This window comes from Streptomyces albidoflavus, assembly GCF_000719955.1.
In the GTDB taxonomy this organism is placed as follows: Bacteria; Actinomycetota; Actinomycetes; order Streptomycetales; family Streptomycetaceae; genus Streptomyces; species Streptomyces albidoflavus.
In genome coordinates this window covers 1-84,255 of the sequence record NZ_JOII01000034.1, presented here as the reverse complement: position 1 = coordinate 84,255, position 84,255 = coordinate 1, and the positions used below count along the sequence as shown (strand labels likewise).

The 84,255-nt window shown below is 73.7% G+C and carries 74 protein-coding genes and 1 pseudogene; 23 read left to right on the top strand and 52 right to left on the bottom strand.

Annotated elements, in window-relative coordinates:
- Window positions 1-43: 43 nt before the first annotated feature.
- Both IF45_RS0126285 and IF45_RS0126280 read right to left on the bottom strand, forming a co-directional pair.
- Entirely contained in the window at window positions 44-787 is a 744-nt protein-coding gene (locus IF45_RS0126285) for a Clp protease N-terminal domain-containing protein (protein WP_008414280.1), read from the bottom strand.
- A gap of 50 nt (window positions 788-837) precedes the next feature.
- Entirely contained in the window at window positions 838-1,521 is a 684-nt protein-coding gene (locus IF45_RS0126280) for an HAD family hydrolase (RefSeq protein WP_030309919.1), read from the bottom strand.
- A 161-nt stretch (window positions 1,522-1,682) separates the two neighbouring features.
- Here IF45_RS0126280 and IF45_RS0126275 point away from each other — a divergent pair, with 161 nt between their 5' ends.
- Window positions 1,683-1,871: a CsbD family protein gene (locus IF45_RS0126275; RefSeq protein WP_008414278.1), complete on the top strand. Its 189-nt coding sequence runs from the start codon at window positions 1,683-1,685 to the stop codon at window positions 1,869-1,871.
- Between the two features lie 81 nt (window positions 1,872-1,952).
- On the opposite strand, the gene IF45_RS0126270 is transcribed toward IF45_RS0126275, so the two are convergent.
- Window positions 1,953-2,333, bottom strand: a complete 381-nt coding sequence (locus tag IF45_RS0126270; protein WP_030309917.1) for a chorismate mutase — start codon at window positions 2,331-2,333, stop codon at window positions 1,953-1,955.
- A 130-nt stretch (window positions 2,334-2,463) separates the two neighbouring features.
- Between IF45_RS0126270 and IF45_RS0126265 the strand changes: the two genes are divergently transcribed.
- Window positions 2,464-3,978, top strand: coding sequence for an ankyrin and HEAT repeat domain-containing protein (locus IF45_RS0126265; RefSeq protein WP_030309915.1), 1,515 nt, complete (start codon window positions 2,464-2,466; stop codon window positions 3,976-3,978).
- A 104-nt stretch (window positions 3,979-4,082) separates the two neighbouring features.
- Here IF45_RS0126265 and IF45_RS0126260 read toward each other — a convergent pair whose 3' ends face one another.
- Together IF45_RS0126260 and IF45_RS0126255 are read right to left on the bottom strand one after the other, a co-directional pair.
- Entirely contained in the window at window positions 4,083-5,801 is a 1,719-nt protein-coding gene (locus IF45_RS0126260; protein WP_015508040.1) for a DEAD/DEAH box helicase, read from the bottom strand.
- A 94-nt stretch (window positions 5,802-5,895) separates the two neighbouring features.
- Window positions 5,896-6,099, bottom strand: a complete 204-nt coding sequence (locus tag IF45_RS0126255) for a cold-shock protein (protein WP_003947520.1) — start codon at window positions 6,097-6,099, stop codon at window positions 5,896-5,898.
- A gap of 331 nt (window positions 6,100-6,430) precedes the next feature.
- Between IF45_RS0126255 and IF45_RS0126250 the strand changes: the two genes are divergently transcribed.
- Entirely contained in the window at window positions 6,431-7,351 is a 921-nt protein-coding gene (locus IF45_RS0126250) for a chitosanase (RefSeq protein WP_030309913.1), read from the top strand.
- A gap of 172 nt (window positions 7,352-7,523) precedes the next feature.
- Here IF45_RS0126250 and IF45_RS0126245 read toward each other — a convergent pair whose 3' ends face one another.
- From IF45_RS0126245 to IF45_RS0126235, 3 genes are all read right to left on the bottom strand, one after another.
- Window positions 7,524-8,984, bottom strand: a complete 1,461-nt coding sequence (locus IF45_RS0126245; RefSeq protein ID WP_003947522.1) for a glutamate synthase subunit beta — start codon at window positions 8,982-8,984, stop codon at window positions 7,524-7,526.
- Window positions 8,977-13,587, bottom strand: coding sequence for a glutamate synthase large subunit (gltB, locus tag IF45_RS0126240; RefSeq protein WP_030309911.1), 4,611 nt, complete (start codon window positions 13,585-13,587; stop codon window positions 8,977-8,979). The genes IF45_RS0126245 and gltB overlap by 8 nt, the downstream gene beginning before the upstream one ends.
- 290 nt (window positions 13,588-13,877) lie before the next feature.
- Complete coding sequence (locus tag IF45_RS0126235) at window positions 13,878-14,609, bottom strand: VIT1/CCC1 transporter family protein (protein WP_003947524.1); 732 nt, start codon at window positions 14,607-14,609, stop codon at window positions 13,878-13,880.
- 307 nt (window positions 14,610-14,916) lie between these two features.
- Here IF45_RS0126235 and IF45_RS0126230 point away from each other — a divergent pair, with 307 nt between their 5' ends.
- From IF45_RS0126230 to IF45_RS0126200, 7 genes are read left to right on the top strand one after another with little or no spacing between them, the layout of a single operon-like run.
- Window positions 14,917-16,062, top strand: a complete 1,146-nt coding sequence (locus IF45_RS0126230; RefSeq protein WP_030309907.1) for an ADP-ribosylglycohydrolase family protein — start codon at window positions 14,917-14,919, stop codon at window positions 16,060-16,062.
- Window positions 16,059-17,252 carry an ADP-ribosylglycohydrolase family protein gene (locus tag IF45_RS0126225; RefSeq protein ID WP_030309905.1) on the top strand — a complete coding sequence of 398 codons (1,194 nt, stop codon included), beginning with the start codon at window positions 16,059-16,061 and terminating at the stop codon, window positions 17,250-17,252. Before IF45_RS0126230 ends, IF45_RS0126225 begins: the two co-directional genes overlap by 4 nt.
- Before the next feature lie 7 nt (window positions 17,253-17,259).
- The gene (locus IF45_RS0126220) at window positions 17,260-18,435 is read left to right on the top strand and encodes an ADP-ribosylglycohydrolase family protein (protein ID WP_030309903.1); all 1,176 of its coding nucleotides are present in this window, start codon (window positions 17,260-17,262) and stop codon (window positions 18,433-18,435) included.
- Window positions 18,432-19,808: an ADP-ribosylglycohydrolase family protein gene (locus IF45_RS0126215; protein ID WP_030309901.1), complete on the top strand. Its 1,377-nt coding sequence runs from the start codon at window positions 18,432-18,434 to the stop codon at window positions 19,806-19,808. Before IF45_RS0126220 ends, IF45_RS0126215 begins: the two co-directional genes overlap by 4 nt.
- Window positions 19,805-20,707, top strand: coding sequence for a PfkB family carbohydrate kinase (locus IF45_RS0126210; protein ID WP_030309899.1), 903 nt, complete (start codon window positions 19,805-19,807; stop codon window positions 20,705-20,707). Before IF45_RS0126215 ends, IF45_RS0126210 begins: the two co-directional genes overlap by 4 nt.
- Window positions 20,704-21,933 (top strand): CaiB/BaiF CoA transferase family protein, encoded by a 1,230-nt coding sequence (locus tag IF45_RS0126205; RefSeq protein ID WP_030309897.1) that lies wholly within the window; start codon window positions 20,704-20,706, stop codon window positions 21,931-21,933. Before IF45_RS0126210 ends, IF45_RS0126205 begins: the two co-directional genes overlap by 4 nt.
- Entirely contained in the window at window positions 21,930-22,799 is an 870-nt protein-coding gene (locus IF45_RS0126200) for an HpcH/HpaI aldolase/citrate lyase family protein (RefSeq protein WP_018470573.1), read from the top strand. The genes IF45_RS0126205 and IF45_RS0126200 overlap by 4 nt, the downstream gene beginning before the upstream one ends.
- 76 nt (window positions 22,800-22,875) lie before the next feature.
- Here IF45_RS0126200 and lgt read toward each other — a convergent pair whose 3' ends face one another.
- The 10 genes from lgt to IF45_RS0126155 form a co-directional block, all read right to left on the bottom strand.
- Window positions 22,876-23,829, bottom strand: a complete 954-nt coding sequence (gene lgt / locus IF45_RS0126195) for a prolipoprotein diacylglyceryl transferase (RefSeq protein ID WP_003947533.1) — start codon at window positions 23,827-23,829, stop codon at window positions 22,876-22,878.
- Window positions 23,830-23,949: 120 nt separating this feature from the next.
- Window positions 23,950-24,726 carry a DsbA family protein gene (locus IF45_RS0126190; protein WP_003947534.1) on the bottom strand — a complete coding sequence of 259 codons (777 nt, stop codon included), beginning with the start codon at window positions 24,724-24,726 and terminating at the stop codon, window positions 23,950-23,952.
- Window positions 24,727-24,840: 114 nt separating this feature from the next.
- Window positions 24,841-25,656 (bottom strand): tryptophan synthase subunit alpha, encoded by an 816-nt coding sequence (gene trpA / locus IF45_RS0126185; protein WP_003947535.1) that lies wholly within the window; start codon window positions 25,654-25,656, stop codon window positions 24,841-24,843.
- Window positions 25,653-26,915 (bottom strand): tryptophan synthase subunit beta, encoded by a 1,263-nt coding sequence (gene trpB / locus IF45_RS0126180; RefSeq protein WP_003947536.1) that lies wholly within the window; start codon window positions 26,913-26,915, stop codon window positions 25,653-25,655. The genes trpA and trpB overlap by 4 nt, the downstream gene beginning before the upstream one ends.
- Window positions 26,916-27,048: 133 nt before the next feature.
- Complete coding sequence (trpM, locus tag IF45_RS34470) at window positions 27,049-27,225, bottom strand: tryptophan biosynthesis modulator TrpM (protein ID WP_086014540.1); 177 nt, start codon at window positions 27,223-27,225, stop codon at window positions 27,049-27,051.
- 7 nt (window positions 27,226-27,232) lie between these two features.
- The gene (trpC, locus tag IF45_RS0126175; protein ID WP_008413445.1) at window positions 27,233-28,042 is read right to left on the bottom strand and encodes an indole-3-glycerol phosphate synthase TrpC; all 810 of its coding nucleotides are present in this window, start codon (window positions 28,040-28,042) and stop codon (window positions 27,233-27,235) included.
- A 226-nt stretch (window positions 28,043-28,268) separates the two neighbouring features.
- Complete coding sequence (locus IF45_RS0126170; protein ID WP_030309895.1) at window positions 28,269-28,724, bottom strand: DUF2752 domain-containing protein; 456 nt, start codon at window positions 28,722-28,724, stop codon at window positions 28,269-28,271.
- 130 nt (window positions 28,725-28,854) lie between these two features.
- A complete protein-coding gene (locus tag IF45_RS0126165) occupies window positions 28,855-29,091 on the bottom strand; it encodes an HGxxPAAW family protein (RefSeq protein WP_008408753.1) in 237 nt (78 codons plus the stop codon).
- A gap of 128 nt (window positions 29,092-29,219) precedes the next feature.
- Window positions 29,220-29,873, bottom strand: a complete 654-nt coding sequence (locus tag IF45_RS0126160) for a TIGR02234 family membrane protein (protein ID WP_003947540.1) — start codon at window positions 29,871-29,873, stop codon at window positions 29,220-29,222.
- 69 nt (window positions 29,874-29,942) lie between these two features.
- On the bottom strand, window positions 29,943-31,430 hold the full coding sequence (locus IF45_RS0126155; RefSeq protein ID WP_030309892.1) for an anthranilate synthase component I: 1,488 nt from the start codon (window positions 31,428-31,430) through the stop codon (window positions 29,943-29,945).
- A gap of 90 nt (window positions 31,431-31,520) precedes the next feature.
- Here IF45_RS0126155 and IF45_RS0126150 point away from each other — a divergent pair, with 90 nt between their 5' ends.
- Entirely contained in the window at window positions 31,521-32,078 is a 558-nt protein-coding gene (locus tag IF45_RS0126150) for a hypothetical protein (protein ID WP_030309890.1), read from the top strand.
- On the opposite strand, the gene hisI is transcribed toward IF45_RS0126150, so the two are convergent.
- Window positions 32,075-32,446 carry a phosphoribosyl-AMP cyclohydrolase gene (gene hisI, locus IF45_RS0126145; RefSeq protein ID WP_008408746.1) on the bottom strand — a complete coding sequence of 124 codons (372 nt, stop codon included), beginning with the start codon at window positions 32,444-32,446 and terminating at the stop codon, window positions 32,075-32,077. The two genes, IF45_RS0126150 and hisI, sit on opposite strands and share 4 nt — an antisense overlap.
- An 82-nt stretch (window positions 32,447-32,528) precedes the next feature.
- Here hisI and IF45_RS0126140 point away from each other — a divergent pair, with 82 nt between their 5' ends.
- Window positions 32,529-33,164 (top strand): TIGR03085 family metal-binding protein, encoded by a 636-nt coding sequence (locus IF45_RS0126140; RefSeq protein ID WP_003947543.1) that lies wholly within the window; start codon window positions 32,529-32,531, stop codon window positions 33,162-33,164.
- A gap of 43 nt (window positions 33,165-33,207) precedes the next feature.
- Entirely contained in the window at window positions 33,208-34,140 is a 933-nt protein-coding gene (locus tag IF45_RS0126135; protein ID WP_044474522.1) for a ketopantoate reductase family protein, read from the top strand.
- 141 nt (window positions 34,141-34,281) lie between these two features.
- On the opposite strand, the gene hisF is transcribed toward IF45_RS0126135, so the two are convergent.
- The 8 genes and pseudogenes from hisF to hisD form a co-directional block, all read right to left on the bottom strand.
- Window positions 34,282-35,037, bottom strand: a complete 756-nt coding sequence (gene hisF / locus IF45_RS0126130; protein WP_008414066.1) for an imidazole glycerol phosphate synthase subunit HisF — start codon at window positions 35,035-35,037, stop codon at window positions 34,282-34,284.
- Window positions 35,034-35,207: pseudogene (locus IF45_RS0126125) on the bottom strand (RidA family protein); the annotation flags it as partial. The pseudogene IF45_RS0126125 and the gene hisF, both read right to left, overlap by 4 nt.
- 58 nt (window positions 35,208-35,265) lie before the next feature.
- A complete protein-coding gene (priA, locus tag IF45_RS0126120; protein WP_003947547.1) occupies window positions 35,266-35,991 on the bottom strand; it encodes a bifunctional 1-(5-phosphoribosyl)-5-((5-phosphoribosylamino)methylideneamino)imidazole-4-carboxamide isomerase/phosphoribosylanthranilate isomerase PriA in 726 nt (241 codons plus the stop codon).
- Window positions 35,992-35,993: 2 nt separating this feature from the next.
- A complete protein-coding gene (gene hisH, locus IF45_RS0126115; RefSeq protein ID WP_030309885.1) occupies window positions 35,994-36,632 on the bottom strand; it encodes an imidazole glycerol phosphate synthase subunit HisH in 639 nt (212 codons plus the stop codon).
- A gap of 4 nt (window positions 36,633-36,636) precedes the next feature.
- Complete coding sequence (locus tag IF45_RS33475) at window positions 36,637-36,801, bottom strand: CG2302 family histidine operon protein (protein WP_008414072.1); 165 nt, start codon at window positions 36,799-36,801, stop codon at window positions 36,637-36,639.
- Window positions 36,802-36,803: 2 nt separating this feature from the next.
- Window positions 36,804-37,397 (bottom strand): imidazoleglycerol-phosphate dehydratase HisB, encoded by a 594-nt coding sequence (gene hisB, locus IF45_RS0126105; RefSeq protein ID WP_003947550.1) that lies wholly within the window; start codon window positions 37,395-37,397, stop codon window positions 36,804-36,806.
- Complete coding sequence (locus tag IF45_RS0126100) at window positions 37,394-38,668, bottom strand: histidinol-phosphate transaminase (protein ID WP_030309883.1); 1,275 nt, start codon at window positions 38,666-38,668, stop codon at window positions 37,394-37,396. Before IF45_RS0126100 ends, hisB begins: the two co-directional genes overlap by 4 nt.
- Window positions 38,665-39,987, bottom strand: a complete 1,323-nt coding sequence (gene hisD / locus IF45_RS0126095) for a histidinol dehydrogenase (RefSeq protein ID WP_030309882.1) — start codon at window positions 39,985-39,987, stop codon at window positions 38,665-38,667. Before hisD ends, IF45_RS0126100 begins: the two co-directional genes overlap by 4 nt.
- Before the next feature lie 226 nt (window positions 39,988-40,213).
- Between hisD and IF45_RS0126090 the strand changes: the two genes are divergently transcribed.
- The 4 genes from IF45_RS0126090 (at window position 40,214) to ybaK (ending at window position 44,262) form a co-directional block, all read left to right on the top strand.
- Window positions 40,214-41,785 (top strand): hypothetical protein, encoded by a 1,572-nt coding sequence (locus IF45_RS0126090; RefSeq protein ID WP_030309881.1) that lies wholly within the window; start codon window positions 40,214-40,216, stop codon window positions 41,783-41,785.
- 158 nt (window positions 41,786-41,943) lie between these two features.
- Window positions 41,944-42,981, top strand: a complete 1,038-nt coding sequence (locus IF45_RS0126085; RefSeq protein ID WP_008414079.1) for a hypothetical protein — start codon at window positions 41,944-41,946, stop codon at window positions 42,979-42,981.
- Window positions 42,982-42,992: 11 nt separating this feature from the next.
- Complete coding sequence (locus IF45_RS0126080; protein ID WP_003947554.1) at window positions 42,993-43,748, top strand: LON peptidase substrate-binding domain-containing protein; 756 nt, start codon at window positions 42,993-42,995, stop codon at window positions 43,746-43,748.
- A 19-nt stretch (window positions 43,749-43,767) separates the two neighbouring features.
- Window positions 43,768-44,262 carry a Cys-tRNA(Pro) deacylase gene (gene ybaK, locus IF45_RS0126075; RefSeq protein ID WP_003947555.1) on the top strand — a complete coding sequence of 165 codons (495 nt, stop codon included), beginning with the start codon at window positions 43,768-43,770 and terminating at the stop codon, window positions 44,260-44,262.
- Window positions 44,263-44,298: 36 nt separating this feature from the next.
- Here the strand turns inward: ybaK and IF45_RS0126070 are convergent, their stop codons facing one another.
- The 4 genes from IF45_RS0126070 to IF45_RS0126055 all read right to left on the bottom strand — a co-directional run bounded on the left by IF45_RS0126070 (window position 44,299) and on the right by IF45_RS0126055 (window position 48,204).
- Window positions 44,299-44,934: a hypothetical protein gene (locus IF45_RS0126070; RefSeq protein ID WP_030309880.1), complete on the bottom strand. Its 636-nt coding sequence runs from the start codon at window positions 44,932-44,934 to the stop codon at window positions 44,299-44,301.
- A 68-nt stretch (window positions 44,935-45,002) separates the two neighbouring features.
- A complete protein-coding gene (locus IF45_RS0126065; protein ID WP_018470586.1) occupies window positions 45,003-45,803 on the bottom strand; it encodes an ABC transporter permease in 801 nt (266 codons plus the stop codon).
- 77 nt (window positions 45,804-45,880) lie between these two features.
- The gene (locus IF45_RS0126060; RefSeq protein ID WP_030309879.1) at window positions 45,881-46,894 is read right to left on the bottom strand and encodes an ABC transporter ATP-binding protein; all 1,014 of its coding nucleotides are present in this window, start codon (window positions 46,892-46,894) and stop codon (window positions 45,881-45,883) included.
- Between the two features lie 80 nt (window positions 46,895-46,974).
- A complete protein-coding gene (locus IF45_RS0126055; RefSeq protein WP_030309878.1) occupies window positions 46,975-48,204 on the bottom strand; it encodes an NYN domain-containing protein in 1,230 nt (409 codons plus the stop codon).
- 240 nt (window positions 48,205-48,444) lie between these two features.
- Here IF45_RS0126055 and IF45_RS33470 point away from each other — a divergent pair, with 240 nt between their 5' ends.
- Complete coding sequence (locus tag IF45_RS33470) at window positions 48,445-48,612, top strand: hypothetical protein (RefSeq protein WP_008414088.1); 168 nt, start codon at window positions 48,445-48,447, stop codon at window positions 48,610-48,612.
- Between the two features lie 91 nt (window positions 48,613-48,703).
- Here the strand turns inward: IF45_RS33470 and dnaE are convergent, their stop codons facing one another.
- Entirely contained in the window at window positions 48,704-52,252 is a 3,549-nt protein-coding gene (gene dnaE, locus IF45_RS0126045; protein ID WP_003947561.1) for a DNA polymerase III subunit alpha, read from the bottom strand.
- A gap of 913 nt (window positions 52,253-53,165) precedes the next feature.
- Between dnaE and IF45_RS0126040 the strand changes: the two genes are divergently transcribed.
- From IF45_RS0126040 to IF45_RS0126025, 4 genes are all read left to right on the top strand, one after another.
- Window positions 53,166-53,858, top strand: coding sequence for a hypothetical protein (locus tag IF45_RS0126040; protein ID WP_030309876.1), 693 nt, complete (start codon window positions 53,166-53,168; stop codon window positions 53,856-53,858).
- Window positions 53,859-53,949: 91 nt separating this feature from the next.
- On the top strand, window positions 53,950-54,768 hold the full coding sequence (locus IF45_RS0126035; RefSeq protein WP_003947563.1) for a thioredoxin domain-containing protein: 819 nt from the start codon (window positions 53,950-53,952) through the stop codon (window positions 54,766-54,768).
- 124 nt (window positions 54,769-54,892) lie between these two features.
- Window positions 54,893-56,539, top strand: a complete 1,647-nt coding sequence (locus IF45_RS0126030; protein ID WP_030309874.1) for an alkaline phosphatase D family protein — start codon at window positions 54,893-54,895, stop codon at window positions 56,537-56,539.
- A 123-nt stretch (window positions 56,540-56,662) separates the two neighbouring features.
- On the top strand, window positions 56,663-58,327 hold the full coding sequence (locus IF45_RS0126025) for a serine/threonine-protein kinase (RefSeq protein ID WP_030309873.1): 1,665 nt from the start codon (window positions 56,663-56,665) through the stop codon (window positions 58,325-58,327).
- A 10-nt stretch (window positions 58,328-58,337) separates the two neighbouring features.
- On the opposite strand, the gene IF45_RS0126020 is transcribed toward IF45_RS0126025, so the two are convergent.
- From IF45_RS0126020 to IF45_RS0125995, 6 genes are all read right to left on the bottom strand, one after another.
- Window positions 58,338-58,907 (bottom strand): dienelactone hydrolase family protein, encoded by a 570-nt coding sequence (locus IF45_RS0126020; RefSeq protein WP_003947566.1) that lies wholly within the window; start codon window positions 58,905-58,907, stop codon window positions 58,338-58,340.
- Window positions 58,908-59,222: 315 nt separating this feature from the next.
- Window positions 59,223-60,809: a Na+/H+ antiporter gene (locus IF45_RS0126015; protein WP_003947567.1), complete on the bottom strand. Its 1,587-nt coding sequence runs from the start codon at window positions 60,807-60,809 to the stop codon at window positions 59,223-59,225.
- A 130-nt stretch (window positions 60,810-60,939) separates the two neighbouring features.
- Window positions 60,940-61,425 carry a GNAT family N-acetyltransferase gene (locus IF45_RS0126010; protein ID WP_030309872.1) on the bottom strand — a complete coding sequence of 162 codons (486 nt, stop codon included), beginning with the start codon at window positions 61,423-61,425 and terminating at the stop codon, window positions 60,940-60,942.
- A gap of 34 nt (window positions 61,426-61,459) precedes the next feature.
- Complete coding sequence (locus IF45_RS0126005) at window positions 61,460-62,404, bottom strand: RluA family pseudouridine synthase (protein WP_003947569.1); 945 nt, start codon at window positions 62,402-62,404, stop codon at window positions 61,460-61,462.
- 83 nt (window positions 62,405-62,487) lie between these two features.
- Complete coding sequence (gene lspA / locus IF45_RS0126000) at window positions 62,488-63,072, bottom strand: signal peptidase II (RefSeq protein WP_078842935.1); 585 nt, start codon at window positions 63,070-63,072, stop codon at window positions 62,488-62,490.
- Between the two features lie 171 nt (window positions 63,073-63,243).
- Window positions 63,244-63,705: a TraR/DksA family transcriptional regulator gene (locus tag IF45_RS0125995; protein WP_008408550.1), complete on the bottom strand. Its 462-nt coding sequence runs from the start codon at window positions 63,703-63,705 to the stop codon at window positions 63,244-63,246.
- Window positions 63,706-64,348: 643 nt separating this feature from the next.
- On the opposite strand from IF45_RS0125995, the gene ileS reads away from it, so the two are divergent.
- The gene (gene ileS, locus IF45_RS0125990) at window positions 64,349-67,492 is read left to right on the top strand and encodes an isoleucine--tRNA ligase (RefSeq protein ID WP_037638572.1); all 3,144 of its coding nucleotides are present in this window, start codon (window positions 64,349-64,351) and stop codon (window positions 67,490-67,492) included.
- Between the two features lie 194 nt (window positions 67,493-67,686).
- Here the strand turns inward: ileS and IF45_RS0125985 are convergent, their stop codons facing one another.
- The 14 genes from IF45_RS0125985 to IF45_RS0125920 all read right to left on the bottom strand — a co-directional run bounded on the left by IF45_RS0125985 (window position 67,687) and on the right by IF45_RS0125920 (window position 84,216).
- A complete protein-coding gene (locus tag IF45_RS0125985) occupies window positions 67,687-68,886 on the bottom strand; it encodes a DivIVA domain-containing protein (protein WP_030309870.1) in 1,200 nt (399 codons plus the stop codon).
- 55 nt (window positions 68,887-68,941) lie between these two features.
- Entirely contained in the window at window positions 68,942-69,226 is a 285-nt protein-coding gene (locus tag IF45_RS0125980; protein WP_003947575.1) for a YggT family protein, read from the bottom strand.
- A gap of 52 nt (window positions 69,227-69,278) precedes the next feature.
- On the bottom strand, window positions 69,279-69,890 hold the full coding sequence (locus IF45_RS0125975) for a cell division protein SepF (RefSeq protein ID WP_003947576.1): 612 nt from the start codon (window positions 69,888-69,890) through the stop codon (window positions 69,279-69,281).
- A gap of 124 nt (window positions 69,891-70,014) precedes the next feature.
- Entirely contained in the window at window positions 70,015-70,734 is a 720-nt protein-coding gene (locus IF45_RS0125970) for a YggS family pyridoxal phosphate-dependent enzyme (protein ID WP_003947577.1), read from the bottom strand.
- Window positions 70,735-70,754: 20 nt separating this feature from the next.
- Window positions 70,755-71,498: a peptidoglycan editing factor PgeF gene (gene pgeF, locus IF45_RS0125965; protein WP_030309868.1), complete on the bottom strand. Its 744-nt coding sequence runs from the start codon at window positions 71,496-71,498 to the stop codon at window positions 70,755-70,757.
- A gap of 8 nt (window positions 71,499-71,506) precedes the next feature.
- Complete coding sequence (gene ftsZ, locus IF45_RS0125960; RefSeq protein ID WP_030309867.1) at window positions 71,507-72,739, bottom strand: cell division protein FtsZ; 1,233 nt, start codon at window positions 72,737-72,739, stop codon at window positions 71,507-71,509.
- A 275-nt stretch (window positions 72,740-73,014) separates the two neighbouring features.
- Window positions 73,015-73,806, bottom strand: coding sequence for a cell division protein FtsQ/DivIB (locus tag IF45_RS0125955; RefSeq protein ID WP_030309865.1), 792 nt, complete (start codon window positions 73,804-73,806; stop codon window positions 73,015-73,017).
- Between the two features lie 44 nt (window positions 73,807-73,850).
- A complete protein-coding gene (gene murG, locus IF45_RS0125950) occupies window positions 73,851-74,948 on the bottom strand; it encodes an undecaprenyldiphospho-muramoylpentapeptide beta-N-acetylglucosaminyltransferase (RefSeq protein WP_003947581.1) in 1,098 nt (365 codons plus the stop codon).
- Window positions 74,949-74,954: 6 nt separating this feature from the next.
- Window positions 74,955-76,298 (bottom strand): putative lipid II flippase FtsW, encoded by a 1,344-nt coding sequence (gene ftsW, locus IF45_RS0125945; protein WP_010637280.1) that lies wholly within the window; start codon window positions 76,296-76,298, stop codon window positions 74,955-74,957.
- Window positions 76,299-76,397: 99 nt separating this feature from the next.
- The gene (gene murD, locus IF45_RS0125940; RefSeq protein ID WP_030309864.1) at window positions 76,398-77,843 is read right to left on the bottom strand and encodes a UDP-N-acetylmuramoyl-L-alanine--D-glutamate ligase; all 1,446 of its coding nucleotides are present in this window, start codon (window positions 77,841-77,843) and stop codon (window positions 76,398-76,400) included.
- The gene (gene mraY / locus IF45_RS0125935; protein WP_003947584.1) at window positions 77,825-78,898 is read right to left on the bottom strand and encodes a phospho-N-acetylmuramoyl-pentapeptide-transferase; all 1,074 of its coding nucleotides are present in this window, start codon (window positions 78,896-78,898) and stop codon (window positions 77,825-77,827) included. The genes murD and mraY overlap by 19 nt, the downstream gene beginning before the upstream one ends.
- The gene (locus IF45_RS0125930) at window positions 78,895-80,319 is read right to left on the bottom strand and encodes a UDP-N-acetylmuramoyl-tripeptide--D-alanyl-D-alanine ligase (protein WP_008408584.1); all 1,425 of its coding nucleotides are present in this window, start codon (window positions 80,317-80,319) and stop codon (window positions 78,895-78,897) included. The genes mraY and IF45_RS0125930 overlap by 4 nt, the downstream gene beginning before the upstream one ends.
- 4 nt (window positions 80,320-80,323) lie before the next feature.
- Window positions 80,324-82,150: a UDP-N-acetylmuramoyl-L-alanyl-D-glutamate--2,6-diaminopimelate ligase gene (locus tag IF45_RS0125925; RefSeq protein WP_026047972.1), complete on the bottom strand. Its 1,827-nt coding sequence runs from the start codon at window positions 82,148-82,150 to the stop codon at window positions 80,324-80,326.
- Window positions 82,151-82,161: 11 nt separating this feature from the next.
- Complete coding sequence (locus tag IF45_RS0125920; protein WP_018895603.1) at window positions 82,162-84,216, bottom strand: peptidoglycan D,D-transpeptidase FtsI family protein; 2,055 nt, start codon at window positions 84,214-84,216, stop codon at window positions 82,162-82,164.
- Between the last annotated feature and the right edge of the window lie 39 nt (window positions 84,217-84,255).

The window sequence follows — 84,255 nt, the reverse complement described above, 5'->3', positions numbered from 1 at the left end:
CCTCCGGGGGCGTGGGGTGGTGCGGGGTGGGGGTTCCGGGGTGTCAGCCGGGTTCGTCGGTGGGGTTGTTGAGGAGGGCGCTGATGGTGCGGACGATTTCGGTCTCGGCGGCCTCGGGGTCGGCGCCGAGGGTGGTGAGGGGGCCGCCGCCGCTGAGGTTCTCGTGTTCGAGGAGGGCGAGGAGGAGGTGTTCGGTGCCGATGAAGTTGTGGCCGAGGCGCAGGGCGACGCGGAAGGTGAGTTCGAGGGCCTTGCGGGCGGCGGCGTCGTAGGGGATGAGGTCGGGGAGGGTGTCGGCGGGCGGCTGTTCGCCTTCGGCGACGGCGGTGCGCAGCGCGTCGGCGGTGATGCCCTGGCCGGTCAGGAGGTGGGCGGCGACGGAGTCGGGGTCGGCGAGGAGGCCGAGGGCGAGGTGGCCGGGGGCGATGTGGGGCTGGCCCGCGGTGCGGGCGGCTTCCTGGGCGGCGACGACGGCGTTGCGGGCGCGGGGGGTGAAGCGGCTGAAGCCGTCCTTGGGGTCGAGGTCGCCGCTGCCCTTGGGGACGAACCGCTTCTGGGCGGCCTGCTTGGTGACGCCGAGACCGGTGCCGATCTCGGTCCAGGAGGCGCCGGAGCGGCGGGCCTGGTCGACGAAGTGGCCGATGAGGTGGTCGGCGACGTCACCGAGGTGTTCGGCGACGACGACGGCTCCGGAGAGGCGCTCCAGGGGGTCGGTGTGGCTGCTCTTGATGGCGTCGATGAGGTCGTCGAGGCGTACGGACCGGGAGGGTGCGCTGAATTCCGTCATGCGTCAACCTTAAGTTGACGCTCCTGGAATCGTCAACCCTTGGTTGACGATCAAGCCTCCCCGTCGCCCTTCCCCGTCCCGGCGTTGGCGTTGAGGATCAGCCCGGAGAGCTCCAGCAGCCCGCCGATCCGGAAGCCGGGCAGCGCGCGGGCCTCCTCGGACTCCCAGTCGAGCACCGCCCACGGCCCGCGCCGCACCAGCGCGGTACGCAGCCCCGCCTCGGCGGCCGGCCGCACGTCGTACGCCCACCTGTCACCGACGTGCAGGATCTCCCCCGGCGCGAAGGGCAGCGCCCCGGCCAGCCGCCGGAAGAAGGCCGGGTCGGGCTTGGCCACGCCCCACTCCCCCGAGGCCGCGACCAGCTCCGTCTCCTCGGCGAGCAGCCCGCGCAGCACGTCCGCGCCGCGCGCCGTCAGATTGCCCGCGACCCCCACCACCAGCCCGTCGGCCCGGAGCGCCGCGAGCGCGGGCCGGGCGTCGGGGTACAGGTCGGCCTCGGTGTACGTGTCCTCGGGTACGCCCGCCTCGACGCGGGCCGCCCGCTCCGCCGCCGCGTCGAAGCCGGGCCGGAGCACGGCGCACGCCTCGTCGAAGCCGCCCCCGGCGGCGAGGACGGCGCCGAGGACCGCCGAGAAGGTGTGCGGGGAGACGCCCAGCCAGTCGGCCCACGCCGCGTACCGGCGGGTCTCGTCCACCAGGCACTCACCGACGTCGAGGACCACCGCACGGATCATGGGCCGAGCATAGGGGCCTGCGGGCAGGCGGCCGGGAGCCGCGCCCGCACGGCCCGCACCCCCTGCCCCTGGCACCCGGGCGGCCCGTTCCGCCGTGCGGTGCGGGTCGGGCGACCGCACCCTGGAGGTGGAATGTCCCGCTTGACGAGAGGAAGTCCGCCATGGGCGAGTCCGCGATGGACAAGATGAAGGGCAAGGCCAAGGAGGCCGTCGGCAAGGTCACCGGTGACCGCCGCGCCGAGTCCGAGGGCAAGACGGACCAGGCGAAGGGCGACGCCAAGGACGCCGCGGACCAGCTCCGCGAGCGCGCCAAGGGAGTCGGTGACTCCATGAAGCGCGACGACCGCTGACGCCCCTGGCGCACGGACGAGGTGAGGCCGGTCCCCCGCTCGGGGACCGGCCTCACCGCTGTGCCGGGGGTACGGGCGGGGTCAGCCGGCCGCCTGCGACACCCCGGCGGTGCCGGCGCCCTCACCGGTCACCACCTCGTCCGCGATGCGCTCGTGGTGGCGGATGACCTCGGCCACAATGAAATTGAGCAGCTTCTCGGCGAACGCCGGGTCCAGGTGGGCGCTCTCGGCGAGGGCGCGCAGCCGGGCGATCTGCTGGGCCTCGCGGTCCGGGTCGGCCGGGGGCAGCTGGTGCTCGGCCTTGAGGTGGCCGACCTGCTGGGTGCACTTGAACCGCTCGGCGAGCATGTGCACGACGGCGGCGTCGATGTTGTCGATGCTCTCGCGCAGCCGCTGGAGTTCGGCGAGGACAGCCGTGTCGCCCGCTCCGGAGCGGCCCGTTCCGGTGTTGCTGGGGGTCATGGTGGGTCAGCCTACGCGGCCCGCGCCGCCGCCGGAGGGATGCCCGAGGAGTGGGACGGCACCTCACCCGTACCGACCGTGACCAGCTGTTGGCGTTGCGACACCGGCCCGCTGCGGGGATCGTCGCCTTATGGGCGAGACGCACGCGGAACACGGCACGGACCCGGCGAACGCCGCCGCCGAGGAACTCTTCTCGGCGCTGTACGAGGCCGACGAGGACCTGGTGGCCGCGCTGCTCGGCGCCGGGGTGAGCCCCGAGGCCGACGACGGCGGGGGCGGCACGGCGCTGCACAGCGCGGCGGTCGACGGGCGCGCGGCCGTCGTCCGGCTGCTGCTGGCGGCCGGCGCCGACCCGGACCGGCGTACGGCCGAGGGCGAGCTGCCGCTCTGCGGCGCCGCCTGCTGGGGCCGCACGGCGGTGGTACGGGCGCTGCTCGCGGCGGGCGCCGACCCCGGGGGCGCCGACGAGCCGGGGCCCACCGCGCTGGTGTGGGCGGCCCAGGGCGGGCACGCCGGGGCGACGGCGGCGCTGCTGGAGGCGGGCGCCGAGCCGGTGGCCGGGCGGGGGGACCCGCCGCTGGTACGGGCGGCGCGGCAGGGGTCGCTGGAGACGGTCCGGGTGCTGCTGGAGCACGGGGCGGAAGGCCGGGAGGCGGCGCTGGAGGAGGCGCTGCGGTGGTCGGTGGGGCTGGCGGAGCGGCTGCGCGAGGAGCTGGAGGGCGCAGGCGAGAGCGCACAGGCGGCGGGCGAGGTGGAGGTGGTCGTCCGCGAGGTGCGGCGCGGGTCGACGACGCTGCTGGCGGCGGTGGTCCTGCGCGACGGGGACCCGGGCGAGAGCCAGGAGCGGTTCACCTCGCACGCCGCCGTCGCCACGGTGCTGGAGGAGGAGCTGGGGCGCACCCCCTCGTACGAGGAGCTGAGCGCCCGGGCCCTGCGGCGCGGGGAGCCCTGGCACGACGACTGGCGGGAGCCGGTGCGGGTGCTGGGCGCACGTGGCGACGAGGAGACGTACGCGGCGGCGGCCGCGCGGCTCGGGGAGGCGGCGGACTCCCCGGAGGCGCTCTTCGCGGTGGAGGTGCTGGGGCGGCTCGGCGTGGGGCGGCTGACGCCCCGGGTGGTGCCGCTGCTGCGGGAGTTGGCGCGGGAGGCGGTCGACGCGCAGTTGCTGGCGGCGGTGGTCCGGGGTCTGGGCCATCACGGCGATCCCGGGGCGCTGCCGGAGCTGTACGAGGCGGCCGGCCATTCCTCGGCGGAGGTCCGTGAGGCGGCTGGCCGGGCGCTGTTCGGTCTGGTCCCCGCCGACGACGCGCGGGGCGTCGCGGTCCTGGTGGCGCTGTCGGCGGACGCCTGGCCCCGGGTCCGGGAGTGGGCGGTGACCGCGCTGGCCGCCCTGGCCTCGGACACCGGGGAGGTCCATGAGGCGCTGGCGGCCCGGCTGGCCGACGAGGACCCCGCGACGGCCGCCGAGGCGGCGGCGGGCCTGGTCCGCCGGGGCGCGGGCGCGCGGGCCGAGGAGGCGCTGGGCCTGCTCCTGACGACGGAGCCGGAGGGTTCGCCGGTACGGGAGAAGGCGCTGGAGACGGTGGAGCAGCTCACCGACCCTGCGGTACGGCGGCGGCTGGAGGGGGTCCTGCCGCTGGGGTGACGGACCTGCGGGCACAGTGTCCCGGTTCGGGGGCCGTGGCGCGGAACGCCGACGCCGCCCGGGCCAGGAGCCCGGGCGGCGTCGGCGTCACTCCCCCGCTCACATCAGGCGGCTGCCCCGGAGCCGCGGCCGCCACCCCGGGCGCGGCGCGGGCCGCCGCCGGTGCCCCGGGCGGGGGCGGCGCCACGGCCGGTGCCGCCGCCCGCGCGTCCCGCGCCCCCACGGCCGGTGCCGCCGGTGCGGGCGCCGCCGCCGGTCCGGGCCGTGCCCGCGCCGGCCGCGGTGCGGCCGCCGGTGCCGGGCTGGGTGGCGGTGCGGCCGGTGGCGGTGGCCGAGGGGCGGCCGCCGCCGGAGCGGCCACGGCGGGAACGGCCGCCGGACTTGGCCTTGGGCGGGGTGGGCTGCTGCGGGATCTCCACCGTGACGGGCACGCCGGAGGGCTCGCGGGCGCCGGTGAGGCGGGCGAGTTCCTCGTCGCTCGACTTGACCCGGGCGGTCTGCGGCGTGATGCGGGCCGCCGACATCAGCCGGGTCATCTCCCGCTTCTCCTCGGGGAGGACGAGCGTGACGACGCTGCCGGACTCCCCCGCGCGGGCGGTACGGCCGCCGCGGTGCAGATAGTCCTTGTGGTCGGTGGGCGGGTCGACGTTGACGACCAGGTCGAGGTCGTCGACGTGGATGCCGCGGGCCGCCACGTTGGTCGCGACCAGGGCGGTGACCTGGCCGTTCTTGAACTGCTCCAGGGTGCGGTTGCGCTGCGGCTGGGAGCGGCCGCCGTGCAGCGCCGAGGCGCGGACGCCGTTGGCGAGGAGCCGCTTGGCGAACCGGTCGGCGGAGCGCTTGGTGTCCACGAACATGATCACGCGGCCGTCGCGGGCGGCGATGCGCAGGGCGACCGCCTTCTTGTCGGTGTCGTCGGCGACGTAGAGCACGTGGTGCTCCATGGTCGTGACGGCGCCCGCCGAGGGGTCGACGGAGTGCACCACCGGGTCGGAGAGGTAGCCGCGCACCAGCCGGTCGATGTTGCGGTCCAGGGTGGCGGAGAAGAGCATCCGCTGCCCGTCGGGGGCGGTGCGGTCCAGCAAGGCGGTGACCTGCGGCATGAACCCCATGTCGGTCATCTGGTCGGCCTCGTCCAGGACGCTGACGGCCACCTGGTCGAGGCGGCAGTCGCCCCGGTCCAGGAGGTCCTTGAGCCGCCCCGGCGTGGCGACGACGACTTCGGTGCCCCGGCGCAGGGCGCTCGCCTGCTTGTTCAGCGAGAGGCCGCCGACGACGGTGGCCATGCGCAGCCCGAGGGCCTTGGCGTACGGAGTGAGGGCGTCGGTGACCTGCTGGGCCAGTTCGCGGGTCGGGACGAGGACCAGGGCGAGCGGTGCCCCGGCCTCGGCGCGGCGTCCGGCGGTGCGGGCCAGCAGGGCGAGGCCGAAGGCGAGGGTCTTGCCGGAGCCGGTGCGGCCCCGGCCGAGGATGTCGCGGCCGGCCAGCGAGTTGGGGAGCGTCGCGGCCTGGATGGGGAACGGCTCGGCCATGCCCTCGGCGGCCAGCGCGGTGAGCAGCGGCTCGGGCAGCTCCAGCTCGGCGAAGGCGGCGACGGCCGGCAGGGCCGGGGTGCGCGTCTCGGGGAGGGCGAAGTCGCCGCCCTGCGGGGCTGCGGGGGTGCGGGAGGTGGTGGGGCGCCCGGTCCGTCGGCCCCCTCGGGAGCGTCCGGGGCGGCTGCCGCCGGAGTCCTGGCCGGGGCGGCGGCCGGTGCGGGCCTGGGGGTTCCCCTGGGCCGCGCGGTTCCCCGCTGCCTGGCGGTCGGGGCGTTCGGATCGAGTCATGGGGCGGTCTCTGCCTTCCTGGGGACAGCACAAACCGGGGCCCGCACCGAGCGTGGTGCGGGCCCCGGTCAGGAGGTACGCGTCGGGGCTGGAATCAGCCGGCGACGATGTTCTCCGCCTGCAGGCCCTTCTGGCCCTGCGTGACGTCGAAGGTGACCTTCTGGCCTTCCAGGAGCTCACGGAAGCCCCGGCCGGCGATGTTGGAGTAGTGGGCGAAGACGTCGGGGCCGCCGCCGTCCTGCTCGATGAAGCCGAAGCCCTTTTCGGCGTTGAACCACTTCACGGTTCCGGTGGCCATATGCACTCCCTGGGGTGTTGAGGGGCCGGTATTCCTTCCGCGGGTCCGCGGGAAGAAGTGTCACAAAAGAGCCCCACACCGGAGAGCCGGCAAGGCCGGAGGGCCGGGAAACAATAATGCGCCTGAGCGAGTTCTCGTCAGGCGCACATAAAGATCATGGGTACCACAACTGCAACGTCTCTCAGCCTAACACGGTCACCTCCGCTCGCGGAGGAGCGCCGCGAGCGGGGCGGGAGGCCGTGAGCAGGCCCGGGAGGGGGGCGCGTACCGGATCGGTCAAGATCACCCGGGGCGGCCGGAGGGGCGGGTGAAGGTCCGTACGCTTGGGCGAATGAAGCGTGTTGGTTGTGTGCTGCTGGCCCTCGCCCCGCTGGCGACGGCGGCCGTCTTCCTCCTCGGTCCGGACCCCGAGGCGGACCGGGTACCCGGCGAGTCGGGCCCCTCGTCCTCGGCCGCCGCGGACGGTGCGGCGGAGAGCGGCCGGGACGGCGGCCCGGACGACGCCGACCGGGAGACCGAGGAGCGCATCGCGAAGATGCCCGCCGGTCTCGCCGCGCCCGGGAAGAAGGAGCTGGCGCTCCAGCTGGCGGCGAGCGCCGACAACTCGACGCTGAAGTGGCGCACCCTCTACGGCTACATCGAGGACCTTCAGGACGGGCGCGGCTACACGGCCGGCATCGCCGGTTTCTGCACCGGCACCCACGACCTGCTGGGCCTGGTCGAGCGGTACAGCGAGGCCCACCCGGACAACGGCCTGGCCGCGTACCTGCCGGCGCTGCGCGAGGTGGACGGCTCGGACTCCCTGGAGGGGCTGGAGGGCTTCCCCGAGGCGTGGGAGGCCGAGGCGGAGGTCCCGGCGTTCCGCAAGGCGCAGGAGCGGGAGCGGGACGAGCGGTACTTCGACCCGGCGGTGCGGATGGCGAAGATCGACGGCCTGGGCACGCTCGGCCAGTTCGTCTACTACGACGCGATGCTGCTGCACGGCCCCGGCAAGGGCGCCGACAGCTTCTACGGCATCCGCGCGGCCGCGCTGGAGAAGGCGGAGACGAAGGCGGCGGGCGGCGACGAGCGGGCGTACCTGGAGGCGTTCCTCGACGCGCGGCGGGCGGTGATCCGGGAGGGGAAGCGGTTCCAGCGGGACACCTCGCGCGTCGACTCCGCGCAGCGGGTCTTCCTGCGGAACGGCAACCTCTCCCTGTCGACGCCGCTGACCTGGGAGATCTACGGGGAGCGCTTCCACCTTCCCGGGTGAGACGCGAAAGCGCGGCGCCCGCCAGGTGTCCGGTCGGGGACGGGCGGGCGCCGCGTTCAGATCCGCACGCCTTTGTACGGAACAGGTGGGGGCACCGCGAGGGGTGCCTGGGGGAGGCTATCCGGCCCCCGTCGCCGGGGTGGCGGCGGGGGCCGGTCCGCGCTCGGGCCGGTCAGACGGTCAGCGACCGGTCGGTCGGGCGGATCGGGGCGTGCAGGGAGCTGGCGCCGGTGAGGAAGCGGTCCACGCCGCGGGCGGCGGAGCGGCCCTCGGCGATGGCCCAGACGATCAGCGACTGGCCACGGCCGGCGTCGCCGGCGACGAAAACGCCGGGGACGTTGGTCTCGTAGTGGTCGTCCCGGGCGATGTTGCCGCGGGCGTCCAGCTCCAGGCCGAACTGGGAGACGAGGCCGTTCTCCTGGTCGGTGCCGGTGAAGCCCATGGCGAGGGTGACCAGCTGGGCCGGGATCTTCCGCTCGGTGCCGGGCTTCTGTTCCAGCTTGCCGTCCTTGAACTCGACCTCGGCGAGGTGGAGCCACTGGACGTTGCCCTCCTCGTCGCCCTCGAAGTGGGTGGTGGAGACGGAGTAGACCCGCTCGCCGCCCTCCTCGTGGGCCGAGGTGACCTTGTAGAGCATGGGGAAGGTCGGCCAGGGCTGGCCCGGGTTCCGCTCCTCGCCCGGGCGGGGCATGATCTCCAGCTGGGTGACGGAGGCCGCGCCCTGGCGGTGGGCGGTGCCCACGCAGTCGGCGCCGGTGTCGCCGCCGCCGATGACGACGACGTGCTTGCCCTCGGCGGTGATCGGCGGGGTGACGTAGTCGCCCTCCTGCACCTTGTTGGAGAGCGGCAGGTACTCCATCGCCTGGTGGATGCCGTTCAGCTCGCGGCCGGGGACGGGCAGGTCGCGGGCGGTGGTGGCGCCGGCGGCGACGACCACCGCGTCGTAGCGGCGGCGCAGGGCGTCGGCGGGCAGGTCGCGGCCGATCTCCACGCCGGTGCGGAACTTGGTGCCCTCCGCGCGCATCTGCTCTATGCGGCGGTTGATGTGCCGCTTCTCCATCTTGAACTCGGGGATGCCGTACCGCAGGAGTCCGCCGACCCGGTCGGCGCGCTCGTAGACGGCGACGGTGTGCCCGGCGCGGGTGAGCTGCTGGGCGGCGGCGAGTCCGGCCGGGCCGGAGCCGATCACGGCGACGGTCTTGCCGGAGAGCCGCTCGGGGGCCTGCGGGAGGACGTTGCCGGTCTCCCACGCCTTGTCGATGATCGAGACTTCGACGTTCTTGATGGTGACGGCCGGCTGGTTGATGCCGAGCACGCACGCCGACTCGCAGGGGGCGGGGCAGAGGCGGCCGGTGAACTCCGGGAAGTTGTTGGTCGCGTGCAGCCGCTCGCCGGCGGCCTGCCAGTCCTCGCGGTAGGCGTAGTCGTTCCACTCGGGGATGAGGTTCCCGAGCGGGCAGCCGTTGTGGCAGAACGGGATGCCGCAGTCCATGCACCTGGACGCCTGCTTGGAGATGATCGGCAGCAGGGAGCCGGGGACGTAGACCTCCTTGAAGTCGCGGACCCGCTCCTCGACGGGACGGGACTGCGCGACCTCGCGGCCGGTGGTGAGAAAGCCCTTCGGGTCAGCCATGGGTCGCCGCCTCCATCATCTTCTCGGTGGTCTCGGTCTCGGTCAGACCGGCCAGCTCGGCGGCGTCCTTGGCGGCGAGCACTGCCTTGTACGTGGTCGGGATGATCTTGCTGAAGCGGGTCAGCGCGTTCTCCCAGTCGGCGAGGAGCTTCCCGGCGACGGTGGAGCCGGTCTCCTCCTGGTGGCGGCGCACCACGTCGTGCAGCCACTGGCGGTCGGTGTCGTCCAGCCCCTCGACGGCCGCGGCGTTGCCCGCGTTGACCCGGTCGGGGTCGAGGTCGATGACGTAGGCGATACCGCCGGACATGCCGGCCGCGAAGTTGCGGCCGGTCTCGCCGAGGACCACGGCGTGGCCGCCGGTCATGTACTCGCAGCCGTGGTCGCCGACGCCCTCGGAGACGACGGTGGCGCCGGAGTTGCGGACGCAGAACCGCTCGCCGGTCCGGCCGCGCAGGTAGATCTCGCCGCCGGTGGCGCCGTAGCCGATGGTGTTACCGGCGATGGTCGAGTACTCGGCGAGGTGGTCGGCGGCGCGGTCGGGGCGGACCACGATGCGGCCGCCGGAGAGGCCCTTGCCGACGTAGTCGTTGGCATCGCCCTCCAGGCGCAGGGTGACGCCGCGCGGGACGAAGGCGCCGAAGGACTGGCCGGCGGAGCCGGTGAAGGTGAGGTCGATGGTGTCGTCGGGCAGGCCGGCGCCGCCGAACTTCTTCGTCACCTCGTGGCCGAGCATGGTGCCGACGGTGCGGTTGATGTTGCGGATGGCGACCTGGGCGCGGACCGGCTGGGCGTCCTCGGCGGTGTGCGCGGCGAGGGCGTCGGCGGCGAGCTTGATCAGCTCGTTGTCGAGCGCCTTCTCCAGGCCGTGGTCCTGGGTGGTGATCTGGTGGCGGACGGCGCCTTCGGGCAGGTCGGGGACGTGGAAGAGCGGCTCCAGGTCCAGGCCCTCGGCCTTCCAGTGGGCGACGGCCCGCTCGGTGTCGAGGAGTTCGGCGTGGCCGACGGCCTCCTCGATGGAGCGGAAGCCCAGTTCGGCGAGGAGTTCGCGGACCTCTTCGGCGATGAACTCGAAGAAGTTGACGATGAACTCGGCCTTGCCGGAGAACCGCTCGCGCAGCACCGGGTTCTGGGTGGCGATGCCGACCGGGCAGGTGTCCAGGTGGCAGACGCGCATCATGACGCAGCCGGAGACGACCAGCGGCGCGGTGGCGAAGCCGAACTCCTCGGCGCCCAGCAGGGCGGCGACGACCACGTCGCGGCCGGTCTTGAGCTGGCCGTCGGTCTGCACGACGATGCGGTCGCGCAGGCCGTTGAGGAGCAGCGTCTGCTGGGTCTCGGCCAGGCCCAGCTCCCAGGGACCGCCCGCGTGCTTGAGGGAGGTCAGCGGGGAGGCGCCGGTGCCGCCGTCGTGGCCGGAGACCAGCACGACGTCGGCGTGGGCCTTGGAGACACCGGCGGCGACGGTGCCGACGCCGACCTCGGAGACCAGCTTCACGTGGATGCGGGCCTGCGGGTTGGCGTTCTTCAGGTCGTGGATCAGCTGGGCGAGATCCTCGATGGAGTAGATGTCGTGGTGCGGGGGCGGCGAGATGAGGCCGACGCCGGGCGTGGAGTGCCGGGTCTTGGCGACCCACGGGTAGACCTTGTGGCCGGGGAGCTGGCCGCCCTCGCCGGGCTTGGCGCCCTGGGCCATCTTGATCTGGATGTCGTCGGCGTTGACCAGGTACTCGCTGGTGACGCCGAAGCGGCCGGAGGCGACCTGCTTGATGGCGGAGCGGCGGGCGGGGTCGTAGAGCCGCTCGGCGTCCTCGCCGCCCTCACCGGTGTTGGACTTGCCGCCCAGCTGGTTCATGGCGATGGCGAGGGTCTCGTGCGCCTCCTGGGAGATGGAGCCGTACGACATGGCGCCGGTGGAGAAGCGCTTGACGATCTCGGAGACCGGCTCGACCTCCTCGACGGGGACCGAGGGTCGGTCGCTCGTGATGCCGAAGAGCCCGCGGAGCGTCATGAGCCGCTCGGACTGCTCGTTCACCCGGCCGGTGTACTGCTTGAAGATGTCGTAGCGCCGGTTGCGGGTGGCGTGCTGGAGGCGGAAGACGGTGTCCGGGTCGAAGAGGTGCGGCTCGCCCTCGCGGCGCCACTGGTACTCGCCGCCGATCTCCAGCGCGCGGTGGGCGCGGGCGATGCCGGTGGCCGGGTAGGCCTTGGCGTGGCGGGCGGCGACCTCGCGGGCGACGACGTCGATGCCGACGCCGCCGATCTTGGAGGTGGTGCCGGAGAAGTAGGTGCGGACGAAGTCGTCCTTGAGGCCGACCGCTTCGAAGACCTGGGCGCCGCGGTAGGAGGCGACGGTGGAGATGCCCATCTTCGACATGACCTTCAGCACGCCCTTGCCCAGGGCGTGGATGAGGTTGCGGATGGCGGTCTCGGCCTCGATGCCGGGCAGGAAGGTGCCGGCCCGGACGAGGTCCTCGACGGACTCCATGGCGAGGTAGGGGTTGACCGCGGCGGCGCCGTAGCCGATGAGCAGCGCGACGTGGTGGACCTCGCGGACGTCCCCGGCCTCGACGAGCAGCCCGACCTGGGTGCGCTGCTTGGTGCCGATGAGGTGGTGGTGGACGGCGGCGGTGAGCAGCAGCGAGGGGATCGGCGCGTGCTCGGCGTCGGAGTGCCGGTCGGAGAGGACGATGAGGCGGGCGCCGGCCTCGATGGCGGCGTCGGCCTCGGCGCGGATCTCCTCGATGCGCTCGGCGAGGGCCTCGCCGCCGCCGGAGACGCGGTAGAGCCCGGAGAGGGTGACGGCCTTCATGCCGGGCATGTCGCCGTCGGCGTTGATGTGGACGAGCTTGGCCAGCTCGTCGTTGTCGATGACCGGGAACGGCAGGGTGACGGAGCGACAGGAGGCCGCGGTGGGCTCCAGCAGGTTGCCCTGCGGGCCGAGCGTCGAGTACAGCGAGGTGACCAGCTCTTCGCGGATGGCGTCCAGCGGCGGGTTGGTGACCTGCGCGAACAGCTGGGTGAAGTAGTCGAAGAGCAGCCGGGGGCGCTTGGAGAGCGCGGCGATGGGCGTGTCGGTGCCCATGGAGCCGATCGGCTCGGCGCCGGCCTTGGCCATCGGCGCGAGGATGACGCGCAGCTCCTCCTCGGTGTACCCGAAGGTCTGCTGGCGGCGGGTGACCGAGGCGTGGGTGTGGACGATGTGCTCGCGCTCGGGCAGGTCGTGCAGCTCGATGGTGCCGGTCTCGAGCCACTCCTCGTAGGGCTGCTCGGTGGCGAGCGTGCCCTTGATCTCGTCGTCCTCGATGATGCGGTGCTCGGCGGTGTCGACGAGGAACATGCGGCCGGGCTGGAGGCGGCCCTTGCGGACGACCTTGGCGGGGTCGATGTCGAGGACGCCGACCTCGGAGCCGAGGACGACGAGTCCGTCGTCGGTGACCCAGTAGCGGCCGGGGCGCAGGCCGTTGCGGTCGAGGACCGCGCCGACCTGGGTGCCGTCGGTGAAGGTGACGCAGGCCGGGCCGTCCCAGGGCTCCATCATCGCCGCGTGGTACTGGTAGAACGCCCGCCGGGAGGCGTCCATGGAGGCGTGGTTCTCCCAGGCCTCGGGGATCATCATGAGCACGCTGTGCGGGAGCGAGCGGCCGCCGAGGTGGAGGAGTTCGAGGACCTCGTCGAAGGAGGCGGAGTCGGAGGCGTCCGGGGTGCAGACGGGGAAGACCCGGGAGAGGTCCTTGTCGCCGCCGCCGAAGAGTTCCGAGGCGAGCTGGGACTCGCGGGCGCGCATCCAGTTGCGGTTGCCCTTGACCGTGTTGATCTCGCCGTTGTGGGCGACGAAGCGGTACGGGTGGGCGAGCGGCCAGCTCGGGAAGGTGTTGGTGGAGAACCGCGAGTGGACCAGGGCGATGGCGCTGGCGAAGCGGCGGTCGGAGAGGTCCGGGAAGAACGGCTCCAGCTGGCCGGTGGTCAGCATGCCCTTGTAGACGAGGGTCCGCGAGGAGAGCGAGGGGAAGTAGACGCCGGCCTCGCGCTCGGCGCGCTTGCGCAGCACGAAGGCGAGGCGGTCCAGCGCGATGCCGGTGGCGTTCTCGGCGGCGACGAAGAGCTGCCGGAAGGCGGGCATGGTGGCGCGGGCGGTGGCGCCGAGCAGGGCGGGGGCGACGGGGACCTCGCGCCAGCCGAGGACGGTCAGGCCCTCCTCGGCGGCGAGGGCGTCGATGCGGGCCGCGGCCTCCTCGGTGCCGGCCTCGGGGAGGAAGGCGATGCCGACGGCGTAGGCGCCGGCCTCGGGGAGGTCGAAGCCGGCGGTCTCGCGGAGGAAGGCGTCGGGGACCTGGGTGAGGATGCCCGCGCCGTCGCCGGAGTCGGGCTCGGAGCCGGTGGCGCCGCGGTGTTCCAGGTTCCGCAGAACGGTGAGTGCCTGGTCGACCAGCGTGTGGCTCGGCTCACCGGTGAGCGTGGCCACGAAGCCGACGCCGCAGGCGTCGTGCTCGTTGCGCGGGTCGTAGAGGCCCTGCTGGGCAGGGCGAGCGTCCATGTGGGACCAGGCGGACTCGGTGGTGGCCGAGTTCACGGAAGCCTGGGACGGCTGGCGCGGCGTACGCATCGGCTCTCCCGTCGTCGTCAGTGGCATATGCAAGGTGCCGAGGGACGACGTTGGCCCTCTGCGAAATTTCCAGCAAGTTACATGATGAAGCGCATCTCGGTAAACGGATAACACGTTCCAGCATGCGGGACGCCGGGGGTGGGCGTCCGGGGAGGGACCCGCGCGGCGGTGCGACGCCTCGGTCCGGCTGCGAGGGGCTTCGTTGCCCGCGGCGCGTACGGCTCATGCCCCGTCGTCAAACAATTGAAACCGCCGGGTAACGAAATATTATGCGGTCCCCTGCATAGCCATCATCCTAGGCTCGCGCCGAAAAGGCTGCCAAGGAGGTACGTCACACCGGCGGCGGCACCGCCCAGGGCCAACTGCCGCAACCCGCTGAACCACCAGCTGCGCGCCGTCACCCGCGCCACCAACGCCCCGCAGCCGAACAGCCCGGCCAGCGCGAGGGCCACCGACGGCCACAGCGCGTGCGCGCCCAGCAGGTAGGGCAGGACCGGCAGCAGCGCGCCGACCGCGAACGCCCCGAACGAGGAGACGGCGGCCACCACCGGCGAGGGCAGGTCGCCCGGGTCGACGCCCAGCTCCTCACGGGCGTGTATCTCCAGCGCCTGCTCGGGGTCGGCCGACAGCTGCCGCGCCACCTCGCGGGCGAGCTTCGGCTCGACGCCGCGCGAGACGTACAGCTCGGCCAGTTCCGCCTCCTCGTCGCGGGGGTGCCTGCGCAGCTCACGGCGTTCCACCGCCACCTCCGCCTGGACCAGCTCCCGCTGGGAGGCGACCGAGGTGTACTCCCCCGCGGCCATCGAGAAGGCGCCCGCCGCGAGCCCCGCGAGGCCGGTCAGCACGATCGTCTGCTGCGCCACCGAGCCGCCCGCGACCCCGGTGATCAGCGCGAGGTTGGAGACCAGGCCGTCCATCGCGCCGAACACCGCGGGACGCAGCCAGCCGCCGTTGACGTCGCGGTGGGTGTGGTTGTCCCGGTGCGCCCCGTGGAGCGGTGCCTCGTTGTCGATGAACGCCACTGCCGTGAGCCCCTCTCTCGCCGGCCGGACGCGCTGTTCGCGACCCGGCCCTCACGGGTGCGAAAGTACGCCCCCAAACCGGCCGCTGCCAGCAAGGAAGGCCGTACTTACCTGCGCTTTCGCACGCTCGGCGAGCAGCCGGTGACCGGCCGTACGCACCCCTGGGAGGGTGTCGAAGGAGTGACAAAACGGTCTCCGGCGCGGCAGTCGGACCGCCCGCGTGGCAGACATCGCCCGAAGGCCACGAAGCCCGCGTTCCGCGCGCCCGCTCCCCGAGTCCGCGCGGCCCGTCCGAGAGAGGCCCGCGATGGCACCGACCCGCCCGACCCTCCCGCTCCCCGCCGCCCTGCGCGCACGCGGCCGGGGCGCCCTGCTCGGACTCGCCGTCGGCGACGCGCTGGGCGCCCCCGCCGAGAACCTCAAGCCCTCCGAGATCCGCCGCCGCTGGGGCCGCATCACCGGGTACGTCGCCGAGCACCCGGCCGGGACCGACGACACCGAGTACGCGATCTTCTCCGGGCTGCTGCTGGCCCGGTACGGCTCGGGGCTGACCACCGCCCGGGTGGAGGCGGCCTGGCACCGGTGGATCGCCGACCTGGACGAGGGCCCGTTCCGGGGCGCCGGGTTCAGCGAGCGGGGCACGCTGGAGAACCTGCGGCGCGGCCTGACCGCCCCGATCACCGCCCAGCACCGGCACGCCTGGAGCGACGGGCTGGCGATGCGCGCCGCCCCGTTCGGCGTCTTCGCGGCGGGCCGCCCCGAGGAGGCGGCCCGGCTGGTCGCGGTCGACGGCACCGTCAGCCACGACGGGGAGGGCATCTACGGCGGCCAGGCCGTCGCCGCCGGGGTCGCCGCGGCGATGGGCGGCACGCACACCGACGGCGTGGTCGACGCCGCCCTGTCGGTGATCCCCGCCGACTCCTGGACCGCGCGCTCCCTGAGGCGGGCGGTGGCCGCGGCCGACCGGGGCGAGAAAGCGGTCCGCTCGGCCGTCGTCATCGGCGGCTACCCGTGGACCGACCTCGCCCCCGAGGCGGTCGGCCTCGCCTTCGGGGCGCTGGCCGCCGCCCGCGGGGTCTTCCCGGCCGCCGTGCTGACCGCCGTCAACATGGGCCGCGACGCCGACACCACCGCCGCCGTCGCGGGGGCCCTCGCCGGGGCGCTGGGCGGGGAGGGCGCGGTGCCCGCCGAGTGGGCGGCGCGGATCGGCCCGGTACGCGGCTCCTGCCTGCCGTCCATGGCGGGCCTGCACGTCCTGGACGTCGCCGACCTGCTCACCCCGGACCCGGAGGAACCGGCCCGCCACTCCCCCGCCGGGTACTGCCCCGACCTGCCCGAGGAGGCCCCGGCCGGGCGGGCCGGGGCGGCGCTGCGGCGGCTCGGCGCGAGCGGCCCGCCGGAGTGCGCCGTGGACACCCCCGCCGGCCTCGACGCGGCCGGAGCCCGCCGGTGAGCCCGCTGGAGGGGCCCGTCCCCGTCTCCGGCGAGCCCTCGGCGACCGCCACCGTTCCCTCGGCGACCCTGCTCCCCGCCGCCCCGGAGCTGGCCGCCCGCGCCGAGGCGATGCTGCTGGGGCTGGCGGCCGGGGACGCGGCGGGGTGGCCCGCCGCCCGGCACCGGGCGGCCCGGATGCCGCGCTGGACCCGGCGGCTCACCCGGGAGCTGGACACCTTCGCCGAGGAGAACGCGACCACCACCCTGCCGGTGCCGATCGCCCTCAACCAGCCGCCCGAACCGCTCCGGCTCGGCCCCTCCGACGACGCCGAGTGGGCCGCGTTCACCGCCCTGACCCTGGTGGCCGGGTGGGGGGCGCCCGGCGGGGTGCGGGCCGCCGTCGACGCCGCCTGGCGCCGGCTCGCCGCCGAGGTGGCCGAGGCGTCCGCCGAGGCCCCCGAGGTCGAGTCGGCGGTGCTGCCGCTGCGGGCCCGCATCTCGGTCCGGGCCGGGCTCGGCAACCTCGCGGCGGGGCTCGGGCCGCCCGCCACCGGCCACGACAACCCGCACTACTTCGACGACGCCGCCTGCGTGCGGGCCTGTGTCCTCGCCCTGGCCCATCCGGGTGATCCGGCGGCCGCCGCCGGTCTCGCCGAGTTCGACGCCCGTTACACCCAGGACGGCGACGGCGTGCACGGCGCGCGGGCGATGGCGGCGGCCCTGGCGGGCGCCCTCGCCGGAGCCGGCCCCGAGGAGGCGGCCCGGCTCGCCCTCGCCCAGCTGCCCGCCGCCACCGAGATCGGCCGCAACGCCCGCCAGGCCCTGCACCTCGCCGAGCGGGCCCGGGACGACGGCGGCGCCTTCGGCCTCGTCCCGCTGCTGGAGCACCGGATCGTCGACCACGTCTACAGCTACGGCATCGCCGCCGCCGAGACGGTGCCGGTGGCGCTCGCCCTCGCGGTGGCGGCCGGCGGCTCGCCCGCCGGGGCGGTACCCGCGGCGGCCTGCCTCTCCCGGGTGGCCGACTCGGCGCCCGCCCTGACCGGCGCGCTGACCGGGGCGCTCCGTGGCCCGGCGGCCGTGCCCGAGAGCTGGCGGCAGGCGTGCCGGACGCTGTCGGGGTGCGCGCTGCCGTGGCTGGCCGGCACCGACCTGGTGGAACTCGCCGGGCGGCTCGTGCCGGGGGACGGGGGCACCCCGGGGGGATGATTCGGGCATGACGCTCACATCGACCCTGGACGACCGGATCACGGGCAGCCTCCTCGGCGCGGCCGTCGGCGACGCGCTGGGCGGCCCCGTCGAAGGCTGGACGCCCGAGCAGATCAGCCTGCGCCACGGCGGCCGGGTCCACGGCATCGTCGGCCCCTGGCACGAGGAGTGGCGCACCGCCCGGCCCATCGCGCCGTACCACAAGGGCGACGGGCACGTCACCGACGACACCTTGATGACCCGTCTGCTGATCGAGGTGTACGAGGAGGTCCGCGACCACCTCGACGCCTACGCCGTCGCCGCGCACCTGGTGCCCCGGATGATCGGCGCACCCCGGTGGATCCCGGAGCTGGAGGCGGAGGCGCTGCCGCTCCAGCGGGTCTTCCTCGCCGAGAAGTGGCTGGTGGCCCGGGTGCACTACGGCCACGTCGACCCGCGTGAGGCGGGCGCGGGCAACATCGTCAACTGCGGGGCGGCGATGTACATGGCGCCGGTCGGGCTGGTCAACGCCGCCCGCCCGGAGGCCGCGTACGCCGAGGCGCTGGAGGTGGCGGCACCGCACCAGTCCTCGTACGGGCGGGAGGCGGCCGGGGTCTTCGCGGCGGCGGTGGCGGCGGCCTGCGCGCCCGGCGCGAGCGTCACCTCGGTGGTCGACACCTGCCTGGCGCTGGCCAAGGACGGCACCCGCGCCGCGATCGAGGCGGTCTGCGAAGTGGCCGCCGCGCACCGGGACTTCGAGACCGCGCTCGTGCCGCTGCGACGGGCGGTCGCCCCCTTCGACACGGTCGGCGCCGACTACCGCGCCCCCTCGCTCGGCGCGCGGCGCCCCTCGCGGCTGCACGCCATCGAGGAACTGCCCGTCGCGCTCGGCATGCTGGTGGTGGGTGAGGGCGACTACCGGCGCACCGTGCTGGGCGCCGTCAACTACGGGCGGGACTGCGACTCGATCGCCACCATGGGCGGCGCCGTCGCGGGCGCCCTCGGCGGGGCGGCGGCGGTGCCCGGGGAGTGGGCCAAACAGGTCGCCGAGGCGAGCCGGCTCGACCTGCACGGCCCGGCCGCCCGGCTGGCCGAGGTGGCGCGGGAGATCTTCGTCCGGGACCGGGCCAGGAACCGGGCACAGGCCGAGGCGTTCGCCGCGCTGGCCGGCGAGGGCCTCGCGGACGGCGGGCCCCAGGCGTGAGCGCGCCGCTGCGGGTCACCTGGACGCAGCCGGAGGACCTGATCGGGCACGAGCTGCGCCAGTGCGACGAGGAGGGCCGCGACACCACCGAGGCACGGGCCCGCTGGGTGGCGGCGGGCGGCCCCGAGGTCCCCGAGCGGGGCGGCGCCTCCCCGGTGCCGGCCTCGCCGAGGCTGCGGGCGCTCGCCCTCGAACTCCTGGACCAGCTCGACGCGTTGCCCCGCTCGACCGAGCTGCGCGAGCCGACCGCCTTCCCCGCGATCCGCGCCGCCTGCCCGCTGTGGCCCGGCGCGTGGGGCCCCGAGCGCGTCGCGCCCGGACTCGGCGACCGGCTGCACGCGGCGTGGCTGGGGCGGGCGGCGGGGTGCCTGCTCGGCAAGCCGGTGGAGAAGCTGGAGCTGTCCGCGATCCGGGAACTGGCCCGGGCCACCGGCAACTGGCCGCTCACCGGGTACTTCACCGCCCGCGGGCTGCCGCCCGGACTGGCCCGCGCCCACCCCTGGAACCGGCGCAGCGCCGCCACCTCGCTGGCCGAGAACATCGACGGGATGCCGCCCGACGACGACCTGGACCACGCCCTGCTGGCCCTGATGCTGATCCGGCGCCACGGGCGGGAGTTCACCACCGGGGACCTGGCGCGGCTCTGGCTGGACGAGCTGCCCGCCGGGCGGACCTTCACCGCCGAGCGGGCCGCGTACCGCAATCTGCTGTCGGGGGTGGAGCCGCCGGACACCGCGCGACGGCGCAACCCGTTCCGCGAGTGGATCGGGGCGCAGATCCGGGCCGACGTGCACGGCTGGACCCGGCCGGGCGATCCGGCGGGGGCGGCCGGGCAGGCGCACCGGGACGCGGTCCTCACCCACACCGGCAACGGCGTCTACGGGGCGATGTTCGCGGCGGCGGTGATCGCCGAGGCGGCGGGCGGGCGCAGCGACGTGCACGGCTGCCTCGACGCGGGGCTCGGCGTGGTCCCGCCGGACTCGCGGCTGGCCCGCGCGGTCCGGCGCGGCCGTGAACTGGCCTCGGTGGAGCGCGACTTCGATGCGGTGGTGGACCGGCTGCACGAGGAGTACGGGGCGTACCACTGGGTGCACGTGGTGCCGAACGCGGCGCTGGTCGCGGCGGCGCTGACCCACTCCGGCGGCGCCTTCGCCGGAGCGGTGACCCGGGCGGTCTCCGGCGGCTGGGACACCGACTCCAACGGCGCCACCGCCGGTTCGGTGGCCGGGCTGCTCGCCGGGCACCCGGACGCGCTGGGCGAGCGGTGGACCACGCCCCTGAAGAACCGGCTCAGCACGGCCGTCGCCGGATTCGACGGCGTCGGCTTCGACACCCTCGCGGCACTCACCCTCCAGGAGGCCAGGACCGTATGACCCACATCGTGGTGTTCGGCAGTGTGCAGATGGAACTCGTCACCCACGCGGAGCGGGCGCCCGACCCCGGACAGGCCGTGTCCGGGCGGGAGTTCCACGCGGTGCCCGGCGGCAGCGGCGGGCGCCAGGCGGTGGCGGCGGTCCGCGCGGGAGCGGCGGTCTCGGTGGCGGGGGCGGTGGGCACCGACGCGTACGGCGAGCGGCTGCGGGCCGGGCTGGTGCGGGAGGGCGTCGACGTGGACCTCCTGCGGACGGTGCCGGGGCCCAGCGGCACCGCGCAGGTCACCGTGGACGCCGCGGGGTCCCCCACGGTGGTGGCGGTACCCGGCGCCAACGCGGCGCTGACCGTGGCGACCCCGGGTGACGTGGCGCTGATCGGCACCGGGGACGCGCTGCTCCTGTCGTCCGGGACGCCGTCGTCCGGGGTGACGAGTGCGGCGCTGGCCGCCCGCGAACGCGGGGTGCGAACCGTGCTGGCCCCGTCGCAGGCGGACCCGCTGCCGGACGAACTGCTCGCGGCTACCGGCCTGTTGGTGGTGGACGAGGACGGGGCGGCGGCGCTGACCGGACGGCACGAGCCCTACCGGTCGGTGCGGGCGCTGCTGGAGCTGGTCCCCGAGGCGGTGGTGACGCTGGGGGCAGCGGGGTGTCTGTGGGCGGCGCGCGGCGGGGAGCCGATGGTGGTGCCGGCCCCTGAGGCGGCGGCGGTGGACACGACGGGCGCCGGGGACGCCTTCGCGGGCGCGCTCGCGGTGGCGCTCTGCGAGGGGAGGCCGACGGCGCGGGCGCTGGAGTGGGCGTCGGCGGCGGCCGCGCTCTCGGCGGCCCGGCCGGGTGCGGCCGCCTCGCTGCCGTACCGCTCCGAGATCGACGCGGCCTGCCCGGCGGTGGCCTCGTGACGGCGGCGCCGGGGACCGGGGGGCGGCCGGCGGGTACGGCGCACGGCCCGCTGACCGGGCTGCGGGTGCTGGACCTGGCCACGCTCTTCGCCGGTCCGCTCGCCGCCACCCTGCTCGGGGACTTCGGGGCGGACGTGGTGAAGGTCGAGCACCCGCGCCGCCCCGACCCCTCGCGCGGCCACGGCCCGGCCAAGGACGGCCAGGGCCTGTGGTGGAAGCTGCTCGGCCGCAACAAGCGCACCCTCACACTGGACCTGAGGACGGACGGAGGCCGCGAGGCCCTGCTGCGGCTGGCGGCCGGTGCCGACGTGGTGGTGGAGAACTTCCGGCCCGGCACCCTGGAGCGGTGGGGGCTGGGCTGGGAGGAGCTGAGCGCGGCCAACCCGCGGCTGGTGCTGGCCCGGGTGACGGCCTTCGGCCAGTTCGGGCCGTACGCGCACCGGCCGGGGTTCGGGACGCTCGCGGAGGCGATGAGCGGCTTCGCGGCGATCACCGGGGAGCCGGACGGGCCGCCGACGCTGCCGCCGTTCGGCCTCGCCGACTCGATCGCGGGCATCGCCTGCGCCTACGCGGTGATGGCGGCGCTCGCCGGGCGGGACCGCACCGGCGAGGGCCAGGTGGTGGACCTCGCCCTGATCGAGCCGATCCTCACCGCGCTCGGCCCGCACCCCCTCTGGTACGACCAGCTCGGCCACGTCCAGCCGCGGACCGGCAACCGCTCGGTCAACAACGCGCCCCGCAACACCTACCGCACCGCCGACGGTTCCTGGGTGGCCGTCTCCACCTCGGCCCAGTCGGTGGCCGAGCGGGTGATGGCTCTGGTCGGGCGGCCCGCTCTGGCCAAGGAGCCGTGGTTCGCGGACGGCGCGGGCCGGGCAGCGCACGCCGACGAGCTGGACGAGGCGCTCGGCTCGTGGATCGCCCGGCACACCCGGGACGACGTGCTGGCCGCCTTCGACAAGGCGGAGGCGGCCGTGGCTCCGGTGCAGGACGTGCGGGAGGTGATGACCGACCCGCAGTACGCGGCGCTGGGCACCCTCGCCGAGGTGGACGACCCGGAGCTGGGGCCGCTGCGGATGCAGAACGTGCTGTTCCGGCTGACCGGCACGCCCGGCGCGATCCGCTGGAGCGGCCGGGCGCACGGCGCCGACACCGACACGGTGCTGGCCGAGGCCGGGTACGCCCCGGCCGAGGTGGCGGCGCTGCGGGCGGCGGGGGCGGTATGAGCGCCGGCCCGGCGGAGCCCTGGCTGACCTGGCTCTACGCCCCCGGGGACCGGCCCGACACGGTCGCGAAGGCGCTCCGCTCGGGCGCGGACGTGGTCCTCGTCGACCTGGAGGACGCGGTCGCGCCCGGCCGCAAGGAGTACGCGCGCCGGGCCACGGCCGAACTGCTGTCGGCGCCGCAGCCGGTGCCGGTCCACGTCCGGGTCAACCCGTTGTCCGGCGCCTGGGGCCGGGCGGACGTACGGGCGCTGGCCGGGCTGCCGGGGCTGGGCGGGCTCCGGCTGCCGAAGGTCGCCTCGCCGGGGGACGTGGTGGCGTACGCGGAGCTGGCGGCGCTGCCGAGGGAGGCCGACGGATCGGGCGCCGGGCACCGGGTGCCGCCGCTGTGGGCGCTGCTGGAGTCGGCGCTCGGCGTCGAGCACGCCTACGCCGTGGCCCGGGCCCATCCGGCGGTGCGCGGGCTGGCGCTGGGCGAGGCCGATCTGCGGGCCGACCTCGGGATGCGGGAGGAGGCGGGGCTGGACTGGGCGCGCGGCCGGGTGGTGGTGGCGTGCCGGGCGGCGGGGCTGGACGCGCCGGTGCAGTCGGTCCACCCGGACGTCCGGGACGAGGCGGGGCTCGCGGCCTCCTGCGCGCGGGGGCGGGCGCTGGGGTTCCTGGGGCGGGCGGCGATCCATCCGCGGCAGCTGCCGGTGATCGAGCGGGCGTACCTGCCGCTGCCGGCGGAGGTCGCGGCGGCCGAGGAGATCGTCGCGGCGGCCGCCGCCGAGGCGGGGGCGCAGGCGCTTCCCGACGGCCGGTTCGTGGACGCGGCGGTGGTCGCGGCGGCCCGGCGCACGCTGGCGCTGGGGGCGCGCCGGGGCTGAGCCGGGCGGGCCCGTACGACGGCGGAGGCCGCCGCTTCCCCGGGGGAGGCGGCGGCCTTCGGCAGGTCGGGCCGGGTCAGTCCTTGCCGGTCTTGCCCGGGCTCTTGCGGAGGCCCTTGCCGCTGCCCGCGCCGGCGGCGGCGGTGTCCGTGGACCCGGCGTCGGCGGAGTCGGCGTCGGCGGAGCCGGAGCCGGTGATCCCGTCGTCCTCGGCGGCGGCCGGTTCGACGATCTCCTCGCGGCCGGGGCGCAGCCGGGCGGAGACCACGATGTAGGCGACGGCCAGGACGAAGACGATGATCGCCGTCCAGACGTTGAGCCGCAGGCCGAGGATGTGGTGGGCCTCGTCGACGCGCATGTACTCGATCCAGGCGCGCCCGGCGCAGTAGGCGGCGACGTACAGGGCGAAGGCGCGGCCGTGGCCGAGCTTGAAGCGGCGGTCGGCCCAGATGACCAGGAGGGCGACGCCGACGCACCACAGCGACTCGTAGAGGAAGGTCGGGTGGTAGGTGCCGGGGACCCGGCCGCCGTCGACGCTGGTGATCTTCACCGCCCAGGGCAGGTCGGTGGCGCGGCCGTAGAGCTCCTGGTTGAACCAGTTGCCCCAGCGGCCGATGGCCTGGGCGAGGGCGATGCCGGGGGCGAGGGCGTCGGCGTAGGCCGGGAGCGGGATGCCTCGGCGGCGGCAGCCGATCCAGGCGCCGACGGCGCCGAGCGCGATGGCGCCCCAGATGCCGAGGCCGCCCTCCCAGATCTTGAAGGCGTCCACCCAGTCGCGGCCCTCACCGAAGTACAGCTGGTAGTCGGTGATGACGTGGTAGAGGCGTCCGCCGACGAGGCCGAAGGGCACCGCCCACACGGCGATGTCGGCGACGGTGCCGGAGCGGCCGCCGCGGGCGACCCACCTCCGGTTGCCGTACCAGACGGCCACGAAGACGCCGATGATGATGCAGAACGCGTAGCCGCGCAACGGTACGGGGCCCAGGTAGAGCACACCGTGCGAGGGGCTGGGGATATAGGCAAGGTCCATGGCAAGACCCGACGCTACCGTGCCCGGCGCGGGGACGGGGTCCCCGGCCGGGCAACGGCTCCATAACGGGACCGGCGCGTCCCCCGTGCGGCGCCGGGGAACGCGGGTTCCGGTCCCGGGTCAGGCCCCGGCCTTCTCCTGAACGAGCTGCTTGAGCTTGGCGGGCGTCAGCGGGTCCTTCTGGTCGCCGAAGACGCTCTTGCCGTTGAGCAGCACGGTCGGGGTGCCGGGGAAGTTGCCCTTCTGGAACGCCTTGTGGGACTCGGCGACCCAGGCGTCGTGCGCGCCGTCCCGCACGCAGGAGCGGAACTCCGGGGTGACCAGTCCGTCGACCTTGCCCGCCAGCTCCAGCAGCCGGTCGGTGCTGGCGAAGTCGTCCTCGGTCTCCAGCGGCTGGTTGGCGAAGAGGACGTCGTGGTACTCGGGGAACTTCCCGGAGTCCTGGGCGCAGACGGCGGCGTTGGCGGCGCGGTGCGAGCCCTCGCCGCGCATGTTGCCGTCGATGAGGGTGGCGAGGTGGTACTCGACCTTCAGCAGCCCCTTGTCGGTCAGCTCGTGGATGGTCGAGCGGTAGGCGTTCTCGAAGTTGGCGCAGGCCGGGCAGCGGAAGTCCTCCCAGATGACCAGGGTGGACTTGGCGGAGGCGTCGCCGACGGGGATGGCGAGGCCGTCCTCGCCGGTGGCGCCCTTGGGGGCGACGACCGGGCCGGCCTGCTTCTCGCTCTTGCCCGTGTTGGCCGCGATGACGCCGACGGCGGCGGCCAGGGCGAGCACCCCCACCACGGCACCGCCGACCACCAGGCCCCGGCGGCGCTTGGTCCGCGCCTCTTCCTTGACGCGCTCGGCCTTCAGCCGCTCGCGGGCGGCACGCTTTCCCTCACGGTTCGTCTCACTCACGCCCGGACAAACGACCCAGACCGGCGCGTATGCGCCTGTCCGGGTCGAGGTCCACCCATAAGGGTGAGGGGCGCGCCGGGTGTACGAACACCCCCCGGCGCGCCGGGTGCCGGTTCAGCCGGTGCGGCGGACGCCTTCGGCCAGCTCGGCGGCGAGCGCGCGGACGGCCTCGACACCGGCGGCGGCGTCGGGGGCGTCGAGCATCCGCTTGACGAAGGCGGAGCCGACGATGACGCCGTCGGCGAACTCGGCGACCTCGGCGGCCTGGGCCGCGCTGGAGACACCGATGCCGACGCAGACGGGCAGCTTCCCGGCGGCGCGGGTCCGCTCCACCAGGGCGCGGGCCTGCTCGCCGACGGAGTCGCGGGTGCCGGTGACGCCCATCAGGGAGGCGGCGTAGACGAAGCCGGAGCCGGCCGCGGTGATCTCCGCGAGCCGGGCGTCGCGGCTGCTGGGGGCGACGACGAAGACGGTGGCGAGCCCGTGCTTGGCCGCGTGCTCCCGCCACAGGTCCGCCTCCTGCACCGGCAGGTCGGGCAGGATGCACCCGGCACCGCCGGCCTCCGCCAGCTCTTGGGCGAACCGGTCGACGCCGTAGCGGTCGACCGGGTTCCAGTACGTCATGACGAGGACGGGCTTGCCGGTGGCCTGGTGGGCCTCGCGGACGGTGCGGAGCACGTCGGCGATCTTCAGGCCGCCGCGCAGGGCGATGTCGTCGGCGGTCTGGATGACCGGCCCGTCCAGGACCGGGTCGCTGTGCGGCAGGCCGACCTCGACGACGTCGGCGCCCGCGTCGAGGACGGCCTTGATCGCCTCGATGGAGCCCTCGACGGTGGGGAACCCGGCCGGGAGGTAGGCGATGAGGGCGGCGCGGCCCTCCTCGCGGGTCCGGGCCAGGGTGTCGTCCAGCAGCTGGATGTTCCCGCTCACTTGGTGCCCTCCTCGTCGGCCGCGACCTCGGCGTCCACGTCGTACAGCCCGAAGTACCGGGCGGCGGTGTCCATGTCCTTGTCCCCGCGTCCGGAGAGGTTGACGACGATCACGCCCTCGGGGCCGAGTTCCCGGCCCACGTCCAGGGCGCCGGCGAGGGCGTGGGCGCTCTCGATGGCCGGGATGATGCCCTCGGTGCGCGACAGCAGCCGCAGCGCCTCCATGGCGGCGGCGTCGGTGACGGCCCGGTACTCGCCGCGTCCGGTGTCCTTGAGGTGGGCGTGCTCGGGGCCGATGCCCGGGTAGTCGAGCCCGGCGGAGATCGAGTAGGGCTCGGTGATCTGGCCCTCCTCGTCCTGGAGGACGTAGGAGCGGGAACCGTGCAGGATGCCGGGCTCGCCGGCGGTGAGGGTGGCGGCGTGCTCGCCGGTCTCCACGCCGTGCCCGGCGGGCTCGCAGCCGATGAGGCGGACGCCGGTGTCGGGCAGGAAGGCGTGGAAGAGGCCGATGGCGTTGGAGCCGCCGCCGACGCAGGCCACGGCGGCGTCGGGCAGCCGCCCGGCGCGCTCCAGGACCTGGCGGCGGGCCTCGACGCCGATGACCCGGTGGAAGTCGCGGACCATGGCGGGGAAGGGGTGCGGCCCGGCGACGGTGCCGAAGAGGTAGTGGGTGGAGTCGACGTTGGCGACCCAGTCGCGGAACGCCTCGTTGATGGCGTCCTTGAGGGTGCGGCTGCCGGACTTCACGGCGACCACCTCGGCGCCGAGCATCCGCATCCGGGCGACGTTGAGCGCCTGGCGCTCGGTGTCGATCTCGCCCATGTAGATGGTGCAGTCCAGGCCGAAGAGGGCGCAGGCGGTGGCGGTGGCCACGCCGTGCTGGCCGGCGCCGGTCTCGGCGATGACCCGGGTCTTGCCCATACGGCGGGTCAGCAGCGCCTGGCCCAGCACGTTGTTGATCTTGTGCGAGCCGGTGTGGTTGAGGTCCTCGCGCTTGAGGAAGACCCGGGCTCCCCCGGCGTGCTCGGCGAAGCGCCGCACCTCGGTGAGGGGGCTGGGGCGCCCGGTGTAGTGGACGAGCAGGCCGTCCAGTTCGGCGGCGAAGGCCGGGTCGGACTTGGCCTTGTCGTACTCGACGGCGACCTCGTCCACGGCGGCTACCAGCGCCTCCGGGATGAACTTGCCGCCGAAGGGGCCGAAGTAGCCCCGGGCGTCGGGGCTGAGCCCCTCGGGGTCGGGAAGGAAGTACTCGCTGGGCATGACGGAACTCCTGAGCGAGGCGGACGGATCGGTGGGATGCGTGGGACCGCCTCCGGGCGCGCGAGGGCGCGCGGCGGCCGGGGCGCGCGGATGCGCCGGGGCCGGAAGGAGGGGGCGGTCGCTGAGCTGTCGCTCAGCGGCACCATCGCATGCCGTTGACCTGTCCGGGCTCGTCCCCGATGACGTACCGCACCCGGCGCCCGTGGACCCGGCGGGCGGGCGCGCGGCAGCCTCGCGGACGGCAGCCGCGCATCAGGCGCGGCGGTCCGCAGGCGGCCGGCGTGGCACGCCGGGGTCGGGCCGGGAGCATCGGCGGGTCAGCTCCGTCCGTGCCGCAGTGCCGGGTGGGCGCCGGCGGCGACCAGGTCGGCCACGGCGGTCTTCGGGTCGCGGCCGGTGACCAGCGACTCGCCGACCAGGACGGCGTCGGCGCCGGCGTTGGCGTAGGCGATGAGGTCGTGCGGGCCGCGGACGCCCGACTCGGCGATCCGGACGCGGTCGGCGGGGATCTCGGGGGCGACGCGCTCGAAGGTGTCGCGGTCGACCTTGAGGGTCTTGAGGTTGCGGGCGTTGACGCCGATGACGCGGGCGCCGGCCTCCAGGGCGCGCTCGGCCTCCTCCTCGTCGTGCACCTCGACGAGCGGGGTGAGCCCGATGGACTCGGCGCGCTCGATCAGGGAGACCAGCGCGGGCTGGTCGAGGGCGGCGACGATCAGCAGGGCGAGGTCGGCGCCGTACGCGCGGGCCTCCCACAGCTGGTAGGCGGTGACGATGAAGTCCTTGCGCAGGACGGGGATGTCGACCTTGGCGCGGACCGCCTCCAGGTCGGCGAGCGAGCCGCCGAAGCGGCGCTGCTCGGTGAGGACGGAGATGACGGAGGCACCGCCCGCCTCGTAGTCGGCGGCGAGGCCGGCCGGGTCGGCGATGGCGGCCAGCGCGCCCTTGGAGGGGCTGGACCGCTTGACCTCGCAGATGACGCTGACGCCGTCGCCGCGCAGCGCGGCGTAGCCGTCGCGGGCCTGGGGGGCGGCTGCCGCGCGCTCCTTGAGCTCGTCGAGGCTGACCCGCGCCTGCCGCTCCGCGAGGTCGGCACGGACTCCGTCGATGATCTCGTCGAGCACACTCACGCGAGCGGCCCCCTTTCCCGGACGGTAGTGCTGGTGGTCTCGGTGACCCCCCGCCCCGATCCGGACGCGTCCGGTCATGACGCCGCGGAGGAGGAGGCACCTGCGATGGTAACGGCCGGGGGGCGGTAGAGGCGCATCCGGTTGTCCGCGGTCCCATCCCGTGGACAGGCCACGCGACAGGGCCGCCGGATCGCACCCCAGCTCAGCGGGGGTGTGCCGGGGCGGTTCAGGGGTGCAGCCACGCCCCTTGGGGAAGGTTTCGGGCCACGCCGAAACTCAGCAGGACCACCCCGGCGGCCCAGGCGTGCACCCGCCCGAAGGCGAGCCGGAACGGCCGCCCGCGGGCCGCGCACACCGCCCACACCAGCCAGCCGGCGGCGAGGAGCGCGTACCCGGCGACGGCGAGGGCGTTGGCGGTCAGCGCGGTGGCCAGCTCGCCGTGCCAGACGGCGTGGGCGCTGCGCAGCCCGCCGCAGCCGGGACACCAGATCCCGGCGTACGTCAGCAGCGGGCAGGCCGGGTAGTGGCCGGGCTCGTTGGGGTCGACGGTGCCCACGTAGGCGAAGGCCGCGACGGTGGCGGCCAGCACCCCGGCGGGCACGGCGAGCCTGCGGGCGGGCCCGGGGGCCTTCGGGGCGTCGGCGGTGGGCGGCGGGGCGGCCGGGTCGGCGGGAGCGCTCACGCGGGCATTGTGGCCCGGCGCCGCTCCCGGCGCCCACCGTGCCGCGCCCGGCGCTGGGCCGAACGGGCCGGAACGCGCGGGAGCCCCGCCGGACGTACCGGCGGGGCCCCGCTGCGCGTGCGGCGGCCGCTCAGGCGGCGCCGGCGGTCTTCTGCTCGACGGCGGCGCGGCCCATCCGCTTCTGGCCGAGGCCCATCAGGTGCATGATGCCGCCGACCACGGCGCCGGCCACGGTGATGACCATTCCGGCCCAGAAACCGACGACGTTGGCCATCACCATGAAGACACCGGCCACGCAGAAGCCGATGAAGGAGATGATGACGCCGGTCCATGCGGCCAGAGTGTGGCCGTGGCTGCTGCCCGACATGTCTTGCTCCTCGGTTGCTGTAAAGGGGTACGGGGTGATCCCGGCGCCGCGTCGTGACGGCGGGTCTCGGCGCTCATTGTTCCGTACGGCGGCGGGTGCGGCGCGCTCGGGGTGCGGCGCGGCCCGGGTCAACTCTCGCGGGTCGGGTCCTCGCCGCGGTCCAGGGCCTTCCACAGGTCCTCGGGCCGGTCGGGGTCGACGGGCGGGGCCGCCTTGCGGGCACGCGGGGAGCCGTCCCGCTCGTAGCGGCCGGACATGGCGGGCCAGCGGCGGCCGAACCAGAGGGCCAGCAGTCCGGCGGCGAGCAGCAGGGCGCCGCCGGCGACGGCCGCGTACGGCCATCCGGTGTGGGTGAGGCCGGTGACGGCGGCGGCGGTGTCGCCGCTGGTCTCGGCGGCCTTCTCGTCCAGGGCGGCGGAGTCGCCGACGCCCAGCAGGGCCGCGGCGACGGTGCCGGCGCCGGAGAGGGCGAGGAGGCCGGAGACCAGGTAGCGGCCGGCGCGGCGGACCGCGAAGACGGCGACGAGCGCGGCCAGGCCGACGACGGCCAGGGCGGCGGGGACGCCGGTGACGTCGCTGCCGGTGGCGGTGAGCGGGAAGTCGCCGCCGGCCACCGCGACGCTGCCGCGCGCCCAGGTCTGGCGGGTGGCGAGCAGGGAGACCGCAGCGCCGACGGCGCCGAGCAGCAGCGCCAGGGCGAGGCTGCGCCGGGCACCGCGGCGTCCGGCGGGCTCGCCGGACGGTGCGGCTTCGGTTCGGGGCTGGGGTACGGCTGAAGTCACCCCTCCACTATCCCTCACATACGCCCCCGCCGGACCGGGCGGGGGCGTACGGATGAGGGCGGGGCCCGCTCAGGAGGTACCCAGCCGGTTGGCGGTGTGCACCGCGCGCAGGACGGCGGCGGCCTTGTTGCGGCACTCGGTGTCCTCGGCGGCCGGGTCGGAGTCGGCGACCACCCCGGCCCCGGCCTGGACGTGGGCGGTGCCGTCGCGGAGCAGGGCGGTGCGGATGGCGATGGCGGTGTCGGAGTTCCCGGCGAAGTCGAGGTAGCCGACGCAGCCGCCGTACAGGCCGCGCCGGGTCGGCTCCAGCTCGTCGATGATCTGCAGGGCGCGGGGCTTGGGCGCGCCGGAGAGGGTGCCGGCCGGGAAGCAGGCGGTGAGCACGTCGAAGGCGGTGCGGCCGGGGGCGACCTCGCCGGTGACGGTCGAGACGATGTGCATGACGTGCGAGTACTTCTCGACCGACATGAAGTCGACCACCTCGACGCTGCCGGGCGAGCAGACCCGGCCGAGGTCGTTGCGGCCGAGGTCGACGAGCATCAGGTGCTCGGCACGCTCCTTGGGGTCGGCGAGGAGTTCCTCGGCCAGCGCCTGGTCGGCCTGGGGGGTGGCGCCGCGCGGCCGGGTCCCGGCGATGGGGTGGACCATGGCGCGGCCGTCCTCGACCTTGACCAGCGCCTCCGGGCTGGAGCCGACGATGTCGAAGCCGTCGAGGCGGAAGAGGTACATGTACGGCGAGGGGTTGGTGGCGCGCAGCACCCGGTACACGTCGAGGGCGGAGGCCGTGCAGGGGGTCTCGAACCGCTGGGAGGGGACGACCTGGAACGCCTCCCCGGCCCGGATGCGCTCCTTGATGTCCTCGACGGCGGCCCGGAACGCCTCGCCGCCCCACTCGCCGGTGAAGGCGGGCAGCTCGGACTCGGGCAGGGCCAGCGGCGGCGCCGGGACGGGGCGGGCGAGGTCGGCCTCCATGGCGTCGAGCCGGGCGACGGCGTCCGCGTACGCCTCGTCCACGCCGGTGTCGAGGTCGTTGTGGTTGATGGCGTTGGCGATCAGCAGGACCGAGCCGTCCCAGTGGTCGAGGACGGCGAGGTCGGAGGTGAGGAGCATGGTCAGCTCCGGGACGCGCAGGTCGTCGCGGCCGCCGTCGCCGACCTTCTCCAGGCGGCGGACGATGTCGTAGCCGAGGTAGCCGACCATGCCGCCGGTGAAGGGCGGCAGGCCCTCGGCGAGGTCGCCGGGGGTGTGCAGGATCTCGATGGTGGCGCGGAGCGCGGCCAGCGGGTCGCCGTCGGTGGGGACGCCGACGGGCGGGGTGCCGAGCCAGTGGGCCTCGCCGTCGCGGGCGGTGAGGGTGGCGGCGCTGCGGACCCCGACGAAGGAGTACCGCGACCAGCTCCGGCCGTTCTCGGCGGACTCCAGAAGGAAGGTGCCGGGGCGTTCGGCGGCGAGCTTGCGGTAGAGGCCGACCGGGGTGTCGCCGTCCACCAGGAGCTTGCGGCTCACGGGGATGACCCGGCGGTCCTGGGCGAGCTTGCGGAACGTGTCGAGATCCATGCGCGGAAGGATAGAGGCAACCGCCACGCGCTCACGGCGCGTTCCGTGTCGCGGACCGTGCGCGCGGCCTCGGGCCGCTAGACATGGTCCATGACTGATCAGCACTCCCCCGCCTCCCTCTCCGCTCCCTCCGCCCCCGCCGTCGGCGCCCGCCGCGCGCTGCCGCTGGTGCGCCGTACGCTCTGCGCGGCCTCGCTGGCGCTGCTGCTGGCCGCGGGGCCCGCCGCCGCCGTGGCGGGCGGGGTGGAGTGGCCGGCGGCGAAGAACACGGCGGCCCAGGTGGAGAAGGCCGGCCTGACGATGCTCGACACCGAGCAGCTGGCCATGCACATCCACACCACGCTGGAGGTGTTCGCCGACGGCGAGCAGGTGACGGTCCCCGCCGACATCGGCATCGACCGCTCGGGCCCCGCCCCGCGCTACAGCCCGCTGCACACCCACGACGAGACCGGCACCATCCACGTGGAGTCGGCCGAGTGGCGCGACTTCACCCTCGGCCAGCTCCTCACCGAGTGGGGCACACCCCGCGAGGACACCCGGTTCGGGGCGCCGCTGGCCTGGGTCGACGGGCGGCCGTGGGCGGGCGACGCGGACGGCATCGTCTTCCGCGACGGCGAGACGATCACCCTGCGCTACACCTCCCGTTAGGACGCGGGGAGCAGCACGTCCTCGTCGAAGCAGGTCCGGGCCCCGGTGTGGCAGGCCGCGCCGACCTGGTCGACCTTGACCAGCAGGGTGTCGCCGTCGCAGTCCAGGGCCACGGACCGGACGTGCTGGACGTGGCCCGAGGTGTCGCCCTTGACCCAGTACTCGCCCCGGCTGCGGGACCAGTAGGTGCAGCGGCCGGTGGTGAGGGTGCGGTGCAGGGCCTCGTCGTCCATCCACCCCATCATCAGCACCTCCCCGGTGTCGTACTGCTGGGCGATGGCGGGGACCAGGCCGTCGGCGGTGCGCTTGAGGCGGGCCGCGACGGCCGGGTCGAGTCCGGCCGAGGGGCCGGGCGTGCTGCTGCTCATGGCCTCCATTGTGCCGGGCCCGTGAGGGTGAGCGGGCGCGGCTGCCGTGGCCAGGCGGTGGGGGCCGCCGTAGGCTTGGCCCATGTCGACTCATGCGAAGCGTGAACGCCTGCTCCTGGCCGATCTGTTGGAGTCCGCGGGCCCGGACGCCCCGACGCTCTGCGAAGGGTGGCGGACCAGGGACCTCGCCGCCCACGTGGTGCTCCGCGAGCGCCGCCCCGACGCGGCGGGCGGCATGCTCGTCAAGCCGCTGGCGGGCCGCCTGGAGCGGGTGCAGGCCGAGTTCACCGCCAAGCCGTACGACGAGCTGGTCCAGCTCATCCGTACCGGCCCGCCGCGCTTCTCGCCCTTCGGTCTCAAGCAGATCGACGAGGCGGCCAACACGGTCGAGTTCTACGTGCACGCCGAGGACGTCCGCCGGGCCCAGCCGGAGTGGACCGGCCGCGAGCTGGACCCGGTCTTCTCCGACGTGCTCTGGTCCCGGCTGGAGAAGATGGCCCGGGGGCTGGGCCGCAAGGCGCCGGTGGGGCTGGTGCTGCGCCGCCCCGACGGGCGGACGGCGGTGGCGCACCGGGGGACGCCGGTGGTCACGGTCACCGGGGAGCCGGGCGAGCTGACCCTCTTCGCGATGGGCCGCCAGGCGCACGCCGAGGTGGCGCTGGACGGCGAGGAGGACGCCGTCGCCAAGGCCCGGGCCACCAGGGAGCTCGGCTTCTGAGACGCGCTGGGGGCGCGGGCGGGGCCTCTGGCACCCTGCTCCCATGAACACACGAGCGACGACGGAACAGAACCCCGCACCGTGGACCGTGGCGGTCCTCGGCCCCGGCGGCATCGGCGGCCTGGTGGCCTCGCTGCTGGCCCGCCGGGGACACCGGGTGATCGTGGTGGCGGGCGAGCAGACCGCCCGGACGCTGGACGAGCGGGGGCTGACCCTGCGCAGCGGCCAGTTCGGGGACGGCACCCTGCCCGTCGAGGCGGTCACGGAGCTGACCGAGCCGGTCGACCTGTGCGTGGTCGCCACCAAGGAGACGGGCCTCGCCGAGGCGCTCCAGCGGGTTCCGGCCGCGGCCCTCGGCTCCGGCCTGGTCCTGCCGCTGCTCAACGGCTTCGAGCACGTCGCCCTGTTGCGGGAGACCTACCCGGCCGGGCAGGTCGTCCCCGCCGTGATCTGGGCGGAGTCGACGCGGACCGCGCCCGGCGTCATCGAGCACACCACGCCGTTCTGCCGGATCGAGCTGGCGAGTGCCGCCGCCCCGGCCGCCCGGGTGGCCGCGCTCGGCGCGCTCCTGGAGGACGCCGGCATGGGCGGCCTGGTCCGCGAGGACGAGACGGCCCTGCTCTGGGACAAGCTCACCTTCCTCGCCCCGTTCGCCCTGCTGACCACCCGGCACGCCGCCCCGGTCGGCACCGTACGCAGTGAGCACCGCGAGGAACTCACCTCCGTGCTGGACGAGTTGGAGCTCCTGGCGGCCACCGTCGGCGTACCGGCGCAGGCGTCCGCGCTGCTGGACCGGTTCGACAACGCCCCGGAGGGGATGCGCTCCTCCATGCAGCGGGACGCCGCCGCCGGCCGCCCGGTGGAGATCGAGGCCATCGGCCGCGCCCTGCTCCGCCAGGCCGACCGCTCGGGCACCCCGGTACCGGCGCTGACCGCGCTGGTGACCTCGGTGGCGAAGGCCCACGGCGCCTCCTGAACCGGGCCCCGGCCCGTCCTTCGACGGTGGCGGGCCGGGTCGGTCCGGCCGCGGCCCGAGGTGGGTGGGCGGCCCAAGGTCCGCCCCCGGGATCTCCTGGCCGCACGGGCGGTCGTGGAAGGGACCCGGGGAGGGGCGTGCTCAGCGCACCGGGCGGCCCGCGTCCTTCAGGGCGGTCTTGACGTCGCCGATGCGCAGGTCGCCGAAGTGGAAGACCGAGGCGGCGAGGACCGCGTCGGCGCCGGCCTCGACGGCGGGGGCGAAGTCGGTGACGCGGCCGGCGCCGCCGGAGGCGATGACGGGGACGGAGACGTGGCGGCGGACCTCGGTGATCATCTCCAGGTCGTAGCCGTCCTTGGTGCCGTCGGCGTCCATGGAGTTGAGCAGGATCTCGCCGGCGCCGAGTTCGGCGGCCCGGTGGGCCCACTCGACGGCGTCGATGCCGGTGCCGCGGCGGCCGCCGTGCGTGGTGACCTCGAAGCCGCCGCCCTCGGCCCGGCGGGCGTCGACGGAGAGGACGAGGACCTGGCGGCCGAACCGCTCGGCGATCTCGCGGATCAGCTCGGGACGGGCGATGGCGGCGGTGTTGACGCCCACCTTGTCGGCCCCGGCGCGCAGCAGCTTGTCGACGTCCTCGGCGGTGCGGACGCCGCCGCCGACGGTGAGCGGGATGAAGACCTGCTCGGCGGTGCGGCGGACCACGTCGTAGGTGGTCTCCCGGTTGCCGGAGGAGGCGGTGATGTCGAGGAAGGTCAGCTCGTCGGCGCCCTCGGCGTCGTAGACCTTGGCCATCTCGACGGGGTCGCCCGCGTCGCGCAGGTTCTGGAAGTTGACGCCCTTGACGACGCGGCCGCTGTCCACGTCCAGGCAGGGGATGACTCGGACCGCGAGGGTCATCGGGCAGCTCCTCGGTACGCCTCGGCCTCGACCCCGACGACCAGCCGGGGGTCGAGGAAGCCGGAGACGATGATCATGGACGCGGCGGGTCGCACCGCGTCGAACAGTTCGTGGTGGGCACGCCCGACGGCTTCGGCGCCGAGGGCGTGCGAGAGGTACATGCGGGTGCGGAAGGCGGTCCGGAGAAGATCCGGCAGATCCCTCCCTCCGGGCCGCCTTCCGCCTCGGTCATGCCACGGCCTGCAGGGCCTCTTCCAGGGTGAACGCCTTGGCGTAGAGGGCCTTGCCGACGATGGCGCCCTCGACGCCCTCGTCCACCAGGGAGGCGAGCGCGCGCAGGTCGTCCAGGGAGGAGACGCCGCCGGAGGCGACGACGGGCCGGTCGGTGGCGGCGCAGACGTTCTTCAGCAGCTCCAGGTTGGGGCCCTGGAGGGTGCCGTCCTTGGCGATGTCGGTGACGACGTACCGGGCGCAGCCCTCGGAGTCGAGGCGGGCCAGGGTCTCGTAGAGGTCGCCGCCGTCACGGGTCCAGCCGCGGCCGCGCAGGGTGGTGCCGCGTACGTCGAGGCCGACGGCGATGCGGTCGCCGTACTCGGCGATGATCTTGGCAACCCACTCGGGGGTCTCCAGGGCGGCGGTGCCGAGGTTGACGCGGGTGCAGCCGGTGGCGAGGGCGGCGGCGAGGGTGTCGTCGTCGCGGATGCCGCCGGAGAGTTCCACCTTGATGTCCATGGCGTCGGTGACCTCGGCAATGAGCCGCCGGTTGTCGCCGGTGCCGAAGGCGGCGTCGAGGTCGACGAGGTGCAGCCACTCGGCGCCGGAGCGCTGCCAGGCGAGGGCGGCCTCCAGGGGCGAGCCGTAGGAGGTCTCCGTACCGGACTCGCCGTGGACCAGGCGGACGGCCTGGCCGTCGCGGACGTCGACGGCGGGGAGGAGTTCGAGCTGCTTGGCCATGATCAGAGGGTCTCGATCCAGTTGGTGAGGAGCTGGGCTCCGGCGTCGCCGGACTTCTCGGGGTGGAACTGGGTGGCCCACAGGGCGCCGTTCTCCACGGCGGCCACGAACGGCTCGCCGTAGGTGGACCAGCTGACGTGCGGGGCGCGGATCGCCGGGTTGGTGACCTCCAGCGTCCAGTCGTGGACCGCGTAGGAGTGGACGAAGTAGAAGCGCTCCTCGGGGTCGACGCCCTGGAAGAGGCGCGAACCTGCGGACGCCTGCACGGTGTTCCACCCCATGTGGGGGACGACCTCGGCCTGCAGCGGCCCGACCGTGCCGGGCCACTGGTCCAGGCCCTCGGTCTCGACCCCGTGCTCGATGCCGCGCTCGAAGAGGACCTGCATGCCGACGCAGATGCCCATGACGGGGCGGCCGCCGGAGAGCCGGCGGCCGATGATCCAGTCGCCGCGGGCCTCCTTGAGCCCGGCCATGCAGGAGGCGAAGGCGCCGACGCCGGGGACCAGCAGGCCGTCGGCGTTCATGGCGCGGTCGTAGTCGCGGGTGATCTCGACCTCGGCGCCGGTCCGGGCGAGCGCCCGCTCGGCGGAGCGGACGTTGCCGAAGCCGTAGTCGAGGACGACGACGTTCTTGGTGGTCATGACGTCACCCCCAGACGTCCAGGCGGAGCACGCCCGCCGTGAGGGACATGGCGGCGCCGATCCCCAGCACCACGAGGATGCCGGTGGGCAGCTTCTGCTTGTAGAAGGAGTAGACGCCGCCGAGGAAGAACAGGCCGAGCACGATCAGCGCGGTGGAGACACCGTTCACGGTTAGAGGGCACCCTTCGTGGAGGGGAGGATTCCGGCCGCGCGGGGGTCGCGCTCGCTGGCGTACCGCAGGGCGCGGGCCAGCGCCTTGAACTGGCACTCCACGATGTGGTGGGCGTTGCGGCCGTACGGGACGTGTACGTGCAGGGCGATCTGCGCCTGGGCGACGAAGGACTCCAGGATGTGCCGGGTCATCGTGGTGTCGTAGGAGCCGATCATCGGCGCGATGTTCTCGGGCTCGGTGTGCACGAGGTACGGGCGGCCGGAGAGGTCGACGGTGACCTGGGCGAGGGACTCGTCCAGCGGCACCGTGCAGTTGCCGAAGCGGTAGATGCCGACCTTGTCACCGAGGGCCTGCTTGAAGGCGGCGCCGAGGGCCAGCGCGGTGTCCTCGATGGTGTGGTGGGTGTCGATGTGCAGGTCGCCGTCGGTCTTGACCCGCAGGTCGAAGAGGCCGTGGCGGCCGAGCTGGTCGAGCATGTGGTCGTAGAAGCCGACGCCGGTGGCGACATCTACCTGCCCGGTGCCGTCGAGGTCGATCTCGACCAGGACCGAGGTCTCCTTGGTGGTGCGCTCGACGCGCCCGACGCGGCTCATACCTTCTGCTCCTTGTTGTCTGGGCGGTCTTCGCCGCCGGGGCGCTCTGGGTCGGTGTCGAGAGACCCGACGTGCTCGACCGCTTCGCGGCCTGCGCGCGACGGGTCTCTCGACACCGACGCGCCCCTTTGGCTCAGACCGCGAGGCTTGTCGGGGCTCGACCCGACCACCTCGCGTACCGCTTCGAGGAAAGCGGTGTTCTCTTCGGGGGTTCCGGTGCTGACGCGCAGCCGGCCCGGGACGCCGTTGTCGCGGACCAGGACTCCGTGGTCGAGGAGGCGCTGCCAGACGGCGTGCTGGCCGCCGGGGCCGTCGAAGCGGCCGAACTGGACGAAGTTGGCGTCGGAGTCGGTGACGTCCAGGCCGAGTGCGCGCAACTCCTGGACCACGCGGTCACGTTCAGCCTTGAGGCGGTCGACGTAGCCGAGCAGCGTGTCGGTGTGCTCCAGGGCGGCGAGCGCGGTGGCCTGGTTGACGGCGGAGAGGTGGTACGGCAGGCGGACCAGCTGGAGGGCGTCGACCACGGCCGGGTCGGCGGCGAGGTAGCCCAGGCGGAGGCCCGCGGCGCCGAACGCCTTCGACATGGTGCGGGAGACCACCAGGTGGGGGCGGCCCTCCAGCAGCGGCAGCAGCGAGGCGCCGTGGCTGAACTCGACGTACGCCTCGTCCACCACGACCATCGTCGGCTTGACGGCCTGGGCGGCGTCGTGGAGGGCGAGGACCGTCTCGCGGTCGACGGCGGTGCCGGTCGGGTTGTTGGGCGAGGTGATGAAGACCACGTCCGGCCGGTGCTCGGCGACAGCCTCCCGCGCCGCCACGACGTCGATGGTGAAGTCCTCGCGACGGGGCCCGGAGATCCAGCCGGTGTTGGTCCCCCGCGCGATCAGGCTGTGCATCGAGTACGAGGGCTCGAAGCCCAGGGCGGTGCGGCCGGGGCCGCCGAACGCCTGGAGGAGCTGCTGGAGCACCTCGTTGGAGCCGTTGGCGGCCCAGACCTGCTCGAAGGCGACGGGGTGGCCACCGGTGCGGGTCAGGTAGCGGGCCAGCTCGGTGCGGAGCTCGACGGCGTCGCGGTCCGGGTAGCGGTTGAGGTCGCGTGCGGCCTCGGCGACCCGCTCGGCGATCCGCGCCACCAGCGGCTCGGGCAGCGGGTAGGGGTTCTCGTTGGTGTTGAGCCGGACCGGCACGTCGAGCTGGGGGGCGCCGTACGGGGACTTGCCGCGCAGCTCCTCGCGGACGGGGAGCTGGTCCAGGGTCAGGGCGGTGCTCACTGCTGGGGGACCTTCCAGTCGAACCGGGCCTTCACCGCCGCGCCGTGCGCGGGCAGGTCCTCGGCCTCGGCGAGGGTGACGACGTGGTGGGCGACGTCGGCGAGGGCGTCGCGGCTGTAGTCCACGATGTGGATGCCGCGCAGGAAGGACTGCACGGACAGGCCCGAGGAGTGGCAGGCGCAGCCGCCGGTGGGCAGCACGTGGTTGGAGCCGGCGCAGTAGTCGCCGAGGGAGACCGGGGCCCACGGGCCGACGAAGACCGCGCCGGCGTTGCGGACCCGGTCGGCGACGGCGGTGGCGTCGGCGGTCTGGATCTCCAGGTGCTCGGCCCCGTAGGCGTCGACGACCTTGAGGCCGTCCTCCAGGTCCGCGACGAGGACCAGGGCGGACTGGCGTCCGGCGAGGGCGGGCGCGATGCGGTCCTCGACGTGCCGGGTGGCGGGGACCTGGACCGCCAGTTCCTTCTCGACGGCGTCCGCGAGGGCGTCGGAGTCGGTGACCAGGACGGCGGCGGCCAGCGGGTCGTGCTCGGCCTGGCTGATCAGGTCGGCGGCAACGTGCACCGGGTCGGCGGTGTCGTCGGCGAGGACGGCGATCTCGGTGGGCCCGGCCTCGGTGTCGATGCCGATGAGCCCGGTGAAGTAGCGCTTGGCGGCGGCCACCCAGATGTTGCCGGGGCCGGTGACCATGCGCGCCGGCGGGCAGGACTCGGTGCCGTACGCGAACATCGCGACGGCGGTGGCGCCGCCCACGGCGTAGACCTCGTCGATGCCGAGGAGGGCGCAGGCGGCGAGGATCGTCGGGTGCGGCAGGCCGCCGAACTCGACCTGCGGCGGCGAGGCGAGTGCGATGGAGGGGACGCCGGCCTCCTGCGCCGGGACCGCGTTCATGATCACGGAGGAGGGGTAGACCGAGCGGCCGCCGGGGGCGTAGAGCCCGACGCGGTCGACGGGGACCCACTTCTCGGTGACGGTGCCGCCGGGGACGACCTGGGTGGTGTGCGGGGTGCGGCGCTGGGCGCGGTGGACGGTGCGGGCGCGGCGGATGGACTCCTCGAGCGCGGCGCGGACCTCGTCGGTGAGCCCGGCGAGCGCCTCGGTGAGGGCTTCGGCGGGGACCCGGACCTGCTCCAGGGTGACCTGGTCGAACCGCCGGGCGTACTCGATCAGCGCCGCGTCGCCGCGATGGTGCACGTCCTCGCAGATCGGCCGCACCTTCTCCAGGGCGGCCGTCACGTCGAAGTCGGCACGGGGCAGCAGAGCGCGCAGGGCGGGGCCCTCGGGGAGGGCCTCGCCGCGCAGGTCGATTCGAGAGATCACACGGCAATTCTCTCAGACCGCCCGGTGTCACCGGCGCCCCGTATCACCGTCTGATACGACCGGCGGACACATTCCGTGACGATGAGCGTTCAATTCGTCACTCAGCGGGCATCACCGGGGTGGGAGCCCGCCCCGGTGGGCACACGGGCCCCGTCCCCGTCGGCGCCGCGCTCGGGGCGGGCCCACCCGTCGAGGAGTCCGCGGCACAGCACGGGGAGGCAGGGGCGTGTCCACCGAACAGGGCGGTGAGCCGCCGGAGGGCCTGACGGCCACCGAATACGGCATGTGGCAGGCGTTCCGCAACGGCAGCACCTACGACCTGCGGGCTGGTGAGGCCGCGCTGGACGATCCGCACGGCGGGCTGCCGTGGGGCGAGGAGCGCAGCGTCCGGGCACGCGTCGTCAGCCTGCTCCTGCTGCACGGCCCCGACCCGCTGCCCGGCCGGGTCTCCTCGCTGAAGCTGGCCGGGGTGCAGATCACCGACGTGCTGGACCTGGCGGGCGGCACCGTCGAGCCGTACGTGGAGCTGATCGGCTGCCGGTTCGAGAAGGAGGTGCTGCTGCCCGAGGCGCGGTTCACCACGCTGCGGCTGGTCGACTGCTCGTTGCCGCGCCTGGAGGCGGCCCGGGTCTCCACCGAGGGCGATCTGCACCTGCCCCGCTGCCGGGTGCACCGCGGGGTGCGGCTGACCGACGCCCAGATCGGCACCGACCTGCTGCTGAACCAGGCGGTGGTGCACCGGGACCGGCGGGGCACCTCGCTGCTGGGCGACGGCCTCTCGGTGGGCCAGGACTTCCAGGCGGAGATGATGGAGGCGCACGGCGAGGTGAGCCTGCGCGGCGCGCAGATCGGGGTCTCGCTGAGCCTGCGCGGCAGCCGCCTGGCCAACCCGTACGGCCGCCGCGCGCTCAACGCCCCGCAGCTCACCGTGGGCCGCACCCTCTACCTGACCCCGGCGGGCGTCGGGAACCCGGCGCTGACCAGCGGCACCACCCCGGCGCGCGGCACCCGCGTGCAGCGCTTCGAGTGCCGGGGCGGCGTGCGCCTCGACGACGGCCGGGTCGGCGACGCGGTCGACCTGGACCAGGCCCGGTTCGTGATGGAGGAGTACCAGGAGCTGTCGCTGCGCCGGGTGCAGACGCCGGAGCTGCGGTTCCTGTGCGAACGCCCGGCGCAGGGCCGGGTGGTGCTGTCCGGCGCCAAGGTCGGCAACCTGATGGACCAGACGCCGAGCTGGCCGGGGCCCGGCGGCCTGGCGATGGGCGGCTTCACCTACGACAACCTGGTCCCGCGCGGCCGCTTCACCCTCGCCGAGCGGCTGACCTGGGTGGAGGCGGCCACCCCCGAGTACAACCCGGAGCCGTACGAGCTGCTGGCCGCCGTGCTGCGGGCCGGCGGGGAGGACGCGGACGCCCGCGAGGTGCTCCTCGCCAAGCAGCGCCGCCGCCGCGAGACCCTCGGCCTCGCCGGGACGGTCTGGGGGTACCTCCAGGACTGGACGGTGGCGTACGGCTACCGGCCGGGGCGGGCGGCGCTGTGGATGGCGGTGCTCTGGGCGGTCAGCGCCCTGCTCTTCGCCCAGATCGACCCGGCGCCGATCAAGGACGACGAGCATCCGCCGTGGAGCTCCTCGCTCTTCACCCTCGACCTGCTGCTGCCCGTCATCGATCTGGGCCAGACCGGCTACTGGCACCTGGACGGCGGGTGGCAGTGGGTGACCGCCCTGCTGATCCTGCTCGGCTGGATTCTCGCCACGACGGTGGCGGCGGGGGCGACGCGGCTGCTGCGCCGCGGCTGACGCCGGGGGCGCCCGGGGCGTACGCACGCCCCCGGGGTGCCTCAACTCGCCCCACACCCCCCTTCTTTACCTTCTCTTGACCTTTCTCCAGGCAACCCTTTGACCGATACGAAAGCGTCACCCGGTCTCTCTGGCCCCGGCCCGACCTGCGGTTTTCAATGGTCGGCACGATGGCCTTGCTGCAAGCCCTGATCCGGACGGCCCGGATGGTGACCCACACGACCCGCCTCGCCACCGGGCTGCCTCCCGACGAGGAGGTCTACCTCGACCTGCCCGACGACCGGTTGGCCCCGGCCCTGGCGGCGGCGGGGCTCGGCGACCACCGCCCGGCCGCCGAGGTGCTCGCCGCCAGCCGCGAGGCGGCCGCCTGGGAGACCCGCGACCGGCAGGTCCAGCGGCTCGCCGCCTTCGCCCGCAACCGGCCGGAGTGGTTCGACGCCTGGAGCTACGCGGCGCCGCACGACCCCGACGTGGCACTGATCCGCGCCGAACTCGCCGTCCGGCGCGGCTGGGAGTCACCGGCCCGGGCCGAACTCCTCCACGACGTCACCCCGCTCATCGCGGCCGCCGCCCGCGCCGAGCCCGCCGACCCGGTGCCCTGGCGGATCGCGCTCGACCACGCCCGGGGCACCGGCGCCCCGCACACCGAGTTCGAGGCACGCTGGGAGCAGGCGGTGCGCCGCTCCTCGTACCACTACGGCTGCCACGTGGCCGCCCTCCAGTACCTGTCGGCCGCCTGGTTCGGCTCGCACCGCGAGTCCTTCGCCTTCGCCGAGCGCGCCGCCGAGGACGCGCTGCCCGGCTCCCTGGTCCGCGGCCTGCCGGTGCGGGCCGCCTTCGGGGCGCTGCACCGGGGCCCCGACGCGCCCGGGCGGGGCGGCCCCGTTCTGCGCGAGCGGCTGGACGCGGCCGCCGACACCGCCATCGCCCTCTCCGCCGAGTACCCGGCGGGCGACCCGTGGCCCGCCGAGGTCCGCAACGTCCTCTTCTACGTGCTGATCCGGCTCGAACGGTGGGCGGACGCACTGGAGCAGGCCCGGCTCATCGGCACCCGCGCCACCTCCTTCCCGTGGGACCGGATCAGCGACGATCCGCTCGGCCAGTTCCTCCAGGCGCGCGACGGCGTGCGTATCGAAGTGGCCGCGAGCCTGCCCCTGCGGGGGACGCGGCGGCGCGAGAAGGCCGGAGACCATTAGGCTTGCCGGTCGTGACCACCGTCCGGCTGCCGCTCTTCCCGTTGAACACGGTCCTCTTCCCGGGGCTCGTGCTGCCGCTCAATGTCTTCGAGGCGCGTTACCGCGCCATGATGCGCGACCTCCTGGACTCCCTCCCGGAGGATCCCGAGTCCGACGAGCCCTGCCAGTTCGTCGTCGTCGCCATCCGCGACGGCCACGAGGTGGCGCCCAGTGAACCGGGGATGCCCGACGACGCCGGGCGCCCGGAGGCCGGGCCCATGACGGGCTTCGGGGACGACCCGGCCCGCTCCCTGCACGCCGTCGGCTGCGTCGCCGACGCCGCCACCATCCGCGAACGCGAGGACGGCGGCTACGAGGTCCTGGCCACCGGCACCACCCGGGTCCGCCTCCACTCCATCGACACCTCGGGGCCGTACCTGACCGCCGAGGCGGAGGAGTTGCCCGAGGACCCGGGCGACGAGGCTGGCGCGCTCGCCGAGGGGGTCCTGCGCGCCTTCCGCTCGTACCAGAAGCGTCTGGCCGGGGCCCGTGAGCTGACCCTGACCTCCAACGCCGACCTGCCCGACGAGCCCTCCGTCGTCTCCTACCTGGTCGCCGCCGCCACCGTCCTGGACGTACCCACCCGGCAGCGCCTGCTCCAGGCCCCCGACACGGCCTCCCGGCTCCGGGACGAACTGGCGCTGCTGCGGCGTGAGACGGCGGTCATCCGGCACCTGCCGTCGCTCCCCGCCGCCGAGCTGACCCGCACGCCCACCAGCCTCAACTGACCGCCCGAAGCAGGCACCCATGGCCAAGAAGCAGAAGAAGCAGTCCGGCGGCACGCCCGCGACCGTGGCCCTGACCGCCGCCGGCGCCGCCTTCACCACCCACGCCTACGAGCACGACCCCGCGCACCCCTCGTACGGCGAGGAGGCCGCCGAGGCCATGGGCGTCTCCCCCGACCGCGTCTTCAAGACCCTGGTCGCCGAGGTCGACGGCCGGCTCACCGTCGCCGTGGTCCCCGTCTCCGGCAGCCTCGACCTCAAGGCCCTGGCCACCGCCGCCGGCGGCAAGAAGGCCGCCATGGCCGACCCGGCCGCCGCCGAGCGCACCACGGGGTACGTCCGCGGCGGCATCTCCCCGCTGGGCCAGCGCAAGGCCCTGCCGACCGTCCTGGACGCCTCGGCCACCGGCCACGCGACGATCTGCGTCTCGGCGGGCCGGCGTGGCCTGGAGGTGGAGCTGGCCCCGGCGGTACTGGCCGAGCTGACCGGCGCCGTCACGGCACCGATCGCCCGCTGAGGGCCCGGGGGCCTCACGCCGCCACGGGACCGGCGCTCAGCCCTCGTACGTCTGCCAGTGGTGCGCCCGCGGCTCCTCCCGGGGCCCGAAGAGCGCCGTCAGTCCCAGGTGGACCAGGAGGGCGGCGATGGGCCAGGCGACCAGCACACCGAGGGCGCCCAGTTCCAGGGGGGCGTCGAAGGTGACACCCTGGCCGGCGGTGCGGGCGTGGCCCACCACGTCGCCGCTGGGGCCGAGGGCCATGCCGAGCTGCCAGGCGACGGCGGCGCCGCCCAGCGAGCCGAGGGCGAGGCCGCAGACCATGGCGATGCCGCCGGCGCGGTGGACCAGGAAGGCGGCGAGGCCGGTGACCACGCCGAAGCCCAGGGCGAGGAGGGCGAAGGTGCCGTCGGCGCCGATGGCCTGCTCGCCCTCGGTGTCCTTGAGGTAGACGGCCTCACCGTCGGAGACCAGCGGGACGTGCGGGGCCAGCCGGGACCAGAGGAAGCCGAGCAGCAGCCCCAGGACGACCACGGCGAGGCCGGTCAGCGCGGCCCGCCGGATCTCCCGGCCGAGCGGCTCGTCCCGCTCCGTACCGCGAGGGTGGTCCGGGTGCGCCCCCTCGGGCAGTTGCCACGGGTCGTACCCGGGGCGTCCGTGCGGCGGCGGGGGCGGGTTCAGCGGTGCGGTCACCCGGACATCGTGCCAGGCCCGGGCCCGGGCGCGCGGGCCGGGAGGGCCGATCGTGGTCCGACGTACGGTCAGCGGACGGCGGCCCGGCGGTACGCCCAGGTGGCGAGGGTCAGCGAGACCACGCCGACGCCCGCGCAGACCCCGAGGTCGACGAGGACCGCCGCCCAGTCGGGGTGCGGCGCGAAGGTCCGGGCGAAGGCTTCCACGCCGTAGGTGGAGGGCAGCAGGTCGCGGGCGAGGACCAGCAGGGCGGGCAGCCGCTCCGGCGGCAGCACGCCGAGCAGGAGCGCGGCGGACATGCCGAGCTGGCCGAGGAGGGTGGCCAGTTCCGGGCGGGGCGCGAGCAGGCCGAGGGCGGCGCCGAGGCCGGAGAGGGCGGCGCCCGCCAGCGGGATGACCGCGATCAGCACCCAGAGCTGGGCCAGCGGCAGCTGGAAGAGGACGCAGCCGACCAGCGCGGTGACCAGGGTCCCGGGGACGGTGAAGGAGGCGTACGCCCCGGCGGCTCCCAGGACGACGGCGGCGGGCGGCACGGGCAGCGTCGCGTAGTGGTCGAGGCCGCCGCCCGCGCGCAGCTGCCCGAAGTACTGGGCGAGGAGGTTGAGGGCGACGAAGGCGACGACCAGGACGCTGGAGCCGGCGACGACCGCGTGGGCCTCGGTGCCGCCGTCGACCACGCCGCGCATGAGGATCATGATGCCGACCGACTGGAAGGTCGCGACGAAGAGCAGCGGGATGCGGGCGACCCGGGCCCGGGAGAGCTGGGCCCGGTAGACGGCGGCGAGGGCGGGCAGCAGCCTGGCCCGGGGGGCGAGGGCGGCGGGGGCGGCGACGGCGCGGGGGGCGGCCGTGCGGGCGGTGGTGCTCATGCCGGGTCCCGTTCCGTGGGCGGCGCGGCCGGGCGCGGGGGCCCGGCGGTCGGTCGTGGGGGTCGCGGGGCCGCCTGTCATGTCTTCACCAGTCCCGTTCCGCTGCCGCCGAGTGCCAGGTAGACGTCTTCGAGGCTCGGCGTGGCCAGGGTGAAGTCGTCCAGGGCCGCGAAGGCCGAGCCGCCGGTGACCGCGGCGACCGCGGCGCGCGCCTCGTCGGGGGCGAGCCGCAGCACCCAGCGGCGCCCGGACTCGGCGGCGGAGTCCCGCAGGGCGGCGACCTCGGGCACGTCGAGCGGCGGCCGCTCGCGCCAGAGCAGGTCGAGCCGGACCTCGTGGGCGACGTGCGCCTTGAGCCCGGAGGGAGTGTCGCAGGCGATGACGCGCCCCTGTTCGAGGACGGCGACCCGGTCGAGGACGGTCTCGGCCTCGATGACGTTGTGGGTGACGAGCAGCACCGTGGTGCCCTCCTCGGCCCGGCGCCGGTCGACGGCGGCCCAGACGGCGCGGCGGGCGACGGGGTCCATGCCGGTGGTGGGCTCGTCCAGGACCAGCAGGGGCCGGCGGCCGACCAGGGCGGTGGCGAAGCAGGCGAGCCGGCGCTGTCCGCCGGAGAGCTTCTTCAGCGGCCGGGAGGCGAGCGGGCCGAGGCCGAGTTCGTCGAGGACGGCGTCGCGCTGGGCGCGGGCGGCCGGGGCGTCGAGGCCGCGCAGCCGGGCGGTGGTCTCGGCGGCGAGGGAGACGGTCAGCTCGTCCAGCGCGGTGGACTCCTGGCCGAGGTAGGCGAGGAGGCGGGCGGCGCGCTCGGGGTGGCGGACCACGTCGTGGCCGAGGAGGCGGACGCTGCCGGAGTCGGGCCGCATCAGCCCGGTGAGCTGCCGGACGAGGGTGGACTTGCCGGCCCCGTTCGGCCCGAGCAGACCGAAGATCTCCCCGCCGCGCACATCGAGGTCGATGTGGTCGGTGGCGCAAACCTCGGGGACCGCGGGGGCGCCGCGTCTGCCCCGGGTCGCCGGGTACGTCTTCACGAGGTCACGCACGACGCAGACGGCTTCCCCCTCGGGGGCGGGTGCGGGGTCCGTGCGGTCCATGCTCACGAGGGACGAGCCTACGGGGTCGCGTTGCCTGCTTTGTGCCCGGGTCCGGGGCCCCGGGCGGCGTGGCGCCGGCGTCAGGTCAGCGGGCGGGCGGGCTGGAGGGGCTGCCCGGCGGTGGGCTGGCCGGTGGCGGGCAGGTCGATCTCGCGCCAGAACCCGGCCCGGATCGCGTACCGGTCGTGTTCGTCGATCTGGTCGTCCTTGTGGGCGAGGAGGCCGAACCGGGCGGCGTAGCGCAGCAGCTCGCCGTCGATGCGGTGCGGGATGCGCGGGTAGAGCGCGGCGAGGCGCGGCAGCAGGGTGCGGTCGCCGAGGCGGGAGAGCCAGCGGCGGGCGAAGACCTGGCCGACCTCGAAGGGGTCACCGCCGACCGTGGTGATGTCCTCCTCGCGGTCGGCCCACCGCTGTTCGGCCGTGGTGAGCTGGGCGAGGGTGGGCAGCGCGGCGTCGTCGGGCGAGTCGGCGGGGCCCTGGCGTTCGACGAGGCCCTTGTCGGAGGACCAGCGCAGGGTGGCGGTGGCGGGCTGCTCCTTGACGGGGGCGGGCCGGTCGGCGGCGCGCAGGGCGGCCAGGTCCTTGGGGGTGGGGACGGCGCGGGCGGCGCCCGCTCCGGTGCCGTTGGTCTCGGCGGGGGCCGGGGTGTGCTCCGGCTCGGGGTCGCGGGCGGGCCGGGCGGCGGTGTCGGGCAGCGGCGCGGAGAGGATGGCGGCGATCTCGGGGCCCGGCGCGGACTGCGGGGCGCAGGGGCCGGCGGTGTCGCGGGCGCGGATGGCGCGGGTGATCCAGGCCCGGTCGAGCAGGCGCCGCTCGTCGGCCTCGGCGACGAGGTCCTCGGACTGGTTGTAGTCGCCGCCTGCCGCCTGCACGGCCCAGAGGTGGACGGCGACGCCGTGCTCCTTGGCGGCGGTCATGCCGGGCAGCAGGTCGCCGTCGCCGGTGACCAGGACGATGTCGGAGCAGGCCTTGTTGCGGGCCAGTTCGGTGAGTTCGGCGTGCATCGCGGCGTCGACGCCCTTCTGCGCCCACCGCCCGTCGCTGCGGGTCAGGGCGCCGAGGCGGACGGTGACCCGGGGCATGACGCGCAGCCGGCGGTGCTCGGGCTGGGGGACGCGGTCGGGGGCGCCGTCGAACCAGTAGATGCGCAGCAGGGGCTGGGCGGTCTCGGCCTCGGCGCGTTCGCGCAGCTGCCGGACGAGGGTGGCGTGGTCGACGGAGATACGGGAGCGGGAGGGGTCTCCGGCGAGCAGGCTCGCGGCGGCGCCCAGCAAGTATCCGGCGTCCACCAGGACGACGCAGCGGTCCACGCGTACCACCTCTATTCCCTCGGTCCCGGGTCGGGCGGGGGCCCGGTGCCGGGTTTCCTTCGAGTCTGCCCGACCCGGTGGGCGTTAACGGCCCGAACTCGATCTTCGGCGTGGCGTATCGGACCAGGGACGTACCACATACCCCCTTACGGACGGTAATTGCCCGACATGCGCGGAGTGTCCGGCCGTGTGAATCTGGAGTCGGCCCCGGACCCACACCTTTTCGGGAGGCAGATTTCCATGGCCAAGAACAAGAACCGCAAGCAGAGCGGCAGTAAGGCGGCGGAGACCGCGTCGCAGCAGACGAAGGAGAAGTCGACCGAGGCGATCTCCTCGATCCAGTCCTCGGCGCAGGGCAACCCCGCCGACGTCGCCCGCAAGCATCAGCGCAAGTTCGGCCACAACTGATCCGGAGGCCACGGCCCCGGCGGCCGAGGTGACACGAAGGGGCGCACCCGCCACCGCGGGTGCGCCCCTTCGTCGTAGGAACCGGCCGGCCTCAGCCCGCCAGGCAGGAGGCGCCGAGCAGCACCTTCAGGTCGCCGAAGAGCGAGGGGTCGGGCTGGACCCGGTGGCGGTCGAGCCGGAGCACCGTGGTCTTGCGGGGGCCCTGGAGCTTGATCCGCACCTCGGAGTTGCCGCGATGGGAGTCGAGCACCTCGCCGAGGCGGCTGACCATCGGCGGGGTCACCTTGACCGCCGGGATGGTGATGATCACCGGGGCGTTGGTGCCCGCGTTGGAGAGGTCGGGGACCTGCAGCTCCATCGCGACCAGCCGCGGGATGTCCTCCCGCTTGTCCAGGCGCCCCTTGACGAAGACGACGGCGTCCTCGACGAGTTGCGTGGAGACCAGCTGGTAGGTGGCGGGGAAGAACATGCACTCGATGGAACCGGCGAGGTCCTCGACGGTGGCGATGGCCCAGGCGTTGCCCTGCTTGGTCATCTTGCGCTGGAGACCGGAGATGATGCCGCCGACCGTGACGACCGCGCCGTCCCCGAAGTCACCGCCGGTGAGCTGCCCGATCCCGGCGTCGGCCTTGTCGGAGAGGACGTGCTCCAGCCCGAAGAGCGGGTGGTCGGAGACGTAGAGGCCGAGCATCTCGCGCTCCTGGGCGAGGAGGTAGGTCTTGTCCCACTCCTCGTCGGTGAACTCGATGTCGAGTCCGAAGCCCGGCTCGTCGGCGTTGTCGTCGCCCATGCCGCCGAAGAGGTCGAACTGCCCCTCGGCCTCCTTGCGCTTGACCGCCACCACATTGTCGATCATGGGCTCGTAGTGCGCGGTGAGCCCCTTGCGGGTGTGGCCGAGCGCGTCGAAGGCCCCGGCCTTGATCAGCGACTCGGTGGTCCGCTTGTTGCACGCCTGCGCCTCGATCTTGTCGAGGTAGTCGGGGAAGGAGGAGAACTTCCCCTTCGCCTTGCGGGCGCGGATGATCGACTCGACCACGTTGGTGCCGACGTTGCGGACCGCTTCGAGGCCGAAGAGGATCACGTCGTCGCTCTGGGCGGCGAAGTTGTGCACCGACTCGTTGACGTCCGGCGGCAGCACCTTGATCTTCATGCGCCGGCACTCGTTCAGGTAGACGGCCGACTTGTCCTTGTCGTCCTTGACCGAGGTGAGCAGCGCCGCCATGTACTCGGCCGGGTAGTTGGCCTTGAGGTACGCGGTCCAGTAGGTGACCAGGCCGTACGCGGAGGAGTGCGCCTTGTTGAAGGCGTAGCCGGCGAAGGGCACCAGGACGTCCCAGAGCGCCTGGATCGCCTCGTCGGAGAAGCCCTTCTTCTTCGCGCCCTCCTGGAAGAGGACGAAGTTCTTCGCCAGCTCCTCGGGCTTCTTCTTGCCCATCACGCGGCGCAGGATGTCGGCCTCGCCGAGCGAGTAGCCGGCGATGATCTGCGCGGCCTTCTGCACCTGCTCCTGGTACACGATGAGGCCGTAGGTGAGGCCGAGGATCTCCTTGAGGGGCTCCTCCAGCTCCGGGTGGATCGGGGTGATCTCCTGCTGGCCGTTCTTGCGCAGGGCGTAGTTGGTGTGCGAGTTCATGCCCATCGGGCCCGGCCGGTACAGGGCCGAGACGGCGGAAATGTCCTCGAAGTTGTCGGGCTTCATCAGCCGCAGCAGGGACCGCATGGGTCCGCCGTCGAACTGGAAGACGCCCAGGGTGTCACCGCGGCAGAGAAGTTCGAAGGTCTTCGGGTCGTCCAGCGGCAGGGCGAGCAGGTCGAGGTCGATGCCCTTGTTGGCCTCCACCATCTTCCGCGCGTCGTCCATGATGGTGAGGTTGCGCAGGCCGAGGAAGTCCATCTTCAGCAGGCCGAGCGACTCGCACTGCGGGTAGTCCCACTGCGTGATGGTGACGCCGTCGGTGTGCCGGGTCCACAGCGGGGCGTGGTCGACGATCGGCTCGCTGGACATGATCACGCCGGCCGCGTGCACACCCATCTGCCGGACCAGGCCCTCGACGCCCTTGGCGGTGTCGATGACCTTCTTCACGTCCGGCTCGTTCTCGTACATCCCCCGGATCTCGCCCGCCTCGCTGTAGCGCGGGTGCTTCGGGTTGGTGATGCCGTCGAGGTCGATGCCCTTGCCGAGGACGTCGGCGGGCATCGCCTTGGTGAGCCGGTCGCCCATCGCGTACGGGTACCCGAGGACGCGGGCCGAGTCCTTGATGGCGTTCTTCGCCTTGATCTTGCCGTAGGTGCCGATCATGGCGACCTTGTCGGCGCCGTACTTCTCCGTGACGTACCGGATCACCTCGACGCGCCTGCGCTCGTCGAAGTCGATGTCGACGTCGGGCATGGAGACGCGCTCCGGGTTGAGGAAGCGCTCGAAGATCAGACCGTGCTCGATCGGGTCGAGGTCGGTGATGCCCATGGCGTACGCGACGATCGAACCGGCCGCGGAGCCTCGGCCGGGGCCGACCGCGATGCCGTTGTTCTTCGCCCACATGATGAAGTCGGCGACGACGAGGAAGTACCCCGGGAACCCCATCTGGATGATGACGTCCATCTCGTACTCGGCCTGCCGCTGGCGGTCCTCGGGGACGCCGGCCGGGAAGCGGCGCGCCATGCCGCGGCGGACCTCCTCCTGGAACCAGGTCACCTCGGTGAAGCCGTCCGGGATGTCGAACTTCGGCATCAGGTCGCGCTTCTCGAACATGCCGGTGGTGTCGATCTGCTCGGCGACCAGCAGCGTGTTGCGGCACCCCTCCTGCCAGGCGTCGGAGGAGTCGATGGCGTACATCTCCTCCGTCGACTTCAGGTAGTAGCCCGTGCCGTCGAAGCGGAAGCGGTCCGGGTCGGAGAGGTTCTTGCCGGTCTGGATGCAGAGCAGGGCGTCGTGGGCGACCGACTCGTGGGAGTAGGTGTAGTGCGAGTCGTTGGTGACCAGCGGGGGGATGCCGAGCTTCTTGCCGATGTCCAGCAGGCCCTGGCGGACCCGGCGCTCGATCTCGATGCCGTGGTCCATCAGCTCCAGGAAGTACCGGTCCTTGCCGAAGATCTCCTGGTACTCGGCGGCGGCCCGCAGCGCCTCCTCCTCCTGGCCCAGCCGCAGCCGGGTCTGCACCTCGCCGGAGGGGCAGCCGGTGGAGGCGATCAGCCCCTCCGACCACTGCGAGATCGACTCCTTGTCCATCCGGGGCCACTTCTGGAGCCAGCCCTCGGAGTACGCGTCGGAGGAGAGCCGGAAGAGGTTGTGCAGGCCGGTGGAGTTGGCCGCCCAGATCGTCTTGTGGGTGTAACCGCCGGAGCCCGAGACGTCGTCGCGCTTCTGGTGCGGCTGGCCCCACTGGATCTTCCGCTTGGTCCGCCGCGACTCCGGGGCCACGTACGCCTCGATGCCGATGATCGGCGTGACCCCCGCCTTCTCGGCGCTGTGGAAGAAGTCGTACGCGCCGTGGAGGTTGCCGTGGTCCGACATGGCGATGTGGGTCATGCCCATCTCGTTGCACGCGTCGAACATGTCCTTGAGCCGCGCGGCACCGTCCAGCAGGGAGTACTGCGTGTGGACGTGCAGGTGCGTGAAGGGCGGCTTGGACGTGGCAGACACGTGGCCTCCGGGGCGTCGGCATGGTCGGGGTTTCGGCTCCGGAGTCTACGTCCCCCCGCCGACACCCCGCGGCGCCCGCCGCCACCGGGGCCCCTCCCTCACGCGCCCGGCCCGCACACGCCTCCGGGCGGGCCTCAAACGCCGGCCGGGCTTTCGTCTGTGCCCGGCTCCGTCCCGCCCGCACCGGTCAAAGACGGCCTCAAACGCCGGCCGGGCTGGGATGCGGTGGGCTGGGCTCCGCCCCGGCCTCCCGCCCCGTGCCCCTGCGGGTCACCGACGGCCTCAAACGCCGGCCCGGCTGGTTTTCGGCTGGGCTCCCCCCAACCTGCCGGCCGTGGCCGTGCCGGTCAAAGATGGCCTCAAACGCCGGCCGGGCTGTAGGGGTTCGCGGTTCCTCCGGTGCGGGGGTGGGGCGGGGCCGCGCCGGGGCGCCTCCTCACAAACTGCAGGGTGCGGGGTCAATTGGAGCATGCCCCCGCAGCAAACTGCACACACGGCCGCCTTGAAGCGACTGACCCCGCACCCTGCAGTTTGTGAGGAGGTACCCCGACCCGGCCCCGCCCGACCCAACCGGCGAACGAACCGCGAACCCCACAGCCCGGCCGGCGATTGAGGCCAATCGGTGACCCGCAGGGTGGAGGCGAGACAGGTCGGGGCGGAGCCCAGCCCCAGAAAGACAGCCCGGCCGGCGATTGAGGCCATCGGTGACCGGCACGGGCAGGACGGCAGGCGGCCCAGGGAGCCCAGCCGGGGCGAGGGCAGAGTCAGGGGCGAGGGGCGCTTTAGGCGCCCCTTACCGGCGCCCGTGGCAGACTCGAAGGCACAATGGGCTGGTGACACGTGCGCCCTGGCGCAGCCCCTGGAGACCCGCGCGCCCCGGCGCGCATCGCCTCGCGAAACGGAACACCCCCTGGTGGACACCCCGATAGCCGAAACAGCGCCCCGCGCCCTGCGCGCGGCGCTGTTCACCGTGCTCGCGGTCACCCTGTCCACCACCTCCCACGTCCTCCTCTCGGGAGCCCCGCTCCCCCTCCCCACGGTGGCCCTGGTGGGCGCCACCGTCTTCGCCCTGGCCTGGTCCCTCGCGGCCCGCGAACGCGGCTTCGGCCGTATCGCGGCCCTGCTGGTCCCGCTGGAGCTGGCGGCGGACACGGTCTTCACGGCGGGCCAGCATGTCTGCTACGGCGCGACGGGCGGCCCGGTCGCGGGCCCCCTGCGCACGGTGGGCGTGGACCTGCTCTGCGGCGGCGGCGCCCTCGGCGCCCCCCTGGCCAGGCTGCTGGGAGCCCCCGCCGAGTCCCCCGCGGCGTTCACGGCGCACCCCAGGCCCGAGCTGGCCTGGCTCCTGCTCGGCGCCCACGTGGGCGTGGGCCTGCTGGCCGCCGCCTGGCTGCGGTACGGCGAGCGGGCTCTCGCCCAGCTGCTGCGGGCCGCCGCCGGGCAGGCGTTCCGCCCGCTGGCGCTGGCCGTGGCCAGGGTCCCGGCACCGCACGCACCGCGTACCGCCCGGCCGCGCCCGGAGGCGGCCCCGGCCGGGCGCCCGGCGCTGCTGATCGCGCACTCCGTGGGCCGCCGGGGCCCGCCCGCCGGGCTCCTCCCCGCCTGACGCGGGGCCCTCGGGCCCATGGCGCGGCGGGGCTCTTTCCGGTCATCATCCGGTCACCCCAAGCCACGTCCCACACGGAGAGCACACCCACATGAGCAAGCGGAACAGCCAGGCGGCGAAGAGCGCGGCGCGCGAGCGGCTGCGGATCGAGCGCGAGAAGCAGGCGAAGAAGGACAAGGCGCGGCGGCAGCTGATCGTCGCCGGTTCGGTCGTCGGTGTCCTGGCGATAGCCGGCGGCGTCGGCTTCGCCGTGGTCAAGGCGAACGAGCCGGGCTACTGGGAGAAGGCGGCCGACCAGAAGCTGGTCAAGCCGGCCAACACCTCGGGCGCCCAGGGCACCACCGTCGTCATCGGCAAGGACGACGCCGCCAAGACGCTGAAGATCTACGAGGACCCGCGCTGCCCGGTCTGCGCCTCCTTCGAGCAGAACGTCGGCGAGACGATCGACCAGGACCTCAAGGACGGCAAGTACAAGCTCCAGTTCGTCGGGGCCTCCTTCCTCGACCGGGGTCTCGGCGGCGAGGGCTCCAAGAACGCGCTGAGCGCGCTGGGCGCGGCGCTGAACGTCAGCGACGAGGCGTTCATGGCGTACAAGTCGGCGCTCTTCTCGGCGGAGAACCACCCGGAGGAGTCGAAGGACGAGTTCGCCAAGGACGGCAAGCTGATCGAGATCGCCAACCAGGTGCCGGAGCTGAAGGGCAACAGCGCCTTCAAGAAGGACGTGGAGAACGGCACCTACGACAAGTGGGCGCTGGAGATGTCGAAGGTCTTCGACGACAACAAGGACGGCGTCGAGGGCACCCCGTCGCTGGTGATGGACGGCAAGAAGGTCACCGCCGAGGGCAGTGACAACGCCCCGCAGACCCCCGAGCAGTTCAACGCCGCGGTCGACAAGGCGCTGAAGGGCTGACCCGGCCGCTCCCACGGCGCGCCGCGCCGTGGGAGCGACATCCGGCCGACGAGCGGGCGAACTTTCCCCGCCCGGCCATTTTTGGCGTGTACGGGCCATCACTGCGCGTCTACGGTACTCAGCCGTGACCAGTCGAACCGAGCACCACCCCAGACCCGCGGCCCCCAGCCGCCGCACCGTCGTCCTGGCGGCCGCCGCCACCGGCGCCCTGCTCCCGCTGGGCGCGGCCACCACCGCCACCGCCGCGGCCACCCCGCGGTTCCTGCACGGCGTGGCCTCGGGCGACCCGCTGCCCGACGGCGTCCTGCTGTGGACCCGCGTCACCCCCACCGAGGAGGCGCAGCCGGGCTCCGGCGCGGGCCCGGACACCGAGGTCGGCTGGGAGGTCGCCGCCGACGCCGCCTTCTCCTCGGTCGTCGCCCGCGGCACCGTCACCGCGCGGGCCGCCACCGACCACACCGTCAAGGCCGACGTACGCGGGCTCTCCCCGGCCACCGGCTACTGGTTCCGCTTCACGGCCGGCTCCACCGTCTCGCCCACCGGCCGCACCCGTACCGCCCCCGCCGCCTCGGCCTCCCCGGCCGGGCTGCGGTTCGGCGTGGTCTCCTGCGCCAACTGGGAGGCCGGCTGGTTCTCCGCCTACCGCCACCTCGCGGCCCGCGGCGACCTGGACGCCGTCCTGCACCTGGGTGACTACATCTACGAGTACGCCACCGGCGACTACCCGGCCACGCCCGTCCGCCCGCACCGCCCGGCGCACGAGATCACCACCCTCGCCGACTACCGGCTGCGCCACGCCACCTACAAGACCGACCCCGACCTGGCCGCCCTCCACGCCCGCCACCCGGTCGTCGCCATCTGGGACGACCACGAGTTCGCCAACGACGCCTGGTCGGGCGGGGCGGAGAACCACACGCCCGGCGCCGAGGGCGCGTGGAGCGAGCGGTCGGCGGCGGCCCGGCAGGCGTACTTCGAGTGGATGCCGGTCCGCGCCTCCACCGAGGGCACCGTCTTCCGGCGGCTGCGCTTCGGCGACCTCGCCGACCTGCACCTGCTGGACCTGCGCAGTTTCCGCTCCGAGCAGGTCTTCATCGGCAACGGCGCGGTCGACTCCCCGGACCGCAGCATCACCGGGCGCGCCCAGCTCGACTGGCTCAAGGCGGGCCTCTCCGGCTCGCAGGCCGCCTGGCAGCTGGTCGGCACCTCGGTGATGATCTCGCCGGTCGCCTTCGGCTCCGTCCCGGCCCACCTGCTGAAGCCGCTCGCCGAACTCCTCGGCCTGCCCACTCAGGGCCTCGCGATCAACGTCGACCAGTGGGACGGCTACACCGCCGACCGCACCGAGCTGATCCGCCACCTGCGGAGCGCCGGCATCCGCGACACCGTCTTCCTCACCGGCGACATCCACATGGCCTGGGCCAACGACGTGCCGGTGACGGCGGCGACGTACCCGCTCTCGGAGTCGGCGGCCACCGAGTTCGTCGTCACCTCGGTCACCTCCGACAACCTCGACGACCTGCTGAAGGTCGCCCCCGGCACGCTGTCGACGGTGGCCGAGGGCGCGATCAAGGCCGCCAACCGGCACGTGAAGTGGCTCGACATGGACGGGCACGGCTTTGGCGTCCTCGACGTGACGGCCGAACGCTCCCAGATGGACTACTACCTGCTCTCCGACCGGGCCGACCCGGGCGCCACGGCCTCCTGGCTCCGCTCGTACCGCACCCGGCGCGGCACCCAGCGGGTCGAACGGGCGGACGCGCCGGTCGCCTGACCCGGGATCGGCCGCCCGGCCGCCCCGGCCCGGCCCGGCCCCCTGGCGGAGGACCACGCACGGAATGTGATGTTCCGTCAGGGGGCCGTCACCGCCCGCCGCCGCCTCTATACGCTGGGTCCCATGAGTGCACCGGGGGAGATGATCGGCGGCCGTTTCACCTTGCTGGCGCCGCTGGGCAGCGGCGGCATGGGCACGGTCTGGCGGGCCAGGGACGAGGTGCTCCACCGCGAGGTGGCGCTGAAGGAGGTACGGCCGCCCGACCCGGCGATGACCGGCCCCGAGGCCGCCGCCACCCTGCGCGAACGCGTCCTGCGCGAGGCCCGCGCGCTGGCCCGGCTCAGCCACCCGCACGTCGTCACCATCCACCAGATCGTGGACGCCGGGGCGGGGACGCACCCCTGGATCGTGATGGAGCTGGTCCCCGGCGAGAGCCTCGCCGACCGGCTCCAGCGCGGCCCGCTCCTGCCGCAGGAGGCGGCCACCCTCGGCCGGCAGCTCCTCGCCGCGCTGCGCTCCGCGCACGCCGCGGGCATCCACCACCGCGACGTGAAGCCCGCCAACATCCTGCTCCGCACCGACCCCGGCGTCCCCGGCCCGCCCAGCGCCGTCCTCACCGACTTCGGCATCGCCGCGCTCCAGGGCTCCACCGCGCTGACCGCCACCGGGGACCTCATCGGCTCGCCCGAGTACATCGCCCCCGAACGCGTCCGGGGCCGCGACGACCACCCCGCCTCCGACCTGTGGTCGCTCGGCCTCGTCCTCTACGTCGCCGTGGAGGGGCACAGCCCGCTGCGCCGGGCCACCACGCTCGCCACCCTGGCCGCCGTCCTCGACGAGCCGGTGCCGCCGCCGGTCCGTTCGGGCCCGCTCGCCGCCGTCCTCGGCGCCCTGCTGGTCCGCGACCCCGAGGCCCGCCCCGACGCCGCGACCCTGGACCGCCTCCTCACCGAGGCCGCCTCGGGCAGCGCGCCCTCCTGGGCCGAGCCGACCGTCTCCGGCCCCCGCCCGGTCCCGGCCGCCCCCGTCACCCCTCCCCCGCCCGGACCACCCACCCCGCCGCCGGGCGCCCCGACGGCAGGCACCCCGGCACCCGCCCCGTACCGGCCGCCGCTGCCCACCCCCACCACGGCGGTCGCGCGCCCCCGCCGTCGCACGGGCGCTCTGGTCGCGGGCGCCGCCGCCCTGGTCGCGGTGGCGGTCACCGCCACCGTCCTGGTCCTCAACCCCTGGGAGAGCGACAACCACGCCGCCCCGTCCCCGTCCCCCTCACCGACCGCGACCCGGTCCCCGGACGGCGAGAAGGACCCCAAGCCCTCCCCCGACACGGGCAGCACCGGAACGGACCCGGTCGACGAGGACAAGAACGGAGACGGCGAGGAAGACCAGGAGAAGGAGGACGACCGGCCGGGCCAGGACGACTCCCCGTCACCCTCGGCCACCCCCCAGCCCCCTTCGGGCGGTTCGTGGATCGCCCAGCTCTTCTCCGAGCCGGTCTCCACCGGCACCGCCACCCGCGACCGCCGCCTGGCCGCCGTACGCGCCGAGGTGCCCGAGGCCCGCTACCTCCGCAGCGACGACTACGCCTCGCTCCGTCCCGGCTACTGGGTCTTCTACGTCCCCGGCCCGTTCGACGACGGGCGGGCGGCCCTGCGGTTCTGCGCCGAGAAGGGCCGGACCAGCGGCAACGAGTGCGTGGGCCGCTACCTCAGCGACGACGGGTCCGACGCCGACGCCATCTGCCACCCGCCCGCGGCCTCCCCGAAGGGCCGCTGCACCCGGTCCTAGCCCGCCGCGGTCAGAGCGAGTCGAGGAACCCCTGGACCGTCCGCCAGGTGGCCTCGGCCGCCTCGGCGTCGTAGTCGGGGAGTTCGGGGTCGGTGTACAGGTGGCCCGCGCCCGGGTACCGGTAGACCTCGACGTCGGCGCCGGCCCGCTGCATCCGCAGGTACCAGGCGTTGAGCCAGTCGTGCGGCTCGAAGGGGTCGTTCTCGGTGACGTGCAGCTGGACCGGCAGGTCCTCGGCACTGGCGTCGTCCGGCAGGTCCGAGGTCCCGGAGAACAGCACCAGGCCACGCGCCTTCTCGTCGGCCAGGGCGAGGTTCTGCGCGATGGCGCCGCCCAGCGAGAACCCCGCGTAGACCAGCCCCTTGTCCGAGTACGGCGCGGCGGCCCGCACCGCCCGCTTCAGCAGCTCGTCCGTCCCGATCTCGTCCCGCAGCGCCAGCCCTTCCTCCATGTCCGCCGGACTGAGCCCCTCGAACAGATCAGGCACATGCACCTCGTGCCCGGCCTCCCGCAACCGCTCCGCCGCCTGCTCCAACGCCGGCCGCACCCCGTACACGGAGTGGATCAACAAAATCTCCATACCCGCATCCTCCCACCCCCGGACGAGCCCGGCCCGACCGGGAACAACCAGCACGGGAACAACCAGCACGGCAGAAATCCAGCCCGGCAGAAATCCAGCCCGGCCGGCGCTTGAGGCCACCCCACGGCCCCCGTCGACCGCCCAAGGCCGGCCGAAAGTCCGCCTCAGCCGCCGAAAACAGCCCGGCCGGCGTTTGAGGCCACACCTCAGCCCGGCCGGCGCTTGAGGCCGATCAAGCCCGGCCGGCGTTTGAGGCCACCCCACCGCGGCCAAGCCGGGGCCGCCCCCAGCCGAATCCAGACCCCACGCCTGAGCTCAGCGAAGGCTCCGCACATCGAGCTGCCGCAGCACCCGGTCCACCACCTCGGGATCAGCCCCGGGCTCGTTCCGGGCGGACAGCACCTCACGCCGCGCAGCGGACATCATCTCCCGCTGCACCCGCGACATCGCGGCCACCCGCTCGGCCCGCTGCACCCACCACTCACGCCGCTCGTCGTCGAGCAGATCGGGACTGATCCGCACCCCGATGTCCAGCGCCCCGCGCTGCAACCGCTCGCTGATGTCCTCGGGCAGCTCCTCGGTCGCCTCGATCTCCTTGAGCCGCCGCCGCGCGGCCTTGGCGGCCCGGATCGCCAGATCGTGCTCGAGCTTGTGCTCGGCGTCGGTGTCGGCCGTGACCCCGAGCTTGCGCACCAGCCACGGCAGGGTCAGCCCCTGCACCAGCAGGGTCGCCATGATCACGCAGAAGGCGATGAAGATGATCTCGTCACGGGCCGGGAAGGGCTTCCCGTCGTCGGTGGTCAAGGGGATGGCGAGGGCCAGCGCGACGGAGGCCACCCCGCGCATCCCGGACCACCACATGACGACCGTCTCGCGCCAGGAGGTGGGGATCTCCTCGTTCTCGTCGCGCAGGCTGTGCATCTTCTGGGCGAGCCAGGTGGTCGGCAGCAGCCACAGCAGGCGGACGCCGACGACGACGGCGACGATCGCCACGCCCCAGCCGATCATCTGCCCCTCGCGGCCCTCGGCGGCCCGGATGACGGTGTGCAGCTCCAGCCCGATGAGGCCGAAGGCGATCCCGGTGACCAGGGTGTCGACCACGTGCCAGAAGGTCTGCCCGGTGATGCGGCCGAGCACGTCGTCGGCGTCGAGGGCGGTACCGGCCAGCAGCAGCGCGGTGGTGAGGACGGCGAGGACGCCGGAGCCGTGCAGCTCCTCGGCGAGGATGTAGCTGGCGAACGGCACCAGCAGGGTCAGCCCGGTCTGGAGCGTGGCGTCGCCCAGCATCGACATCATCTTCTTGCTGACCCAGCCCAGCGCCAGCCCGACCGCGACGGCGACCGCCGCCGACAGGAAGAACTGCCCGACGGCCCCGCCCCAGGAGAAGGTCCCGGTGACCGCCGCGGCGATCGCCACGTGGTACAGGACGATCGCGGTGACGTCGTTGAAGAGCCCCTCGCCCTCCAGCACGGAGACCAGGCGCCGGGGCAGCCCGAGCTGTCCGGCGACGGCGGTGGCGGCGACCGGGTCGGGCGGGGCGACCAGCGCGCCGAGCGCCACGGCGGCGGCCAGCGGCAGCCCGGGCACGATGGCGTTGGCGACGCCCGCGACGGCCGCGGTGGTGACGAAGACCAGGGCGACGGCGAGCAGCAGGATGGGCCGGTAGTTGGCGGTGAACTGCCGCCAGGAGGTCCGTTGCACGGCCGCGTAGAGCAGGGGTGGCAGGACCAGCGGGAGGATGTACTCCGGCGGCACGTTCACGTTGGGCACGAACGGCAGCAGCGCGAGGACGATCCCGCCGAGGGTCATCAGCACCGGGGCGGGCAGCCCCAGTCGGTCCCCCAGCGGCACCGTGATCACGGCGCCGAGCAGGAGCAGAAGCAGCAGCGCCAACTGGTCCACTGTGTGGCCTCCGGCAAGGTCGGTACGTCAGGAAAACGTCCCCACTCTGCCACGCCGCCGCTTCCGCCGGTCCCCCGGCCCCCTGCCCGGTAGGGCCGGACCGCAGGTCAGGGGGTACGCGGTCGGGCTGTCACAGCTCTCGGCGCATCGCCCGGTGCCCGATGCCCGCGTCCTCGAACTCCGGTCCGTACGGCTGGTATCCGAGCCGCTCGTAGAAGCCGAGGGCGTGGGTCTGGGCGTGCAGGTCGACCGCGCGCAGCCCGAGCTGTGCCGCCGCCCCCTCCAGCCCGCGCACCAGGGCCGCGCCGACGCCGAGTCCTCGCGCGGCCTGCCGTACGGCGAGCCGGCCGAGGGAGCCCACGCCCGGTTCGCCGCCGGTCGCCCCGGCCGCCGCCGGGCCGTGCAGCAGCCGCCCGGTGCCGAGCGGACCGTCGGGGCCTTCGGCGAGGACGTGCACGGTGTCGCTCTCCGGGGCGTCGAAGGCGTCGTACTCGATGGCCTCGTCGACGCCCTGTTCGGCGACGAAGACCTCCTTGCGGACCGCGAAGCACGCCTCACGGTCGGCGGGGCCCTCGGCGACTCGTACGCGCACGTCGGCTGGGGTGGGCTGGCTCATGCGGGCTCTCCTTGGCCGGTCGGGGCGGGAAAGGTCAGGCGTTGCTCTCGGCACGCACCGTGTCCAGGGCGTGCTGGAGGTCGGCCGGGTACTCGCTGGAGAACTCCGCCCAGCTGCCGTCGGCGGGGTGCTCGAAGCCGAGCCGCACCGCGTGCAGCCACTGCCGGGTGAGGCCGAGCCGCTTGGCGAGGGTGGGGTCGGCGCCGTAGGTGAGGTCACCGACGCAGGGGTGGCGGTGGGCCGACATGTGCACCCGGATCTGGTGGGTGCGGCCGGTCTCCAGCTTGATGTCGAGCAGGGAGGCGGCGCGGTACGCCTCGATCAGGTCGTAGTGGGTGACCGAGGGCTTGCCCTCGGCGGTGACGGCCCACTTGTAGTCGTGCTGGGGGTGGCGCCCGATCGGGGCGTCGATGGTGCCGCTCATCGGGTCGGGGTGGCCCTGGACGAGCGCGTGGTAGCGCTTGTCGACGGTCCGCTCCCGGAACTGCTGCTTGAGCAGCGTGTACGCCCGCTCGGACTTGGCGACCACCATCAGGCCCGAGGTGCCGACGTCGAGGCGGTGGACGATGCCCTGGCGCTCGGCGGCGCCGGAGGTGGAGATGCGGTAGCCGGCGGCGGCGAGGCCGCCGATGACGGTGGTGCCGGTCCAGCCGGGGCTGGGGTGCGCGGCGACGCCGACCGGCTTGACGATGACGACGATGTCGTCGTCGTCATGGACGATCTCCATGCCCTCGACGGGCTCGGCGACGATCTGGACGGGTGCGGGGGCGGCCGGCATCTCGACCTCCAGCCAGGCGCCGCCGTGCACGCGCTCCGACTTTCCGACCGCGGCGCCGTCGACCAGCACCTTGCCTGCTGCGGCCAGCTCGGCGGCCTTGGTGCGGGAGAAGCCGAACATCCGGGAGATGGCGGCGTCCACGCGCTCGCCCTCCAGGCCGTCCGGCACGGGCAGGGTGCGGATCTCGGGAATCGTGCTCACCCGTCGAGTATGCCGGACGGCGGCGGCGCGCCGGACGCCGCCGTCGGACAGAGGTGCGACGGCGGCCGGGCGGACCGGACGGTTCAGTCCTTGTGGACGGTGCCGTCCGGGTCGAGTCCGCGGAAGGAGAGGATCACGATCAGGATGCCGCCGCAGACGATCGCGGAGTCGGCGAGGTTGAAGACCGCGAAGTTCTTCGGCGCGAGGAAGTCGACCACGGCGCCCTCCAGGACCCCGGGGGCCCGGAAGATGCGGTCGGTGAGGTTGCCGAGGGCACCGCCGAGCAGCAGGCCGAGCGCGAGGGCCCACGGCAGGCTGTAGAGCTTGCGGGCGAGCCGGGCGATGACCACGATCACGGAGGCGGCGATGACCGTGAAGATGATGGTGAACGCCTCACCGAAGCCGAAGGCCGCGCCCGCGTTGCGGATGACCCGCAGCTCGAACCAGTCGCCGAGGACCTGGATGGGCGCGTGGTGCTCCAGCTTCGCGACGACCAGGAGCTTGCTGCCGAGGTCCAGCAGGTAGGCCACGACGGCGACGGTGAAGAGCACGGCGACCCGGCGCGGGCCGCGCGGCGTGGCCGCGGTGGCCCCGCCCTCCTGCTCGTCCCCGCCCGGCTCCGGCGGCTCGGCCCGGTCCGGCTCGCGCGCTTCAGGGGTCTCAGGCATACCGATGATGCGCTCCGCCTCTGCCACGTGTGTCCCTCGACGATGGGATAGATGCCCCGAGGGTACGACACGGACGGGCGCACCCGGGCGCCAGTACGCCCCCGGAGCACCGCGGGGGCACGCGCGGCCGGGCACGCGCGCCCGCGAGCGCCCGTGCCCGGCGGTGGCGGCTCAGCCCCGGCGTTCCTGCTTCTGCTTGCAGTCGACGCAGAGGGTGGCGCGGGGGAACGCCTGGAGGCGGGCCTTGCCGATCGGGTTGCCGCAGTTCTCGCAGGTGCCGTAGGTGCCCTCGTCGAGCCGGACCAGTGCCTGTTCGGTCTGGCGGAGCATCTCGCGGGCGTTGGCGGCGAGCGAGAGTTCGTGCTCGCGGGTGATGTTCTTGGTGCCGGTGTCGGCCTCGTCGTCCCCGGCCCCGCCGCCGCTGTCCCGCATCAGCCCGGCCAGCGCCTGGCCGGACGCGTCGATCTCGGTGCGGATGCGCTCGGCGTCGGCGCGCAGTCCCGCGCGGGCCTCCTCGGCCTCGGCCTCGGTCCAGGGGTCCTCGCCCGGCCGTACCGCCAGCGCCTCGGCCCCGGCGCGTGCCTGCGGCACCGGCCCGGACTTCTCCGCCGTACCCGTCTTCTTCGCCACCACGGAGCCGGCCTCCTGCGTCTCGTCGGCCGGCGCCCGGGGCGGCGGCCCTCCTGCCCGGGGACGTGGCCGTCCTCTCCGGGTCCTGCCCGCGGCACCCGCACCCGCGTTCCCACCGTCGCGCGCCGGCCCGCTCCACCCGGTGTGACCTGCTCGCACGTCGTGCTGGGACGATAAATCGACTTCCGGCGGTCGGCAACGGGGCACGCCGCCACCCGCCGGACGCCCCTCGGCCGCCCGAAGTCCTTTGTGCCCCCGCCACGCGCCGGATATGCCCCCGGCCCGAGGACCGGCCCCGGACGGCGGGCCCCGCGCCGGGCACAACCCGGTCGGCCCCGGCGCCCGCGCGCCGTACACTGGCGGCAGCGAGAAGCGACGATGGGGACGAGTAGCGTCGTCAGCGGCCGTGAGCGACCCGGGGACGGTGGAAGCCCGGGGGTCCGCCCGACGTGAAGATCACCCCGGAGCCGCCGGAGGAAAACCCGGACCGGGTGAGTAGAACCGGCATCGCGCCCCCAATGAGTGGGCGGCGCCGTCCCGGCGACGGCGCAGGCCAAGGAGGGTGGTACCGCGGCGGTCCGCAAGGGCGTCGTCCCTCCGACGGAATGCAGCAGTCCGTTGGAGGAGCGCCTCGATGACAGCCCCGGTGAACCCGCCCCGGTACCGCCAGGTACCCGCCCAGGTCGACCTGCCCGCACTGGAGCACGCGGTCCTCGACTTCTGGCGCGAGAACAAGATCTTCGCCAAGACCCTGGAGCAGTCCGAGGGCCGCCCGGAGTGGGTCTTCTACGAGGGCCCGCCGACCGCGAACGGCATGCCCGGCGCCCACCACATCGAGGCCCGGGTCTTCAAGGACGTCTTCCCCCGCTTCCGCACCATGCGCGGCTTCCACGTGGGCCGCAAGGCCGGCTGGGACTGCCACGGGCTCCCCGTCGAGCTGGCGGTGGAGAAGGAGCTGGGCTTCAACGGCAAGAAGGACATCGAGGCGTACGGCATCGCCGCGTTCAACGCCAAGTGCCGCGAGTCGGTGACCCGGCACACCGACGCCTTCGCCGAGCTGACCACCCGCATGGGCTACTGGGTCGACATGGACGACGCCTACCGCACCATGGACTCCTCGTACGTCCAGTCGGTCTGGTGGTCGCTGAAGCAGATCTTCGAGAAGGAGCTGCTGGTCCAGGATCACCGCGTCGCCCCGTGGTGCCCGCGCTGCGGCACCGGCCTCTCCGACCACGAGCTGGCCCAGGGGTACGAGACGGTCGTCGACCCCTCGGTCTTCGTCCGCTTCCCGCTCACCTCGGGCCCACTGGCCGGCCAGGCGTCCCTGCTGGTCTGGACGACGACGCCGTGGACCCTGGTCTCCAACACCGCCGTCGCCGCCCACCCGGACGTCCGGTACGTGGTCGCCACCGACGGCAGGGAGAAGCTGGTCGTCGCCGAGCCGCTGCTGGAGAAGGCGCTCGGCGAGGGCTGGGAGGCGACGGGTGAGTCCTTCACCGGCCGCGAGATGGAGCGCTGGAGCTACCAGCGCCCCTTCGAGCTGGTGGAGTTCCCGGCCGAGGCGCACTACGTCGTCAACGCCGAGTACGTCACCACCGAGGACGGCACCGGTCTGGTCCACCAGTCCCCCGCCTTCGGTGAGGACGACCTCCAGGTCTGCAAGGCGTACGGCCTGCCGGTGGTCAACCCGGTCCGCCCGGACGGCACCTTCGAGGAGGAGCTGCCGCTGGTCGGCGGGGTCTTCTTCAAGAAGGCCGACGAGGCGCTCACCGCCGACCTGGACGCCCGCGGCGTCCTCTTCCGCCACGTGCCGTACGAGCACAGCTACCCGCACTGCTGGCGCTGCCACACCGCGCTGCTCTACTACGCGCAGCCCTCCTGGTACATCCGCACCACCGCGGTCAAGGACCGGCTGCTGGAGGAGAACGAGCGGACCAACTGGTTCCCCGACTCGGTCAAGCACGGCCGGTTCGGCGACTGGCTCGACAACAACGTCGACTGGGCACTCTCCCGCAACCGCTACTGGGGCACCCCGCTGCCCATCTGGCGCTGTGAGGAAGCCCACCTGACCTGCGTCGGCTCGCTGGCCGAGCTGAGCGAACTGACCGGCACCGACCAGTCGGAGCTGGACCCGCACCGCCCGTACATCGACGAGATCACCTTCACCTGCACCCACCCCAACTGCCAGCTGGAGGCGTACCGGGTGCCGGAGGTCATCGACGCCTGGTACGACTCGGGCTCGATGCCGTTCGCGCAGTGGGGCTACCCGCACCGGAACAAGGAGCTGTTCGAGCAGCGCTACCCGGCGCAGTTCATCTCCGAGGCGATCGACCAGACCCGCGGCTGGTTCTACACGCTGATGGCCGTCGGCACCCTGGTCTTCGACAAGTCCGCCTACGAGAACGTCGTCTGCCTCGGCCACATCCTGGCCGAGGACGGCCGGAAGATGTCCAAGCACCTGGGCAACATCCTCCAGCCCATCCCGCTGATGGACCAGCACGGCGCCGACGCCGTCCGCTGGTTCATGGCGGCCGGCGGCTCCCCCTGGGCGGCCCGCCGGGTCGGCCACGGCACCATCCAGGAGGTCGTCCGCAAGACGCTGCTGACCTACTGGAACACCGTCGCCTTCCAGGCCCTGTACGCGCGTACGGCCGGCTGGGCCCCGTCCGCCGCCGACCCGGCCCCGGCCGACCGCAGCGTCCTGGACCGCTGGCTGCTCGGCGAGCTGAACACCCTGGTCGAGGGCGTCACCGAGGCACTGGACAGCTACGACACCCAGCGCGCCGGCAAGCTCCTCTCCGCCTTCGTCGACGACCTCTCCAACTGGTACGTCCGCCGCTCGCGCCGCCGCTTCTGGCAGGGCGACGCCGCCGCGCTGCGCACCCTGCACGACGTGGTGGACACGGTGACGCGGCTGATGGCGCCGCTGGTGCCGTTCATCACGGAGCGGGTCTGGCAGGACCTGGTGGTGCCGGTCACCCCGGACGCCCCCGAGTCGGTCCACCTCGCCGCCTGGCCCGAGGCCGACACCGCCGCCGTCGACCCGGAGCTGTCCCGGCAGATGGCGCTGGTCCGCCGCCTGGTGGAGCTGGGCCGGGCCACCCGCGCCGAGTCGGGCGTCAAGACCCGTCAGCCGCTCTCCCGCGCGCTGGTCGGCGCGACCGGCTTCGCCGAGCTGCCTGCGGAGCTGCGCGCGCAGATCACCGAGGAGCTGAACGTCTCCTCCGTCGCGTCCCTCTCCGAGGTCGGCGGTTCGCTGGTCGACACCACCGCCAAGGCCAACTTCCGGGCACTCGGCAAGCGGTTCGGCAAGCGCGTCCAGGAGGTCGCCAAGGCGGTCGCCCAGGCCGACGCGGCGGCGCTCTCGCTCGCCCTGCGCGAGGGGAACGCCACCGTCACCGTGGACGGCGAGGTGATCGACCTGGCTCCCGAGGAGGTCATCGTCACCGAGACGCCGCGCGAGGGCTGGTCGGTCGCCTCCGACGCGGGCGCCACCGTCGCCCTCGACCTGGAGATCACCGAGGAGCTGCGCCGGGCGGGCCTCGCCCGCGACGCGATCCGGCTGATCCAGGAGGCCCGGAAGAACAGCGGCCTGGACGTCGCCGACCGGATCGCGCTGCGCTGGACCGCGGCCGACCCGGCGGTGGCCGAGGCGCTCGGCGAGCACGCCGGGCTCATCGCCGACGAGGTCCTCGCCACCGACTTCGCCACCGGTACGGGTGACGAGTCGTACGGCGAGCCCTTCACCGACGAGTCCCTGACCCTCACCTTCCAGCTGCGCCGCGTCTGACCGGCCCCGCTCCCGGCGAAAGAGCCGGGCGGCCCTCCCCGGAGGCCCGCCCGGCTCTTTCGTCGTTCCGCCCGGTCCCGTACCCGGCTGTTGTACGGACCGGCCGCACAGGTCCGGGTACGACGACGCGGGCCCGGCCCCCACCGAGGGGGGCCGGGCCCGCGTCTGAATGCCTAGGACACCCTAGGGCGCCGTCAGTTGTCGTCCTCGTCGATGAGGAAGCCGCGCATCGGGGCCGGAGCCTGCTGCATCGGAGCCGGAGCCTGCGGCCGGACCGGAGCCATCGGCTGGGTCATGGCCGGGGACATCTGCTGCTGGCCGCCGCCGTAGGAGGGGCCGCCCTGCTGCTGGTTGCCGCCCATCGACTGGTTCGGGTGACCGCCCATGCCGCCCGCACCGGCTCCTGCCATGGACCCGCTCATCTGCGGGGCCGGCGGCAGCGAGGCCGCGGCAGGGGTGCGCGGGGGCGCCAGCGAGTCGTCGGACTGGGTCTCCAGCTGACGCAGCTGGCTCTCCAGGTACGACTTCAGGCGGGTGCGGTACTCGCGCTCGAAGCCGCGCAGGTCCTCGACCTTGCGCTCCAGCGTGGCGCGGGCGGACTCCAGGGAGCCCATCGCGACGCGGTGCTTCTCCTGCGCGTCCCGCTCCAGGGCGTCGGCCTTGGCACGGGCGTCCCGCTCCAGACCCTCGGCACGGCTGCGCGCCTCACCGACGATCTTGTTGGCCTCGGAGCGCGCCTCGGCGATGGCCTGGTCGGCCGTCTGCTGGGCGAGCGAGAGCACCCGGGCGGCGCTGTCGCCACCGGGACCCTGACCGGGCTGGGGCAGCTGCGGACCGCCGTGGCCGCCCATGGGGCCGCCCATCGGACCGCCCTGGCCCATCGGGCCGGGACCCTGCTGGCCCATCGGACCGCCGGGGCCCTGCTGGCCCATGGGGCCGGGACCCTGCTGACCCATCGGGCCCGGGCCGTGCTGGCCCTGGGGACCAGGACCGTGCTGGCCCTGCGGGCCGGGACCGTGGCCGTGGCCGCCGGGGCCTGCCGGAAGCTGCGGGGCACCGCCCGGAAGCTGCGGCGGGCCACCCATGTGCTGCTGCTGTTGCTGCTGCTGCTGGGGCGGCACCGGCTGCGGGCCCGATATGGCGGCGGGCACCGGAGCGCCGGGACGATCCTGCTGCTCCTGCGGCTTGCGCATTCCCTGCTGCTGCTGGTTCTGCGCGGCCGCCCGCGTGGCGGCGGCGAGTTTGGCGCGCAGGTCCTCGTTCTCACGGAGCAGGCGCGTCAGTTCGGACTCGACCTCGTCGAGGAAGGCATCGACCTCGTCCTCGTCATAGCCTTCTCGGAGGCGGACGGTCGTGAACTGCTTGTTCCGCACGTCCTCGGGGGTCAACGGCATCTCTTCACCTCAACGTAGTCGTCGGCATTCGGCAAGAACGTAGCTGACATCACGCTCACAGCAGACTCACGACGGAGATCAAGATGTAGACGATGATCATCAGTACGAAGAAGGACAGGTCGAGCGCTACGCCCCCGAGACGGAGAGGCGGGATGAACCGCCGCAGAAGCTTGAGCGGTGGGTCGGTGACAGTGTAGGTCGCCTCCAGAAGCACGACCATCGCCTTGCCCGGTTGCCACGAGCGGGCGAACTGGAACACGTAGTCCATGACCAAACGGAAGATCAGCACGATGAGGAAACACATCAGCGCGATGTAGAGCACATCCCCGAAAACGCTCATTGCCGCGCTGCCCTCTCCCCTGACTCATGCTGTCCGTCTTCTCGTCGGCGTCTCAGCTCTGGTTGAAGAACCCGCCCTCTGCGATGCGAGCCTTGTCCTCCGCCGTGACATCGACGTTAGCAGGCGACAACAGGAACACCTTCTGCGTCACCCGCTCAATGCTTCCATGAAGACCGAAGACCAAACCGGCGGCAAAGTCGACAAGTCGCTTCGCGTCGGTGTCGTCCATCTCCGTGAGATTCATGATCACCGGAGTGCCCTCGCGGAAGTGTTCCCCGATGGTACGGGCTTCGTTGTAGGTCCGGGGGTGCAGAGTCGTGATGCGGTAGGGCTCACGCTCGGAGACAACCTTGGGCATGATCACCGGGGCGTTCTTCTCCAGGCTCTGACGTTCAGGTGTGATGGATGCCACGGGGGCGATTCGGGCGGGTCGTCCGGATTCCGCCGGCAGCGGAACGGGTTCGCGCTCGCGCTGCGCCGGCGGCTGGGGGGCGCGGACCGGCTCCTCGGCCTGCTCCTGGTGCGCCGGAGCGTGCCGGCGCCGGTCGCGCTCGGGCTCCGGCTCGGGCTCGAACTCGTCGTCGGGGTCGAACCCCGGGCCGTCGTACCCATCGTCCTCCACGAGGCCGAGGTAGACCGCCATCTTGCGCATCGCGCCGGCCATGCTCTGAGTCCTCCGCTCTGTGGTGGATCAACTGACGTCAAACGTGCCCGCGATCCACGAAGTCACCCCGCCGAACTGCGGGAATGACCATATTTTCTGCTGTGGTCCGACTTGCTTCGCGACGTTACCCGAGCGCGGGTCGGACTCCGAGTACCGCACTGCCGACGCGTACATGTGTCGCCCCGGCGGCCACGGCGTGTTCGAGGTCCCCGCTCATCCCCGCGGAAACCATGGTGGCAGCAGGCCAGGCCGCGCGCAGGGAGGTTGAGATTTCCCTCAGTCGTTCGAAGGCCGCCGCGGGCCGCCCGGCGTACGTGCCGGACAGAGGTGCGACGGTCATCACTCCCCCGAGCCGGAGCCCGGGCGCCGCCTCGATCAGCCCGGCCAACTCCTCGACACCGTCCGGCGCCACGCCGCCCCGGTCGCCCCGGCCGCCGGCCTCCGCGTCGAGGGCGACCTGCACCAGGCAGCCCAGTTCGCGCCCGGCGCGCTCGGCGGCCGAGGAGAGAGAGGTCACCAGCTTCGCGCGGTCGACCGACTGCACGAAATCGGCGTAACCCGCCACGGAACGGGCTTTATTGGTCTGCAACTGGCCCACGAAGTGCCAGGTGAGGTCGAGGTCCGCGCAGGCCGCCGCCTTCGGGGCGGCGTCCTGGTCGCGGTTCTCGGCGACCTGACCGACCCCCAGTTCGGCCAGCAGCCGCACGTCGGAGGCCGGGTAGGTCTTGGTGACCACGATCAGGGTCACCTCGTCGCGGTCCCGGCCGGCCGCCGCGCAGGCGCCGGCGATCCGCTGCTCCACCCGCTCGAGGTTGGCGGCGAGTTCGGTCTTTCGGTCGGTCATCTCTTCCAGTCCCGCCACGCTCATCGGTCCAGCCACACATAGCCGGCGAGCCGTCCCGTGGTCCCCTCGCGCCGGTACGAGAAGTGGTCCGCCGACTCCAGGGTGCAGATCGCCGACGCCTGCCGGTCCGTCACCCCGAGCCGCTCCAGCTGGGCGTGGACACCGGCGACCACGTCGACCGCCGGCGTACCCCAGCTCGTCTCGGCGTACGCCGCCGGTTCCACCGCGGCCACCTCGGCGCGCAGCGCCTCGGGCACCTCGTAGCACCGGCCGCAGACGGCGGGTCCGGTACGGGCGGTGATCCGGGCGGGGTCGGCGCCGAGCCGGACCATCGCCTCGACCGCGGCCGGGACCACGCCCGCCGCCATGCCGGGGCATCCGGCGTGGGCCGCGGCGCAGATCCCGGCGACGGGATCGGCCAGCAGGACGGGGACGCAGTCGGCGGTGAGGACGGCGAGGGCGAGGCCGCGCCGGGCGGTGACCACGGCGTCCACCTCGGGAACGGGCCGCTCGCCCCAGGCGCCTTCGACCACGGCGACGTCCCGGCCGTGCACCTGGTTCATCCAGACGACGTCGGCGGCGTCGAGGCCGAGAGTCCCTGCGGCGCTCACCCTGTTGGCACGCACCGCGGCGGGGTCGTCACCGACGGCCCCGCCGAGGTTGAGCTGCGCGTACGGAGCGGCGCTCACTCCGCCCCACCGGTCGGTGAAGGCGAAGTGGGCGCCGCCCGCGGTGCCGTGCTCCCCGGACGCGGGTCCGGGCACCGGCGATATCACTTGAGGAAGTCCGGCACGTCCAGTTCCTCGGCCTGGCTGTCGTACCGGGCCGGGGGAACCTGCGGCGGCGCCACCGGGGTGGCGGGCAGCTCGGTGGCCGGGGCGGGCTCGGGCTCGGCGGCGGCCGGCTGCTGGGCCGGCTCCTCGCGCGGGGTCACGCTGCCGAGACTGCCGAAGGCCGGGCGGGCCGGTTCGGCACCCGCCGCCGGGCGGGCGGCCGGCGCCGGCTCCTCGCGCTTGGCGGAGGAGGAGCCGAGGACGTTGTCCCGCTTGGCCGGCGGCTGGCCGCCGTCGAAGCCGGCGGCGATGACGGTGACCCGTACCTCGTCGCCGAGGGCGTCGTCGATGACGGCGCCGAAGATGATGTTGGCCTCCGGGTGGGCGGCCTCGCTGACCAGCTGGGCGGCTTCGTTGATCTCGAACAGGCCGAGGTCGGAACCGCCGGAGATGGAGAGGAGGACCCCGCGGGCGCCGTCGATCGACGCCTCCAGGAGGGGGGAGGAGATGGCCATCTCGGCCGCGGCCACCGCGCGGTCGTCGCCGCGGGCGGAACCGATCCCCATCAGGGCCGAACCGGCCTCGGACATGACCGACTTGACGTCGGCGAAGTCGAGGTTGATCAGGCCGGGGGTGGTGATGAGGTCCGTGATGCCCTGGACTCCGGAGAGGAGTACCTGGTCCGCGGACTTGAAAGCGTCGAGAACGCTCACCTGACGGTCCGAGATGGACAGCAGACGGTCGTTGGGGATGACGATGAGGGTGTCGACCTCTTCGCGGAGTTCGGCGATGCCGTCCTCCGCCTGGTTGGCCCGGCGGCGTCCCTCGAAGGTGAACGGGCGGGTGACCACGCCGATCGTGAGGGCGCCGAGCGAGCGCGCGATGTTGGCCACGACGGGGGCGCCGCCGGTGCCGGTGCCGCCGCCTTCGCCCGCGGTGACGAAGACCATGTCGGCCCCCTTGAGGACCTCCTCGATCTCCTCGCGGTGGTCCTCTGCCGCCTTGCGGCCGACGGCCGGGTTGGCTCCGGCGCCGAGTCCGCGGGTGAGTTCCCGGCCGACGTCGAGCTTGACGTCGGCGTCGCTCATCAACAGCGCCTGGGCGTCCGTGTTGATGGCGATGAACTCGACGCCCTTGAGACCGACCTCGATCATCCGGTTGATGGCATTGACACCACCGCCGCCGACACCGATGACTTTGATGACTGCGAGGTAGTTCTGCGGTGCTGCCACGTCGAAGGCCTCTCGCCTCGATTACGTGTCGCCGCCGGGCGATGCCGCTCGGCGGACGACTGATGTCGAATGGGGACGGTCCGAACGCCGACCCGAACCCTAACGTTGACGTTCAGGGTTACCAGTGTGCCTGTTTCCTGGACTGTTCCGGACAGGACACTAAGTCGACAAGCGGCGCGCGTTCAACGAACACGCCGAACCTCCCGTTTTTCTTTTCACCCTATGTGATCACCCGTAGCACGGGCCAACCAGGGTGCTGGCCTGCGGATCTTCCGTCAACCATCCGACGCCGCAGGCGCGGTGGGCACGCTCACGTCGAAGTGACGGGCCTTCGGGGCCGCTTTCAGGAGTGCGGTGAGCGCCTTCGCCTTCGTATCACCCTTCTCACCGCTTCCCCAGACAACCGTGCGGTTTCCGCTCAACTCCAGCGAGATGGCGTCGAAAGAACGCACCCGGACGGCCCTCAGCTCCCCCCGGACCGCCGCCGGGACGTCGGCGGCCGCGGTGACCGCCTCGGCCCGGAGCCTGCTCACGGGAAAGCGCTTCAGGCTCGGGGAACGGGCGGCGTCCAGCTTCAGCAGGGGCACACCCTTCGGGCGCGTACCCACCGTCGCGAACCGCACGCCTTCCCGGTCCACTTCACCATATTGTCCGTTCTTCGCGATGATCAGAACGGGCCGCCGCTCGCTCACCCGCAGCTCGATGCCGTGGGGCCAGGAGCGCTCCACCTCTGCGGTGCGCAGGCGGGGCAGTTCGGCCAGCAGCCGGGCGGCGACGGCGTCGGTGTCGACGGAGGCCAGCGGGACGCCCTTCGGCACGGCGGCGGCCTTCTCGACCTGGGCCGAGGTCAGTACCCGGGTCCCCTCGGCGGTCACGGACTCGACCCGCAGCCACGAGGAGCCGTAGAGAGCCCAGACGGCCGCCCCGCCCAACAGGGCGGCGGCGGCCGCGAGAAGCAGGAGGAGGCGTCCGCGGCGCGGGCCGGGACCCGGCGCTTTCGCGGACCGCGCGGGCGGCTCCTCGGTCCCGGAGTTCCGCCCGCGCCGGGCGGTCGTCGTTGCGGCCACGCTCCCTGTCGCCTCCTGCGTCATGGGGGGCGTGGGCCGCCCCCTCAGTGGTTGGCGCGCCGTGCGGCGATCGCCTCGTACACCATGCCGACGAGCAGGTCGTCGGCGTCCCGGCGGCCGAACTCGGAGGCCGCGCGGGACATTTCGTACAGCCGGTGCGGGTCCGCGAGGACCGGCAGCACATTCTGCTGCACCCACTCCGGCGTCAGTTCCGCGTCGTCGACGAGGAGTCCGCCGCCGGCCTTGACCACCGGCTGGGCGTTGAGCCGCTGTTCGCCGTTGCCGATGGGCAGCGGGACGTAGGCGGCCGGGAGCCCGACGGCGGAGAGTTCGGCGACGGTCATGGCGCCGGCGCGGCAGAGCATCATGTCCGCCGCCGCGTAGGCGAGGTCCATGCGGTCCACGTACGGTACCGGGATGTAGGGCGGCATCCCGGGCATGTTGTCGACGTGCGGCAGTTCGTTCTTCGGGCCCACCGCGTGCAGGATCTGGATGCCCGCCCGCTGGAGCGAGGGGGCGGTCTGCTGGACGACCTCGTTGAGGCGGCGGGCGCCCTGGGAGCCGCCGGAGACCAGCAGGGTCGGCAGGTTGGGGTCGAGGCCGAAGGCGGCGCGCGCCTCGGGGCGGACCCGGGCCCGGTCCAGGGTGGCGATGGCGCGGCGCAGCGGGATGCCGATGTAGCGGGCGTCGCGCAGCTTGCTGTCCGGGGTGGAGACGGCGACGCCGTGGGCGTACCGGGAGCCGATCTTGTTGGCCAGGCCCGGGCGGGCGTTGGCCTCGTGGACGACGATCGGCACGCCGAGCCGCTTGGCCGCCAGGTAGCCGGGGAGGGCCACGTAGCCGCCGAAGCCGACGACCGCGTCGGCCTTGGTGCGCTCCAGGACCTGCTCGGCCGCCTTGATCGTGCCGCGCAGCCGCCCGGGGACGGTGATCAGCTCGGGGGTGGGCTTGCGGGGCAGGGGGACGGCGGGGATCAGCGCCAGTTCATAGCCGCGCTCCGGCACGAGCCTGGTCTCCAGGCCGCGTTCCGTGCCCAGTGCCGTGATCCCCACGGTCGGGTCCTGCCTGCGCAGGGCGTCCGCGAGGGCGAGCGCCGGCTCGATATGACCGGCGGTCCCCCCACCGGCGAGTACGACATGCACCGAAATTCACCGCTCTCCGGACGAGCGCCCTCGGGCGCGCCGTCGCATCGTGTTCCATCTCACCGCTGCCCGCTTCCTGCCGGGCAGTCTCATGTCCAGTGCCGCCCGTGCGGCCGGGTCCGCCCGCGCGAACGCGATGAGCAGCCCGATGGCGGCCATGGTCGGCAGCAGGGCGGACCCACCGTAGGAGAACAGCGGGAGCGGGACACCGGCGATCGGCAGCAGGCCGAGCACCGCACCGACGTTGATCACGGCCTGCGCCATGATCCAGGTGATCACACCTCCCGCGGCGTACCTCACGAAGGGGTCCTCCGTGCGTCCGGCCACGCGGATACCCGCATAGCCTAGAGCCGCGAAGAGCGCGAGTACCGACAGTGTCCCGGCGAGGCCGAGTTCCTCCCCGGTGACGGCGAAGATGAAGTCGGTGTGCGCTTCCGGCAGTTGACCCCATTTTTCCACACCCGCGCCGAGACCGGAACCGAAGAATCCGCCGGAGGCGAGGGCGTAGCTGCCGTGCAGCGGCTGGAGGCAGATGTCGGCGGGGCCGGCGTCGGTCGCGCCCAGGCAGCTGAGCCGCGCCATGCGGTTGGGGCTGGTCCAGATCAGCAGGGCGCCGATGGCGGCGGCGACCGCGAGGACCGAGGCGAAGAGCCGGGTGGGGGCGCCGGCGACCCACAGCAGCCCGAAGAGGATCGCGGTGAGGATCACCGCGGTGCCCATGTCGCCGCCGAGCATGATCAGGCCGAGCAGTATGAAGGTGGCCGGGACCAGCGGGACCAGCAGGTGCTTCCACTGGGCCAGCAGCCGCCGCTCCTGCTTGCGCGCGAGGAGATCGGCGCCCCAGAGGACCAGGGCGAGCTTGCCGAACTCGCTGGGCTGGATCTGGAAGGGGCCGCCGAGCGAGATCCAGTTGGTGTTGCCGTTGATCTCCTGGCCGATCCCGGGGACCTGGACCAGGGCCATCAGCGCGACCGAGCCGACGATGATCGGGTAGGCCAGCGCCCGGTGGAGCTTGACCGGCATCCGGGCGGCGATCACCAGCAGCACCCCGCCGACGAGGGCGGCGACGAGCTGTTTGGAGAAGAAGTAGGAGCTGCCCAGGCCCCGGTTGATGGCGTACACCATCGAGGAGGAGTACACCATGATCAGCCCGAGCACGATGAGGAGCACACTGGCGCCGGCGATGACGTAGTACGCGGTCAGCGGCCGGTCCCAGGCGCGTTGCACGCGGCGGCGGAAGCGGGTGACCGGGTTGTCGCGCAGGCGGGCGCCGAGGGGGCGCCCGGCCGGGGGCGCGGTGGTGCGCGGGCGCGGCGCGGTGCGCCGGCTCCGGTCGGTGTCGGCCGGCATGGTCGCTGTCCCCTCCAGTCGTCCCCGGCGCGGCGGTTCCTCGCACCGGCCCGCCCCGCCCTCGGCGGGCGGCGGCGGGCCGGGGGCGGGGTGCGGGCGTCAGGCGCCTGTGGCCAGGGCCCGCACGGCCTCGGCGAACGCCTCGCCGCGCCGGTTGTAGTTGGTGAACATGTCCATCGAGGCACAGGCCGGGGCCAGCAGCACGGTGTCGCCCGCCTCGGCGAGGTCCCGGGCGGCGGTGACCGCCGCGGACATCGCCCCAGTGTCGGTCCGGTCCAGGTCGACGACCGGGACGTCGGGGGCGTGTCGGGCGAGCGCCTCGCGGATCAGGGCGCGGTCCTGGCCGATGAGGACGACGCCGCGCAGCCGGTCGGCGGCGGAGGTGACCAGGTCGTCGAAGACGGCGCCCTTGGCGAGCCCGCCGGCGATCCAGACGATCGGCCGGTGGGCGTTGAGGGAGGCTTCGGCGGCGTGGGTGTTGGTGGCCTTGGAGTCGTCGACGTAGGTGACGCCGTCGATCTCGGCCACCTTCTCGATCCGGTGCGGGTCCGGGGCGAAGGCGCGCAGGCCGTCGCGGACGGCGCGGGCCTCGACGCCGTAGGCGCGGGCGAGGGCGGCGGCGGCGAGGGCGTTGGCGATGTTGTGCGGGGCCGGCGGGTCGACGTCGGCGACCTCGGCCAGTTCCTGGGCCTGCCGGTGCCGGTCGGGCACGAAGGCCCGGTCGACCAGGAGTCCTTCGACGACCCCCAGTTCGGAGGGGCCGGGGGCCCCGAGGGTGAACCCGACGGCGCGGCAGCCCTCCTCGACGTCGGCGGCGCGGACCAGGGCCTCGGTGGCCGGGTCGGCGGTGTTGTAGACGCAGGCGACCCGGTTGCCCTCGTAGATCCGGCCCTTGTCGGCGGCGTACGCCTCCATGGAGCCGTGCCAGTCGAGGTGGTCGGGGGCGAGGTTGAGGACGGCCGCGGAGTGGGCGCGCAGGGAGGGCGTCCAGTGCAGCTGGTAGCTGGAGAGTTCGACGGCGAGGACGTCGTACGGCTCCGCGGCGAGGACCACGTCGATCAGCGGGGTGCCGATGTTGCCGACCGCCTCGGTGCGCAGGCCGGCCGCGGTGAGGATGGCGGCGAGCATCCGGGTGGTGGTGGTCTTGCCGTTGGTGCCGGTGACGCAGAGCCAGTCGGCGGCACCTTCGGGCCGCAGCCGCCAGGCGATCTCCACGTCGCCGACGACCTCGACGCCCGCCTCGGCGGCGGCCGCGAAGAGCGGCGAGTCCGGCTTCCAGCCGGGCGAGGTGACGACCAGGTCGGTCGGCTCGGGGAGGGTGTCGGCGTCGCCGAGGCGGACGGTGACGGTGCCGGGGGTGTCCGGGGCGTCGAAGGCGGCGGCGAGCTGGGCGGCGCGCGCCAGGTGCTGTTCGCTCTCACCGCCGTCGACGACGGTCACGTGCGCGCCGAGGCCGGCCAGGGCGCGAGCGGCGCTGATGCCGCTCACCCCGAGGCCGGCCACGGTGATGTGCTGGTCCTGCCAGGTCACTTGATGGCTGCCCATCCTGCGTAGAAGATGCCGAGGCCGACGATGACGCACATGCCCTGGATGATCCAGAAGCGGACCACCACAAGGACTTCGGACCACCCCTTGAGTTCGAAGTGGTGCTGGAGCGGTGCCATCCGGAACACCCGCTTGCCGGTGAGGCGGAACGAGCCGACCTGGATCACCACGGACATGGTGATGAGGACGAAGAGGCCGCCGAGGACGGCGAGCAGCAGCTCGGTGCGGGAGCAGATGGCGAGACCGGCGAGGGCGCCGCCGAGGGCGAGCGAACCGGTGTCACCCATGAAGATCTTGGCCGGCGAGGTGTTCCACCAGAGGAAGCCGAAGCAGGCGCCCATCAGCGCGGAGGCCACCACGGCGAGGTCGAGCGGATCTCGTACCTCGAAACAGGCCGCCGGGTTGGTGAGGACCTCCGCGTTGGCGCAGGACTCCTGGAACTGCCAGACGCCGATGAAGGTGTACGCGCCGAAGACCATGACGGAGGCGCCGGTGGCGAGGCCGTCGAGGCCGTCGGTGAGGTTCACGCCGTTCGACATGGCGAGGATCATGAAGAGCGCCCAGATGACGAAGAGCACCGGGCCGATCTTCCAGCCGAAGTCGGTGATGAACGACAGGCGGGTGGAGGCCGGCGTCTGGTCCCGGTTGTCGGGGAACTGGAGCGCCAGCACGGCGAAGGCGATGCCGACGATGAGCTGTCCGGCCATCTTCGCCTTGGCCCGCAGGCCCAGCGAACGCCGCTTCACGATCTTGATGTAGTCGTCGAGGAACCCGACGAGGCCCATGCCCGCCATCAGTCCGAGCACCAGGAGACCCGAGAAGGTCACCGAGTAACCGGTGATCAGCTTGGACAGGAAGTACGCGATGATCGTCGCGAGGATGAAGGCGATACCGCCCATCGTCGGCGTCCCGCGCTTGGAGTGGTGCTCGCGCGGACCGTCGTCGCGGATGTACTGGCCGTAGCCCTTCTTGGCCAGCAGCTTGATCAGCAGTGGTGTGCCGATCAGCGTCAGGAACAGTCCAATGACGCCGGAGAGCAGGATCTGCTTCATCATCGGGCGGCGACCTCACCCTCGCCCGTACCGTCCGCCAGCAGAGCGGCGGCGACCTTCTCCAGTCCCACGGACCGGGAAGCCTTCACGAGTACGACATCTCCCGGGCGCAGCTCGCTGCGCAGCAGGTCGACCGCCGCCTGTGCGTCGGACACGTGCACCGACTCCTCACCCCACGAACCCTCGTTGTATGCGCCCATCTGCAGCCAGGCCGCTTCCCTGCCGCCGACTGCCACGAGCTTGCTCACGTTCAGCCGGACGGCGAGCCGCCCGACGGCATCGTGTTCGGTGAGCGCCTCGTCCCCCAGCTCGGCCATCTGTCCGAGCACCGCCCAGGTGCGGCCCCCCTCGCCGCGGCGGGCGCCGCCCATCGCCACGAGCGCGCGCAGGGCGGCCCGCATGGATTCGGGGTTCGCGTTGTAGGCGTCGTTGACGATCGTCACACCGTCCGGGCGCTCGGTGACCTCCATCCGCCACCGGGACAGGGACTCCGCCTCGGAGAGCGCTTGGGCGATCTCGTCCACGGGCATGCCCAGTTCCGATGCGACGGCGGCGGCGGCGAGCGCGTTCGACACGTGGTGCTCACCGTACAGGCGCATGGTCACGTCGCCGCACCCGGAGGGTGTGTGCAGCGTGAAGGCGGGGCGGCCGTTCTCCGTGAGACGGACATTCTCGGCGCGGATGTCCGCTTCCGGCGCTTCGCCGAAGGTGACGACCCGTGCCTTGGTACGTGACGCCATGTCACGCACGTGACCGTCGTCCGCGTTGAGGATGGCGACGCCGTCCTCGGGGAGGGCCTCGACCAGTTCGCCCTTGGCCTGGGCGATCTGCTCGCGCCCGCCGAACTCGCCGATGTGGGCGCTGCCGACGTTGAGGACGACGCCGATCCGCGGCGGGGTGAGGCCGGTGAGGTAGCGGATGTGGCCGATGCCGCGGGCGCCCATCTCCAGGACGAGGTGGCGGGTGTCCGCTTCGGCGCGCAGCGCGGTGAGCGGCAGCCCGATCTCGTTGTTGAGGGAGCCGGGCGTCCAGACCGTGGGCGCGACGCGCGTCAGGAGCTGCGCGACGAGGTCCTTGGTGGAGGTCTTGCCCGCGGAGCCGGTGAGGGCGACGACGGTGGTGCCCAGGCGCTCGACGACGGCGCGTGCGAGCGCGCCGAGGGCGCGCTCCACGTCGTCCACGACGAGGGCGGGCACGCCGACGGGCCGGGTCGCGAGGACGGCGACGGCTCCGGTCTCGACGGCGGTGGCCGCGTAGTCGTGGCCGTCGGCCCGTTCACCGGCGAAGGCGGCGAAGAGGCTGCCGGGGGCGGCGAGCCGGGAGTCGATCACGACCGGTCCGGTGACCTGGGCGTCCAGGTCCGGTATGTCGGCGGGTTGCCCGCCGACGATGCTGCTGATCTCGGCCAGGGAGAGGGCGATCACAAGTTCATCCCGCGTTCTTCTGAGGGGTTGCCTGTGCGCCAGCGGCCGCCTCGGCGGCCTGCTGGGTGGTGCCCGGCAGGTCCGCGGCGGCCCGGCGGGCCTCGGCCCGCTCGATGGCGGCACGCAGCACCAGCCGGTCGTCGAAGGGGCGGACCACGCCGTTGATGTCCTGGCCCTGTTCGTGGCCCTTGCCGGCGACCAGGACGGTGTCCCCGGCCTCGGCGCGGACGACGGCCTCGGCGATGGCTCCGGCCCGGTCGGCGTCGATGATGACGTCGCCCCGCTCGTGGATGGGCACCTCGGCGGCACCGGCGAGCATGGTGGAGAGGATCGCGAGGGGGTCCTCGGAGCGCGGGTTGTCCGAGGTGAGGACGGCGAGGTCGGCGAGGCGGGCGGCGGCGGCGCCCATCGGGCCGCGCTTGGTGGTGTCCCGGTCGCCGCCGCAGCCGAGCACGATGTACAGCCGCCCCTCGGTGACCTTGCGCAGGGCGCGCAGCACCGATTCGACGGCGTCGGTCTTGTGGGCGTAGTCGACCACCGCGAGGTAGGGCTGTCCGGCGTCGACGCGCTCCAGGCGGCCGGGGACGCCGGGGACGGCGGCGATGCCGTCGGCGGCGGTCTGCGGGTCGACGCCCGCGGCGGCCAGGGCGACGACGGCGGCCAGGGTGTTGGCGACGTTGAAGGGCCCGGCCAGCGGCGAACGGGCGCTGATCCGTTCGCCCTCGGGGCCGACCGCGGTGAAGGTGGAGTCGAGGCTGCCGACGATCACGTCCTCGGCGCGCCAGTCGGCGTCGGGGTGGCCCTCGGCCGAGAAGGAGATGACGGGCACCTCGGACTCGGTCAGCAGGCGGCGCCCGTACTCGTCGTCGTGGTTGACGACGCCGAGTTTGGAGCGGGCTTTGGTGAAGAGCTGTGCCTTGGCCCGGAAGTAGTCCTCCATGTCGGAGTGGAACTCCATGTGTTCCGGGCTGAGGTTGTTGAAGACGGCGACGTCGAAGACGCAGGCGTCGACGCGGCCGAGGACCAGGGCGTGGCTGGAGACCTCCATGGCCAGGGCGCGGACGCCGCGTTCGCGCATGACGGCGAAGAGCGCCTGGAGGTCGGTGGCCTCGGGGGTGGTGCGCTCGGACTTGATGCGCTCGTCGCCGATGCGCATCTCGACGGTGCCGATGAGTCCGGTGGGCGGGATCTCCTCGCCGGTCTCCTTCGCCCGGGCCTCCTGGGCGGCGCGCAGGCCGCCCTCGATGAGGTAGGCGGTGGTGGTCTTGCCGGAGGTGCCGGTGATGCCGATCTGGAGCAGGTCGCGGCCGGGGTGCCCGTACAGGGTGGCGGCGACCTCGCCCATCCGGCCGCGCGGGTCGCCGACGACCAGCACCGGCAGCCCGGTGGCGAGGGCGGGGCCCGCGCCGGCCGGGTCGGTGAGGATGGCGGCGGCGCCGAGGCTCGCGGCCTGGGCGGAGAAGTCGGCGCCGTGGACGCGGGCGCCGGGCAGGGCGGCGTAGACGTCGCCGGGGCGCACGGCGCGGGAGTCGTGGGTGATGCCGCTGAGCACGACGGCGGCGGGGGTCTCGGCCCCTCGGGCGTCGACGCCGAGCTGATCGGCCAGTTCCTCCAGCGTGGTGGCGGGAACCTGGAGCGGGCGCGGAGGCCCCGGGTAGGTCACGGGAGCACCCTTCAGTGCGGCCTGCGGTGTTTCGGAGTGATCAGCGTGTGGCACGGCGGTGAGCGTACCGGGCGCACCCCTCCGGTCGCGAAATGAGGGGGCGGCGGGTCCGGTGGCGTCGTCGCCTTCCGGGCGGTGGTTCCCCGGTTCGGGGGTGATCGTATCCACGCGGTTCCTGGTCAGTCCTCGGGGGTGAAGGTGACGGGCAGCCGGGCCTGCTTGGCGCCGCTGGGCGGCACCTGGAGGGTCTTCAGGGCGAACTCCATGACCTGCTTGTAGACGGGGCCGCAGATCTGGCCGCCGAAGTAGCTGCCCCGGGTGGCGTCCTGGATGGCGCAGTAGACGGTGACGCGGGGCTTGTCGGAGGGGGCGAAGCCGGCGAAGGACGAGGTGTAGCCCTTGTAGCGGCCGGTCTCGGGGTCGACGCGGTTGGCGGTGCCGGTCTTGCCGGCGACGCGGTAGCCGGGGATGCGGGCCTTGACGCCGGTGCCCTCCTCGTCGTCGACGACCGACTCCAGCATGAGGGAGAGGGTCTTGGCGGTCTTCTCGCTGACCACCCGGGTCTTCTCCGCCTCGGGCGCGGGGGTGAACGCCTCGCCGTCGTGGGTGCCGCGGACCAGGGTGGGGGCGACGCGGACGCCGCCGTTGGCGATGGTCGAGTAGACCGAGGCGGCCTGGAGGGCGTTGATGGAGACGCCCTGGCCGAAGGGGATCGTGTACTGCTGCGAGGTCGACCAGTCCTGGGGCGGGGCGAGGATGCCGGGGGTCTCGCCGGGGAAGCCGAGGCCGGTGGGGCGGCCGATGCCGAACTTCCTGAGGTAGGAGTGGAGGACCTTGTTGGCCTCGGGCTGGGTCTTGCCGAGCTGTTCGACGGCGAGGATGGTGCCGATGTTGCTGGACTTGGCCAGGACGCCGTTGAGCGTCAGGTACCAGGTGGGGTGGTCGACGTCGTCCTGGAAGAGGCGGTCGCCCCGGTGCAGCCGGTTGGGGACGGTGACGTGGGTGCCGGGGGTGGCGGCGTTCTCCTCCAGCACGGCGGCCATCGACATGACCTTGGCGGTGGAGCCGGGCTCGTAGGCGTCCTGGACGGCGGCGTTGCCCAGGGAGGTGGCGGCGGCCCTGGTGAGGTCGTTGGGGTCGAAGCCGGGGGCGTTGGCCAGGGCCAGGATCTCGCCGGTGGCCGTGTCCTGGACGATGACGTAGCCCCGGGCCGCCTTGGACTTGGTGACCTGTTCGGCGATGGCGTTCTGGGCGGCCCACTGGATGTCGCGGTCGATGGTGAGTTCCAGGCCGGAGCCGGGGACCGCGGGGTCCTCCTCGCTGCCGGCGGTGGGCACCTGGCGGCCGCCCGCCTGGGCGTAGCTGATCCGGCCGTCCTCGCCGGCCAGCTTCTTGTCCCACTGCGCCTCCAGGCCGCCGGCGCCCTTGCCCTCGGCGTTGACCCAGCCCAGTATCCCGGCGGCGAGGTCGCCGCCCGGGTAGACCCGCTTGCTGGTGGCGGCGGGGAAGATGCCGGCCAGGACGCTGTTGGTCTCCGGGTCGGCGGACCGGCGCCCGCTCTTGTCGAACTCCTCGGCGAAGCTGGTCTTCAGGTCCTTGATCTGCTTCCACACCTGCGGGGTCTGACGCCGGGCCAGCACCACGTACCGGGTGTCGTCGCGCCGCAGCTTGGCGGTGATCTCCTCGGCCTCGGCGCCGAGCACCGGGGCGAGGATCTGCGCGGCCTGGAGCGGCGCGTCCTTCACGCCGGTCCGCTCCGGCGTGAACATCGAGGGGTCGGCGGTGATGTCGTACGCGTCGACGCTGGAGGCGAGTTCGACGCCGTTGCGGTCGGTGATCGCGCCCCGCTCGGCGGCGAGCACCCCGCTGTACGAGCGGCTGGCGGCGGCGGCAGCGCCGTACGCCTGGGGGTCTACGGCCTGGAGCTGGAGGAGCCGCCCGACGAAGACCGCCATCACCAGCGTCAGCGCGAACCCGATAAGCCGCAGCCTCGGCCGGGGCCGGCCGAGCCTGAGACCCGGCCGGCGCGGCGGGTTCCCCGGTGTACGGGGCCGGGGCGCGGGCCTGCCGGAGCCCTGCCCGGCGCGCGGGGTGCGGCGTTCGGCGGCCTTGCGGGCCGTGCCCTTGGCGGCTCCGCCCCTGGCAGCCGCGCCGGAACGGGCCGCCTTGCCGGAGCCGCCGGCCGGGCGGGCGGGGCCGGGGACGCGGCGGCGCGGGGGTTGCCTGTCGGACACGGCGTCACCTGCCAGGGGTCGGGGCGGTGGGGGCGGGGA

Excerpts from the sequence above, each read along its gene's own strand:
- IF45_RS0126285 (WP_008414280.1), bottom strand. The coding sequence starts at position 787 with ATGACGGAATTCAGCGCACCCTCCCGGTCCGTACGCCTCGACGACCTC.
- IF45_RS0126280 (WP_030309919.1), bottom strand. The coding sequence starts at position 1,521 with ATGATCCGTGCGGTGGTCCTCGACGTCGGTGAGTGCCTGGTGGACGAG.
- IF45_RS0126275 (WP_008414278.1), top strand. The coding sequence starts at position 1,683 with ATGGGCGAGTCCGCGATGGACAAGATGAAGGGCAAGGCCAAGGAGGCC.
- IF45_RS0126270 (WP_030309917.1), bottom strand. The coding sequence starts at position 2,333 with ATGACCCCCAGCAACACCGGAACGGGCCGCTCCGGAGCGGGCGACACG.
- IF45_RS0126265 (WP_030309915.1), top strand. The coding sequence starts at position 2,464 with ATGGGCGAGACGCACGCGGAACACGGCACGGACCCGGCGAACGCCGCC.
- IF45_RS0126260 (WP_015508040.1), bottom strand. The coding sequence starts at position 5,801 with ATGACTCGATCCGAACGCCCCGACCGCCAGGCAGCGGGGAACCGCGCG.
- IF45_RS0126255 (WP_003947520.1), bottom strand. The coding sequence starts at position 6,099 with ATGGCCACCGGAACCGTGAAGTGGTTCAACGCCGAAAAGGGCTTCGGC.
- IF45_RS0126250 (WP_030309913.1), top strand. The coding sequence starts at position 6,431 with ATGAAGCGTGTTGGTTGTGTGCTGCTGGCCCTCGCCCCGCTGGCGACG.
- IF45_RS0126245 (WP_003947522.1), bottom strand. The coding sequence starts at position 8,984 with ATGGCTGACCCGAAGGGCTTTCTCACCACCGGCCGCGAGGTCGCGCAG.
- gltB (WP_030309911.1), bottom strand. The coding sequence starts at position 13,587 with ATGCGTACGCCGCGCCAGCCGTCCCAGGCTTCCGTGAACTCGGCCACC.
- IF45_RS0126230 (WP_030309907.1), top strand. The coding sequence starts at position 14,917 with ATGGCACCGACCCGCCCGACCCTCCCGCTCCCCGCCGCCCTGCGCGCA.
- IF45_RS0126220 (WP_030309903.1), top strand. The coding sequence starts at position 17,260 with ATGACGCTCACATCGACCCTGGACGACCGGATCACGGGCAGCCTCCTC.
- IF45_RS0126210 (WP_030309899.1), top strand. The coding sequence starts at position 19,805 with ATGACCCACATCGTGGTGTTCGGCAGTGTGCAGATGGAACTCGTCACC.
- IF45_RS0126200 (WP_018470573.1), top strand. The coding sequence starts at position 21,930 with ATGAGCGCCGGCCCGGCGGAGCCCTGGCTGACCTGGCTCTACGCCCCC.
- lgt (WP_003947533.1), bottom strand. The coding sequence starts at position 23,829 with ATGGACCTTGCCTATATCCCCAGCCCCTCGCACGGTGTGCTCTACCTG.
- trpB (WP_003947536.1), bottom strand. The coding sequence starts at position 26,915 with ATGCCCAGCGAGTACTTCCTTCCCGACCCCGAGGGGCTCAGCCCCGAC.
- trpM (WP_086014540.1), bottom strand. The coding sequence starts at position 27,225 with ATGCTCCCGGCCCGACCCCGGCGTGCCACGCCGGCCGCCTGCGGACCG.
- IF45_RS0126165 (WP_008408753.1), bottom strand. The coding sequence starts at position 29,091 with ATGTCGGGCAGCAGCCACGGCCACACTCTGGCCGCATGGACCGGCGTC.
- IF45_RS0126155 (WP_030309892.1), bottom strand. The coding sequence starts at position 31,430 with ATGGATCTCGACACGTTCCGCAAGCTCGCCCAGGACCGCCGGGTCATC.
- IF45_RS0126150 (WP_030309890.1), top strand. The coding sequence starts at position 31,521 with ATGACTGATCAGCACTCCCCCGCCTCCCTCTCCGCTCCCTCCGCCCCC.
- hisI (WP_008408746.1), bottom strand. The coding sequence starts at position 32,446 with ATGAGCAGCAGCACGCCCGGCCCCTCGGCCGGACTCGACCCGGCCGTC.
- IF45_RS0126140 (WP_003947543.1), top strand. The coding sequence starts at position 32,529 with ATGTCGACTCATGCGAAGCGTGAACGCCTGCTCCTGGCCGATCTGTTG.
- IF45_RS0126135 (WP_044474522.1), top strand. The coding sequence starts at position 33,208 with ATGAACACACGAGCGACGACGGAACAGAACCCCGCACCGTGGACCGTG.
- hisF (WP_008414066.1), bottom strand. The coding sequence starts at position 35,037 with ATGACCCTCGCGGTCCGAGTCATCCCCTGCCTGGACGTGGACAGCGGC.
- priA (WP_003947547.1), bottom strand. The coding sequence starts at position 35,991 with ATGGCCAAGCAGCTCGAACTCCTCCCCGCCGTCGACGTCCGCGACGGC.
- hisH (WP_030309885.1), bottom strand. The coding sequence starts at position 36,632 with ATGACCACCAAGAACGTCGTCGTCCTCGACTACGGCTTCGGCAACGTC.
- hisB (WP_003947550.1), bottom strand. The coding sequence starts at position 37,397 with ATGAGCCGCGTCGGGCGCGTCGAGCGCACCACCAAGGAGACCTCGGTC.
- IF45_RS0126085 (WP_008414079.1), top strand. The coding sequence starts at position 41,944 with ATGGTCGGCACGATGGCCTTGCTGCAAGCCCTGATCCGGACGGCCCGG.
- ybaK (WP_003947555.1), top strand. The coding sequence starts at position 43,768 with ATGGCCAAGAAGCAGAAGAAGCAGTCCGGCGGCACGCCCGCGACCGTG.
- IF45_RS0126065 (WP_018470586.1), bottom strand. The coding sequence starts at position 45,803 with ATGAGCACCACCGCCCGCACGGCCGCCCCCCGCGCCGTCGCCGCCCCC.
- IF45_RS0126060 (WP_030309879.1), bottom strand. The coding sequence starts at position 46,894 with ATGGACCGCACGGACCCCGCACCCGCCCCCGAGGGGGAAGCCGTCTGC.
- IF45_RS33470 (WP_008414088.1), top strand. The coding sequence starts at position 48,445 with ATGGCCAAGAACAAGAACCGCAAGCAGAGCGGCAGTAAGGCGGCGGAG.
- IF45_RS0126035 (WP_003947563.1), top strand. The coding sequence starts at position 53,950 with ATGAGCAAGCGGAACAGCCAGGCGGCGAAGAGCGCGGCGCGCGAGCGG.
- IF45_RS0126025 (WP_030309873.1), top strand. The coding sequence starts at position 56,663 with ATGAGTGCACCGGGGGAGATGATCGGCGGCCGTTTCACCTTGCTGGCG.
- IF45_RS0126020 (WP_003947566.1), bottom strand. The coding sequence starts at position 58,907 with ATGGAGATTTTGTTGATCCACTCCGTGTACGGGGTGCGGCCGGCGTTG.
- IF45_RS0126010 (WP_030309872.1), bottom strand. The coding sequence starts at position 61,425 with ATGAGCCAGCCCACCCCAGCCGACGTGCGCGTACGAGTCGCCGAGGGC.
- lspA (WP_078842935.1), bottom strand. The coding sequence starts at position 63,072 with ATGCCTGAGACCCCTGAAGCGCGCGAGCCGGACCGGGCCGAGCCGCCG.
- IF45_RS0125985 (WP_030309870.1), bottom strand. The coding sequence starts at position 68,886 with ATGCCGTTGACCCCCGAGGACGTGCGGAACAAGCAGTTCACGACCGTC.
- IF45_RS0125980 (WP_003947575.1), bottom strand. The coding sequence starts at position 69,226 with ATGAGCGTTTTCGGGGATGTGCTCTACATCGCGCTGATGTGTTTCCTC.
- IF45_RS0125975 (WP_003947576.1), bottom strand. The coding sequence starts at position 69,890 with ATGGCCGGCGCGATGCGCAAGATGGCGGTCTACCTCGGCCTCGTGGAG.
- IF45_RS0125970 (WP_003947577.1), bottom strand. The coding sequence starts at position 70,734 with ATGACCGACCGAAAGACCGAACTCGCCGCCAACCTCGAGCGGGTGGAG.
- ftsW (WP_010637280.1), bottom strand. The coding sequence starts at position 76,298 with ATGCCGGCCGACACCGACCGGAGCCGGCGCACCGCGCCGCGCCCGCGC.
- murD (WP_030309864.1), bottom strand. The coding sequence starts at position 77,843 with ATGGGCAGCCATCAAGTGACCTGGCAGGACCAGCACATCACCGTGGCC.
- mraY (WP_003947584.1), bottom strand. The coding sequence starts at position 78,898 with ATGATGAAGCAGATCCTGCTCTCCGGCGTCATTGGACTGTTCCTGACG.